Source organism: Pseudomonas ovata (assembly GCF_003131185.1).
GTDB classification, from domain to species: domain Bacteria; phylum Pseudomonadota; class Gammaproteobacteria; order Pseudomonadales; family Pseudomonadaceae; genus Aquipseudomonas; species Aquipseudomonas ovata.
Map to the genome: position 1 here is coordinate 337230 of NZ_QFFU01000002.1, position 115343 is coordinate 452572.

At 60.4% G+C, this 115343-nt stretch carries 101 protein-coding genes, 1 tRNA gene and 2 pseudogenes (1 of these 104 only partly in view); 42 read left to right on the forward strand and 62 right to left on the reverse strand.

What is annotated here, in order from left to right; translation table 11 throughout:
- The 5 genes from DGA31_RS04715 to DGA31_RS04735 form a co-directional block, all read right to left on the reverse strand.
- Nucleotides 1–136, reverse strand: the beginning of a protein-coding gene (locus DGA31_RS04715; protein WP_109511725.1) for an ATP-binding cassette domain-containing protein. It extends 587 nt beyond the left edge of the window; only the first 136 of its 723 coding nucleotides appear in the window; the start codon lies at nt 134–136; its stop codon lies off the left edge, out of view.
- The gene (locus DGA31_RS04720) at nt 133–1158 is read right to left on the reverse strand and encodes an ABC transporter permease subunit (RefSeq protein ID WP_109511726.1); all 1026 of its coding nucleotides are present in this window, start codon (nt 1156–1158) and stop codon (nt 133–135) included. Before DGA31_RS04720 ends, DGA31_RS04715 begins: the two co-directional genes overlap by 4 nt.
- Nucleotides 1158–2027, reverse strand: a complete 870-nt coding sequence (locus DGA31_RS04725; protein ID WP_109511727.1) for an ABC transporter permease subunit — start codon at nt 2025–2027, stop codon at nt 1158–1160. Before DGA31_RS04725 ends, DGA31_RS04720 begins: the two co-directional genes overlap by 1 nt.
- 10 nt (nt 2028–2037) lie before the next feature.
- Complete coding sequence (locus tag DGA31_RS04730; RefSeq protein ID WP_109511728.1) at nt 2038–3276, reverse strand: urea ABC transporter substrate-binding protein; 1239 nt, start codon at nt 3274–3276, stop codon at nt 2038–2040.
- Between the two features lie 387 nt (nt 3277–3663).
- Nucleotides 3664–4290: a TetR/AcrR family transcriptional regulator gene (locus DGA31_RS04735; protein WP_109511729.1), complete on the reverse strand. Its 627-nt coding sequence runs from the start codon at nt 4288–4290 to the stop codon at nt 3664–3666.
- 110 nt (nt 4291–4400) lie between these two features.
- On the opposite strand from DGA31_RS04735, the gene DGA31_RS04740 reads away from it, so the two are divergent.
- Nucleotides 4401–5606 carry an MFS transporter gene (locus DGA31_RS04740; RefSeq protein ID WP_109511730.1) on the forward strand — a complete coding sequence of 402 codons (1206 nt, stop codon included), beginning with the start codon at nt 4401–4403 and terminating at the stop codon, nt 5604–5606.
- Nucleotides 5607–5783: 177 nt separating this feature from the next.
- Nucleotides 5784–7556, forward strand: coding sequence for a BCCT family transporter (locus DGA31_RS04745; protein ID WP_109511731.1), 1773 nt, complete (start codon nt 5784–5786; stop codon nt 7554–7556).
- A 79-nt stretch (nt 7557–7635) separates the two neighbouring features.
- Here DGA31_RS04745 and DGA31_RS04750 read toward each other — a convergent pair whose 3' ends face one another.
- From DGA31_RS04750 to DGA31_RS04775, 6 genes are all read right to left on the reverse strand, one after another.
- Nucleotides 7636–8727: a polyamine ABC transporter substrate-binding protein gene (locus DGA31_RS04750; protein WP_109511732.1), complete on the reverse strand. Its 1092-nt coding sequence runs from the start codon at nt 8725–8727 to the stop codon at nt 7636–7638.
- The gene (locus tag DGA31_RS04755) at nt 8724–9758 is read right to left on the reverse strand and encodes a histone deacetylase family protein (protein WP_109511733.1); all 1035 of its coding nucleotides are present in this window, start codon (nt 9756–9758) and stop codon (nt 8724–8726) included. The genes DGA31_RS04750 and DGA31_RS04755 overlap by 4 nt, the downstream gene beginning before the upstream one ends.
- 132 nt (nt 9759–9890) lie before the next feature.
- Nucleotides 9891–10883 (reverse strand): AraC family transcriptional regulator, encoded by a 993-nt coding sequence (locus DGA31_RS04760; protein ID WP_056839320.1) that lies wholly within the window; start codon nt 10881–10883, stop codon nt 9891–9893.
- 92 nt (nt 10884–10975) lie between these two features.
- A complete protein-coding gene (locus tag DGA31_RS04765) occupies nt 10976–12337 on the reverse strand; it encodes a CitMHS family transporter (RefSeq protein ID WP_109511734.1) in 1362 nt (453 codons plus the stop codon).
- Nucleotides 12338–12418: 81 nt separating this feature from the next.
- Nucleotides 12419–13123, reverse strand: a complete 705-nt coding sequence (locus DGA31_RS04770; protein WP_109511735.1) for an RraA family protein — start codon at nt 13121–13123, stop codon at nt 12419–12421.
- Between the two features lie 10 nt (nt 13124–13133).
- Nucleotides 13134–14015, reverse strand: a complete 882-nt coding sequence (locus DGA31_RS04775) for a DUF1932 domain-containing protein (protein WP_109511736.1) — start codon at nt 14013–14015, stop codon at nt 13134–13136.
- Nucleotides 14016–14231: 216 nt separating this feature from the next.
- Between DGA31_RS04775 and DGA31_RS04780 the strand changes: the two genes are divergently transcribed.
- Entirely contained in the window at nt 14232–16166 is a 1935-nt protein-coding gene (locus DGA31_RS04780; RefSeq protein ID WP_109511737.1) for a sigma 54-interacting transcriptional regulator, read from the forward strand.
- A 64-nt stretch (nt 16167–16230) separates the two neighbouring features.
- Here the strand turns inward: DGA31_RS04780 and DGA31_RS04785 are convergent, their stop codons facing one another.
- On the reverse strand, nt 16231–17448 hold the full coding sequence (locus tag DGA31_RS04785) for an MFS transporter (protein WP_109511738.1): 1218 nt from the start codon (nt 17446–17448) through the stop codon (nt 16231–16233).
- Between the two features lie 154 nt (nt 17449–17602).
- On the opposite strand from DGA31_RS04785, the gene DGA31_RS04790 reads away from it, so the two are divergent.
- Together DGA31_RS04790 and DGA31_RS04795 are read left to right on the forward strand one after the other, a co-directional pair.
- Entirely contained in the window at nt 17603–18178 is a 576-nt protein-coding gene (locus DGA31_RS04790) for a DUF1349 domain-containing protein (RefSeq protein ID WP_109511848.1), read from the forward strand.
- Between the two features lie 59 nt (nt 18179–18237).
- The gene (locus DGA31_RS04795) at nt 18238–18858 is read left to right on the forward strand and encodes a DUF7716 domain-containing protein (RefSeq protein WP_109511739.1); all 621 of its coding nucleotides are present in this window, start codon (nt 18238–18240) and stop codon (nt 18856–18858) included.
- Between the two features lie 173 nt (nt 18859–19031).
- On the opposite strand, the gene DGA31_RS04800 is transcribed toward DGA31_RS04795, so the two are convergent.
- Nucleotides 19032–19502 carry a hypothetical protein gene (locus DGA31_RS04800; RefSeq protein ID WP_241509523.1) on the reverse strand — a complete coding sequence of 157 codons (471 nt, stop codon included), beginning with the start codon at nt 19500–19502 and terminating at the stop codon, nt 19032–19034.
- 122 nt (nt 19503–19624) lie between these two features.
- On the opposite strand from DGA31_RS04800, the gene DGA31_RS04805 reads away from it, so the two are divergent.
- The gene (locus DGA31_RS04805; protein WP_109511740.1) at nt 19625–19930 is read left to right on the forward strand and encodes a hypothetical protein; all 306 of its coding nucleotides are present in this window, start codon (nt 19625–19627) and stop codon (nt 19928–19930) included.
- A 6-nt stretch (nt 19931–19936) separates the two neighbouring features.
- Here DGA31_RS04805 and DGA31_RS04810 read toward each other — a convergent pair whose 3' ends face one another.
- Complete coding sequence (locus DGA31_RS04810) at nt 19937–20341, reverse strand: DUF2251 domain-containing protein (RefSeq protein ID WP_109511741.1); 405 nt, start codon at nt 20339–20341, stop codon at nt 19937–19939.
- A 305-nt stretch (nt 20342–20646) separates the two neighbouring features.
- Between DGA31_RS04810 and DGA31_RS04815 the strand changes: the two genes are divergently transcribed.
- Nucleotides 20647–21111 carry a hypothetical protein gene (locus DGA31_RS04815; RefSeq protein ID WP_109511742.1) on the forward strand — a complete coding sequence of 155 codons (465 nt, stop codon included), beginning with the start codon at nt 20647–20649 and terminating at the stop codon, nt 21109–21111.
- A 423-nt stretch (nt 21112–21534) separates the two neighbouring features.
- On the opposite strand, the gene DGA31_RS04820 is transcribed toward DGA31_RS04815, so the two are convergent.
- The 4 genes from DGA31_RS04820 to DGA31_RS04835 all read right to left on the reverse strand — a co-directional run bounded on the left by DGA31_RS04820 (nt 21535) and on the right by DGA31_RS04835 (nt 26495).
- Nucleotides 21535–23148 (reverse strand): hybrid sensor histidine kinase/response regulator, encoded by a 1614-nt coding sequence (locus tag DGA31_RS04820; protein WP_109511743.1) that lies wholly within the window; start codon nt 23146–23148, stop codon nt 21535–21537.
- 129 nt (nt 23149–23277) lie between these two features.
- Complete coding sequence (locus DGA31_RS04825) at nt 23278–23814, reverse strand: hypothetical protein (RefSeq protein WP_109511744.1); 537 nt, start codon at nt 23812–23814, stop codon at nt 23278–23280.
- Between the two features lie 139 nt (nt 23815–23953).
- Nucleotides 23954–25222, reverse strand: a complete 1269-nt coding sequence (locus DGA31_RS04830; RefSeq protein ID WP_109511850.1) for an OmpP1/FadL family transporter — start codon at nt 25220–25222, stop codon at nt 23954–23956.
- A 112-nt stretch (nt 25223–25334) separates the two neighbouring features.
- Nucleotides 25335–26495 (reverse strand): DUF6393 family protein, encoded by a 1161-nt coding sequence (locus DGA31_RS04835; RefSeq protein ID WP_109511745.1) that lies wholly within the window; start codon nt 26493–26495, stop codon nt 25335–25337.
- A 321-nt stretch (nt 26496–26816) separates the two neighbouring features.
- On the opposite strand from DGA31_RS04835, the gene DGA31_RS04840 reads away from it, so the two are divergent.
- Together DGA31_RS04840 and DGA31_RS04845 are read left to right on the forward strand one after the other, a co-directional pair.
- A complete protein-coding gene (locus DGA31_RS04840) occupies nt 26817–27227 on the forward strand; it encodes a hypothetical protein (protein ID WP_109511746.1) in 411 nt (136 codons plus the stop codon).
- A 104-nt stretch (nt 27228–27331) separates the two neighbouring features.
- Nucleotides 27332–29065, forward strand: coding sequence for a DUF4344 domain-containing metallopeptidase (locus DGA31_RS04845; protein ID WP_161959144.1), 1734 nt, complete (start codon nt 27332–27334; stop codon nt 29063–29065).
- Nucleotides 29066–29117: 52 nt separating this feature from the next.
- On the opposite strand, the gene DGA31_RS04850 is transcribed toward DGA31_RS04845, so the two are convergent.
- From DGA31_RS04850 to DGA31_RS04880, 7 genes are read right to left on the reverse strand one after another with little or no spacing between them, the layout of a single operon-like run.
- Complete coding sequence (locus tag DGA31_RS04850) at nt 29118–30116, reverse strand: aromatic ring-hydroxylating oxygenase subunit alpha (RefSeq protein ID WP_109511748.1); 999 nt, start codon at nt 30114–30116, stop codon at nt 29118–29120.
- Nucleotides 30116–31255, reverse strand: coding sequence for a hypothetical protein (locus tag DGA31_RS04855; RefSeq protein WP_109511749.1), 1140 nt, complete (start codon nt 31253–31255; stop codon nt 30116–30118). The genes DGA31_RS04850 and DGA31_RS04855 overlap by 1 nt, the downstream gene beginning before the upstream one ends.
- Nucleotides 31252–32403 carry an ATP-grasp domain-containing protein gene (locus DGA31_RS04860; RefSeq protein ID WP_109511750.1) on the reverse strand — a complete coding sequence of 384 codons (1152 nt, stop codon included), beginning with the start codon at nt 32401–32403 and terminating at the stop codon, nt 31252–31254. Before DGA31_RS04860 ends, DGA31_RS04855 begins: the two co-directional genes overlap by 4 nt.
- Complete coding sequence (locus DGA31_RS04865) at nt 32391–33749, reverse strand: F390 synthetase-related protein (protein ID WP_109511751.1); 1359 nt, start codon at nt 33747–33749, stop codon at nt 32391–32393. Before DGA31_RS04865 ends, DGA31_RS04860 begins: the two co-directional genes overlap by 13 nt.
- The gene (locus DGA31_RS04870) at nt 33739–34593 is read right to left on the reverse strand and encodes an MBL fold metallo-hydrolase (protein ID WP_109511752.1); all 855 of its coding nucleotides are present in this window, start codon (nt 34591–34593) and stop codon (nt 33739–33741) included. The genes DGA31_RS04865 and DGA31_RS04870 overlap by 11 nt, the downstream gene beginning before the upstream one ends.
- Nucleotides 34590–35597, reverse strand: a complete 1008-nt coding sequence (locus DGA31_RS04875) for an NAD-dependent epimerase/dehydratase family protein (protein ID WP_109511753.1) — start codon at nt 35595–35597, stop codon at nt 34590–34592. Before DGA31_RS04875 ends, DGA31_RS04870 begins: the two co-directional genes overlap by 4 nt.
- A complete protein-coding gene (locus DGA31_RS04880; protein WP_056839273.1) occupies nt 35597–36613 on the reverse strand; it encodes a 3-oxoacyl-[acyl-carrier-protein] synthase III C-terminal domain-containing protein in 1017 nt (338 codons plus the stop codon). The genes DGA31_RS04875 and DGA31_RS04880 overlap by 1 nt, the downstream gene beginning before the upstream one ends.
- On the opposite strand from DGA31_RS04880, the gene DGA31_RS29520 reads away from it, so the two are divergent.
- Complete coding sequence (locus DGA31_RS29520; RefSeq protein ID WP_152034993.1) at nt 36570–36830, forward strand: hypothetical protein; 261 nt, start codon at nt 36570–36572, stop codon at nt 36828–36830. The genes DGA31_RS04880 and DGA31_RS29520 overlap by 44 nt on opposite strands.
- A 67-nt stretch (nt 36831–36897) precedes the next feature.
- Here DGA31_RS29520 and DGA31_RS04885 read toward each other — a convergent pair whose 3' ends face one another.
- Entirely contained in the window at nt 36898–37287 is a 390-nt protein-coding gene (locus tag DGA31_RS04885) for a lysozyme inhibitor LprI family protein (protein ID WP_241509524.1), read from the reverse strand.
- A 138-nt stretch (nt 37288–37425) separates the two neighbouring features.
- Between DGA31_RS04885 and DGA31_RS04890 the strand changes: the two genes are divergently transcribed.
- Nucleotides 37426–37821 carry a hypothetical protein gene (locus DGA31_RS04890; RefSeq protein WP_109511754.1) on the forward strand — a complete coding sequence of 132 codons (396 nt, stop codon included), beginning with the start codon at nt 37426–37428 and terminating at the stop codon, nt 37819–37821.
- On the forward strand, nt 37821–38291 hold the full coding sequence (locus DGA31_RS04895) for a hypothetical protein (protein WP_109511755.1): 471 nt from the start codon (nt 37821–37823) through the stop codon (nt 38289–38291). The genes DGA31_RS04890 and DGA31_RS04895 overlap by 1 nt, the downstream gene beginning before the upstream one ends.
- A gap of 460 nt (nt 38292–38751) precedes the next feature.
- Here the strand turns inward: DGA31_RS04895 and DGA31_RS04905 are convergent, their stop codons facing one another.
- Genes DGA31_RS04905 through DGA31_RS04930 form a run of 6 tightly spaced genes read right to left on the reverse strand, consistent with a single transcriptional unit; the run spans nt 38752 to nt 49214 of the window.
- Nucleotides 38752–39756, reverse strand: a complete 1005-nt coding sequence (locus DGA31_RS04905) for a hypothetical protein (RefSeq protein WP_152034994.1) — start codon at nt 39754–39756, stop codon at nt 38752–38754.
- Nucleotides 39757–39790: 34 nt separating this feature from the next.
- Nucleotides 39791–41413, reverse strand: a complete 1623-nt coding sequence (locus DGA31_RS04910; RefSeq protein WP_109511757.1) for a DUF2300 domain-containing protein — start codon at nt 41411–41413, stop codon at nt 39791–39793.
- Nucleotide 41414: 1 nt separating this feature from the next.
- Nucleotides 41415–45989 carry an alpha-2-macroglobulin family protein gene (locus DGA31_RS04915; RefSeq protein ID WP_109511758.1) on the reverse strand — a complete coding sequence of 1525 codons (4575 nt, stop codon included), beginning with the start codon at nt 45987–45989 and terminating at the stop codon, nt 41415–41417.
- The gene (locus DGA31_RS04920; protein WP_421957948.1) at nt 45986–46597 is read right to left on the reverse strand and encodes a DUF1175 domain-containing protein; all 612 of its coding nucleotides are present in this window, start codon (nt 46595–46597) and stop codon (nt 45986–45988) included. The genes DGA31_RS04915 and DGA31_RS04920 overlap by 4 nt, the downstream gene beginning before the upstream one ends.
- A 23-nt stretch (nt 46598–46620) precedes the next feature.
- Entirely contained in the window at nt 46621–48396 is a 1776-nt protein-coding gene (locus DGA31_RS04925) for a DUF2138 domain-containing protein (RefSeq protein WP_109511759.1), read from the reverse strand.
- 35 nt (nt 48397–48431) lie between these two features.
- Nucleotides 48432–49214 (reverse strand): YfaP family protein, encoded by a 783-nt coding sequence (locus tag DGA31_RS04930; RefSeq protein ID WP_109511852.1) that lies wholly within the window; start codon nt 49212–49214, stop codon nt 48432–48434.
- A 332-nt stretch (nt 49215–49546) separates the two neighbouring features.
- On the opposite strand from DGA31_RS04930, the gene DGA31_RS04935 reads away from it, so the two are divergent.
- Entirely contained in the window at nt 49547–50683 is a 1137-nt protein-coding gene (locus DGA31_RS04935) for a hypothetical protein (RefSeq protein WP_241509525.1), read from the forward strand.
- A 65-nt stretch (nt 50684–50748) separates the two neighbouring features.
- On the opposite strand, the gene DGA31_RS04940 is transcribed toward DGA31_RS04935, so the two are convergent.
- A complete protein-coding gene (locus DGA31_RS04940) occupies nt 50749–51141 on the reverse strand; it encodes a hypothetical protein (RefSeq protein WP_109511761.1) in 393 nt (130 codons plus the stop codon).
- Nucleotides 51135–51806 carry a hypothetical protein gene (locus tag DGA31_RS04945; protein ID WP_109511762.1) on the reverse strand — a complete coding sequence of 224 codons (672 nt, stop codon included), beginning with the start codon at nt 51804–51806 and terminating at the stop codon, nt 51135–51137. Before DGA31_RS04945 ends, DGA31_RS04940 begins: the two co-directional genes overlap by 7 nt.
- Before the next feature lie 270 nt (nt 51807–52076).
- Between DGA31_RS04945 and DGA31_RS04950 the strand changes: the two genes are divergently transcribed.
- The 4 genes from DGA31_RS04950 to DGA31_RS30155 all read left to right on the forward strand — a co-directional run bounded on the left by DGA31_RS04950 (nt 52077) and on the right by DGA31_RS30155 (nt 57122).
- Nucleotides 52077–52700 carry a response regulator gene (locus tag DGA31_RS04950; protein WP_109511763.1) on the forward strand — a complete coding sequence of 208 codons (624 nt, stop codon included), beginning with the start codon at nt 52077–52079 and terminating at the stop codon, nt 52698–52700.
- A 141-nt stretch (nt 52701–52841) separates the two neighbouring features.
- On the forward strand, nt 52842–54461 hold the full coding sequence (locus DGA31_RS04955) for an ATP-binding response regulator (RefSeq protein WP_161959152.1): 1620 nt from the start codon (nt 52842–52844) through the stop codon (nt 54459–54461).
- A 149-nt stretch (nt 54462–54610) separates the two neighbouring features.
- Nucleotides 54611–55261: an imm11 family protein gene (locus tag DGA31_RS04960; RefSeq protein ID WP_109511764.1), complete on the forward strand. Its 651-nt coding sequence runs from the start codon at nt 54611–54613 to the stop codon at nt 55259–55261.
- Nucleotides 55262–55451: 190 nt separating this feature from the next.
- The gene (locus DGA31_RS30155) at nt 55452–57122 is read left to right on the forward strand and encodes an ABC transporter permease subunit (RefSeq protein ID WP_241509526.1); all 1671 of its coding nucleotides are present in this window, start codon (nt 55452–55454) and stop codon (nt 57120–57122) included.
- 91 nt (nt 57123–57213) lie between these two features.
- Here DGA31_RS30155 and DGA31_RS04975 read toward each other — a convergent pair whose 3' ends face one another.
- Both DGA31_RS04975 and DGA31_RS04980 read right to left on the reverse strand, forming a co-directional pair.
- On the reverse strand, nt 57214–57525 hold the full coding sequence (locus DGA31_RS04975; protein ID WP_109511765.1) for a helix-turn-helix domain-containing protein: 312 nt from the start codon (nt 57523–57525) through the stop codon (nt 57214–57216).
- Nucleotides 57512–57832 carry a transcriptional regulator gene (locus DGA31_RS04980; protein WP_109511766.1) on the reverse strand — a complete coding sequence of 107 codons (321 nt, stop codon included), beginning with the start codon at nt 57830–57832 and terminating at the stop codon, nt 57512–57514. The genes DGA31_RS04975 and DGA31_RS04980 overlap by 14 nt, the downstream gene beginning before the upstream one ends.
- 241 nt (nt 57833–58073) lie before the next feature.
- Here DGA31_RS04980 and DGA31_RS04985 point away from each other — a divergent pair, with 241 nt between their 5' ends.
- A complete protein-coding gene (locus DGA31_RS04985; protein ID WP_109511767.1) occupies nt 58074–59417 on the forward strand; it encodes a metal-dependent hydrolase family protein in 1344 nt (447 codons plus the stop codon).
- A gap of 2 nt (nt 59418–59419) precedes the next feature.
- Nucleotides 59420–59863 (forward strand): GlcG/HbpS family heme-binding protein, encoded by a 444-nt coding sequence (locus tag DGA31_RS04990; protein WP_109511855.1) that lies wholly within the window; start codon nt 59420–59422, stop codon nt 59861–59863.
- On the opposite strand, the gene DGA31_RS04995 is transcribed toward DGA31_RS04990, so the two are convergent.
- Nucleotides 59854–60771, reverse strand: coding sequence for a LysR family transcriptional regulator (locus DGA31_RS04995; protein WP_109511768.1), 918 nt, complete (start codon nt 60769–60771; stop codon nt 59854–59856). The two genes, DGA31_RS04990 and DGA31_RS04995, sit on opposite strands and share 10 nt — an antisense overlap.
- A 131-nt stretch (nt 60772–60902) precedes the next feature.
- Between DGA31_RS04995 and DGA31_RS05000 the strand changes: the two genes are divergently transcribed.
- The 6 genes from DGA31_RS05000 (at nt 60903) to DGA31_RS05025 (ending at nt 69198) form a co-directional block, all read left to right on the forward strand.
- Nucleotides 60903–61130: a hypothetical protein gene (locus tag DGA31_RS05000; protein ID WP_056839239.1), complete on the forward strand. Its 228-nt coding sequence runs from the start codon at nt 60903–60905 to the stop codon at nt 61128–61130.
- Nucleotides 61131–61283: 153 nt separating this feature from the next.
- Nucleotides 61284–62525: a multidrug efflux RND transporter periplasmic adaptor subunit MexE gene (mexE, locus tag DGA31_RS05005; protein ID WP_109511769.1), complete on the forward strand. Its 1242-nt coding sequence runs from the start codon at nt 61284–61286 to the stop codon at nt 62523–62525.
- Between the two features lie 12 nt (nt 62526–62537).
- Complete coding sequence (locus tag DGA31_RS05010; RefSeq protein ID WP_109511770.1) at nt 62538–65729, forward strand: efflux RND transporter permease subunit; 3192 nt, start codon at nt 62538–62540, stop codon at nt 65727–65729.
- The gene (locus tag DGA31_RS05015; RefSeq protein WP_109511771.1) at nt 65729–67141 is read left to right on the forward strand and encodes an efflux transporter outer membrane subunit; all 1413 of its coding nucleotides are present in this window, start codon (nt 65729–65731) and stop codon (nt 67139–67141) included. Before DGA31_RS05010 ends, DGA31_RS05015 begins: the two co-directional genes overlap by 1 nt.
- A gap of 263 nt (nt 67142–67404) precedes the next feature.
- The gene (locus DGA31_RS05020; RefSeq protein WP_109511772.1) at nt 67405–68490 is read left to right on the forward strand and encodes a tetratricopeptide repeat protein; all 1086 of its coding nucleotides are present in this window, start codon (nt 67405–67407) and stop codon (nt 68488–68490) included.
- Between the two features lie 342 nt (nt 68491–68832).
- Nucleotides 68833–69198 (forward strand): histone-like nucleoid-structuring protein, MvaT/MvaU family, encoded by a 366-nt coding sequence (locus DGA31_RS05025; protein ID WP_056839228.1) that lies wholly within the window; start codon nt 68833–68835, stop codon nt 69196–69198.
- A 568-nt stretch (nt 69199–69766) separates the two neighbouring features.
- Here the strand turns inward: DGA31_RS05025 and DGA31_RS05030 are convergent.
- On the reverse strand, nt 69767–70324 hold the full coding sequence (locus DGA31_RS05030; protein ID WP_109511773.1) for a DUF4946 domain-containing protein: 558 nt from the start codon (nt 70322–70324) through the stop codon (nt 69767–69769).
- Between the two features lie 164 nt (nt 70325–70488).
- Here DGA31_RS05030 and gloA point away from each other — a divergent pair, with 164 nt between their 5' ends.
- Complete coding sequence (gene gloA / locus DGA31_RS05035) at nt 70489–71010, forward strand: lactoylglutathione lyase (RefSeq protein ID WP_056839225.1); 522 nt, start codon at nt 70489–70491, stop codon at nt 71008–71010.
- Between the two features lie 67 nt (nt 71011–71077).
- Here gloA and ahpF read toward each other — a convergent pair whose 3' ends face one another.
- The 3 genes from ahpF to DGA31_RS05050 form a co-directional block, all read right to left on the reverse strand.
- The gene (ahpF, locus tag DGA31_RS05040; protein WP_109511774.1) at nt 71078–72640 is read right to left on the reverse strand and encodes an alkyl hydroperoxide reductase subunit F; all 1563 of its coding nucleotides are present in this window, start codon (nt 72638–72640) and stop codon (nt 71078–71080) included.
- 124 nt (nt 72641–72764) lie between these two features.
- Nucleotides 72765–73328, reverse strand: coding sequence for an alkyl hydroperoxide reductase subunit C (ahpC, locus tag DGA31_RS05045; protein ID WP_056839222.1), 564 nt, complete (start codon nt 73326–73328; stop codon nt 72765–72767).
- Nucleotides 73329–73441: 113 nt separating this feature from the next.
- Nucleotides 73442–74401 (reverse strand): site-specific integrase, encoded by a 960-nt coding sequence (locus tag DGA31_RS05050; protein ID WP_109511775.1) that lies wholly within the window; start codon nt 74399–74401, stop codon nt 73442–73444.
- Between the two features lie 179 nt (nt 74402–74580).
- On the opposite strand from DGA31_RS05050, the gene DGA31_RS05055 reads away from it, so the two are divergent.
- A complete protein-coding gene (locus tag DGA31_RS05055; protein ID WP_109511776.1) occupies nt 74581–75576 on the forward strand; it encodes a DNA-binding protein in 996 nt (331 codons plus the stop codon).
- 26 nt (nt 75577–75602) lie between these two features.
- Here the strand turns inward: DGA31_RS05055 and DGA31_RS05060 are convergent.
- The 4 genes and pseudogenes from DGA31_RS05060 to DGA31_RS05075 all read right to left on the reverse strand — a co-directional run.
- A pseudogene (locus DGA31_RS05060) lies at nt 75603–77270 on the reverse strand (hybrid sensor histidine kinase/response regulator); the annotation flags it as partial.
- 115 nt (nt 77271–77385) lie between these two features.
- Nucleotides 77386–78744, reverse strand: a complete 1359-nt coding sequence (gene gorA, locus DGA31_RS05065) for a glutathione-disulfide reductase (RefSeq protein WP_109511778.1) — start codon at nt 78742–78744, stop codon at nt 77386–77388.
- A gap of 137 nt (nt 78745–78881) precedes the next feature.
- Nucleotides 78882–79721: a UTP--glucose-1-phosphate uridylyltransferase GalU gene (gene galU / locus DGA31_RS05070; RefSeq protein WP_056839215.1), complete on the reverse strand. Its 840-nt coding sequence runs from the start codon at nt 79719–79721 to the stop codon at nt 78882–78884.
- Between the two features lie 42 nt (nt 79722–79763).
- On the reverse strand, nt 79764–81125 hold the full coding sequence (locus DGA31_RS05075; RefSeq protein ID WP_109511779.1) for a UDP-glucose dehydrogenase family protein: 1362 nt from the start codon (nt 81123–81125) through the stop codon (nt 79764–79766).
- 244 nt (nt 81126–81369) lie between these two features.
- On the opposite strand from DGA31_RS05075, the gene DGA31_RS05080 reads away from it, so the two are divergent.
- Nucleotides 81370–81651: a hypothetical protein gene (locus tag DGA31_RS05080; RefSeq protein ID WP_056839212.1), complete on the forward strand. Its 282-nt coding sequence runs from the start codon at nt 81370–81372 to the stop codon at nt 81649–81651.
- Between the two features lie 46 nt (nt 81652–81697).
- Here the strand turns inward: DGA31_RS05080 and DGA31_RS05085 are convergent, their stop codons facing one another.
- Entirely contained in the window at nt 81698–82048 is a 351-nt protein-coding gene (locus DGA31_RS05085; RefSeq protein ID WP_056839210.1) for a hypothetical protein, read from the reverse strand.
- A gap of 172 nt (nt 82049–82220) precedes the next feature.
- Here DGA31_RS05085 and DGA31_RS05090 point away from each other — a divergent pair, with 172 nt between their 5' ends.
- Genes DGA31_RS05090 through alkB form a run of 3 tightly spaced genes read left to right on the forward strand, consistent with a single transcriptional unit; the run spans nt 82221 to nt 83448 of the window.
- Nucleotides 82221–82526, forward strand: a complete 306-nt coding sequence (locus tag DGA31_RS05090) for a DUF1883 domain-containing protein (RefSeq protein ID WP_056839208.1) — start codon at nt 82221–82223, stop codon at nt 82524–82526.
- A 23-nt stretch (nt 82527–82549) separates the two neighbouring features.
- A complete protein-coding gene (locus DGA31_RS05095) occupies nt 82550–82729 on the forward strand; it encodes a hypothetical protein (protein WP_109511780.1) in 180 nt (59 codons plus the stop codon).
- Between the two features lie 59 nt (nt 82730–82788).
- Nucleotides 82789–83448: a DNA oxidative demethylase AlkB gene (gene alkB / locus DGA31_RS05100; RefSeq protein ID WP_109511781.1), complete on the forward strand. Its 660-nt coding sequence runs from the start codon at nt 82789–82791 to the stop codon at nt 83446–83448.
- Between the two features lie 87 nt (nt 83449–83535).
- Here the strand turns inward: alkB and DGA31_RS05105 are convergent, their stop codons facing one another.
- Both DGA31_RS05105 and DGA31_RS05110 read right to left on the reverse strand, forming a co-directional pair.
- On the reverse strand, nt 83536–84231 hold the full coding sequence (locus DGA31_RS05105) for an alpha/beta fold hydrolase (protein ID WP_338322854.1): 696 nt from the start codon (nt 84229–84231) through the stop codon (nt 83536–83538).
- A 287-nt stretch (nt 84232–84518) separates the two neighbouring features.
- Nucleotides 84519–85112, reverse strand: a complete 594-nt coding sequence (locus DGA31_RS05110) for an amino acid synthesis family protein (protein ID WP_109511783.1) — start codon at nt 85110–85112, stop codon at nt 84519–84521.
- A gap of 214 nt (nt 85113–85326) precedes the next feature.
- Between DGA31_RS05110 and mapR the strand changes: the two genes are divergently transcribed.
- A complete protein-coding gene (gene mapR, locus DGA31_RS05115; RefSeq protein ID WP_109511856.1) occupies nt 85327–86736 on the forward strand; it encodes a GntR family transcriptional regulator MpaR in 1410 nt (469 codons plus the stop codon).
- A gap of 12 nt (nt 86737–86748) precedes the next feature.
- Here mapR and DGA31_RS05120 read toward each other — a convergent pair whose 3' ends face one another.
- Nucleotides 86749–87207 (reverse strand): metallophosphoesterase family protein, encoded by a 459-nt coding sequence (locus DGA31_RS05120; protein WP_109511784.1) that lies wholly within the window; start codon nt 87205–87207, stop codon nt 86749–86751.
- A 74-nt stretch (nt 87208–87281) separates the two neighbouring features.
- Nucleotides 87282–88817, reverse strand: coding sequence for a sensor domain-containing diguanylate cyclase (locus tag DGA31_RS05125; RefSeq protein WP_109511785.1), 1536 nt, complete (start codon nt 88815–88817; stop codon nt 87282–87284).
- Nucleotides 88818–89083: 266 nt separating this feature from the next.
- Between DGA31_RS05125 and DGA31_RS05130 the strand changes: the two genes are divergently transcribed.
- The 4 genes from DGA31_RS05130 (at nt 89084) to DGA31_RS05145 (ending at nt 94563) form a co-directional block, all read left to right on the forward strand.
- Nucleotides 89084–90553, forward strand: a complete 1470-nt coding sequence (locus DGA31_RS05130; protein WP_109511786.1) for a benzaldehyde dehydrogenase — start codon at nt 89084–89086, stop codon at nt 90551–90553.
- A 42-nt stretch (nt 90554–90595) separates the two neighbouring features.
- Complete coding sequence (locus DGA31_RS05135; protein ID WP_109511787.1) at nt 90596–91714, forward strand: NAD(P)-dependent alcohol dehydrogenase; 1119 nt, start codon at nt 90596–90598, stop codon at nt 91712–91714.
- 70 nt (nt 91715–91784) lie between these two features.
- Nucleotides 91785–92675, forward strand: coding sequence for a transporter (locus DGA31_RS05140; RefSeq protein WP_109511788.1), 891 nt, complete (start codon nt 91785–91787; stop codon nt 92673–92675).
- 82 nt (nt 92676–92757) lie between these two features.
- A complete protein-coding gene (locus DGA31_RS05145; RefSeq protein WP_109511789.1) occupies nt 92758–94563 on the forward strand; it encodes a sigma-54-dependent Fis family transcriptional regulator in 1806 nt (601 codons plus the stop codon).
- A 15-nt stretch (nt 94564–94578) separates the two neighbouring features.
- On the opposite strand, the gene DGA31_RS05150 is transcribed toward DGA31_RS05145, so the two are convergent.
- From DGA31_RS05150 to DGA31_RS05160, 3 genes are all read right to left on the reverse strand, one after another.
- A complete protein-coding gene (locus DGA31_RS05150) occupies nt 94579–95070 on the reverse strand; it encodes an RES family NAD+ phosphorylase (protein WP_109511790.1) in 492 nt (163 codons plus the stop codon).
- Nucleotides 95067–95525: an antitoxin Xre/MbcA/ParS toxin-binding domain-containing protein gene (locus DGA31_RS05155; RefSeq protein ID WP_056839188.1), complete on the reverse strand. Its 459-nt coding sequence runs from the start codon at nt 95523–95525 to the stop codon at nt 95067–95069. Before DGA31_RS05155 ends, DGA31_RS05150 begins: the two co-directional genes overlap by 4 nt.
- A gap of 208 nt (nt 95526–95733) precedes the next feature.
- A tRNA-Gln gene (locus DGA31_RS05160) sits at nt 95734–95808 on the reverse strand.
- 451 nt (nt 95809–96259) lie between these two features.
- On the opposite strand from DGA31_RS05160, the gene DGA31_RS05165 reads away from it, so the two are divergent.
- Complete coding sequence (locus tag DGA31_RS05165) at nt 96260–98023, forward strand: glycoside hydrolase family 15 protein (protein WP_193551492.1); 1764 nt, start codon at nt 96260–96262, stop codon at nt 98021–98023.
- A gap of 68 nt (nt 98024–98091) precedes the next feature.
- On the opposite strand, the gene DGA31_RS05170 is transcribed toward DGA31_RS05165, so the two are convergent.
- Nucleotides 98092–99198 carry a Gfo/Idh/MocA family protein gene (locus DGA31_RS05170; protein ID WP_109511792.1) on the reverse strand — a complete coding sequence of 369 codons (1107 nt, stop codon included), beginning with the start codon at nt 99196–99198 and terminating at the stop codon, nt 98092–98094.
- Nucleotides 99199–99403: 205 nt separating this feature from the next.
- Nucleotides 99404–102445 carry a D-2-hydroxyglutarate dehydrogenase YdiJ gene (gene ydiJ, locus DGA31_RS05175; RefSeq protein ID WP_109511793.1) on the reverse strand — a complete coding sequence of 1014 codons (3042 nt, stop codon included), beginning with the start codon at nt 102443–102445 and terminating at the stop codon, nt 99404–99406.
- Between the two features lie 172 nt (nt 102446–102617).
- Here ydiJ and DGA31_RS05180 point away from each other — a divergent pair, with 172 nt between their 5' ends.
- Nucleotides 102618–103514: a LysR substrate-binding domain-containing protein gene (locus DGA31_RS05180; protein WP_109511794.1), complete on the forward strand. Its 897-nt coding sequence runs from the start codon at nt 102618–102620 to the stop codon at nt 103512–103514.
- Nucleotides 103515–103789: 275 nt separating this feature from the next.
- On the opposite strand, the gene DGA31_RS05185 is transcribed toward DGA31_RS05180, so the two are convergent.
- Both DGA31_RS05185 and DGA31_RS05190 read right to left on the reverse strand, forming a co-directional pair.
- Nucleotides 103790–104686 (reverse strand): polysaccharide deacetylase family protein, encoded by an 897-nt coding sequence (locus tag DGA31_RS05185; protein ID WP_109511795.1) that lies wholly within the window; start codon nt 104684–104686, stop codon nt 103790–103792.
- A 102-nt stretch (nt 104687–104788) separates the two neighbouring features.
- On the reverse strand, nt 104789–105472 hold the full coding sequence (locus tag DGA31_RS05190; protein WP_056840133.1) for a hypothetical protein: 684 nt from the start codon (nt 105470–105472) through the stop codon (nt 104789–104791).
- Between DGA31_RS05190 and DGA31_RS29525 the strand changes: the two genes are divergently transcribed.
- Nucleotides 105455–105751 (forward strand): hypothetical protein, encoded by a 297-nt coding sequence (locus DGA31_RS29525; RefSeq protein ID WP_152034995.1) that lies wholly within the window; start codon nt 105455–105457, stop codon nt 105749–105751. The genes DGA31_RS05190 and DGA31_RS29525 overlap by 18 nt on opposite strands.
- Here DGA31_RS29525 and DGA31_RS05195 read toward each other — a convergent pair.
- Nucleotides 105735–106814: a polyamine ABC transporter substrate-binding protein gene (locus tag DGA31_RS05195; RefSeq protein WP_109511797.1), complete on the reverse strand. Its 1080-nt coding sequence runs from the start codon at nt 106812–106814 to the stop codon at nt 105735–105737. The two genes, DGA31_RS29525 and DGA31_RS05195, sit on opposite strands and share 17 nt — an antisense overlap.
- Before the next feature lie 325 nt (nt 106815–107139).
- Between DGA31_RS05195 and DGA31_RS05200 the strand changes: the two genes are divergently transcribed.
- Entirely contained in the window at nt 107140–107400 is a 261-nt protein-coding gene (locus DGA31_RS05200; protein WP_056839178.1) for a DUF1652 domain-containing protein, read from the forward strand.
- 79 nt (nt 107401–107479) lie between these two features.
- Here DGA31_RS05200 and DGA31_RS05205 read toward each other — a convergent pair whose 3' ends face one another.
- From DGA31_RS05205 to DGA31_RS05215, 3 genes are all read right to left on the reverse strand, one after another.
- The gene (locus tag DGA31_RS05205; RefSeq protein ID WP_109511798.1) at nt 107480–108877 is read right to left on the reverse strand and encodes an aminotransferase-like domain-containing protein; all 1398 of its coding nucleotides are present in this window, start codon (nt 108875–108877) and stop codon (nt 107480–107482) included.
- Nucleotides 108878–108954: 77 nt separating this feature from the next.
- Complete coding sequence (locus DGA31_RS05210; protein WP_109511799.1) at nt 108955–110457, reverse strand: hypothetical protein; 1503 nt, start codon at nt 110455–110457, stop codon at nt 108955–108957.
- A gap of 571 nt (nt 110458–111028) precedes the next feature.
- Entirely contained in the window at nt 111029–112051 is a 1023-nt protein-coding gene (locus DGA31_RS05215) for a zinc-dependent alcohol dehydrogenase family protein (protein ID WP_056839171.1), read from the reverse strand.
- A 343-nt stretch (nt 112052–112394) separates the two neighbouring features.
- Between DGA31_RS05215 and DGA31_RS05220 the strand changes: the two genes are divergently transcribed.
- Together DGA31_RS05220 and DGA31_RS30160 are read left to right on the forward strand one after the other, a co-directional pair.
- Nucleotides 112395–113309 carry a LysR family transcriptional regulator gene (locus tag DGA31_RS05220; protein ID WP_109511800.1) on the forward strand — a complete coding sequence of 305 codons (915 nt, stop codon included), beginning with the start codon at nt 112395–112397 and terminating at the stop codon, nt 113307–113309.
- Between the two features lie 159 nt (nt 113310–113468).
- Nucleotides 113469–113729 (forward strand): annotated as a pseudogene (locus DGA31_RS30160) (Arm DNA-binding domain-containing protein); the annotation flags it as partial.
- A 324-nt stretch (nt 113730–114053) separates the two neighbouring features.
- Here DGA31_RS30160 and DGA31_RS05230 read toward each other — a convergent pair.
- Nucleotides 114054–115274, reverse strand: a complete 1221-nt coding sequence (locus DGA31_RS05230; RefSeq protein ID WP_109511801.1) for a maltoporin — start codon at nt 115272–115274, stop codon at nt 114054–114056.
- Nucleotides 115275–115343 lie beyond the last annotated feature (69 nt).

The following is a 115343-nucleotide window of genomic DNA, read 5'->3' on the forward strand; positions in this document are numbered from 1 at the left end:
AGAACGTGCTCTTGCCCGCGCCGTTGGGGCCGATCAGGCAGCGCAGTTCGCCTTTTTCCAGGGTAAAGTCCACTTCTTTGACCGCATGGACGCCGCCGAAGCTGACGCCCAGGCCTTGGGTTTGCAACAGGCTCATTGGGCAGGCTCCTGTGTCGGTACAGGCCGTGGACGGCGCTGGCACAGGCGCGTGACCCAGGCGCCCAGGGTTGGCAGCAGGCCACGAGGCAAGAGCATGACGAAGGCCAGCAGGATCAGCCCCAGGACAAAGCCGCTGTCGATGTGCTGTTGCTCGCCCAGGCGCGCCATCAGTGCCTGAATGCCGATGCAGGCCAGGATCGGCCCGAACAGGGTGCCGCGCCCGCCCACGATGACCCAGATGATGATCTGCGCCGACTGCGCCAGCCCGAACACTCCAGGGCTGACAAACGCGCCCCAGTTGGCGAACAGGCAGCCGGCCAGCCCGGCGATGCCGCCGCCCAGGCTGAACACGATCAGCTTGTGCAGGCGCGTGTCGTAGCCCAGCAGGCCGGCACGCTGTTCGTTTTCGCGAATCGCCACCACCACCTTGCCGAAGTGGCTGGCCAGCAGCCCGCGCAGGCCCAGGTAACACAGGATCAGCGCGGCGCCGATCACCTGGAATAACGTTTCCGGCTCCAACACCTGTTCGGGGTTGAACGGCACGTTCAGCGTGGGAATCGCCGGGATGCCATTGAAGCCGCCCAGCAAGGCGCTGCCGATGTGGTACTCGGGCCCGGAGGTGGAGTTCATCACATTGAACAGGATCAAGGTGACTGCCAGGGTGATGACGCCCAGGTACACGTCGCTGATGCCGCCATAGAACATGAAGTAGCCCATGGCGGCGGCCACCAGTGCCGGCACCGCAATGGCCAGCAGCACCGGCCAGGTGCTGTCGCCGATATTGAGCACCCCGATGGCATAGGCATAGGCACCCAGGCCGAAGAACGCTGCCTGGCCAAAGCACAGGATGCCGCCAAAGCCCCAGATAAAGGCCAGGCTCAGCGCCAGCAGCGCCATCACCAGGTAGATGGTCAGGGACAACAGGGTAAACAGGTCCAGCCACTGTGGCAGGACCACTACAAGCCCGGTGGCCAGGACGCAGCCGAGCACGGGTAACAGCATGCGGGTATTGACAGGCATCAGAACGCCCTCCGAAAGAAACGACCGGTAATGCCCTGGGGCAACACGCGAATCAGCACGATGGCCGCCAGCAACAGCGCCACTTCACCGAACACAGGGGTGCTGAAGAAGGTCACGACCTGGCTGATCAGCCCGAAACCACCCGCCGCGCTGAGCGTGCCGGTGATGACCGCGCTGCCGCCGCCGATCACGGTGATAAAGGCCTTGGCGATGTAGCTGGCCCCCAAGGTCGGGATGACGCCGGTCAACGGCGCCAGGACGGCACCGCCCAGGCCGGCCAGCGCCGCACCCAGCCCGAAGGTCAGGCTGTAGATACGCCCGGGGTTGGTCCCAAGGGCGGCCGCCATTCTGGCGTTTTGCATGGTGGCGCGGGCACACAGGCCAAAGTGGGTAAAGCGCAGCAGTGCCCACATGCCCAACAGCACCGCCACCGCCACGGCAATCACGAACAGCCCGTAGCCGCTGGTTTGGTAAGCGCCGATGCTGATACCCGGCAGCGGCGAGCTGATGCCCACCGTGGTGTTGCCGAACAGCATGGTGGCCGCACCGGTCAGCGCCAGGCTCAGGCCCCAGGTGGCGAGCATGGTGTCGATCATGCGGCCATACAGGTGCCGCACCAGCAGGCGCTCTACCAGCATGCCGAACACCCCGACGCTCAAGGGCGCCAGCACCAGGATCGAAATCCAGATGGGCACGTGCAGGTGATGGGTGGCGAGCACGGCGACGTAACCGCCGAGCATCATGAACTCACCGTGGGCCAGGTTGATGATCTTCATCATCCCGAACACCACTGCCAGGCCGATGCTGAGCAGCACCAGCGTGGCGATGGCGCCCACGATCTGCAGGGAAAAAATGGCAGCCCAATCCATGACCGCCTCCTTACAGCGCGATGCTGTATTGTTTTGCGTCGCGCGGGTTCTTCACCAGGTCGCACACCGCAGCGGTGTCCGACGGCGCTTGCTGGGCAAAGCTCTGGACCACTTCCAGGCGGCGATCGCGCACTTCGGCGATGTGCACGTCGAGCACGCAGTGATGAGTGGCAGGGTCGACACTGACCTTGCCACTGGGCAGGTCCAGGCTGATCCCTTTCTCCAGGGCCTCGATCACCGCCATGCGCTCGACGCTGCCGGCCTGGCGAACGCCTTCGGCCCACAGCATCATGCCCTGATAGGCGCCCATCGCCAGTTCGGTGATGTACGGGTAGTCGGCGCCGAAACGCTTGTGGAAACGCTCGACAAAGGCCTGGTTCTGCGGCGTGGCCAGTTCCTGGACGTAGTTCTGGCAGATCAGGATGCCGTTGCTTTCCTCGGGCGACAGCACGATGTGCTCATTGCCGCCGGCGAATGTGGTGGAGGCAATTGGCAACTTGCCGGTCATGCCGGCCGCTTTCCATTGACGGTAGAACGACATGTGCGCACCGCCCACCAGTGCCGACCAGACGAAATCGGGCTTGGCGTCCTGGATCTTGGAGATGGTCGCCCCGAAGTTGGTCACATCCAGCGGGAAGAACTCGATACCGACGCTTTGCCCGCCGGCCTGCTCGACGTACTTCTTGACCCAGGCGGTGACGATCTGTCCGTAGTTGTAGTCTGCCGCAACGATGTAGACCTTCTTGCCCCACTGCTGGGTGACATGGGCCACCAGCTTCTCGACGGTCTGGCCGGGGGTGACACCGGTGCCGAAGAAGTTGCGGTCACACACCCCGCCCTCGTACTGGTTGTTGTAGAAGTACAGGGTCTTGTAGCGGTCCAGCACCGGACGCACCACCTCGCGCGAGGCCGAGGTGATGCCGGCATGCACCACCGCTGCACGGTCCTTGAGCGCGGCCTGCTGGGCGTATTGTGCATAGAGCTGCATGTTCGACTGGGTGTCGTACTTGATCAGGTTCAGCGGACGGTTCAGCAGGCCGCCCTGGGCATTGAGTTCTTCGACCGCGAAGGTCAGGGCGTCGACGATGGGTTTGCCGTAGATGTCCAGACCGCCAGAGTTGTCGTAGAGCGAGGCGATATTGATCGCATCCCCGGCGGCCAGTGCCGAGAAGCTCTTGAGGCTCAAGGTGGACAATACTGCCGCGGAAACAGCGGACGAACGCAGGAAAGTTCGACGATTCATAGCCATTCGGAAGACTCCTGAAACCAGAGCCTGCACATCGACGCCACCGAACACGGTCAGGTTCGAGGGTGGGTGATCAATGCGAAGAGGTCTGGGGAGAAATGCAGGCGAGGGGGAAGGAGGCCTGATTTCACATGCCGACGACGCTGTCGGCTGGGGATGTGAGTCGCTTCACTTAAAGACGCAGCCGCATCGTTGGGGCTGGTCACCCTTCACATGCATGAGGGGGAAGCGAATACCGCAGGGAGCGGCAGGCTTCAACCAGCAATATGCAGGCCACAAAGTCTATCTATTTGATTTTCAAGTAAAAAGTCGTTCTTGTTTGAGCATTTTTGCGTCTTGGGAAGTCTTGCGTGGGTAGAAATGATGCACTGAGTGTGCAGTTTTGGAGCGTTACGTGTCGTTCGTATTCAGGCACAGGCTGTCCCATAGCGCCATGACTTGAGTCACTGCAGCGTCCAGGGTTGCATGCGTGACACCATCGCGTGCCAGGGTCGACAAGCCCAGAAGAAAACTGTCGAACACCGCAGCAAGCGTCGTGGGGACTACCGTCTCGGGCAGTTCGCCTGTAGCGATGGCGCGTTCGATACAGGCCACCATACCTTTACGGTTCTGCTCGCGCGCCTGCACCAGAGGCTGAGAGATGGCTTTGCTCTCGTCCGAGCACGCGCTCATCAGGCCCAGTGACACCAGGCAGCCCTTGGGATGACCGGGCTCGCATTGCATGTGTGCCGAGCGTCGCAGGGTCAGTTCAATCGCTTTTCTGGGGGGCAGCGTCGTGTCAAACAGGCTGTCGGTGACCCGGCCGTGGGTGGTGAGATAACGCTCCATCACCTCCTTGAACAGTGCCTGCTTCGAGCCAAAGGCTGCGTAAAAGCTGGGGGCGGTAATGCCGCCACCGATACTCGCCTTGAGCTGGCTGAGGGAGGTGGCGTCGTAGCCATGCTCCCAGAACAGGTGCAGTGCCTGAGTGACTGCCACATCACGGTCAAAGGTGCGTGGGCGTCCCATCTGTGCCATGTCAGTTCTCCGTTGAATGCACTTGGATACTAATCGATACATAAGTCGTTGACCACCTGACAGCTTCTCCCTATATTTATACCGATCGGTATATTAGTGAGGAGGATCAAATGGCAACAGATGACAAAGAAGACCCAAAGCTTCCGCTGGCGGCACTGCTGGCGCTGGCCATGACGGGGTTTATCTGCATCGTGACCGAGACGTTACCCGCAGGGTTGCTACCCCAGATCAGCAATGGCCTGGGAATCTCGGCATCCTTTGCCGGGCAGATGGTGACGGTTTATGCCCTGGGGTCGCTGTTGGCGGCCATTCCACTGACCATCGCCACGCAGAGCTGGCGGCGCCGGACCGTGCTGTTGCTGGCGATTGTCGGTTTTCTGGTGTTCAACTCCGTCACCGCGCTGTCGTCCAGTTACGGGCTGACCTTGATCGCGCGGTTTTTCGCGGGTGTTTCTGCGGGGCTGGCCTGGAGCCTGATCGCAGGTTATGCCCGCCGTATGGTCGTCCCGTCATTGCAGGGCCGTGCGATGGCCGTTGCGATGGTGGGAACGCCCATCGCCTTGTCGCTGGGCGTGCCGTTGGGCACCTGGCTGGGTGGGGCCATGGGCTGGCGCCTGGCGTTTGGTCTGATGTCCGGGATGACCCTGCTGTTGATCGTCTGGGTGCTGGTCAAGGTGCCTGATTACCCAGGCCAGGCCGCTTCGCAACGCCTGGCCTTGCGCCAGGTCTTGTTCACGCCAGGCGTACGCCCGGTACTCGGGGTGGTCTTCACCTGGATGCTGGCGCACAACATTCTTTACACCTACGTCGCGCCCTTTGTTTCCCGGGCCGGGTTGGCGGATGAGGTGGATCGGGTGTTACTGGCATTTGGTGTCGCGGCCCTGGTGGGCATCTGGATCACCGGGCGGCTGGTTGATCGGCATCTGCGCCAGACCGTATTGGCCAGCCTCGCCACTTTTGCCGCGGTTTCGGTTTTCCTGGGTATGTTTGCAGGTTCTGTGCTGGCCATTTACATCGGGGTTTTTATCTGGGGCCTGACCTTTGGCGGCGCCGCCACGCTGTTGCAGACAGCGCTGGCCGATTCGGCAGGTGAGGGCGCTGATGTGGCGCTGTCGATGAACGTGGTTGTCTGGAACAGCGCCATTGCCGGCGGTGGATTGCTGGGGGGCGTCTTGCTGGGGCAATGGGGGGCGGGGGCGTTTCCCTGGGCCTTGCTGCTATTGCTGCTGCTGAGCCTGGGTATTGCGTCGCGCGCGCGGGTTCATGGATTTGCGCAGGGTGACAGGCCGGTGGGTGCAGAGGTGATGGGGCATTGAGGGGACACGTCGTGTTGCGCGAGTCGTTCAAAGCTCGCGCCACGCCGTTCCCAGAACAAGAGGAGGGAACGAGAGCCGGATAATCCGGGGGTCTCCAGTGGGCACCGCGCCCACTGCATGCAGTGTTACCGATAAAACAAGAAAAACCTGCAGATTCCCCAAAATGGATGGCTATTGATGGCAACCGAAAACAACGCTGAAACCCTGGCGCTTGGCGTAACCGACCCCTCCAAAAGTGAAGAAGCACGGCAGGACCGTCATCTTGAAGGCCGGATCGACTGGATCGTATTCGGCATTACCAGTCTCACGGCAATCGCGTTCATTTTCTGGGGGATCATCAGCCAGGCAAGCCTGGCGGCGAGTGCGTCTACCGCCCAATCCTGGGTCATCGTGCATTTCGGCTGGTTCTTTGTCCTGACATCGACCTTGTTCGTCGTCTTCGTGCTGTGGCTGGCGGCAAGCCGGTACGGCAGGGTTCCTTTGGGGCGCGATGGCGAAGAGCCCGAGTTCCGGACGATTTCCTGGGTGGCGATGATGTTCAGTGCCGGCATGGGCATCGGCCTGATGTTCTTCGGGGTTGCCGAGCCGCTGTCTCACTACATGACGCCACCGCCCGGATCGGCCATCGGTCAATCGAACGAGGCGATGCAAGTGGCAATGGCGACCACGCTCTTCCACTGGACCCTGCACCCCTGGGCAATGTACGCCATCGTCGGCCTGTCGATCGCTTACGGTACCTTTCGACGCGGACGTTCACAGCTGGTCTCCAACGCCTTCCGCCCCCTGATCGGCCATCATGCCAATGGGCCGTTGGGGCGCGCGATCGACATGATGGCCATTTTTGCCACATTGTTCGGCTCGGCCGCTTCGCTGGGGCTCGGGGCCCTGCAGATTGCAGGCGGTCTCGAATACAACGGCTGGATCGATCACCCCGGCAAGGCTTTCTACCTTGTCATTATCACGGTGTTGACCATTGCCTTCGTTGCCTCGGCGGTTTCCGGCATCGGCAAAGGCATCCAGTGGCTCTCCAACATCAATATGATTCTGGCGTTGATACTGGCCGTGTTTGTCTTTCTGGTCGGGCCAACACTGCTGATGTTGAACCTGTTGCCGACTTCGATCGGTATCTACATCAAACTGCTGCCGGAAATGATGGCGCGCACCAGTGCCAGTGGCGGGCCGCAGATGGACAGCTGGCTGGCCAGCTGGACCGTGTTCTACTGGGCCTGGTGGATTTCCTGGACGCCTTTTGTGGGCATGTTTATCGCCCGCATCAGTCGTGGGCGCACCATCCGGCAATTTGTCAGTGGCGTGTTGCTGGTTCCGAGCCTGGTCAGCCTGATCTGGTTCACCCTTTTCGGTGGCGCCAGTATCGACGCGGTGCGCGAGGGCAGCCTGGTGCTGGTGGACGGTGTTGTCAACAGTAACCACGCGCTTTACGAACTCCTGAACAGCTATCCGTTGTCGTCGATAACCTCTGTGCTGGTCATGGTGCTGGTTGCTGTCTTTTTCGTCTCGGGGGCGGATGCGGCATCGCTGGTCATGGGCACGCTCTCGGAGCGCGGCACGACAGCGCCGTCACGGCGTACGGTGATTTTCTGGGGGGCGCTGACCGGCACTGTTGCCGCGATCATGCTGGTGATTGGCGACCCGGCAAACCCGGGCGCAGCCCTTACAGGCTTGCAGAACCTGACGATTGTCGTGTCATTGCCCTTTGTGGTCGTGATGGTCTTTCTCTGTCTGGCGCTGTACCGCGACCTGCGCAAGGACCCGATGATGCTGCGTCACCTGCGCGGCAGCGAACTGATCGAGAAAGCGGTGCTGTACGGTGCAGTGAAGCATGGTGAGGAGTTCTACATCGTTGTTCAGGAGAAGAAGGCTGCTGCCAAGGCTGGCGAGCCAGCCCCCTCGATGAACATCACAGTCATCGGTGACATTGACAATCAATAAGGCCCCCTGGCCGGCATGAGCACGCCTGGGGGGCCCTGCCGGTCACTGACTGTTCCGGCTCCTGAATCAGGCAGGTTAATCAGGTGCCTGCCTTGATCTTGGTCCAGGCCCGGGTCCTGGCCCGCTCCGCATCACGCGCCAGGGGCTTGAGGGTGTACAGCGTTTCCATGGCGGCCTCGGTCGGATACAGGTTGGGGTTGTTGCGGATTGAAGGGTCGACCTGCTCGGTGGCGTCCTTGTTCGGGTTCGGGTAGCCGACAAAATCGCTGATCGGTGCGATGACCTGGGGTTGCAACAGGTAGTTGATGAAGGTGTAGGCGTCCTGCGGGTTTCTGGCGCCCTTGGGGATGGCGAGCATGTCGAACCAGATCGGTGCCCCTTCCTTGGGCAGGCGCATGTCTACGTTGATGCCGTTCTTCGCTTCCCTGGCGCGGTTGGCGGCCTGGGAAAAGCTGCCGGAGTAACCGACGGCGACGCAGATGTCACCGTTGGCGATGTCGGCCATGTACTTGGAGGAGTGGAAGTAGGTGATGTAAGGGCGGATTTTCATCAACAGCGCTTCAGCCTTGACGTAGTCCTTGGGGTCGTTGCTGTTGGGGTCCAGGCCCAGGTGCTGCAATGCCAGTGGCAGAATTTCCGAGGGCGAATCGAGCAAGGCCACGCCGCACTGCTTGAGCTTGCTGATGTTCTCTTCCTTAAAGATCAGGTCCCAGCTGTCGACCGGCGCGTCGGTGCCCAACGCGGCTTTTATCTTGTCCGGGTTGAAGCCGATCAGGATAGTGCCGTACATGTAGGGCACGGCGAATTTGTTGCCCGGATCGTTGGCCTCGATCAGCTTCATCAGCTTGGGGTCGAGGTGGTTCCAGTTCGGCAGGCGGCTGCGGTCCAGCGGCTGGAACACGCCGGCTTCGATCTGCTTGGCCAGGAACACATTGGACGGCACCACCACGTCATACCCGGAATTGCCCGTGAGCAGCTTGGCCTCCAGCGCTTCGTTGGTGTCGAAGATGTCGTACACCAGTTTGATGCCGGTGTTCTGCGCCTTGAAATCTTCCAGGGCCTTGGGGGTGATGTAGTCGAACCAGTTGTAGACCCGCAGGGTGTTCTCTTCGGCCTGCGCGACCGCGCCGATGACGGCGGTACAGAGGATGAGTGACTTGAGCATGTTCATGGCGCTGCCCCTTCAAAACCTTCGAGAACGTTGACGGCATTGATGCCGATTTCTTCCACGGCGTAACCGCCTTCCATCACGAACAGCGTGGGTTTGCCCAGGCGGGCAATGCGTGCGCCCATCGCCAGGTAGTCGGGGCTGTCGAGCTTGAACTTTGAGATCGGATCGTCCTTGAACGTGTCCACGCCCAGGGACACAACGACGATATCAGCATCGTAATAGTCGATTTCCATGCACGCCTGTTCCAGCGCTGCGCTCCAGGTCTCCCAGCCAGAGCCGGCCGGCAGCGGGTAGTTGAAGTTAAAGCCCACGCCTGCGTCTTCACCCAGTTCGTCGGCGTAGCCCAGGAAAAATGGAAACTCCGCCTCCGGGTGGCCGTGGATCGAGGCGAACAACACATCGCTGCGCGCATAGAAAATCGATTGTGTGCCGTTGCCGTGGTGGTAATCCACATCCAGAATCGCGACCTTTTTGTGGCCCATGTCCAGAAAGGCCTGGGCAGCAATGGCGGCGTTATTGAGGTAGCAATAACCGCCCATCAAGTCTTCGGCTGCATGGTGCCCCGGCGGACGGCACAGGGCGAAGGCACTGTGGGCGCCTTGCTGGATCGCTTGCTGGGCGCTGAGCGCGACCTGCGCTGCCGAGTAGGCGGCCTGCCAGGTGCCGGCGGTAATCGGTGCGCCGCCGTCAAAGCTGTAATAACCCAGTTGGCCGTGCAGGCTGGTGGGCAATACGCGGCGCAGGGTACGGGCGGGCCAGGTGAACGGCAGCAGGTCGCCGTCCTGGCCGAAGGCAGCCCAGCGCGCCCAGGCCCCCTGGAAGAATTCGAGGTAATCGCGGCTGTGGATGCGTTGCAGCGGTGCCAGGCCGAAGTCCTGCGGCGCCTGTACCGGGCCCAGTTGGCGGTCCTTGACCCGTTGCAATACATGGTCGGCGCGCGAGGGCATTTCAAAGCAGGGCATCAACTGCCCGTCCATCAGTTCACAGCGACCGTGGTGCAGGTGGTGATCATCGGAGTAGATCGTGAGCATTTGTTGTTCTCTGCAGGCGGTGTCGGTGCCTGCAGTCTTGCCGTGGGCGCGGTTTATGAGAATGGCAGGGGCGGCCAAAAGGGGATAAATATGGCCAGATTGTCTGTCCGCAATTCGCCCTTCAATGGGGCGTCATGCACGAAACTGGCTCGGCGCCACGCCACTCCAGCGTACAAAGGCGTGGCGAAAGCTCGCGGTCTCGCTGAAGCCCAGGGCCTCGGCGATGCGGTAGACCGGCCAACGGTCCTGGACCAGCAGTTGCTTGGCGCGTTCGAAGCGAAGCTCGTCGAGCAGTTCCTGATAGCTACAGCCCAGGTCGTGCAAGTGCCGCCGCAGGGTGCGGGCCGAACAGTTCATCTGCCGGGCCAGCCCGTCCAGCCCGGGGGCGGCATGCAGTTGTGCCGCCAGCAACTGGCGTACCCGTCCCAGCCAGGTCTCGCGGCCGATGAACTCGGTGTTCTGTTTACGGCAGCGCTCAACCATGGCCTGGTGAGTCACCGTGTCAGCCAGCGGCAACGGCTGGGTGAGCCAGCGCTTGTCAAAGGCAAACGCATTGGCGGTTGCCTGAAATTGCAACGGGCAGTCGAAGCAGTCGGCGTAGCGCGCCTGGTAGTCCGGCGCGTCGTGCTCGAAACGCGCGCCCAGCAGGGGCAATGAATGGCCGAGCAGGTCGTCGCAGATGACTTTCAGCGACCCCAGGCACAGCTCGACATTGAAAGCGGTGAGGGCCGGATTCTCGCGGTAGTCGCCCGCGGTAAACCAAATCCGTTCGCCATCTTCTTCCAGGCTCAGCTCGAACAGTGTTCCCAGCAGCGCCGGATAGCGCAGGGCCAGGCGTAAAGCGTCACCGAAAGTGGCACTGGTGAGCAGGGCATAGCCGAGCATGCCGTAGGACGAGACATGCATACGCTGTCCGACCACCAGGCCGATGTCACGCTGCAAGGCCACGGCATTGGTGCATACCTGCATCTCCTGATGCGTGGCAATGCGCGTGTCGGCACGGCTCAGGTCCGCCGCGCAGATGCCGCTGCCGTCCAGCAGCGCTTCGGCGGGCAAGCCTTGCGCCTTGAAGGTGCCGAGTATCAGCGAGACGGCATTGAGGGTGGTGAGGTGGGAATGCAGCATGGGGACCTCCTGCAGGCGATGGCTGCAAGAAGAGCAAGTTATGTGCCGGTCGGCTCGCCGCGCAGCCTTGGCGAGCCTGCCGTCCACAGGCTTCAGCCCACCGGCAGCTCACCGGTGACGATCGCGGTGACCAGGAAGATCCCGAACATGGGCAGCGACCATTTGAAAAACTCTTTCTGATATTCACCGAAGCTCATCTCGGTGCGGTTCATCAGCAGGAACAGCCAGGCCACTGTCGGACTGGCATAGCGCAGCGCCTGGCCCATGAATGACGCCACGCCGATTTCGGTCGGTGTGATGCCAAAGCTGTAGGCGATCGGCGCCACCACCGGCAGGATGCCGAAATAATAGGCGTCCACCGGTAGGGCGTAGCAGGCCAGCGCACCGAGGAAGGCGAAGATCAGGGCGGTATGACTGCCCATGGATTCCGGAATCAGGCTGGCCATGTGCACAGCCACCGCATCCGCCATGCCGCTGCCGTTGAAAATCCCCAGGAAGCAGCCCGCCGCCAGAATGATCGAAGCCACGGCCACGGCATCGCCACCATTGGCGGTGATGCGCTCGCGCTGCTCCACGGCGCTGTAGTTGAGCGTCAGCGCCAATGCCGTGCCGAGCATGAACACGACCGCCCCGCTGGCCCATCCGGCGATCAGGATCACCAGCATGCCCAGGGTCAAGGCCAGGTTGAAAAGGAACAGCCTGGGCCGCTTGAACGCTTTGTCGTGGTCTTCGATGACCTTGACCATCCCGGCAATCTGCTGCGGCGTCACGATGACTTTCTCGCCAGCCACGTAGCCCAGGCGTTTGCGCTCCTTGACGCCCATGATGTAGGCCATGATGAACACGTAGATGAACGACACGCCCAGGATCGGCAGGATCGCCACGAACAGGGTGTTGACCTCGATATTGAGCACCGCGGCGGCCCGCGCCAGTGGGCCGCCCCACGGCAGGCAGTTGCCCAGCCCGCAGGGCAATATGATCAGCATCGCCAGGTTGGAGAGTTTCATGCCCATCTGTTTGTACAACGGCAGGAAGGCGGTGGTGATGATCAATATGGTAGTGGTGCCATCGCCGTCCAGCGTCACCACGGCGGACGTCAGGGCGGTGACCAGAATGATCTTCAGCGGGTCGCCGTTGGCCTTGCGGATCAGGTAGGTGCACAACGGATCGAACAGCCCGACGTTCATCATCAGACTGAAATACAGCACCGCGAAGAGGATCATGACCGTCGGATTGACTGTACCCAGGGTTATTTTTCCGTCGGCGCCCCTGGAATAGAACAGGCCTTCCTTGATCCAGGTGATGATCGTGTCGAGCGGCACGCCGTTGAGCAGGCAGGCCAGGATCCCGACCGCCAGCGATACCACGATCAACCCGGTGAAGGGCGAGAGTTTCTGTTTGATCACCAGAAGCAGGAATGCCGCTATTAATACGTAGCCCAGAACTGTCAGCATCTGAACGTCTCCACCTATTATTTTTATTGAGAGGTACGGCGGTGATGCGCGGACCCGGCTTGTGCACCGGGCCCGGAGGGGTTACTGGCCTTGCAGCAGCTCGGTGACCCAGGCAGGCGCCAGTTCAGGCAGCGGTGCGCCGCTGTCGCGGCAGCGTACGTAGTGGTCGATCACCTCACGCCGCTGGGTTTCGTAGGCATTCTTTTTCTCCGAGGCCTCAAGCACTTCCAGCAAGCGTGCACGGGGCACCACCGTGACGCCGTCGTAGTCGCCGAACACCAGGTCACCGGCGGCCACTTCGACGCCTGCGCAGGTCACCGGGGTGTTGATCTTGCCAGGGCCTTGCTTGCCGGGGCTGCGCTGCATGAAGCCTTTGGCATAGATCGGGATGTCCAGCCCGGCCAGCGGCACCTTGTCGCGCACGTAGCCGTCGATCACCATGCCGGCCAGGCCCACCGCTTGTGCCGCACCGGCCATCAAGTCGCCAATGTAGGCGCGGCCCGGGTAGCCCTTGCCGGCGACGACCAGCACATAGCCGGGCTGGCCCTGGTACACCGCCACATGGATGGGGAAGTTGTCGCCGTCTTCGGTGTCGACGGTGTACGCGGTGCCGAGCATGACCTTGCGTTCATCCAGCGGCATCAGGTCGGCGTCCATGGCGCCATTGCGAGCGATACCCAGTTTTGCCATGCCGTCGCACAATTGCGCCGGGCTCAGTTGGCGAAAACGATCAAGCAAGTCCTGGGGAATCAGGTCGGGCAGGGGCAGGTAGTGTTCAGTGTTCATGACGGTGTCCTCAGGAAAGTCGGGTCAGGTGCTGGATGGCGGTGCGGTAGTCCATGTCGCTGGCGTCAGGGCCGAGCAGGGTGGTCCAGTCGATGGCGGCCTGTTTTTCCAATTGGCCATGGCAGGCTCTGGACATTGAGGCGTCTACGCCGGCACTTTCGAGGGTGGCCACCACGTCAGTCATCTCGGCGCTGCGGCGCCGGGCGTGGATCAGGGTCCGCGCGGTGAAGGTATTGGCCAGTTGCTCGACGGTCTTGCCGTTGAGCGAGTCGCCCAGGGACTCGACCAGCGTGTCCAGGACGTGGAATTTTTCAGCGGCCTGAAAGGCCTCGATCAGCAATTGCGGCAGGCCTTTCATCACCACGCTTTTGAGCATCTTGATGGCCGAGGCCGCGCCGGCCGGCGCGGCCAGAACGCTCAGGCGCATGCCATAAGGGCTGAACGCCTGGTTGAAAGCCTGGGCGCCGTCGCCGGCCAGCAGCATTGGCACACGATGGTTATTGCCCGGTACGGTGCCCATCACCGCGATGTCACAGAAATCGACGCCTGCCGCTCTGGGCAATGCATCGATGGCCTGCTTGACGGTCGGGGCGGCCGAGTTCATGTCGGCGTAGGTCTGCCCGGCCTGCAGCAAGGGCAGGATGCGCTGCGCCAGACCCAGTGCGCTGCTGGCGCTGGTCAGGCACACCACGAAGCGGGCGTTGTGGCAGGCGGCTTCGAGCGAGTCGAAAACGGTGACGCGGGTCTGTTGGGCACGCTGGCGAATCAGGGGACCGCGCTGAGGGTCGCGGGCGTTGACATCAAAGGTGCCCATCTCCAGATCGCCCTGGGTATGCAGACCCTGCGCAAGGTGGAAGGCCGCCTCGCCGAACCCGATAAAGACGAGTTTCATCGATTGTTTCCTTTTATTTGTATTGTTGTTACCGATGAAATGGCAAAGGCTGTGCCAGCTTTCCTATAAAGAATTAATGCTATTAAAATCAATCGCTTAACTTTTTTATGAGTGCTTTTTCAGGCGCTAATGAAAGGACGTTTTATTTCAATAAATTGCAAAAGCTTTCACCAGTGAATACCGTGCCGTCTTGTACCTTTTGATCAGGGACCTTCAATGCTGAGCCAACTTGCGGTCATTTCTCCCTCCACCACCCTGACGGCGGTCATGAACCGGGCGTTGTCCCTGCGCGGATTGAAGGTCTCGGTGGCCGAGGCCACACAGCTTGATGCGGTCCTGATGGCGCAGCGGCTGGTGGAAGAGGGCGCCAGCGTGATCATCAGCCGTGGCAAGACCGCCAGCGTGTTGCGTGAGCGTCTGCAGGTGCCGATCGTGGAAGTCCGGCATACGTTCTTCGACTGCATCAATGCCTACCAGAAGGCGCGTGAGGTGTCGGACAGAATCGCCTTCCTGGCCACCTCGGACGGCTATGCGACGATCCTGGAAAAGGCCCGGCCGTTCATGCCTGAGGTTGCGATCTGCCTGATCGATCCCTTTGGCAGTGCACAGGCCACCGAGGCCCAGCTGGATCGGCTGCGGGCCGACGGTATAAAGGTGGCAATCGGTGGGTTATCCCTGGAGCGCGCGGTCAAGATTCGCGGCATGAGCTACGTCATGTCCGAGGCCGACACCGATGCCGCCTTCGACGCGATCGACGAGGCGTTGCACCTGCTGCGGATCGAGCAAGAGCGGCTGCAAAAGCGCCTGGAGTTGCAAAGCCGCTACGAGATGATCCAGTCGATCCTCAATTGTGTGTCCGAGGGCATTTTCAGTATCGACAGCGCGGGCGTCATCACCAATATGAACAGCGTTGCGACGCAGTACCTCGGCGGCCGGGCCTGTGGTGACACGGTTGCCGGCTTGCTGGAGCAGGATTATTTCGGCCGCGTGCTGGAAAAGGCGACGGCGGTACGCGGTGCGCTGATTACCCTGGGGCGTCTGTCACTGACCCTCAGCATTGCGCCCATCACGCTGGGCGAGCAGGTGATCGGGGCCGTCGCCACCTTGCAGAAACAGACTGAAATCCAGGCCATGGAGCAGAAAATGCGCCGCCGGCAGGCACGCCTGCATGTGGCCGAAAACACCTTTGATTCGATCATCGGCAGCAGCCCGGCGCTGATCAAGGCCAAGCGCTTGGCGCAGACCTTTGCTGTCGTTGACAGCACCGTGATGATCGAAGGCGAGACCGGCACCGGCAAAGAGTTGTTTGCCCAGAGCATCCACAATGCTTCAAAACGCCGGCTGGGGCCGTTTGTGGCGATCAACTGTGCGGCGTTCGCCCCCAGCGTGCTGGAGAGCGAGCTGTTTGGCTATGTCAAAGGCGCTTTTACCGGCGCGTTGAGCGAAGGTAAGGCCGGCGTGTTCGAAATGGCGCACACCGGCACCATTTTTCTCGACGAGATCAGCGAAACCTCGGCAGACATCCAGCTCAAATTGCTGCGCACCCTGCAGGAGCGCAAGGTGGTGCGCATAGGCGACGACAAGGTCACGCCGGTGGATATCCGCATCATCACCGCGAGCAACAAGCGCCTGACGCACTTGTTGGCACAGGGGCTGTTTCGTGAGGATTTCTTCTACCGCATCTGCGTTTTGAAACTGCAACTGCCCGCGCTGCGCGAGCGCCGGCAAGACATTCCCGAACTGATTGGCCACTTGCTCAAAGGCTTTGGCTTGCCAGCCGCCATGGTCGGCGATCCGTTACTGGCGCGATTGAGCGCATTCGAATGGCCGGGCAATATTCGCCAACTGGGCAATGTCGTCGAGCGCCTGGCAGTGATGAGCCAGGGCCGGGAGATGATCGGTGACTGGGTGGAGGAGGTGCTGGAAGACTTGCCCGATGCCACGGCCACCGTTGCCACGAGTGCGCCGCCTGGCGGCCTTGGCGACAGTGAGCAGGAAGTGCTTTTCCGGGCCCTGGCCTGTGTACGCGGCAATCGCGAGGAGGCGGCAAAGCTGTTGAAGATCAGTACCACGACGCTATGGCGGCGCATGAAGAAGTATCAGGACCAGGATCCTGATGTGTTTGCCCGGACTCGATACGCCCAACCTTGAATGGGCGTATCGTCAGGCGGGCCAGAGGGGCTATGTCCGCCTCTGGCCGTACCCTCGGCAATGATCAGCCGGGCTGGGCTGCCAGGCTGTTACTGACTTTGCGTCCCAACACCAGCACTGTAACGAAGCCGCAGCCGACCAGGGCCGTGGCCAGGCTCAGCAGCACCGAGCTGCCCAGTTGATCGACGATCTGCCCACCAAAGAACGAGCCCAGCGCAATGATCACCTGGAACAAGGCGACAAACAGCGGCATGCCGCGTTCGACCTCCTTGGGCGCCACGACAAACATCCAGATACTGGCGCAGGCCGGGAAGGCACCGAAGGCAAAGCCCCAGAGCGCTATCAGCATCGCCGCGCCCGTCAGGGTGGTGGCGAAGTAAGGGAAGAGGGCGGTGCTGATGCCGATCAGCAAGGCGATCAGCATCAGGGTATGGCGCACGCTGCGGTTGGCGGCGAAGCCGGCGAAAATATTACCGATGACCCCAGCGATGCCGTAGAGCAGCAACAGTGAGCCAATCGTCGGCCCATCAAAGCCGGCACTCTGTTTGAAGAAGGGCGCGACATAGGTGTAGGCGGCAAAGTGCGCAAGACCAATCAGCAAGACCGCAATCAATCCAACCCGGGCCTGGGGATTGATGAACAAGGCGGGCAGGTCGCTGATGCGAATGGCTTTGTCCGGCGTGAGCCTTGGCAGCAGGAGAATCTGCGCCAGGAGCACGGGAATGCCCACCAGCGCGGTGACCAGGAAGGTCATGCGCCAGCCCATGAGACCACTCAGCCAGGTACCTACGGGCACGCCCAGCACGGTGGCCAGGGTCACGCCGACCATGATGATCGAGGTGGCCTGGGCAACGCCCACCCCCTTGGGTGCCAGGCGACCACTGAGGGCAATGGCCGTCGCCCAGAAACCGCCAATACTGATGCCCAGCAGCACGCGACCGAGCAAGAGCAGGTTGAAATCGCTGGCGTAGGCCACGACCGCGTTGGCGATGATCATGATCAGGGTCAGGCCGATCAGCAGGTAGCGACGGTCCAGGGCACCAATGCCTACAGACAGCAGCGGGGCCGCCAAGGCGGCCATGATGCCGGGCAGGGTGATCATCAGGCCGGCCTGCCCGGCACTGATACCAAGGTCGCTGGCGACATCGTTGAGTACGCCTACCGGCAGAAACTCACTGGTCACCAGGGCGAAAGCCCCCACGGCAACCGAGAGAATGGCCAACCACTGTTGTCTGACGCTTTGTTGATTATGTTCGGGAGGGGCCTGGCGGGCGCTTGGCATATGCGGGTTCCTGAGGGAATGTCGCCTGAAACAGACGGTAAAAGCGGAGGGGGCCGATTATAGGAGTCGGTTCTGGCAGCCGACAGGCGAGCCTTTCGATAATAATCATCAGTGTGATCAATAAGACGGCTTCATCAACAAGCAGGGCATGAACATGTTTGATCGTTACGTATGGTTGAATGAGCCAAAAGCCTGGTCGACTACGGCAAATACGCTGTCGTTCACCACAGACGCGGGCAGCGATTTCTGGCGGGTGACGCATTACGGATTTATCCGGGACACCGGTCATTTTTTCGGTGTACAGCGAACGGGCGGTTTTACTGCGCAAGCCAGGGTGTCCGCTGATTTTCAGGCGCTCTACGACCAGGCCGGTCTTATGGTGCGAATCGACGCAGAGCGTTGGGCCAAGATCACCGTAGAGGTCAATGACGGTGTCCCATTCTTGAGCACTGTCATCACGGACGGTGTGTCGGACTGGGCAACCGGTTCATTCAACGGACGCGCAGAGGGTTTCTGGCTGCGCGTGACCGTCAGCAAGGGCGTTATGAAAGTTCAGGCGTCGAGCGATGGCGAACAATGGTCACTGATCCGGCTGGCACCGTTTCCCGTGGCCGACCAGTACTGGGTCGGGCCGATGGCGTGTACACCTGAACGCGCAGGTTTGACGGTGAGTTTTTCCGAGATGCTGGTGACTGAGCCCAATGGCAAGGATCTTCATGATTTGACGTGAGTGCCGTGTCAGCAGCCATTACTCATATTACACGCGCCATTTGCAGGAGACGTTGCAGGATGTTCAAGCTCAATTCCTTTCGCGAAACAGTAGAAGCTGTCGCGGCATGCTCTGATGATCAGGCTTTATGGCGGCGATACGCCTGGGTCTATGTTCAGGGCGATACAGCGTTGTTAGACAGCCGCTTTTACCTGGGTTCGAACCTTGATGAAGACGATGAGCGTCGCGTGTCGGACTTTGGCGCCCGGTACGGTCTGTCGTCGTGCCTGGAAGCGGCGACTTTTGCAGACGTTTTAAGCGTGCAGAAGCGACAGCAGCCGCACTCGAGCCTGGAGGATTACGCCAACGCCCTTGAGCATTACGTTGAGCAAGATGCCTTCATGGAAGTGCCCGGCGCAGATAACCCCAAGGCAGCAGAACCCGGGTTGGCCCGAGAGTTATACGCCGAGTACGACCTGTTTCTGGCTGAATGCGCGCCTGACCAGTTGAGTGTCGCGGCGCGGGAAGTCAGCGCTGTTCTTGGAATCAACATTGCCAGTGCGTTGCAGGGTTGTCGAGCGTTGCCGTTGTGCCTGGGAACGCGCATGACCGGCGACCAGTGCCGGCAGGTCGAAGGGCGTTTTTCTGAGCGTTCGATTCCGTTGCAGCGAGTGGTACATCGATCATTTCCGTGGCAGTAGATGGGGGCCATACGAGCCATAGCAACAAGAACGAGGGCAACAATCCCTTACAGGCATACGTGATTTAACATAATATACATTATACGTAATGATATATGCAGAGGTCTGGCCACGGGGTGGCTCGATTTCAAGCCCAGCCGTCGGCGCTTTCAAACCTCCGGCGTCCATACTCGTTATTCATGGCATGTGTCACCCATACGATGGTGAACCCGATAATGCTCGCCATCGTAACGCAGCACCGGAAAACATGAGCCAGGACCGACGACCTGAATATCGGGCCAGCCATCGCGACCCTTGCTGGCGAGAAACTCAGCGGAGCCGCTTTCACTGGCCATGAGTTTCCATTGACCGTCAGGTTGTCGGCTGACCAGATAGAACCCCGTGCCTGCAAGGCCGTAACACGAGGCGCTGCCTTCAGTGATCAGTGCATCCTGCCGGCCGTCTCCGTTCAGATCCTTGACCAGTTCCATCGTGACAGGCGTGTAGTTGCCTGTTTCCTCGATTTCGCACGCCGAGGACGTGCCGTTGAATCCGGCCGCGCCAAATGCCTTGATTTGCTCCTGGCGCGCAAGTTCGTCCGCGATTGAGAGGCTGCTGATCGCCAGTGAGGCGGCCCATAGACTAAATGTCAGGCGTACTCGCACATTGCTCGTCCTTTAGATACGTGATGCCGTGTGGTTTAAGGTGATGGCTAATCGACATTACTTGCAAATGCTCGCCATAATCTCGCCTCTGCCGTTGCAACGGTCTAATTCAAGGATGAATCATGAAACGCACTGTGGTGCTCATAATCGCTTGCGCCTGTTCACCCGCGTGGTCGGCCGGTTCGCTTTCTTCAGTCGCGCAGCCCTTGGGCAAACACATGCAAACGCTCAGTAATGCGTTTTTCTGCGACGTCATGGCGGGCACACCCGGGATCAACAACACACCTCAATGCCGGGATCGCAACAATCCGGCACGCACTGAGTCACGCGAGCTCGATAGAACAGCTGACAGAAAAACCCTGCGTGAGTGCATGAAGCCTGACAATCTTATCGATGAGGATGTCCGCAAGTGCATGAAAGGCCTGTAAGGCCCATCAGGCAAACAGTTCAAGCGCCGCGTCATCCCAGTCATGCCCACTCACAGACCAGCCGGTACTGGCCGGTGGCGGAAATCCGGTGCGGCAGTAGCCTTGTTCGGCCTGGAAATCGAACACGGCATGGGGATAGTCGTTGATCATCAACACAGCCTTGGTGTGGTCCGTCGACCAGCCGACCTTGACGGTCGACGGCTTGGTCCGGTCGGAGACACTGGCCACGTCGTAGATATGCAGTGCATCGCGGACCGGGTTATCGTCGTCACGCATGTCGAGTGCATAGAAATAGCCGGTGTCTCCATCGTCTTCGAAGGCCACCGTAAAAAAGCCTTTTTGCGCCGGAGCATCTACGGCCAAGGCCTGTCCTACGTTCAATGTCTCTTCAGCAGCCAGATAAATGGGCATGGGGTTGATCCTGATGGGCTTGAAGTCTATAAAGACCGCGTTGTTACGTGTTTGTGCCCTGTCCGGTCTATTCATCACAGGCAAGGGGTATGATGTTTTTTCTGAACGTGCTGCCCAGCCCGTTCTTTCAGACTGCAACACTATAAAAATAACTGATAACTAAACTAAAGGAACATTTAGTAGAGTTATATTTAATGGCCGCTGACCGGGATTTCTCTTCGTAGTACACCTGTACTATTGATGCCCTCTTGCGCAACCACCACGCTAGTGACGATGACCTGCGTCTCTCACCGAGGAGCTTCTTCATGGCGCAACGCCTGTTCACCCGCGCAGTGCTGGCGCTGCTGTTGCCAAGTTGTGCCGGCGTGGCAGCCTTTTCCACACCGACAGCCGCTGACCCCGGTCGCCCGGCAATGCCGGCGCAAGCCTGCGAAAAAACGGCCGATGGCTTTGGCACTTTTTTCGAAACGTTCGTCACCGATCCCGCCTTGCGTGAAGCCTACAGTGCCCCAACCGTGCATCGCCCTGCTGAACCCTTCCGGGTTGCACTGGTTGACTCTCGTTGGGTCTTTGATGAGCCCGAAAAGGACACCAGCGACCTGGTTCGAATAAAGCTCGATCTGGTTGCCGATGGCGAGCGCATGCGTGCGGATTTCATCAAGGCCGAGTTTTCGGCTGACGACGAAGTCATCAGAACCCTCGGTGCACCCCAGGCTTATCTGTTCGAGTACAGGCAGCACTGTTGGCAACTGGTTCAGCACTTGCGTTGACCGGCATCAGCCTGCGCTGGCTAACATACTCATTCCAGCCCCACCTGAAGCACAGGGACTTTTCCATTGACGCCAGACACCGTAGCGACCCGCGTTTCCACGAACTGGAAAACGCCACTGCTGCGAGTAGCGTTCATCACCCTGGTGTCAGTGTGCAGTTGGCAGCCGCTGGATACACATGCCGGCGCTCTGCCTGCGACTGATCCGGCCCCTGCCCGACTTGTCGATAATACCGAAGCCTCCCTGAACCTGTATGAGCGAAAGCTGATTCAGGAAGGCCTGATCTGGGCTTACCTCTCCAGGCTTGCCCGAACAGCCAGTAATAGCGCGTCAAAGGCACGGCACAAGCGCGTGACGATCGGTAATGACGATAGATTCGTGGCGGTTGAGGCGCGCCCTTGTCAGCCCGGCGGGGTCATGTGTTCAGACCTGTTCCGCCGTTTTCTCGCACATCGACAGCAGGGTCAGGCGCAGCTCCGAAGGCCTCAAGGGTTTTGACAAGACCGATATGTCTCTTGACTGCGATGCCTCCTGGACGATGTCCACTTCACGGCCGGTGACAATCAGTGCCGGAACGTCCCAGCCCCGGGCCTGGCGGATACTGTCGATGCAATCAAGGCCGTTTGCGTTCGTCCCCAGATCGTAATCGGCCACGATAATGTCGCAGTCGGTGCTCAACCCTTGCGCCGAGCTGGCGGTCTGGACAACACATCCCCAACGCTCAAGCAAGGCTGCGGTGGCCATGAGAACGTTGTTATCGTCCTCTACCAGGCAAATCCTGACGCCCTGAAGCAGGCTGTGCCCCAAGGGTTTTTTGCGCGGCTGCTGCACGGGAGTCGCGACTTCTTCGAGGCCGTGGATGGTCACGCGGGTACCACGGTTTATGCGTGATTCAATCTGAATCTGCACGCCGATAATCTGGCTGAGTCGTTTGACAATCGACAGGCCCAGGCCAACGCCTTCGACATCCTTGTCACGCTCGTGGCGTATCCGATAAAACTCATCCCATACGTTAGGAAGATGTTCGGCGGCGATACCCGGCCCCTGGTCATGGACACTGATCGACAATCCTCCCTTGTGGCGGCGTACGCCGATCAGTACTGGATGGTTTGGCGCGTATTTGAGTGCGTTGGACAGTAGGTTCTGGACCATGGTGGCCAACAGCGTGACGTCCACCCTCACCCACCGGTTACAAGGCCGGATTCTGAGCTCGACACCGGCCCAGCGCGCGGCAGCGATATTCTGCTGAGCGATTTCAGCCAGCATTTCGCCCAGGTTGACCACGTCTGACTTGGCCGAAACCTTGCCGCTGTCCAGTGTGTAGATGTCCAGGATGGAGCGGAACAGTTGCGCCACGTTGTGCAGGGATCGATCAATATTGTCCACCAGCTTGCGCTCGTAATCGCCGAGCGGGCTTGCACGCAGGCAGGCGGTGAACATGCCGATGGAGTGGATGGGCTGACGAAGGTCATGGCTGGCCTGCGCCAGAAAGCGCTCTTTCTCCTGGTTGGCAACGGTCGCCTGCTCTGACGCCTGGCGCGTCCTGACCAACAGAATATGGGCGTAGCCAGGCACCAGGATCGTGACTGCGACCAGCATCAGGACCATGAAAGGCTGTGCCTGCCAGTACGGCGTCAGCTGATAGATAATCAGGATCGCCAACAGGGCCAGGGAGGCGGCAATTGCCAGGTAACGCGAGCCGTAGCGCATACCGTTCCCCAGCGTTACCCAGACCATCACGCTGAAGATGGGCAGTGTCGCTTCCCCGCCCACCACCAGCCCTACGGAAATGCCGGTGTAGTCGTGCACCATCCCGAATACCCGGCGTGCCGGAAATACGCCAGGGCGGCTGATAATGTATTGGCGCAAGATAAAGGAGATAACGAGGAAGCCGACATAGTAAGCAATGATGGGCTGATATTGCGCGACGTTGTAGCCTGGCAAAAACCCTATCAGCGACACATAAGTGATAGCCACCGTCGCCACGGTCAACCTCAGCGTGGCTTGATCCAGTTCAGCGTTTTTCCGGTCTTTCATGAGTAACCCTGCCGTTGGGCTGGCGGTGATGCATGGACGGGTGTACGGGCGTCGTACATACACGCGCCCTTTTCTTCTTGAAAAAGCCAGACACTGGAACCGGTCTTGCCTTGTCTTCGGGCGTCGGGATTATTTGGCCCGATGAGCCTTGCTAAACTGGATTTCAAGAGCGGCTGGAGGCGTATCGGCCAGGCTTCCCTCGCGCTGCACTGACACCTGATAAAGCCCCGTCTCAAGCGTAGTCCTGATCAATTCGGCGTTCAGGTAGTTGCTCTCCCATGAGTTCAGTTTGGGGTGTATTACGTGCAGGTCCAGTACTTCTACCTCGCTGGGGATTTCTTGAATGCGGACTTGAAACACCAGCGAAGACCCTCGCTCGTTCCAGACGCCCTCCTTGAGGGTGTCGCCGCCTGCCAGCGCCCAGGCCTTGTCTCGTTCGACGCCGCCGGTGTAGGGATAACGCAGCGTCACGGCATAACGATCGGGTTCGGTCACCTGTACCTCAAGACGGGTTGTGCTTATGGGGCCCTGCATGTCCAACGGCACACTGAACGTCGGCGTTCGATCGGGCGTGAACGATGTAAAGATGAAAACAGCCAAAACCAGGACCATCGCGGATACGAGTGCCAGGATCGCGAGTGCACCGATCAGCAGTTTTTTAAGCAAAGACAGCCTCCGGGCGCAGGTGATAATAGAAGATAGACGGCGGGTGCTTGAAGATTAGGATTCACCACCGTTTTCAGGCAATAGCACATCTGTACTACCGGTTTATTCGGACAGCCCTTGGGCGGCCAATCGGTCTGTCTCAGAACCGGTAAGTGGCCCCGACCCCCACAATGTCAGCGTCGCTTTGATAAGTTGCACGGTAACTGGCCAGTGCATTTGAGCGACTGACGTCAATACGCTCCTCCTTGAGGTAGGTGTAAGCCAGATCAATGGTTAATTGCGGCGTCGCGTTGTAACCAACTCCCAGGCTGAACAGCTGCCGGTCACCCGTCGGCGTACGGGGTGAGCGATCGGTGTTGCGGGTCGGCGATTGATCGAGTGTCAAACCGGCGCGCACGATCCATTGCGGGGTCAACTGATACGCCGTGCCGATGGCATAAGCCCAGGTGTCATGCCAGTTCAGCCCTTCCTGAATGGAGCCCGTCAAAGCCGAAGCCAACGATCCTCCTTGCGCTGCCGAGATGGGTTGATTGCGCAGACTCAGGTCCTGCATGCTGCTCCACCCGGTCCAGGTCGCACTCGCGAAGAGCTTCCAGGTATCGGTTACGTCCTGGGTAACCGAAAAATCGTATGACTCCGGCGTGCTCACTTTCAGCGTGCAGTCATAGCGGTTGCTCATGAGCAACGGCGCAGGTGTGCCCGCGCCCGTCGCCACCTGGGTATGGCAGTCCAGTTTGTAATCCACCTGAGAGTGATAAGTCAGCCCGATCCGGGTGCTATCGGTGGCGTTGAACAGCACCCCCAGATTGAATCCTACAGCCGTATCGTCACCCTTGACCTTGACATGGGTGTCGGCAATGGCCGGATTCAGCGTGACATCTGACTCAAGCGTGCCCGCAATCCGATTGAAGGTAGGCCCGAAGCCGATCGACAACCTGTCATTGAAGGCGTAACTGACGGTGGGCTGAAGCGTGATGACCTTGATGTCACTCTTGCTGGCAAACATGCGCCCCTGAAAGCCGTTTTCGTAGTCAGTCAACAGACCAAACGGTGCATAGACCCCCAGGCCAAAGGACCAATGCTCATCGAGCGTGTGCGTATAGAAGCCAAAGGGCACTGTGCTGAACGGCACCATGTCGCCGTCATTGCTGCCAGTGGAACGACCGCTGGCATGGCTGATATCAGTGGAGGCGTCGATGAACGTGGCGCCGGCGCTGATCTGCGTGCCGTCCAGGCGCGCCATGCCTGCCGGATTCCCGTATACAGTGCCGGCGTCGTTGGCGGCCGATGCACGCCCTGCCTGACCACTGCCCATGGAGCTGATGCTTTGTTCGGTGCGGGCAAAACCCCCAGCAAGAGCGTGAGTCGATGCCAATGCAACGGCGAGGCCAAGGGATGTCTTGAGCATGGTCATTTATTTCTTCAGAACCCGTTATTGAAAAGTGCCGGGGAAGACCCTCAATGATGCCTTCTCTTCCTGCATGAACCGGCGCAAAGCCGAGGCGAGCCCCTTCATACAACTACTGGCTTTTTACACGAACAGCGTGCACCTGGCTAAGCAGGCTGTCTTTATTGAACGCGAAAGTCATTACAACGGAACTGGCATCAGGGTCCACTATCGCCCGCCCCCGATTGTCCCGAACCACAAGCCTGTCGGGCAGGTCCTCGACAATCGTCCACGTCCTGGACGGCGTGAATGCCTGGGTAAGCGCGGCCTTGCGGGTATTCAACGGAAAATACCGGGTGATCACGCTGCTGACATCAACCTGCTCGAATCCGACCGGTTTTTTCGAAGCATAAACCTCATCGAACATGGCGTTCAGGTCAACCGACAGGCCCCATGGAAAACCGGGCGCTGTCAGGCATTGCGTCAACCACGGATCATCGAACTCTTGCGGGTCGTCAAGTTCGACGTCCAGCCTGGCCAAGGGTGTTTTATCGACCTGGTCATAGAGACGTTGCGTGTCTGCATCCGGATCACCGGACCGGGTACTCCAGCCAGGACTGCCCTCAGCGCAATCCTGGATACCGGGACGGCACGTCGCAATCAGCTTCGGCTTGCCGTCAACGACCTCTGCGACAGCGCGGGTCTGATACAAGTCCCCGCTGGCCCAGTCTTGGGAGACGCTGCAGATCCGGTTGTTATTCTGATGAAAGCGCGTCCCGAAACAACCGTAGGCATAGGCATCCGCTTGCGGTACAAACTCACAGGCCACACTGCTTCCGGCGAAGCGGCCGCCTGTGAACCCTGCATCAAACGCACGTTGGTCAATCGCCCGCTGAATCAGCTCAGGTCTGGCCGATGCCTGATCGGCAATCCGACCCAGTTGCCGGGTACGCGCCTCAATAGCCTTCAGTACGATATGACTGCGCGCCTGCGGGGTATAGGGCTCACCTGTCCGGGGATCAATGCCGTCACGCAGTGCCTCGAAGTTCTGGTCTCTCGCAGCCATCCAGCGACGCTGGCTGGCGAGCAGCACGCTGCGAATCTCAGGATCATCGGTGCGCCTGAGGATCGATGCATAAGCGCTTGCCATGGCCGCGTCAGCAGTGACCAGCCGGGAATCGGCGCATATCAAATGTTCTATTGCAGCGGATGCCCTTGCACAATCCATGGGTCGCGCCAAGGCAGGCTGAGACATGAAAGCCAGCAAAAAGATTGCAACCGCAGGTGACTTCATTCAATCGGATCCTTTAGGGTCTTGAACCTGATGCTTATCGAAACACTGTCGATCAGGTTTACAGGCCACCCTCTTCCCGATGCATTGAGTTTTACTCATTAATCCAGGGTGACGAATAATGATCGGGATATCTATAGTACGGATGTGCTATTGGCATTTCACCGTTTCCCCGTAAATTGCTGATAACCACTCCCGGCAATGCCTGCCTGGAGCATGACGTCACTACCGACGTCAGACACCGCCAATCCTCAAGGACAACCACGGAGCATGGTGACTGGATTCGTCAGGACAGCAACACCTCATGAGGCTGCAACAGGCTTCATGGCCTGGCTTTTACTGCTGGCCCTGCCAGCCTGCGTCCAGGCCAGTGGGCAATTGCCACCGAGTGCCCTCGAAGCGCGCACGTTGCCCAGCGCTCACGCTTGCCGTGCATTTCTTGAAGCAACCTGGCAAACCGACCAGAAAAAAGCCGACCCGCAGCCGTTACCCGATGACGGCGGATCGAGGCAGACATTGATTTACTCCGAGGGTGTGGTCGCCCTCGATGACAAGCGCCTGGCTTACGACGTAGAGGAAGGCTGGCAGTTCCGGCGTGCTCTGCCCGATATAAAGCAGATACGGACGTCCTACAGCTACGAGCGACGAAGTTACAGGTGTGATGGCGCCCACCTGAGCGGGACGAGTGTCAGTGGCTATGCACTCGAGGGCTACGAAGCACTCCCTGACAACTAAGCAGGACGATGACAAACTTACAGGCTGGCGAGCGCATTTCAGGAGCTATTCCATTGACGATAGGGACCGTAGCAACCCGCTCCTCGACGAGCTGGAAAAACCGCATGTTGCACATGGCATTTATTGCGACTGTCGCGACTTTTGCCGGGCAGCCTGCCGGCGCGTTGGCGGGTGCCGCAGCCCCCGTTAACCCCTACGCCACCCAGAATGCCGACAACACTGAAGGCTCGCTCAATGTCGATGAGCGAAAGCTGATCCAGGAAGGCCTGATCTGGGGCGGCGTTTACAACGGCTGGATCGATGGCCAGTTTGGCAAAGGCACCCGGGACGCCATTGCAACGGTTCAGCAGCAATACAAGCAACCTGGCACCGGGGTACTCAATGCAGACCTTGCGGTGCACCTGGGGGGGCTGGCGCTCACTGCACGCAAGAAGTATGGCTGGACGACCATGACCGAGCCCAAGTCCGGCTTGACGCTGGCCTACCCCTCGGCCTTGCTCACCAGGACCACCCACCCGGAGCCGAGCTTCGTCAATATAGATTCCGAAGACAGAAGTGTTTCGATCCAGGTCATGCGTATCGACAACGTCAAGCCCGATGCCATCGACACGCTGTACGCCGACCTGACCGGCAACGGTAAATCCACCGTGACCTATTCGTTCAGAAAAGGCGGTCTGTTCATCCTCGCCGGTGAGCGCGGCACCGGTAAATACTACAGCCGTTATGAACAACGTGGCAGCGAAGTGCGGGGTTATGACCTGATCTGGAGCGGCAGCCGGGACGCAGAAATGCAGGCGATTTCCGTGTTGATTTCAAACAGCTTCGAGCCCTTCGACACCCCTCGCCAGACAAGAGAGCCTGACTATTCCTACCTGGTTGCACTGGCTCAGGCTTCTAAAAACGAGCCCGGCGGCAACCCGCCTCAGGTCAGCGCGAATACGCCACCACCCGGCAGACAACCTGTGCAGCAGCAACCTGTACAGCAACAACCGGCACAGCAGCAACCTCCCGCGCAGAGCGCGCAAAAACCGGATGTCTCGGACGGCAAGGGCACGCGGTTCTCCTATACGTACCAGGCGCCTCGTGATGCCCGGCTCGAAGAAGCCTATCGTTTCACCCGCCGGGCCGACCTGCTGGTCGGTAATGTCGAAATTGACGCCATGGACGGCATGTTCATGATGCCTCGCCCTCTGCATTATGTGGGCATGGAGTGCGGCATGGTGAATGCGTTCTACAGCCCGAAAGACTCTGCCGTCTTCCTGTGCTACGAAATGGTCAACTACCTGCTGCGCCAGGCCGATGAACTGAACGTGAACAACGACCCGGATTTCCCGACCGATTACGTAAAGTCCAACCTGCGCTTTATTCTGCTGCATGAGACCGGCCATGCCTTTATCGACTTGTTGAACCTGCCCTCCACGGGGCGTGAAGAAGATGCGGTCGATCAAATGGCGGCGACCATGATCCTGATGCATGTAAACCGTGATGAACCCCCCGAGCAGCTCACCCGGGTCCTGTCGATGACTGCCACCTGGTTCAAGACCAATGCCTCACTGCAAAGCGGCAGTGCCGCCCACGATACATTCTCGGACGAGCACTCACTCAACGAACAGCGCTATTACAACTTGCTGTGCATGGTGTACGGCCGTAACCCGCAGGAGTACGCCTCGATTGTCGATCGAGGGCTGCTTCCAAAGTCCAGGGCTGCACGCTGCCCTCAGGAAACCAGCAAAATCGTCTCGTCCTGGGCGCGGTTACTGCTGCCACACTTTGCACCGCGTTATCAGAAAATCGCCAACGACACAGTCAATCGCCAGGATGCGCAGAGCCGGCAGTGAGAACGGCTGAAGCCGATTGCCGCCCGGCCGCTGCTGTGCTTTCAGGTGCCCTTCAGAGCGAGATATTGAAGGTTCGCTCTTCAAACGCCAGCGGCTGACCCTGCTCAAGCAACTGGCGGATGCCTGGCCCAAGCAAGTCTTGAGGGCCATCCAGCGGCGCGACCGGGTGTGAATGGAAGCGTTGTCTGTTGGCGCTGACCTGCTCCAGAATCTGTCGATCCTGACGCAGAATGACCTTGAACATCTGCCGCAATACGGCACGTTTCAGCACGGCCGGAACTTTGCCCCTGGCTGTCGCAACGCGTGCGAAGACCCGCAACTGCCCCGCTGCGCAGGGCGTCATCCAGGCGCTGACCAGCAGGTTCAGGTGATCGTTGCCATCGCGGTACTCGATTTCTGCGAGCCCCGGCAGGCGAAAACGCCCCATGCTCCTGCCCCGCTGCCCTTCGAACATCCGCGAGATAAGCCCGGACTGTTTGCCCTCCTCGCTGTAAATCGCTTCGATACCGTCCTTGAGCGGGCGAACGCGGACCGTGATGCGTTGGCGCTGCAGGTCATGACGGATCCATCCGGCATGAACAAAATGGGTATGAAATCCGTCCAGGAAATTTTCCGCAGCATCCTGTAATGAGCACTGCACCTGGTCGGTCATCCAGAACGTATCGAGTGCCTGACCTTGCCCGGCCGGGGCAACCGGCGTAGCAAGCGCACCCGGGTCACTCAGGCAGACCCACACCAGGCCATGGGCTTCGCAGCAGACGAGACTGTCGAGCAAGGCTGTGCTGGAGGGAGCCTGATCAGTGCCGGGCACCCGGGTGCAGCGACCGTCGGCTGCAAATCGCCAACCGTGGTAAGGACACTCGATCTGTCCATCGCGAACCCGGCCCTGGCTCAATGGCGCGAAGCGATGCGGGCAGCGATCCGGCAAGGCGGCCGCACGCCCATCGTCGCTGCGGAACAGCACCAGTGGCAAGTCGTAAACCTGACACGCCAGTGGGGCTTTTTTCAGTTCGTGGCCAAGCGCTACCGGCCACCATTGCGTACGCTGCATCACAGTTTGAGTGCCCTCATGAGCGGTACACCTATTCCATGCAGCAGGGCGCTGAGCAATCGCCATACCCAGCGCCGCCGCCAGGGCAGATGGGCGACCCTGATCAGACTGTATTCGATCTGCGGCTGGCCGCCGCGCAAGCGTTTGAAACCCGCGGCACCGGAGCTGAAATTCAATACTGTACGGCGCTCGACCGATTCCAGCAGGCACAGGCAGGTCAGTTGCCGGTACAAGCCGGTTTTCTGTGGCAGCCCGGTGTCGTAACCCACAATCGGCGCGCTGAGGGTTGCGTCATTGGCGAACCAGCCCAATGCGCCATCGATACGGCCCTGCGGGTTGCGCAGCGCGCGCAGCTCCAGCCAGCCTTCACGTTGACCGCGCTGCATCCAGCGGGCGCTGTAGTGCGGGTTGAGTCGGCAGTACTTGTCCAGGTACAGCAGGTTATAAAGCTGCTCTACCCGCACGAAATCGCTGTCGCTCAGGGCGGAGCCCGACACCACTTCATAGGGGCTGCGCCGCAACAGTGTGCGGTCGAGCCGGGTGTTGTGATGCCGCAGGAACGGTGCATCCGCCCCGCTACGGCCGTCGAATACATACACCTGCCGGCTGGGAATACTCAGGAAGCCCAGCGCTTGCAGACGCTGTTTCAGTTCACGGTTGCTGAACGCATTGATCGAGCGAAAGCACAGCGCGTGATCGGGGAAGGTGCGCTGCAAGAACTCACTGATCGGCGCCAGTTCGTCCAGATCCCAGTCAGCGGGGTACAGGTTGGTCGACAGCAACCAGTTATTGACCTGGACCAGCTTGTCGACCCTGGCCGCGCCCAGCAAGGCGTCGACGCCTTGGGTCAGCAGGCTCAAGGGACGGGTCAGCCACGGGCGGCCCAGGCGTTTGAGTTCCTCACGGGCGTAGCCACTGTAGGCGGTACGCGGCGACACCACATAACCGTTGTCTTCGGGGTCGTGTCCGTCATTGATGCTGACCACAAGCTGCTGCGTGCCAGTGTCCAGCAGCGCCATCCGCGTACTCACATTGGCGATCAGTCCGGCCTCGGCCCAGCCGCGTACGTAGTGTCGGGCGGGGCTGTCGTGGGCGGTCACCGGCTCCTGAAGGAGCTGCGCCTGAAACACCAGCTTCATTGTGGTCTCTCCAAGGCCTGGCCGTTCCACTCGATATCGGCGGTGGACGCCGCCAGCACCCCGCAGCGCCGGGAGGCGGCGCGACAGAGGATTTCCCCCAGGCTCAGCCATTGAGCCGCCAGCGGCAACACATCACCTTGCTGGACGATCACGTCGCGGGCCAGGTGGTAATCACGCCAGAACGTGCGGCTCGACACGCGTGAAGGCGCAGCCAGTAACAGCATCGCCAGTGCGATCATCCGCGGCTCCTGCGTCGGCTCAAGCACGCGGCTGCAAGCTTCGCCAAGGCTGCTCACCAGCGCCTGACGCTGATTGTCGAACAGGTGGACGCCGCTGGTGGCTCGCGGGTTGCACTCCAGTACATGGAAGCGGCCAGCCTGATCTTCGATAAAGTCAAAGCCGACCTGCCCGGTATAGCCCGTTTCACGGCCGAACTGCTCGATGAAGCGACGCACAGGTTCTGGCGTCGCAGGCGCAAAATAGATGCCCGACCCCCGGCCCACCCGATAGCGCGGCTGGTAGACGCCATGGGTTCGCAACTGGCCATTGATCAATACGCTGAAGCTGCAATACTCCCGGCCCTGAATGAACCGCTGTGCAACCCAGGGTGCCTCGAGACTGGGCTGGACCTTAGCCAACTGCGTCGCGTCGGGCTGAACCTGCGTGTGCGAGGCGAAACGCGAATAGGCCGGTTTGAACACCCACTGCGCAGCCTGCGCACCGAACGCCAACACGCCTTGGCGATCCGTCAGCAGGCGGGTTTCGGGCGCCGACAACGTCCAGTCCTGGATCAGGTCCGCGAACTGCCCCTTGTGATGCAAACGGTGCAGCAGCGCAAAATCACAGGTCAACACTCGACACAGAGGGGCCAGACGCTCCAGCCCATGGGCCAGATAAAAGACTTCTTCGCACGTTGGCAGCAACACGTCGATGCGTTGTGCCTCAATGACCCTGGCCAGCGCCTCGATCCAGCCTGCGGGATCGAGTCTGGGCTCTGGCAAACGGACGAAATGGTGCACCGAGCGGCTGAAGCGGCTCAACGGCTGCCCCAGCGAATCACCGACGCTGACGGTCCAGCCAGCAGCGTTGAATGCCCTCGCCCACTCCAGGCACGCCGGCGCCCGGGCGCCCAGAATCAGTACACGCATGGCAACCCTTCAGGCAATTGCAGCAGTTTCAGGCGTCGGCGTTTGACGTGCGCGGGCGGTGCCTGCCAGTGACCAAAGCGCATGTGCGCAGGCTTTACGCCCTGCCGGGCACACAACTGGCGCAGGCTTTCGTCGATCGCCTGGCACAGTGCGTCGTGATCAGCGCTGGCCTGCACGTTGATCTGCCAGTTCAGGTTCGTCTGCTGGATCTCATATTCCTGCAGCGCTGCGCCGTGCATCAGCAGGGTCCGGCGCACGACATCCGGGTACAGCGCGCGCAACTGCCGCCCCTCCAGGTCAGGCAGCCAGAGCACCTCGTCGGCACGGCCCTCGATAAAGGCAATCGCCCTTTCGACCCGCCCGCAGGCGCAAGGGACCTCGCTGACATGCAGCACGTCGTTGAGGCGATAGCGCACGATCATCTGTGTACGCCGCGAGAAATCGGTAATGATGGGGTGAAAGCGGGTGTGCTGGTCGTCAAGCCACTGCGGCTCGATGTGCAGATGGCTTTCGTTGAGATGCAACGTCCCCTGCTCGCAGGTGTAGCCGAGAAAACCTTCGCTGGCTTGATAGATCTGCCGTGGCATTACCCCAAAGGCCTTGAGAACTGCATCGGTATCCGTGCTTTCAAGCACTTCGGCCACCGACACGATATGGCTCGGGCGCAGGCGCAAGCGCCCGTGCAGCACGGCTTCAGCCAGGCCCCGCAACACCGTTGCCGGGGCCACCAGCACATCAGGGTTCTGGGCCTCCAGGCGTTTGAAGGCTGCGTCCAGCCCGAGCGTCAGGTCGTGAAAGGCAAAATCGATTCGGCGGCTGCTCAGCGTGGTGTACAAGCGGCTGTTGGCGCGCAAGAAAAAAGCGATGCGCAGCGGTGCTTGCCAGAAACACAGCAGCCTTGGCAGAAACCGGGCCGGCAAGGTTCTCGCCAACAGAATCCCGGCCCAACGCTGGCGCTCAAGCGCGCTGACCAGAAACACCCCCTGGTGCCCGGACGTGCCACTGGAAAGGCCAACGGTGATAGTGCCCAGCGTTGGGCTGAAGTCGCGGGACTGTTCTGCCTGCCGTGCGACTGACAGGACCTGGTCCAACCCGAGGCCACAGGTGTTGAACGCCGCAAAGTCATTCATCATTGTGGTCTTGTCCATCAATGGAAAGTCGGCCAGGTGGGTAAACCTATGGTCTTTGAACCGTGCAGACTGGCGCACCACGGTTTCCAGAAAATACGTCAATTGCCGCGCCTGCCACGCTTGCAGGTGTTCGCGCCGGGTAAATCGCAACCGGTAGCGACTGTCGAGAAAACTCAGCACACTGCGCAGTGTTGCGCTCAAGCCTTCATTGCTCATCCCGGAACGCCTCCCAGGCGTATGTGCAGTGCGACGGCAGCACCGCAACAGCCGGTTCTCGGCGCAGCAATGTGCCAAGGCTAGCGTAGGTCTGGCGGTACTGCCTGGCGTCGTGGCCGGCAAACCACACCGCCGGCGCAGCCGGGAGTCGCTCGGCGCGGCAAGCGGGCACCGACCAGCAAGCGTCAGCGACCAGAAACGCCGGACGCCCTTGCGCATCCGGGATGAACAGGCCCAGTTGGCCATGGCTGTGCCCCGGGAGCGGCACACCGATCAGGCTGGCGTCGCCCAGCAGGTCGAGCCCCTGACTGAAAGGGGTCATCCACTCAGGCAGGGCGACTTGCCTGCAATGATCGGCGGGGGTCAGGCGGCTGGCAAAATCGTCCGGCAACAAGCCTGGCAAATGACCGCCCAGGGTCGCCCGCCAACGCGAGCCGCGCAGGCTTTCAATGTGCTGGCGGTCGGCATCCAGGGCAATGAAGGACGCCTTGTCGAAATCGCGCAACCCGGCGACATGGTCACCATGAAAATGCGAAATGATCACTGTGCGGATGTCATCGGGCTGAATGCCCAACGTCTTCAGCTGGGCGAGCAGTTGCTCCTGCACGGGCAGTTGCACCGGCACCGCTGCGCGATACAAGCGCTCTGGCAGGGCCTGGGTGGCCTTGAAAAAATGTTCAGCGTAACCGGTGTCGTACAGGATCCAGCCGGCGTCGGGATGGCGAATCAACCCGCACAGTGACGGAAACTGTGTCGGCGCCCAGCGGGCGCTGCGATCGGCCATACAGGCCAGATGCCGGCACCAACCGGCGCGCAATACGTTGAGGCTGACGGTGCGGCTCACGGTTTAATCCCCTGTTGTGCAAGCCACCATTGCGCGTGTTGGCCAATGCCCTGCTCTTGCGTGATCACCGGGCGGTAACCCAGCTCTTTGCGTATGGCGTCCAGATTCAGGGTCTGGCTGAACGCAAGCACCCCGGCGCCATAGCGGGTCAGTAGCGGTTCACCCCTGTGTCGCAGCCGGGCACTGGTTTCCAGCGCCAGCGCCACGGCATCCACCAACCGCCATGGCAGGCGTCGAGTACGCAAGGTCAGTTGAAAGTGTTCGGCGATGCGCTGCAGCAGCTCCTTGAACGCCAGCGGCGTGCCGTTGCTCACGTTGTAGATACACAGGGGGCGTGGCAACGGTTGACTCAGGCTGAGTTCGACCGCGTGCACCAGATTGTCGACACAGGTCAGGTCCAGTTGGGCCCGGCCGCCGCGCATCAGCGGTATGTGCCCACGCTGCATGACACGCAACAGGCGCGGCAACAATGTCCCGTCCCACGGACCGAACACCGCACGCGGGCGTAAAATGACCGCCTCGGCAAGACCTGCCGCCTGAATACTCAATTCAGCCAGCGCCTTGGTGCGCGCGTACTCGTTGACAGGCACAGGCAACGGTTCGTTTTCGTGGATATCGAGCCGATCACGAAAGGCGAAGTAGAGGCTGGGCGTCGAGAGGTGCACAAGGCGCTTCACCTGATTGACGCGGCAGGCGTTCAGTACCTCATCGGTGGCCATCAGATTGGCCTGGGCAAAAGCCTCGGTGGTTCCCCAGGGCGAGGACAATGCCGCGCAATGGACAACCGCCGTGCAGCCCCGCGTCGCCTCAAGCAGCGTTCTGGCTGCCGCTGCCGAGCCATGCTCCAGTGCAAGCCAGCGCACCGTGCCCTGGCTATGGCGGACGACATCGGCCGCGGCTGAAGCGTTGCGTCCGCTGAACAGCACTTCATGCCCTTGGCAAACCAGTCGCCAGACGATATGCCGGCCAATGAAGCCGGTGCCACCGGTCACCAGGATTTTCATCAATACTCCAGGATCATGCCGCCGATCGAAAGGCCTGCACCGGTCCCGATCAACATCAATGTCTGCCCGCGCTGAATGCGCTGATCACGAATCGCAATGTCCAGCGCTGTCGGCAGTGAAGCAGCAACCTGATTACCATGATGAGAAAAAATGTCGATGACTTTTTCTGGCGCAAACCCCAGGCGCCTGGACGCATGCTTCATCGCTTGCTGGCTGGCCTGGTGAGGAATCACCCAGTCGATCTGATCCTGGGTCAGGCCTGCCTGATCCAGCAGATCGTTTGTCAGCGTCGGCAAGTGCCTGGAGGCAAGACGGAACACGCCTTTGCCCTGCATGGAGAATCGGGTCAAGGGCTCGAAGGGTATATCGATACGCTGCGGGTGAAAGCGCGACCCACCTGCCGGAATCTGGCATAAGTGCGCACCTTCGGAAAATGTCTGCAGGTTCGAGGCGATGATCTTCGCCCCGCCTTCGCTGACACCCAGCACAACAGCCGCCGCACCGTCGCCAAAAATGCCGCTGACCGGCACCTGCTGCCAATCGAGCCCACAGGACGCGATATCCGAGCACACCAGCAGAACACGCCGGTAACGACCGGCAACCAAGGGCCAGGACAAGGTGTCGAGGGCAGCAATAAAGCCCAGGCAACTGGCATTGATGTCCATGGCCGGAATGCCGGAGTGGCCCATGCCCAGTTCCCGTTGCAGCAAGGCGGCATTGCACGGCATGCCTTGATCCAGGGTGCCACTGGCACAAGCGATCAGGTCGATCTGGTCCAGCTCGAGACTGGCGGCCCCTAGCGCCTGTCGGGCCGCCGCCGCGCCCAGGCTGGCGGCGGTTTCGGTGCGGCACGCGACATGCCGCTGAACGACCCCACTGATCTGCGCGACGCTCCCCGCTGCCAGGCCCAACTCATGATCGAGAGCGGCGCTGGTGACAATTGTGTCCGGCAGCGCATGCCCGGAGCCGAGAATGGCCACAGGCCTTGGAGACAGAGCCAGCGGTGAAGTGTGCATTCAAATTCCGTTTATAAAAGATCATTCTAGTAAAACTTATACGGGCGGTGATGATGGCTTTGCCGCCTTGAAGGTGGAGCAGAAGATCATTGACACCCAAAAACGCCCCAAAGGCCAAGCCTGCGAAAAAATTTCTGCCAAACCTGCCCTGCCCAGCGTCACCCTGACATTTGACGGTAGCCAGTATCCGGTGCCCAAAGCATTGTCTTACCCTTGATCGATATAGCCGTCAGGCGCAGGTCCTGGTGCGGCGGCAACCGGGCGTCCAGGTCACGGTGGAAGTGCTACTCACTCATCTCGGCAAACCATTTGAGTTCTTCCGAGCGTTTGACCGTCATGCTCAACTCGCAGCCGGCACCGTTGATCTGGTCCATGGTGCCGCCTGAAAAGTGATAGTACATAAAGCAATTGGCGTCCCGGTACTTGATCCACAGTCGCTGCGCATCGCGCAGTTGCGTTTTCTGCTCGTCCGAAAGCGCCGCCATGGCCGCCTTGTAGGCCGTATTCAGGCGCGCATTCTGTTTCGCCAGTTCCTTGTTATCGCATTCATTCATGTTGAACGTGATGCCCTCAGACCGCGCGACACAGGCATCGTACTGCGCAGAGTATTGATCTTTCGCTGAAGCGGACAGGCAAAAGAGGGCCGTACACAGCGCAGGCAGGTAACGCATCATGATTGGAATCCGTTTCAATGAAGGGGCTCAACCATCGAGATTCGCCCAGCCATCAAGGCTTTTCAATAGTACAGGTGTAGTATTTTCACGGTGTCGCAGGACACTCTATCGTGGCAATGACTTGAACGAGGCGACCCCATGAAACAACGGCTTGGCCTGTGTGTCGCCAGCACCCTCATGGCTTTGGCCCTGAATGCGAGTGCCGGCACCGATGGCATCCCACGCGGCGATTCCGACTTTGGCTTTGCAGAACGCTGCGACGACAGTGCACCCTTGACCCGGCTTGAGGACATTGCGTGTTCCAGTGCAAGTCTGCGAGGCCAGGAAGCGACAATGCTGGCTCTGGTCGACAGTGTCAGGAGAGAAACCAAGGGCGTCGATGGTGAGACGGGCGAGGCTGTAGACCCAATGGGCGTGCAACAGAAAGTATGGCGCGATGCCTTGGCCGGGGTATGCAAGGATGCCGCCTGTCTTTCAGTGGCTTACGCTGAACGCATCGCTGCAATTCACAAAGAATGGTCGCAGGGGCTGTGATGACTATGTTGAAACAATGGTGCACTCGCGCAGGCGCTGTGCTGGCAATGACGACTGCCACGCTGTACATCCCCCTCTCTTTCGCCGCCGGCACCCCACCGCCTTCGTCAGCAGGCGTTGCGTTATGCCCGTCTCAGAATTTTGATGGCTTCCTGGAGCGCTTCGCGAACGACGTTGCGGTGCAGAAAGCCTTTGTCAGCACGCCGTTGCGCAACGAATTCATTGACCCTGAGGCGCAGCCCGAACCCCGACCGGTTTCTGAACTGCTGGACAAAGCCCGGCTGGAGTTCCCCCTGATGCCGAGCGAAAAGCAGCAGCGCGATGAAGGCTTGACGCTTGAGAAAAAGCTCACGGCACCAGACCAGGCGATGATAAGACTGACCAAGGCCGACACGGGCTATCAGCGCTCATTGTTCTTCAAGCGCGAGGCCTGCTGGAGACTGTATCGCATCCAGGATGACTCGCTGTAATCGACCGCAGCCAGCAGCGCCCGTCACCTGTGTATGGATGGATACATAAACCCTATCGTTTTTGCCATGCACATTGACTATCGGGTTCAAGACGGGCCGCCTTTTACGTCGACCTTGACGAGAGGCGCGGCCCATGAACCCCGTCAGACACATACGACTCACCTTCACCAGGCGGCCGGATCCAGATGACCATACCTTATCTTCCACTGCAGGCCTGGAACAAACACTGGAAGCTGAGGGGCGAGTCGGTCTACTGCCAGTATTGCGGTTACTCACAACACGTAATCGATCCACACCCTTTCAAACATGCCCCCCATTGCCCCCACGCCTCATTGTTCTACCAATCCCCTGGCAGGGAGTTAGGTCAGATCATCGAGCAAAAAATAAGGGCGGGGCTTTTTTGACTACAGCCCGCCCTTCAACCCCGTGACTCGCCAGCGAGGCCCGGGATGAGCCTTTATCAGGGCAACGTCCTTGGACTGGCGCGCACACCCGGGCTCGCTTCTTGCGGTTTATCGGTCCAGGTCAACAGCTTTGACAGGGTTCCATAGGGCGCGGCAAACCGTTGGCAAGACGCCTCGTCCGTCACATCGGACATCCTCGCGGACTGAGTGGCGCCCATACGCAGCGCCCTCAGCCAGTCTTTGGCGCGACGCCTGTCCTGATCAGCCAATTGGCGCCTGTCTTGGTCCAGTTCAGCGTGAGCATTGCGAACAATGGTCGCCGCATCAGACGGTTCCAACACACGGCACAACTGGCCAACCAGCACCAGTCGTTCGATCCGTACCGTGTTCATTGCCACGCCCTGCCATTTTTTCCAGGCCAGCAAGCCCGGTAGATCGGCTGGCATGGGCTGGCCAGACGCCAGGACGCTTTGTATGTATCTCATTTCAGGATCCATGGCATACCGGGCATACCACTCGCTCTGCGTGCGAGGCAGCCATTTATCCCACCGGGCAAACAGGGTGTCGTCTTCACCGCTGTCGCCGCCGAGCGGCACACACACAAAGGTATCCAGCGGCGCTGGCTGGCACTTCCAGGCTTCGTCGCTCAGACGCCGCGTACTCACGACACTGGCCAGGCGGGCGGTGCTTTTATCGTTGCCGACAATGCCCAGCAGAAGGCGTGATGGCCCGGCAGCGCCGGTCTGATCGTCCGGGGTATATTCACAGACCGTCGTCATGGGCGATAACTTGACTTCAGCGGGCGCACAGGGCGATTCATCCAGTTCAACCACATCCAGCCATTGCCGCATGAACGCCTGCATCCTGGGCGAGGTCCAGGCAAGGTCCTCCGAGCGCAGTTCCTCCAGCGCCGCCATGGCATCGACGGGGTGCTCGACCGGCATGATAGCCAGGGCCGGGGCGATTGCGCTGCTCAGCCAAACGCTGACGGCGCACCCTACCCGATGCCGGGCAATACCGGAGATGCAGACAAACATGGTCAATCCCTCACTGTCATTCATACAAAAGAATCGGGTCATTCCCAGGGTCAGGGTGCTATTCCAGCAACAGACGCCGGGCCAGTCCTTCGATGTACGCTTCATCGTTGCCATTGGGGTGCGCCTCAAACGCCAGGTGCAGGTACTCGTGCGTCAGGTCGAGACGGTCCTGCAGCGAAAGAACGCCACGCACGTAGATCCGGTTGCGCTCGCGGTCGACATGGGGATTGCCGAAGGCTACGCGGCACACGGCAAACGTACTGACTTCGTTGTAGCCAACCTCGGTTTCGAGCTGTTGACGCCAGATCTTGCGCTGCTTTTGCAGCCAGTCCTGAGCCGCGGGCAGTGTTGTGCAGGACGCGACAGGATTGTCCCAGCGACTGAGGCTTGCGCGAGGGTAGGCCTGCACCAGGATGGCGTCGTAGCGCTGACCGGCATTGGCTTGTTCAACTGCTTGCTGCCAGGACAATTTATCGGCATCCGGTTGCGTCGAATGGTAAGTGACATTCGTGCCCGCGAGAATCAGGTCGCTGGTCCACGCCGCAATACGGCGTGATTCAGCGCTTGCCGGGCGTGGCGCTACGCGCTGCCGGTTGCTGCTGTCATCGATGGTCAGGCATTCGCCGGAGCGGCCAGCATTTTGCAGCAGGTAAGTACGAATCGCGACGGCCAGCGCCTTGGCCGCTTCGGCCGGCTCCGCCTGGGCTTCACGTTGCAGCACCCGGGCAACGTACTCTTCGCGATCAAGCCTGGCGACGAGCGTGTCTTTCTCAAGAAAGAGTTCGCCGTTGCTGTGAATGTCCAGTTGATTGCCATTCAAAAACTCGACGCGATAGTCGCCCAGCAAGGGGCCTGACTCAACGGCGCGGCCCGCCTTGAGTACATGGCCGATCGGGTAACGTGAAAACAGGTCGACCTTCACGCATCGTCCAGGCTCAGCGGGCCAGCCTGCGGGCAGGACCGACGCCAGCGCCTCGCTGTAATTGCGCAGCACCGTCTGGCTGGTGCCCTGTGCCTGTGCCCAGAGGGGCGTACCCTCCGCGGTCCAGCCAGCAAAACCGCCCTCGCGCTGCGCAGCGTCGTCGTTGTCGGCAAACCAGCTCCAGGTCTTGACCCGTAGAAGACCGCCCAGAGCGCCGACGACATTGCTGTCGGCCGCGCCCAGCACTACATCAAGCAGCACCCGTCGTGCCTGGTCCTGTGCCGGCAGCGTGGCGAGGGTGTCCAGTAATTGCGCCACGGGCACCCGGGTCTGCGGCTGCAGTGTGGACGTACCGAGCAGCCATTGCGGTGCCTTGCGCGCTTGCCAATACGCCCGCCAGTCAGGCTCGGATATGCCCAGACGCCGGGGCTCGAAATACAGACCACAGGACTTTACCAAGGCCTGATCGCGGCCGATGCTGCCACCGGCCGTGCAGCAATACACCTCTTCCCTGGATTGCCCTCGGCACTGATAGGCAGGCTCGCTGGCGCCTGTGTCCACCAGCCAGGCGTAGACAAACAACTTCCACAGACTGCCCAACGGGGCCTGTAACTCCGCTGGCAGTGGTGCTCGCGAAACAAGCCCGGAACGGTTGAGGGACAACAGCTCCCCTTTCAAGGCGACCTGAATCTGGTCCTCTTGCGCCAAGGTCAGCGCAGGCAGTAAAAGCAACATCAGCCACAGCCTGCGTGAACGCATGTCAGTTGACCTTGATCTGACCGAATGCAGGTTTTTGCTCAAAGGCCTGGTACTGCGGTGCGTAGACCTGAGTGAAGCGCACCGGCGGCAGATTGAACTGGCCTTTTTGCGAGAAGCGCACCAGATGCCGCATGCGCAGCTCACCGTTCAACGTATCCACCGCCATGGCATAGCCCAGTTGACCCGGCTCGAAGCGTGCCTTCTCAAGCGCCGTCGCTTGCGTGCCCGCCTTGCCCTGCAGTTTGATACCCCAGGTCGTTTGCTCGATATCAGCGCCCGGTGGCAATGGCACCTCGATCATGCCGTAGCGCAGTGGCTTGGCAGCCTTGCTGGTGATAATGACCTCATCCAGATAGAGGCTGTCACTGGACAGCGGCTTGCCATTGACGGCTTCAAGGGTGAAGGTGAACGCTTCAGTGCCCGGCACAAGGCGAGAAAGGCGCCGAGTGACGGTCACAGGCAGTGGCTGCGCCGCTGGTTGTCGGGTCTGATAGCTGAGCTGCGCACGCAGAGGCCGTTCCTGGGCTCCGGCCAATGACAACGATGACGGTACCGGGCCGGCACCCTCCCACGTCCAGTACATTTCACCGCTGGCACCGTAGCGCTTCTTCCAGCCTTCACCCGGCGCCAGCGCGACAGTCGGCGACGCCTGCTCGATGCTGCGCTGCAACCAGCTCAGCGCCAAGGCGCGCTCAAGGGTTGATTGCTGCGGCAGTAACCGTTGCAGCAACGCACGCGCACGTTCTTGATCGAAGCCTTTGAGCGACAGGTTCAAGGCTTCGGCGAATGGCTCGGAACTGACATCCAGACGCTGCTGGGCATCCGGCAACTGACGGCTGAACGCCTCAGGCATGACCACCTTGTTCTGCCTGGCGAGCGAAGCCGTCATGACCCGCGCAGCCGCAAGGCCCAAGGCAGAATCCGGGGCATTCATGACGATGCTGCCTTCTTGCATGTCCATCACATTGGCCTGAGCGCCCTCGCCGACCTTTGCCAGGTCACTCATCAAGCCACTGAGCAACGTGTTTACCGGCAATTGCATGTGCCTGGCAAACGAGAGAATCAGTGCGCGCTGCAACAGCGGCGTATGGCCCGCCTGCTTGGCATAAACGTCCAGCAGGCGCTGCCAGTGCTCCGGCGGCAACGACAACTCCAGCGCCTTGCTGGCGTGCCAGTCAGCGTAATAGGCATAAGCGGTAAGGAACGCGTCCGGCTCACTGCCCTGGCCCCACCAGCTGAAGCTCGCCGACGGGTCCGCCAGATGCACCAGGCGCAAGCGACTGTTTTGCATGATCAGGCGCAACCGGTCCCTGACTTGAGGGTCGGATGACAGCACCGGATACGCCATGCCCAGGGGCAGCAAACGACTGGCTATCTGCTCGACACCGCCATAGGGGTCGCTCAGCAGATCATCCAGTGCCGAGCGGAACAACGCTTGTGCGCTGTCGTCCAGGCGCAGTTGAATGGCCGTCGCATCGGCTGGCAAGGTCAGCGGTGTCTCGCCACTGACCGCGTCCAGACTCTGGCTTTGTGTAACCTGCCAGCCCTCCCCGGTAGCCGTCAGGCTGACCGCCAATGCATCGGCAATTTTACCGTCCTGCACCAGCTCGGCCTTCCATTCACCACTGGCCAGCGCGAAGGCAGGTAACGCAATGTAGTTGATGCCTTTGTTCAAGGTCACCGGCAGGCGCTGCTCGACGCCCCCGAAATGGGTCACGAGTTCTACCTTGACCGCCTGGTCGGCCTGGCTGAATGCGAAGACACCCAGGTCCGGCTTATCACCGGCACGGAAGCGGGTTGGCCCGCTCCATTTCAGGTACAACGGTTTTTCCGAGCGCACGAACTGCTTTTTCTGCCCCACTTGTCCGGCCTGGTCGATGGCCCGGGCCGTGATGCGCCAGCGCGTCAGCGAGTCAGGCATTTTGAAGGTGAAGCGCACTTTGCCGTTCGCATCGGTCACCAGTTCAGGCGCCCACGCGGCGGTGTCGACGTCTTCACGACGCGGCCGCTCCAGCACTTTTACCCCGCGATCACTGCGGTTGGCCTTGCCAGGCGCCGTCGGGCTGCCGGGCAACGCGACGTCGTAGCTGATAAAGGACAAACTGGCACTGGTGCGCACATTGTTGCGGCGCGGATGGTGGAAGAACTGGTCGATGGCCGGTGCAATTTCCGGCTGCAGCGCATAGATCATCTCGTCGACCACGCTGACCGTCAGGTGCGCGGGAATCGACTTGCCGGCGAACCGGGTTGTCAGGTCGACCGACACGGTGTCACCGGGCCGATAAGTGTCTTTGTCGGTCGTGATGGTCACGTCGATCTGCGGTGTCACCACCTTGATCCCGGCATTCTGGAAGCTGTACTGACCCCCTTTGGTGTACAGAACCGAAAAGGTCAGGTTCGGTGCAAAGTGTTCTTTCACGCCAAGGCGCACGCGGTACTGGGTGTCGTTGAGCTTTTCCAGCTTCAACCAGTCGCCGCCCTGGGACAGCAACGCCGTGGCTTCGACCTTGTCCCGCTCCAGAGACAGCAAGGCATCGCCGACAGGTTCAGGGAAGGTGATCAGCGCCGACGCTTCGTCGCCGACCTTGTACTCTGGCTTGTCGAACACGATCTCCACGGTGCCGGCCACCGCCTTGATGCCGTCGCCGCTGACTGAATGCCCCGTGGCGCCCAGCAAGCGCCCGTTTTCATCCATCAGGGTCAGGTTGTAAGTGCCGGGACGATCAAAGCTCACGCTGAAACGCGGATTCGCCGCCACAAGCTTGTCGCCGCCGCTGGTCTGGTCCTCCAGCCGCACCCATTTATAGCTGGCCGGTGTGACGGACCGGGTTTGTTCGCTGCCACCCTCATGGCTATAGCTGAAGTCAACCTTTTCGCCGACTGCACTGAACCGTTGCGCTGCGGTAATGCGGTAGCTGGCGGCGCCACGGTCAATCAGTATTTCTTTGGTGGTCCTGACCCGGTAGGCAGCACCGTCGCTGGCAAACACGGTAAGCATATAGCGACTGGGCCTGACCGCCGGCGGCAGGTCGAGCGTGGCGTTACCCTTGGCATCAGTGGTGAGTTCGGTGCTCTTCAACTCCACCGGAAACTGCCCGAGGTATTGCAGCTCGTTATCGACGGTCGACAGTTGCTGAGCACGCAAGCTCAGGGTCAGCTTTGCATTCGCGACCGGCTTGCCGTCCGGATAGAGTAAGGTCAGGTTGCCCGTTACCGGCTCGTTGATGCTGTAGTCCTGTCTGGCCAGGTTCAGCGAAATCTCAAAGTGCGGCTTGATGTACTCCGCCACGCGAAACGCACTGCTATAGGCCTGGCCCTTGTAGCTGAAACGCATTTCGTAGCCACCGGCAACGGCATTGTCCGGCAGTTGAAAACGGCCTTGGGCGCCCGCCTGCGAATCAAGCTTCAGCACCAGCGATTGCAACGCCGTACCGGTGGCATCGAGGATAGTCACCTCGACATCGGCAGCCGCTGGGGCAACGGAATCACGGGCATTTTTGAATTCCCGCCCGACGATCTTCAGCGACACCCAGTCGCCTGGGCGGTAAAGTGGCCGGTCAGTGAACGCGAACAGCTTGGTGTCGTAGATCTCGCTGTCGTAATAGAAGTTTTCCGCGATGAAAACACCGCCCTCGTCGTCTTCACCGATCAAGAATGAGCGCTCGGGGCTCACGTGGTTGAGCCTGAGCAAACCCTGCGCGTCGGTCACGCCGCTGCTCATGACGCCCAGGCCATCGGTCCAGAGCACGTTGACCTTCCCGGCCGGGCGGCCTTCGTTTTTGCGGGCGGCCCACACCAGAAGCTCATCACCGGCCACCTTGCTCACTGCAACGGTATTGGAAACGAACACCATGGTCGTGGCGCGGTACTTGCCCACCAGCGCTTCGACCAGGTACAGCCCCGGCTTCAACTTGCCCAGCGGGATGTAAACGTTACCGGGCACTACATTGATGAACTCGCTGGACGAGCCGTCCAGGTCAACCCCGGCCGGTGGCTGGATCGGTTTTGCATCCCAGATCGGGTAACGGAACTGACTGACCACCGGCAAGCCAGGAATCAACGCAAACTGCGCTTGCGCCTCGTAAGGGGTCGGCGCAGACATCGCTTTACCCATCTTCAGTTCAGGCACTTCCTCTGTGACCTGTTTGCGCGACTCATAGGAAAACGCCCGCTGCATGACGCGTCGGGACTGGCGATACCAGCTGTCCCACAGATACGCGAGGGTGTTGGACAGCCCTTCGCCCTTGAACTGCCCCTCACTGACCACGCGGTGCAGGTTTTTCTGGCGCTTGAGGAACTCCATGGGCTTGTCAATGCGATACACGCGGATGTCCGCGCCGCCATACGGCTGCATGCGGAACCGTCGATAGTCGCGGCCCGGCGCCTCAAGGCGCACCTTGGCCTGTTCATCACTGGAAAAGCTGCTGTCCGCCAGCAGGAAAAAGCTTTCTCCCGGTACTGCGCTGTAGCCGCTTGACGGGACGCTGTCATCGGCGTTGACGCACGTAGCAGGCACCAGAAGCGCCAGCGACAATGAAATCAGAGAGCAAATACGCAGCATGCGGGCACCGATCATTGGGAGAGAAAGTTGAGTCGATAGACACCGATAAAATTCGGGTTGGCAGCGTCGGGTATCCATCGGGTGTCCTTCCATGTCATGAGTTGCTGCAGGCTTGCCGAGCGCATGCCGTTATCAGTGGGGGTCGTGGTGCCGGTGTGATAGGCGATGTAACGGCCCATCCAGATCATCAGGTGCTGGTCGTCGCCCTGGTCGAAAAACATCAGGTCACCGGGCCGGGCCTGGGCCAGGTCGCGCCCTACCAGGTGACTGTTGAATTGAATCAGCTTGATCGCGTTCACATACGGTCCGGTGTTTCCATCGCCTTGCTGCCACTGCTGCGCGAGCCCTCTCTGCGCGTCACTCAGTTGCATCTCGGGCGGCAGGTAGCGGTTGGACAAGCCATTGCTGCGCAGCCACTTATCGTCATGCACCTTCAGCGCCTCGTTGCTGGCAAAGCGCACCAGGCCGGCGCAATCCTGCTGGTACCAGCGCGGGCTGGGGCCCTGGGTCAGTTGCTCTTGGGCAATGCGTACAAACCAGGCACGAAACACCTGGGATTGCTGGGCGTCGAGCGCAGGTACGTCACCGGCAAACGCGCTATTGCCGAACAGTATCGCCAGCAGAACGAGGCCTCGGCTCAGAGCCCTCACAGCGGCTTCCACTCCAGTGGCAGCCACTGCCAGTAGCCATCGGGTTCAGTGCCTTGCGGCAGCGTCAGCGCGTACTTGCCGTAGCCACCGAGTTTCTGCAGCTTGGGGATCAGATGAGTCTGTGCGGCATTGTAGAAAACCGGCTCCATGTCCTTGGGCAGACTGCCCAGGGTTTCCTGCTGCAGCAATTGCGCAATGGCGCCAGGGTTGAAATAGATCGGGACCAGTTGATCGCCTGGCAACACATCAGCCAGCGGCGGGAAGCGTTTGTCGAGGGTGCCGATCGCTTTGTCCACGAGTCGGTCATCAAGGGAGAACAACAGGGTCGAACCATGACGCGCCAGGCTGACCTTCATGAAAGCCTTGCCGCTGACCGCGTCAGGATTTTGCGCTTCACTGGCCAGATACGGGCCAAAGCGGGTGCTGACTTGTCGCTGCCATTGATGGGTATCGCCCTCTTGCTTATCGACCACCGGGAACAGATGCCCCTCGGTCCTGGCTTCGCGGGCGCCGACCATGGCCCCAAACAGCGTGCCCAGATCGCCATCGAGGCTGGCGCTGTTCTTGTCGGTCAGGTGGGCAACCAGCAACGGTGTGTACAACCGTGACTCGGCGTACCAGCAAAGACCGGCAGCATCAGAGACATGCGCAGTGAGCGCCTGCGCAACCGGCTCTTGCGCCCCCAGCTTCACCAGCAAGGGCTTTTGCTGCGCCACCGCCAGGGGCAAGGCCACACAGGCACTGGCCCCCATCGGCATCGCCTGCCAGATGGGCTTGAAATCAAGGTCGGGTTGATTTTCGGTTTCGTTCAGCGCCAGAAAGCTGTGCCAGCCCTTTTCGTCCATTTCGAAACGCAGCCCGGCAAAGTTCGGAATGAAGCGCTGATACCCCATGGCCAGAACACTGGTGTTGACCGACAACCGTTGCTTGACCTGCGGTGCGCGTGGCGGCAGCCCGAACGCCTCGTTGAACAGTTTTTCGCCACTGAGCAATGCGGCGAGCGCTTCAGGCGAAATACTGCCTGACTCCGGGGCGGACCTGCCGATTTCTGCGCCTAAAGGCTGGCTCAGGCTGGAGGGCTCGCGTTCATAAGTGGACGAATCGCGACCGGCGAGCTTGTTCGGGTTTGACACCACCACCAGCTTGTCGCCATAGGAGGCGAATGCCAGCGACTTGCTGGCGTTGTAATTGAGCAGATAAAGCGGCACCTCGTCCGAGCCGATCTTCACCACACCGATCTGACTCAATTGCGGGTCGTAGAGCACTTTGAGCAATGGCTCCAGCATCTTGGCCATGCCGCCGCGATCCATCACCATCAGGAAGTCTTTGAGGCGCCCGTCCTTGCCCCGCCACAGGGCGATGTCCGCTGGCTGGTCAAGGAGTTGCTCAATCAAGGTGTCCTGCAAGGTCAGGTCATATTCGTAGATGATCCTGCGCAGGCTGCCGATCAGCCCGAGGCGGTCGACGTGGGTTTCATAATAGAAAACAAAATCTTCGGTGAGGGTGTCCTTCAGGAACGGCACCGTCAGCAAATCCTTGGGCAACTGGCTTAGGGAGACGGTTTCAAGCAAGCCATCCGGGCGGCTCAAGCGCAGTTTATCGCTGGCAATCTCGGCCATCGGCGCCTTGGGATTGTGCATGAACCAACCCATTGCACCGGCAACACCGGCGGCGACACAAAGCCCGCCCAACAGCAACGGCCAGCGCCGGGAAGTTTTCAGGGCAGGCGTGCCGGTTGACTCGTCAATCACTGAAGTCGAGGTATCGCTCATGTTCACAAACCCAATTCATCCGTGGGAGGGGATGATCAATAGTTGAATGTCTTGACCAAGAGCAGGTCACCGATACCGCGCAAGGGCACAATGAATGTCTCGCGCTTTTCATTGACGGTGTTTTCGTTGAGCACCAGGTTGATCTGCGAGGTAATCATTTCTTTTTCGTTGCTGGTTTCATCGAAGTTGTAACCGCCGGCGCTGCTGAAATTACCCCAGTAGTTCACGTAAATCAGGTAGGTGCCCTGCAGCGGCGCCGTCATGGTGAACATTTCAGGGCCGGGTCCATCAACGCTGTCGAGGTCCAGACCGCCGCCGTTGGTCAACTCCGGGTGGCCGAAGAACGCGTGCTGACCGTCAGGTGTCACGATGTGCAAGTCGAGTTCGGCGTTTGGATCATCCCACCCCAGCACCACACGAATTCGCGCTGGCGTACGCTGGTTGTTGGCTTCGTAAAACTGCACACGCTTGAGGGATTTGCCTTCGGCGCTGCGCACCTCGACGCTGTTGGAGCCCGCACCGAAGGCGTATGGCCGGGCAAAGCGCCCCTGTTCATCGGTGTAAAGGTTCAACGGGTTGCCGTTGACGGCCAGGACATTGGGGCCGCGCTGCTTGCCAAGGGCCTTTATCTGGCCCTCGATCATTGTGCGACTGCGCTGCGCGCCTCGGTCGATGGGCGGTGTAGGATAAGCGACGCGCGGGGCTTCACTGGTATCCAGAAGACCGTTGTAACGCCAGCCGCCCACCGGCTCCGAAAGCGCTGACGATGGCTCGGCCGACGCCGTCGTCACCGCAAAAAACGTGATCGCCAGCGCCATCAGGCAACGCACGCGCGCACTTCCAAACACCTTGTCATCGGTCACGCGCATGAAGGCATCCTGTGGTTTATGCGAATTAAACGCCAAGTCCTTGCCGGGTAAGTCCGGCGCGCCGCTTTCGCCTCTGTAAGGGTACTGCGTGCATCGACCTGCCCTTGCAAGGTGTGGCACATCAAGGCCTGACACCTTCGTGCGCTGTTCTTGTGAGCAGGGTGAGCCAGCAGACCCGTGTCTATCAATAGCACACGTGTACTATTTGCGCGTGACCGGGCTGCCATTAGTCTCCACGCACGAAGCACGAGCGCGACATACGACTGAACAGGTGCAGCATCATGATCTTCAATGAAACGTTTATCCGGGCACCGGGGACTGTGACCGCTGTATTGGGTGTCGTTTTGAGCGGCTGCGTACCGATGACGCCCTCCCCTTATTCTGCCGCCTCGCCGTACGGCAACGCGCAGGGGGTTGCTGCACAAAGTGCTACGCCCGCCGCGTCGAGGTTTGCCCGCAATAATGAACAAGATGAAATGCTGGCGCAATTCAAGCGTGCAGGCAAAGCGATCCTGGTCGTGCCCACTGCGAGCCTTGACAGCTTGCACACCGACTTCAATAACAATGACTCAATCGCCGATTTCCTGAGGTTGCGTTCAGGAACCACAGAGTGGACGAACACTTCGCGGCCCTCGTCAATGATCAAGGTGGGCTACGACACCAAGAACCGCGGTGATGAGGACGACCCGGCGCATGCTTACTTCCAGGTGGTTTTCGGACGCACGATGTACATGATTTATCTGGTCGACCCCGGCCATTACTCAATCAGCGGCGTGAGCTACAACCTGCCACGCACGCCGGGTTTCGAAACGCCCGGTGCACGCACCCTCAGCCCCTCGCCGCTTGGTCATGCAATGCTCAAGTCATTCACCATCGATGAGTTCAAGCGCGGACAGAAATGGGAAGACCCCAGCTACAGGAATGCGACGGTCCAGGAGGATTACTGCACCTCCAGGCGTGTCGTCAACAACGAATGCACCAGTTGGGGGACCTCATCCTACGACGTCAAGCAACAGACCTCTGCAGGGGGCTGGACACCGAGCATCGAACAACAAACCCGCGAAGCCCGTGCGGTGGATGTCACGCTGGACAAGGCGTTTGCCGCCTTCGACATAGCCGCTGGCGAGGTCATTCTGATTGATGGTTTCTTTGCAGAACCTCCTGCCGCCACCTTCAAGCAGAACAGCTGCAAGCAGGCGGATCAGCAACAGATGCGTTGCGAGCTTCAACAACTCTCGCTGGTGCAACTGCCTGGAGAACTTGAAGGCGTCAGGCAGGCCGACAATCCCGCGGACTGGGGCTTACCCAAACTGGCGCAGACCCTCAAGGGCCTGACTTACCGCCCCCTTCAGATCAAGGCCCGAGAAGCCCAGGGTGATTCAACCTGGGGACCCACGTATGTACTGAAAGCCGAGTAAGCCGGCCTGCGTCGCGCCGCCACGTGCGCATCTCGTGGCGGTGCTGCCTGTCGCCTGGCTGTTGGTCATTTCCCGGGCGGCGTCATGTGTGGCCCACACCCGCCTTCGGAGTCCGCCTTGCGAATAATCTGATCCGGTCCGACATAAAGGGTGATCCTGCAATCCACATTTCTCGTCTCGTCGGCGTAGTAGTTGGTAATGTGGCGCACCCCAGCGCTGACGTTTTCACTGCTGCCCTGGTACACCGTGTCCGTTTTCCAATGGGATTTGAACCAGACCAGGACAAAGACGCCGTCTGCATTCTGGCTCATCTGTTGGGCCCCGCCCCACTGCTGGTAGGCTTCATTGACATTGCGGCCCTCCCAGGCCGAGCGAGCCATCAATTCTGGCACCGAGGCGCAGGCACCGAGCAACGTGAGGCTGGCGAGCAACAAAGACTTGAGCGTATTGATCACCATGTCGGATTCTCATCAAACGTGCGCGTGTGGTACTCCTGCACCGGCTTCAACGCCTTGCCGACATGGGCGTTTATCATCTTGGCCGAGTGACTGCACGCCTGCGGATCCTGCCTGTTTTGTGCATCGGCTTTATCAAGTACAGGCGCCATCTCGTCTAATGCTTTAGACAGGCTGATGCACGCCGTCTTTGTACTTGACTTGCCCGGCTCGCCCAATTGCTGTTCACACTGCTGGCTGAGTGCATCAAGCGTTCTGAAGTCAATGCGCGCGCACTGTTTGGGAATCAACTCATCGAGTTGCGCGGCCTGGTACCTGTTCAATGTTTGCATGGCGTTGTCCATGTCGGCACTGATCTTTGCCATCACCGGCTCGGGGCAATCGTTGCCACGCTGTGCGGCCATGATGCGAGCCGGTTCCTGCCGCACCTGGGTGATCACTTTGGCAATCTCGTCACGCAAAGGACCACAGGTGACCGGCTCGCCTCCCGACTGCAATTGGCTGTCGCAGGCCTTGGTCAGAAACACCATGGCATCGGTCTTGATCGCGCCACACTGCGTCGGGGTGTAGGGCGCAGTGTTCGGCGGTGTTGGCGGTGGGCCTGCGCAGGCGCTGAGCAGCACCAATAGGGTGAAAGGCGCCAGGGGTTTTAGCGTGTTCACAGTCATTGATTGAGTCCTGACGAAGCGCGGCAAGTTAGAAGGTGTTCATTCAGGAAACAGTATTTGAATTGATGCGAACGCTCCATAGCACACATGTACTAGTGAATGAGTCAATAAGACGCACGAGAAGCATGGCCTGGGCATGCCCTTGATATCGGGAAAATACTTTCTACCTTAGTGCAACTTGTTGGTCGGTTTGAAGTCTGAGTGCGTAGCGTTTTTCAGACAGGTGGCATCAGGGCCGGTAGGAGACCACCCATTTACGGAGACAGACGAATGTCGTGCAGAATTATCGTGGCTGACGACCACCCGCTGTTTCGTGAAGGTATGTTTCGAACCATCGAGCGCCTCTTGCCTGAGGCGACCATTGAGCAAGCCAGCAGCCTGGATGAAGTGCTGACACTGGCGCGATCCGGCCCTGAAGTTGATACGCTCTTTCTTGACCTGCACTTCCCTGGCCTTAGTTCCATGCAGAGCATTTCCGGGCTGCGTGCCGAATTCAAACGCACGTCAATTATCGTTGTGTCCATGGTCGATGACCTGGAGACCATCTCCCTGGTCATGTCCCATGGCGCAGACGGCTTCATTGGCAAAAACATTGACCCTCAGGAGATCGCCGAGTCCATCCTCGCCATTCGCGAAGGTGAAATCATCGTCAAGTACAAGCCCGGCGGCTCGATCATGAATGATGCAGACTCGAAAATCCTCAGCCATCTGACGTCTCGCCAGAAACAGGTATTGAGCCTGGTGGCCTCTGGAAAAACCAACAAGGAAATTGCCAAGGAACTGGGCGTATCACCCTTTACCGTTCGCATCCATGTATCGAGCCTGCTCAAGGTACTGGGCGTTTCCACCCGCTCTGCGGCGGCCGCCCAGTTTTCCAGCCTGGCGATCAAGTAAGCCTGCGCTCATTTCATACCGGATCAGGCGCTTTTTATCGCAGCCACCATCTGGTAAAGCCTGCATTGATTTTCGCCCGCCCCCGGAGCACGGACCGCGATAGCCATGATGTCGATACTTTCCAAGTACAAAGACCTGGAGATGATCCAGGCGCTGCTGCGGATGGCGGTCATTGTGACCTCCTCCCTGTACACCCTGATCGCCTATGCCTTGCAGGACATGTCAGCCACAAAGATGTGGGTGATTCTGGCTTATTGCCTGGCCTTCGGTGCCGTCAATACCGGCTTGATCGTGCTGATCGCTCAACGGCCTGGAAAATCCACGCCGCGCCGAATGTTTGCGCTGGTGGTCGATAATCTGGCCGGCATTGTCACCATTACCGTCGGGGGCGAGGCGATGCTGCCCGTCTATTCGGTCATGTTGAGCATGACCGTTGGCTACGGCATGCGCTATGGGCGTACCTACCTGTTGCTGGCCACAGGCCTTGCCCTGGTATCACTGGCGCTGATCATCCAGCTCACCCCCTTTCTGCAGGAGCACCCGGCCGTGGCCGTGATGATGATCCTGACGATGCTGGTGCTGCCGTTATTCGTTTATTTCCTGCTCTCGCGTCTGCATATCGCACTGGAGGAAACCCAGGCTGCGAACGAGGCGAAGTCACGCTTTCTGGCCCAGGCCAGTCATGACCTGCGTCAGCCGATTCACTCCATCAGTTTGTTCACCGCCTGCCTGCGTGACGGGCACCTGGGTACTGATGAGCGGCGCCTGGTCGACAACATCGACCGGGCCTTGAGCGCTGTTGAGCAACTGTTCCGCTCGCTGCTGGATATCTACACCCTTAACCAGAGCGATATGAAGCCGCACCTGGAAAGTATCGATGTCGATGCGTTACTGGGCAACCTTGTCAGTCAGAACAGTGAAGCTGCCAACTGGGCCGGTGTTGAAGTCCGGCTGCGGCCGTGCCGCCAACATGTACGATGCGACGCTGCCTTATTGCGTACCCTGGTGCAGAACCTGCTTTCAAACGCCTTCAAATATGCGCCCGACAAACCGGTCCTGATTGGCTGTCGCCAGCATAAAGGCAAACTGAGCATTGGCGTTTACGACCTGGGTCGCGGCATCGCGGCCGAACATCTACCGCATGTGTGCAGTGAGTTTTATCGGGTACGCGAAAAGCGCGATCAAGACATCGAGGGTGTCGGCCTGGGATTGAGCATTGTCAGCCGTATTGCCCGGTTATTGAAACTTCAGCTCGACATCAAGTCACGCCCGGACCACGGCACGTCCGTGATCATCAGCGGCTTGCCCATCGTACCTGCACACGCCGTGGCGCCCGTGCCTGATATCGACTGGAACAAACGCCTGCTCGGTGGCTTGCGGGTCTTGCTGATCGAAGATAACCACAACGTGCTGCAGGCGACCGCGATGTTGCTGCGAAAGTGGGGCTGCGATGTGCACACCGCCTCAGCCATCCCCCAGACCCGCGTGGACTGCGACCTTGTCGTCACCGACTTTGACCTTGACCGGACCGCGACCGGTGCCGACAGCCTTGCTTATCTGCGCGAACTGCACGGCCGTCGCATACCCGCCATTGTCATTACCGGCCATGAATTACAGCATGTAAAGCAATCACTCGATGACCCGGATATACCCATTCTGTCCAAGCCCGTGCGACCTGCTGAACTTCGATCATTGCTGCTGAGTTTTAAAATGAGCCAGGTGCAGGACCCGGGCTATGCGACGCCGTTATTGAGCGGATAGCAGGTCCACCGATGAATAAGGTGAACCTGACACAGTGCGCGCAATAGTACAGGTGTGCTATTTCAAATAGCCGCCATTGATTTATGTTAGGTCATTAGACGACGTCCAGGTCAACAACACATGACACCGCACCTGACCTTGAGGCTGCCATGAGTGATTCACGTGAAATACCCGCCACGACTGCAATGCGCTGTCAGAAGGGTCAGTATTTCGTCCTCAGGGCAAGTCACTGGGATGACGGCACAGGACCCGGGCTGGCAATCACCAACGAAGAAAACCTTCTTGTTGCCGGCAGGAACACGATGGAGCCACCTGACGGCAACGCCAATCAATACCCTGAACGTCCTCAACTGGTTCACCGGCCAGCGTTGGGCGGTCCACCGAGGGATTTCGAAATCCTGGCCGGCCTCTGGATAGTTTCAAACGCCCTGAAGCAGGTCTTTGAATCTGTCGATCCCGAGGCGTTTGCGTTTACGGCGTGTGCGTTTACGCAAGCCGACGGTTCTGCCGGCCCGCCCTACTACCTGTGTAATGTAGTGCGCGTTCTGGACGCACTTGATGAAGAGGCTTCGCGCGTCAGGATCAAGTACGAACGGGATCACGACGCCGGGGAAGACCTCAGGTTTTACAGCGTCTCAGGGGGCGCCAGTCTGATCTTCAAACCGGCGGTTGTGGGTAACGCGCACGTTTTCCGGCAACCTCGGCTCGGAACCCAACCGATTTGTGATCGTGCAATGTTTGAAGCCTTGAACGCTACGAATCTGAATGGCGTATCACTGCGCGACACTGCCGGGTTGTAATGCCCATCGACGCCGTTTGCCCGAACAGACTTTTTATATTTTCAAGCCATGGACATTCAATGCTCATCAAGACCATTTCACTGGTGCACGCGCCGTCAGCCATGACGACAGGGGCGTCGGCACTCGCCCTTGGCCGTAAGGTGTATGCCCCTTTCAACCCGCAACCTGCCCTGGCTGAGGAGTGCACGCAATGATTCGCTTGTTGAGCGTTCGCCTGTTGCACGCCGTGATGGTTGCATTACTGGTTGGCGCACTGACGTTTTTGTCAGTCATCCTCCAGCGCGGTGCCAACGTGTCCCCTGACGAGTCGCTGCCGGGGCTTTTTTTCCGCTGGATGACGCTGATGATCTTTGATCCAGGCGTATCGATGATTTCCGGAGAATCGGTAGCGGACAGCGTCGCTCAAGGCTTGGGCCATTCAATCACCCTGGCCATCGGCGCGATGCTGATTTCCCTGATCATCGGGCCTGCCCTGGGGATTATGGCGGGCTTGCGTCCGGGGGCATTGGTGGATCGCACACTCCTGTTCTTGAGCACAGCGACACGCGCTACTGCGCACTTCGTCCTTGGGATCATTTTTCTAATGATCTTCGCCGTGGCACTGGGTGTATTGCCACCTGGCGGGCACGGTACAGTGGCTCACTCGATCCTTCCAATCGCCACCCTTGCGCTAGGCCTGGCGGCCGTATCTGCACCGGTCGCCCGCGACGCCACCCGCGCAATTGTTTCCTCACCCCACTACGCATCCGAACGACGTGCAGGGCTCAGTGCCTTTGGCGCACTCAGGCAGCAGGGCCTGCGCACTATCCTGGCGCCGTTGGTGAGCGGTCTCGGTGTGCAATGGGTGTCTCTGATCGAGGGCGTGATTGTCGTCGAGATGCTTTTTTCCTGGCCTGGCATCGGCCGAGAACTGGTGCATGCCATCGTACAGCGCGATGTGCCCATGATACAGGGGACCGCTTTGGCGATCGGACTGATGTTCGTGATGCTCAAGCTCCTGGGTGACCTGGCAAGCCATCGATTCTTGCCGGAGCCCATCATGAACCCTCAAATCGCTGTCCAGAGCAAACCTCCAGCCATGCATGCGCTGTCCCGCATCGTCGGACGCTCTATCCTCGCAGGCCTGGTTGTGTTTGCCGTGCTGGTCCCTTTCATCTGGGAAGTGGGTATCGCGGATCAGGATTTTGCGATGATCCTGTCAGGCCCCGTGCAGGCACATCCCCTGGGCACAGACAGCCTTGGGCGCGACATGCTGGCACGGCTATCAGCCGCTGTGCGGCTGGCGCTGGGGTTCGCTCTGGTCACCGTCATCACAGCTGCAGTGCCGGGAATCCTGTTGGGCATCCTGGCCGCCTGCAAGGGCGGTGTCATCGACAAATGCCTGGGGCTGTTGGCCGACATGTTGCTCGTGCTGCCCAGATTACTGTTGATACTGCTCATCGTCGCGATCATGCCGGGCGCCTTGCTGACAGTGTATGGTGCTATTGCCGTGGTGTTATGGACTGAATACTTCTGCATGACCCGCGCGCTCTGCCGTACCGTACTGGCGTCGCCGGCCGTGGCTGAAAGCCGTCTGAAGGGCTTGGGGCTGCTCTACGTGCTACGCCGGCATGTGTGGCCTGAGTTGTCTGCGATGCTCATGACCCTCTCCACATTCGGGACGGCGTTAACGATCATGCTGTTGGCGACACTGGGCTTTCTGGGCCTGGGCGTCAGCGCTCCGGCTGCCGAGCCTGGCCTCATGATTACCGAGCTTCTGCGGTACTACGCCGCCGCCCCCTTGAGCCTCGCACTGCCCATGGTTGCGCTCTTTCTCATGACGTTTTCACTGATGTTGATAGGCCGCGCACCCAGGCGATAACCCCACAGGCTTGCCATTGTTGATCGCGGTCACCGATTTCAATGTCCTGAGCCTGTTCTGCGCCTTTGCCCGCGCCAGAGCAGCGATGCCACTAAGCCATCAGCACATCCCGGAACACATCCGGGCGCAGTGCGGCAATGTGCAACAAAGACCGTGCAGCGCCCGAAGGTGTGCGTCGGCCCTGTTCCCACTCTTGAAGGGTCCTGACAGACACCCCGAGCAGCTCTGCAAATTTCGGTTGCGACAGGCCGGTCTTGCCACGTGCTTCGGCCGCCTCGGTCAGCTGTACTTTATGCACACTACCGTAGCGCCCGGCTTTGACTTCCCTGATAGAAGCCAGTAATTCTTCGCCAATATCACGTTTGGCATCACGCTCAAGCAGCTCTTTTTCAGTCAGGGCCATGATTCAGCTCCTTTGCGATTTTGCGCAGAATGTGTGCGGGTATGTTATCGGTCGCGCCTTTACCATAAATGAGCAGCGCAACCAGGGCGCCGCTGGCAAGCTGTGCGGTGTAGATCACCCTCACTGCGCCGCTTTTGCCACGACCATCCGTATTCCAGCGTATTTTTCGGCAACCATCAGATCCAGGAATGACAGCACCCGCCTCTGGATTGTTTGCCAGAAAAGACATAAAGAGACCTCGTTCTTCTTCGGTCCAATAGTCTGGCCAAAGCTTGCTGAACAAAGGTGATTCAATAATGGTAAGCATGGGCGGAAATCATACGTCTCTGACGTATTTTCAACAACCCCTCGTTCTTACGGTCATCTGTCCTTTTTAAGCGTGGCGAGTCGGCCACGCTGTGACGCAAAAGCGACATGACCGAAGCCGGGGTAAAGGTTGCCTTGCCACCATCGAGCGCATCGATACCTGCCCATCGACAGGAACTGTTGGTCCCGCGGCTCGGTATCGATCAGCCTCCTCGCTCATAACAAAACGAGGAGATTGACCCATGGGCGCGTTGCACCTGCACTGCTCTACCCTGTTCGACGGCACTGACCTGCTGGTCCGCCACAACCAGACCCTGATCATCGAAAACGGCCTGATCCATCATGTGGGGCCTAGCGCCCAAGCGCCACAGCCGCAGCCTGGCGACCGCGAGGTGCGCGGGGATTTCGTCATGCCAGGCCTGGTGGATGTACACACGCACCTGGCCTTTGGCAATGCCCAGAGCGAAGAAGACATCGACCTGTGGACCAGCGACGAATTTCGCGCCCTGCGCGGCATGTTCTTCGCCCAGCATGTGCTGGCGGCCGGCGTGACGTCGATGATCTGCCCCGGTGACAGCGGGCAACTGAGCATCGCCGTGCGCAACTCGGTGAACGCCGGGCTGTTCGAAGGCCCGCGCATCGCGGCCAGCAGCCGGGTGATCACCAACCGGCAAAGCCTCAATGACTGGTTCCCCAGCCGGGTCGGTGCGCCGGAGTTCTTCACCGCGGCGCTGGTCACCAGCCGCACCGAGGCCATTGCCGAGATTCGCAGGCAGGCCAAGGACGGTGTCGACCTGATCAAGATCGCCATGGACGGCACTCACAGACGCCCCAATGGCGAGATCATCGCCGCCTTTACCCTGGATGAAACCCGCGAGATGGTCGACGAGATCCACCGCCTGGGCTGTCGGGTCGCCACCCATGCCTATGGCCGGGAAGCGGTGATGTATGCCGCCAGGGCCGGTGTCGACCTGGTGTTTCATGCGTTCTACATGGATGACGCCTGCATCGAGGCGCTGTTGCAGGCCGGCAGCGTGCTGGCGCCGACCATGACCTTTCCACAAAACACCGTGGATTTCTGCCAGCCCCATGATCCGGCGATTACCACCGGCTACGCCGGTTATTGTGCACGCACGCTGGAGCTGGGCACGCCGGTGCTCAAGCGTGCCAAGGCGGCCGGCATTCCGTTTGCCTGTGGCAGCGACAGCGGCTTTGCCGTAACGCCTTACGGCGAATGGCATGCCAAAGAGCTGGAACTGCTGGTGACCCGCCTGGGTTTTACCCCCGCCGAAGCGCTGTATGCCGCCACCAACGTCGGTGCGCGGCTGATGCCGCGTGGCGAGACCCTCGGCACGCTGGTGCCCGGCAAACAGGCGGACCTGCTGGTGCTCGATGGCTCACCGCTGGACGACATCCGCTTATTGCAGGACCGTCAGCGCCTGCACGCGGTGTACAAGGCCGGCGTGCCGGTCACGCTGACGCGCACCGCCTACAACCCCAAGCAGGTCTCGGACTTCAACAGCCTGAAATGGACCGACCTGTACACCCGCGACCGGGTCGCGCAACTGGGCAGAGGGGGCTTGTGAAGATGCGTGCATTGACAGTCGAAATGGCGCTGCAACTGGCGTCCGCTACCTTGCAACATGCGCGGCACCTGGGCCTGCGCCCGCTGGCGGCTGCGGTGCTGGACGCCGCTGGTCATCCTCTGGCGGTATTGCGCGACGAGCAGGCCAGCTTTCTGCGCCCGTCCATTGCCACAGGCAAGGCCAAGGGCTGCCTGGGCCTGGGCTTTGGCGGACGCGAGCTGGCGCGACGGGCGCACGCCATGCCGGGATTCTTCGATGCCATCAACAGCTTGACCGGCGGTGAAGTGATCCCGGTGGCCGGCGGCGTGCTGCTGCGCACTGCCGAGGGCGAGGTGCTGGGCGCGATCGGTGTCAGCGGCGACACTTCGGACAACGATGAGCAGTGTGCCCTGCTGGCCATTGCCGAGCTGGGTCTTTACGGCGATACGGGTGATCCTCAGGCCTGAACCTGGGCAAGCAGTTGCTGGCGCAACCAGGCCAGGGCCGGGTCCTGATCCTGCTGGGGGTGCCACTGCACGAATTGCTCGGCGGCGGGAAACGCGACGGGGGCAGGCAGCAGTTGCAGCGGATAACGTTGTGCCAGGGCCTGGGCCTGACGACGAAACAGCGTAGCGATGCGGGCCGTGCCGACCACGTAGTCAGCCATCAACGAAAAGCTTTGCACCGTAACCGCTACCCGGCGCTCCAGGCCAATGTCGCGCAGGTATTGAGCATCAAGCGAGAGGTTCTGGCCGTCAGCGAACTCGCGCACGACATGCTCGGCGGCGCAGTAGTCAGCCAGGCTCAGGTCCGCTGCCCAGGCTGACTGCCCGGCACACACGATGCAGCACAGCTCATCACGCAACAGCGGCGCTTGTGGGTAACGCGGGTTGAGGCGCTGCTGTGGCACGACCACCAGGTCGCTGCGCCGGTACTCCAGGGCTTCGGCCACTACATCACCGTCGCGTGGCAAGGGAAAATCACGCACCACCAGGGTAATGCCAGGCGCAACCTGCGCCAGTTCGCGACTCACCCGTGGCAGCAAGGTGGCCGCCACATAATCGGAAGCCACCACGGTGAAGCGACGCTCACACTGTGCCGGGTCGAACAGTACCGCGGTGTCCAGCAGCTCACCGGCCAGGGCCAGCATGTCCTGCACCTTGGGGGCCAGTTGGCGCGCCAGGGCCGTAGGCTCCAGGTTGCGGCCAACGGCAATCAGCAACGGATCCTGAAAATGTTCACGCAAGCGTGCCAACGCCGCACTGGTCGCCGACTGGCCCAGATTGAGGCGCTGCGCGGCACGGCTGACATTGCACTCGGCCAGTAACGCATCCAGCGCGACCAGCAGGTTCAGATCAAGACGACGGTAGCGCATGCAATTGCCTGTTGATGACGGGTGGAGCGGATTCTACGCCGGGGTTTACCGCCCGTTCACCTGGCGGTAAAAAAACCCGAACTCCTTGTGCGCGACGATCTCGAAACCTTACATGCACAGGAGGAAGTCCCATGAGCGACAACAGCACTTACGAACGCGACGACACTGCCGGCCGGGCCACCGATGCACAAGGCAACCCTGTTGATGTGGTCCGCCGCGATCTTGAAGACCACAGCGACAAGACCCAGGCCGTGGATGAAGTCATTACTCCCACCTCGATCAGGACCAAGGAGCAGGAAGCCGAAGAACTGCAACGCAAGGTCGACGAGGTCGAGCGTCACGTCGCCGACGGGCGCTGATGTATTTCGCGGTTGGCGCTGCAGGAGCGGCTTCAACCGCGACGCTGTCTTACATCATTCAGATCGATATTAACCTTTGCTTCATTCGATTCGTTAATAGTTCCCTCGCGCAACAGAATCCGCCCATCTACAACCCTTTCTGGCGGATTTCCCATGGCTCGGTCTCTTCATCATTTGCGCTACCCCCTCACTGCCCTGGCCCTGGTGGTGATCAGCGCCTGCGGTCAGGCGCCGCAAGCCACCCTTGCGCCGTCGGCGCCCAAGGTCACCGTGGCCAAGGTGCTGGAACAGCCAATCAATGAATGGGACGAGTTCACCGGGCGCCTTGAAGCACCGGAAACCGTCGAAGTGCGGCCACGCGTCTCCGGGCAGATCGATCAGGTGGCGTTTACCGACGGCGCGCTGGTCAAGAAAGGCGACCTTTTGTTCCAGATCGACCCGCGCCCGTTCCAGGCTGAAGTCCGCCGCCTGGAAGCCCAGCTGCAGCAGGCCCGAGCCGTTGCCAACCGCAGCGAGAACGAAGCCCAGCGTGGTGACCGCCTGCGCGCCAATAACGCCATCTCCGCCGAACTGGCCGATTCGCGCAGCACCTCGGCACAGGAAGCCAAGGCCGGTGTGGCCGCCATCCAGGCGCAACTGGACCTGGCCCGCCTGAACCTGAGCTTCACCCGCGTCACCGCCCCGATCACAGGCCGGGTCAGCCGCGCCGAGATCACCACCGGCAACATCGTTACGGCCGACGTCACCGCACTGACCAGTGTGGTGTCCACCGACAAGGTCTACGCCTACTTCGACGCCGACGAGCGCGTCTTCCTCAAATACAACGAACTGGCACGCCAGGGCCAGCGTGGCCAGGCCACTCCGGTGTACCTGGGCCTGTCCAACGAAGCCGATAACCCGCACCTGGGGCAGATGAACTTTGTCGACAACCAGGTCAACCCGCGCACCGGCACCATCCGTGGCCGTGCGGTGTTCGACAACAGCGATGGTCGTTTTACCCCGGGCCTGTATGCCCGCCTGAAGCTGGTCGGCAGCGCGACCTATACGGCAGTGCTGATCCAGGACGAGGCGGTAGGCACCGACCTTGGCAAGAAATTCGTGCTGGTCATGGACAAGGACAACAAGCCGACCTACCGCCCGGTCGAGCTGGGGCCCAAGCTTGAAGGTTTGCGCATCGTGCGCAGCGGCCTGGCCAAGGACGACACCATTGTGGTCAAGGGCCTGCAACGTGTACGCCCCGGCCAGCCCGTCGAGCCCGAGGTGACGCCGATGGCCAGCGAGCAGACCCTGGCCGCCCTGCGTCAGCAACGCCAGGCGCTCGAAGCCAGCAACGCCCCGCAAATCAACAACAAGGCCACCGCCAGACTCGCCAGCGCCACTGCGCCGCGCGGTTAAGGGACACATCCGATGAATTTCTCGACCTTTTTCATATCCCGGCCCATTTTCGCCGCGGTGTTGTCCTTGCTGGTGCTGATTGCCGGCTCCATCTCGCTGTTTCAGTTGCCGATCAGTGAATACCCTGAAGTCGTGCCACCCACCGTGGTGGTGCGTGCCAACTTCCCGGGTGCCAACCCCAAGGTCATCGGTGAAACCGTAGCCTCGCCGCTGGAACAGGCCATCACTGGCGTCGAGGGCATGCTGTACATGTCGTCCCAGGCCACGGCCGACGGCAAGCTGGCCCTGACCATCACCTTTGCGCTGGGCACTGACCTGGACAACGCCCAGGTGCAGGTGCAGAACCGCGTGACGCGAACCGAGCCCAAGCTGCCCGAGGAAGTGACTCGTATCGGCATCACCGTCGACAAGGCTTCGCCCGACCTGACCATGGTCGTGCACTTGACCTCGCCGGATAACCGCTACGACATGCTCTACCTGTCCAACTACGCGGTGCTCAACATCAAGGATGAGCTGGCGCGCCTGGGGGGTGTGGGCGATGTGCAATTGTTCGGCATGGGCGACTACTCGCTGCGGGTCTGGCTGGACCCCAACAAGACCGCCTCGCGCAACCTGACCGCCACCGATGTGGTCAATGCCATTCGCGAGCAGAACCGCCAGGTCGCCGCCGGCCAGTTGGGCGCCCCGCCCTCGCCCAGTGCCACCAGCTTCCAGATGTCGATCAACACCCAGGGTCGCCTGGTCAGTGAAGAAGAGTTCGAGAACATCGTGGTACGCGCCGGCGCCGACGGCGAAATCACCCGCCTGAAGGATGTGGCCCGTATCGAACTGGGCTCCAGCCAGTATGCGCTGCGCTCCTTGCTCAACAACAAGCCGGCCGTGGCCATTCCGATCTTCCAGCGTCCGGGCTCCAATGCCATCGACATCTCCAACGATGTGCGTGCTCGCATGGCCGAGCTGAAGAAAGGCTTCCCCCAGGGCATGGACTACGAAATCGTCTATGACCCGACCATCTTTGTGCGCGGCTCCATCGAGGCGGTGATCCATACGCTGTTCGAAGCGCTGATTCTGGTCGTGCTGGTGGTGATCCTGTTCCTGCAGACCTGGCGCGCCTCGATCATCCCGCTGGTGGCCGTGCCGGTGTCGCTGATCGGTACGTTTGCCGTGATGCACATGTTCGGCTTTTCGCTCAACGCGCTGTCGCTGTTCGGCCTGGTACTGGCCATCGGCATCGTGGTCGACGACGCCATCGTGGTGGTGGAGAACGTCGAGCGTAACATCGAGCTGGGCCTGGACCCTTACGCGGCCACCCACAAGGCCATGGGCGAAGTGACCGGCCCCATCATCGCCACCGCCCTGGTGCTGTGTGCGGTGTTTATCCCGGCGGCGTTCATTTCCGGGCTTACCGGGCAGTTCTATAAACAGTTTGCGCTGACCATTGCCATTTCCACCGTGATCTCGGCCTTCAACTCGCTGACCCTGTCGCCGGCGCTGGCCGCTGTGCTGCTCAAGGGCCACGATGCGCCGAAAGACCGTTTCTCCAGGTTTCTCGACCGCTTGCTCGGTGGCTGGTTGTTCCGTCCGTTCAACCGCTTCTTCGACAAGGCCAGTCGTGGCTATGTCGGCACCGTGGCGCGGGTCATTCGCAGCAGCGGCATTGCGCTGGTGGTGTATGCCGGTCTCATGGTCCTGACCTGGATGGGCTTTGCCAGCACCCCGACCGGCTTTGTGCCCAGCCAGGACAAGCAATACCTGGTGGCTTTTGCCCAGTTGCCGGATGCGGCGAGCCTGGACCGCACAGAAGACGTGATCAAGCGTATGTCGGAGATTGCCCTCAAGCAACCCGGCGTCGAGAACGCCATCGCCTTCCCGGGCCTGTCGATCAACGGCTTTACCAACAGCCCCAACAACGGCGTGGTGTTCGTGGCACTCAAGCCGTTTGACCAGCGCAAGGACCCGAGCCAGTCGGCCAATGCCATTGCGGGCGCCCTGAACGGCCAGTATGCGTCGATCCAGGAAGCCTACATGGCGATCTTCCCGCCGCCGCCGGTACAAGGCCTGGGTACCATTGGTGGTTTCCGCCTGCAGATTCAGGACCGTGGCAACCTGGGCTATGACGCGCTGTACCAGGAAACCCAGAACATCATCACCAAGAGCCGCAGCGTGCCGGAACTGGCCGGGCTGTTCACCAGCTACACCGTGAACGTGCCGCAAGTCGACGCGGCCATCGACCGGGAGAAAGCCAAGACCCACGGCGTGGCGATCAGCGACATCTTCGATACCTTGCAGGTCTACCTGGGCTCGCTGTACGCCAACGACTTCAACCGTTTTGGCCGCACCTATCAGGTCAACGTGCAGTCCGAGCAGCAGTTCCGCCAGGACGCTGACCAGATCGGCCAGCTGAAAGTGCGCAACAACCTGGGTGAAATGATCCCGCTGGCCACCTTTGTCAAGGTCACCGACACCGCAGGTCCCGACCGTGTAATGCACTACAACGGCTTTATCACCGCCGAGATCAACGGTGCAGCAGCGCCCGGCTACAGCTCGGGCCAGGCGGAAGCGGCCATCGAGAAACTGCTCAACAGCGAATTGCCCAACGGCATGACCTTCGAGTGGACCGACCTGACCTACCAGCAGATCCTGTCGGGCAATACCGCGCTGTTCGTGTTCCCGCTGTGCGTGTTGCTGGCCTTCCTGGTGTTGGCTGCGCAGTACGAAAGCTGGAGCCTGCCGCTGGCGGTGATCCTGATCGTACCGATGACCCTGCTGTCGGCCATTGCCGGGGTGATCATTGCGGGCAGTGACAACAACATCTTTACCCAGATCGGCCTGATCGTGCTGGTGGGCCTGGCGTGCAAGAACGCGATCCTGATCGTCGAGTTTGCCAAGGACAAGCAAGCCGAGGGCCTGAGCCCGCTGGATGCGGTGCTCGAAGCGTGCCGCCTGCGTCTGCGGCCGATCCTGATGACCTCGTTCGCCTTCATCATGGGCGTGGTGCCCCTGGTGCTGTCGAGCGGCGCCGGTGCCGAAATGCGTCACGCCATGGGTGTGGCGGTGTTCTCCGGCATGCTGGGGGTGACCTTTTTCGGTCTGCTGCTGACGCCGGTGTTCTATGTCTTGATCCGTAACTTTGTCGAACGCCGCGAGGCCCGCAAGTCGGCCCGTCGCGTGCAACAACCGAACCTGCCTGTGGAGGCGCACTGATGAGCGCGGTAAAACTCTTCGTCCCGAGCCTGTTGGTGCTGGCGCTGGCGGCCTGTGCCGTCGGCCCTGACTACAAGGCCCCTGACACCGCCGCCGCGCAGATTCTGGCCAGCGAGCAGGCCAGCACTGAAAAAGCTGCCTACGATCGCAGCCGCAGCGCCGCCAACTGGTGGCAGCAGTTCCAGGACCCGACGCTGGACAAGCTGGTCAACCAGTCGCTGGCCGGCAACCGTGACCTGCGGGTGGCGTTTGCCCGCCTCAAGGCCGCCCGGGCGATTCGTGATGACGTGGCCAATGACCGTATGCCGGTGATTACCAGCCGGGCCAGCAGTGACATCGGCAAGGGCCAGGTGCCCGGCCAGACTGAGCAACGGGTCAACACCGAGCGCTATGACCTGGGCCTGGACATGGCCTGGGAAGTGGACCTGTTCGGTCGTATCCAGCGTCAACTGGAAGCCAGTGATGCCGATCAGCAGGTGGCCGAGGCCAACCTGTATCAACTGCAGGTCACCTTGATTGCCGACGTGGTGGATGCCTATGGCAAGCTGCGCGGCGCGCAACTGCGCGAAGCCATTGCCCGCGACAACCTGAAAAACCAGCAGGATTCGCGCAATGTCACCGGTCAGTTGCGCGACGCCGGGGTCGGCAATGAGCTCGATGTGGTGCGTGCCGATGCGCGTCTGGCCGCGGTTGAAGCCAGCCTGCCGCAATTGCAGGCCGAGCAGGTGCGACAGCGTAACCGGATCGCCACCCTGCTGGGTGAGCGCCCGAACGCCCTGAGCGTCGACCTGAGCCCGGGCGAGCTGCCGGCGATCACCAAAACCCTGGCAGTGGGTGATCCCACCCAGGTGCTGCGTCAGCGTCCTGATGTCCGTGCCGCCGAGCGGCAACTGGCCGCGGCCACCGCACGTATTGGCGTGGCCACGGCCGATCTGTTTCCCCGTGTCAGCCTCAGTGGCTTTCTCGGCTTCACGGCCGGCCGGGGCTCGCAAATAGGCGCTTCGGCCGCCAAGGCCTGGAGTCTGGGCCCGAGCATCACCTGGGCGGCTTTCGACCTGGGCAGTGTGCGGGCGCAGATTCGCAGCGCCGACGCCGACGCCGAAGGCGCCCTGGCCGGTTACGAACAACAGGTGCTGCTGGCGCTGGAAGAGTCCGAAAACGCTTTCAGCGACTATGGAAAACGTCAACAGCGTCTGCTTTCGCTGCTGCGCCAGAGCGATGCCAGCCGGGAGGCAGCCCGCCTGGCCTCGGTGCAGTACCGTGAAGGCACGGCGGATTTTCTGGTGCTGCTCGACGCCGAGCGCGAGCGCCTGGCCGCCGAAGACGCCCAGGCGCAGGCCCAGATCGAGCTGTATCAGGGCATCGTGGCCATCTACAAGGCGCTGGGCGGCGGCTGGCAGCCGCAGGCGTAAGCCTGACCTTCAAAAATCATTGATTTTATTGCCCATTGGATTTAACCCCCTGTAGGAGCGCGCTTGCCCGCGACCGAGTGCGTCAGCAGTCGTAAATTTGTAGCGTTTCGCAGATTTTTGAATGTGTTCACAACTGTACATTTGTGGCGTTGCATCAATTTTGCGAGCGCTGACGCACTCGGTCGCGGGCAAGCGCGCTCCTACGGATTTGACAGCCGCGCTCGTCTCTTTGAAGCTGCGTGTCTCAAAGAGTGGATATCGGTATGCCCAAGGACTCAACTCTTCAGCCTCATCTGCGCCGCTGGCGTCGCGTGCTACTGAGCGCTTCGCTGGCGTGCGCGCTGCTCGTGGCATTCCTGGCCTGGCGCCATACACCGGTCAGCACCGTCCCGGTCAAGCTCAGTCATACCTATCAGCAAGCGCTTGACCAGGCGCATGATGGCAAGCCTGGCGCGGCCAGGATGCTGTACCAGCAACTGGCACGCAGTGACCTGCAGGACGAACAGCGTATCAATCTGCTGGCCGAACTGCACAACTACCCCAGCCCGCAAGCCCTCAAACTGCTCGATGCCCATCTTGGCAACGATTCACCTGCCGTACGCCAGGCCGCCATCAAGGCAACCCTCGATCTTTTACCGCGCAGCCATCGCAGCGTGCTGCTGGGACCATTGCTCAGCGACCCCGATGCAAGCGTACGCTTCGACGCCACCCTGGCATTGACCCAGCTATCACCCGACGAGTTAGGGCTTTATTTCGCGGCCATGCAACACAGCGCCGAGATGTTCCAGCAAAGTCTGCAACAGCAAATGCCTACTGCCGAGAATCGCCTGCAACTGGCCAGCCTGTACGAGCAGACCGGTCGCAAGATCCAGGCCCTGGGCGCTCTTGAGGAAGCCGTCAACCTGGCGCCGGACAATCTTGACGCTGCCTTGGCGCGGCTGGCGCTGATGGATGAAACCGGACATCAGGAACAGGCTCGCCAGGCATTTGCCCGACTGCTGGAGCGTCATCCGGATTCGCCAGTGCTGCAACATGCGTTGGGTCAATGGCTGCTTGAGCACGAGCAGACCGAATATGCCCTGCTCAGCCTGGCCAAGGCGTCGGAACTGGCGCCAGAGAACACAGCCTATCGTTACGACCTGGCGGTGGCCCTGCATGCGCTGGAGCAAATGGAAGCGGCGCAGCAGCAACTGACGCATATTCTGCAAGCCCAGCCGGCCCATCGGCAGGCGCGGGTACTGTTGATCCAGTACGCCCGTGAAAGCGGTCAGTTACAACATGTTCAGGTTCTGCTGGCCGAACTCGAGCAGCAGAACCCGGACGATCCTGCCCTGCAACAGGGACTGTAGAGAACCTGCAAAGTTACAGGTGCCGAGGGGGCGACAATGCCCCTCAAACTTTCAGAAATAACTTACAACCTGCGCGGCGGATAACACCCGACTGTGCATTTTGAAGTGCCTGTTGAATTCGACCGTTGCACAAGACTATTTTCTAACCGAAGAAAAAAGGGCATTATTCACGGGCCACTGATTTATTACCGCCCGGTGAGCGGGGGGTGATCGATGGAACGGTTAGTTTTTATCATGGGTCCGGCCTTACGCCAGGCCTCGAATAAGCGAATCGGGTCAAAGATTTTTGTCTTATCACTTTGTTTGGCCGGTCACGGCCAATAGACTGTCGGAGTATATGTTTTGTCCAGACTTGCCGAGTTTCGCGCCGCAGAAAAAGCGCTTCAGGAACAGCTTGCACAGCTTGAAACCTTGAAGAAAGACACTGGGTTGCAGAAAGAAATTGAATTCGAACAACAGCTCAAGGACCTGATGGGCAGCTATGGCAAAAGCCTGCGCGACGTCATCTCGATCCTTGATCCAGGCAGCGCCACGACCCTGATCGCAGCGCCGGCTGGCCCCAAGCGTCGCCGCGCCCGTGTGGTCAAGGTCTATCAGAACCCGCACACACAGGAACTGATCGAAACCAAAGGCGGTAACCATCGGGGCCTGAAAGCCTGGAAAGAGCAATATGGCGTCGACACTGTCGACACTTGGGTGCGCACCTGACTGCACCTGGCACTTTGAAAAGCCCTGCCCTGCAGGGCTTTTTTATGACAGTCCTATTAATAGAAAAACTTGTGCTCGCCGTCGGTGCAGCGCGCGCCGTATTGAGGCAAGGTCAGCCTGTGAAGATATTTTCCTGCGCATCCCGGCAGGCGACGCTATATAAAAAAAGTGAAGCATGTCATATAAACGACGGCCGTTAGAATAATGGCGTCAATAAATTTTCGGCACTTTTAAACGTATAAAAGCCTTAAGGGACGGGGTGCCGGGACATTAGACGAGAAAGGACCGGAATCACGGCGGGGCCTGCGTTAATACAGTGCTGCCAATACCTGTGGTTTTTAGAGGCGCCCTTAAGGGGGGGGGGACACACATTCATGGAACAGGCAATCAGACGCTTATGTCTTGTGTGTAGGCCATTTCCCTGTGACCGGCTACAGAAGGGTGCTGAATGATCGAAAGGCTCAAAACATTCACGCTTTTTTCACATGCCATCTTTCAAGATGAAGGCTGCTAAAGGACTAGCGCCCCATGCCCGCTCACGCGGGCTTTATTTTGCCTGCAGAAAACCTCAAGGCGCCTCGCCCAACCGCAGGCTGTCGCGAATGCTCATTACCTCTGGCTTGCTGGCCTCGAACGCCTGGGCCGAGCCGGCATAAGATAACGACCAGGCCTGTTGCGCCGTGGCCGCCGCGACCAGGGTCTGGGTCATGACATGCACGCCGTTCTGGGTGATGGTGCAGGTGCTCTCCATCGCCGGTACGCCGCCAAGCTTCACTTCACGCGCATGGGTACAGGCACTTTGCAGACCGCCGCGGGCAAAGTTGACCTGAATGGCCTTGCGCATTTCCAGCAGTACCCCCTGAACGTTGACTTCATGGCCTTCGGTCAGGCGTGTCTGGGTCAACTCCATGATCATGTTCGGCTCACCGGTCGAGTCTTTCTTGACCGCCCGCTGCCTGAGCTGGATCGATGGCTTGCCACTGCTTTCAGGTGTAACTGGCAGCGACTCCACGTCCCAGCCGGCCGGCCAGAGAATCATGGCATCCGCAGCCTGGGCACTCCCCACCAGGGCCGACAGCCCAAGCGCGAAGCCGACCAGTGAGGATCGGTAAACAGTGAAAAGCATGACGAGCCCTTACGGCGAGAGGAGCGGAAAAGTCTGAGGCCGTTAGGGAACCGGAGCAAGGGGCATGCCCTCAATATTAACCCTGGCGCAGGTATCGATTTGGCATCGCCCCCCCTGCCCCGTATCATTTACCTTTTTGTACCCCCCTCAAGCCGGAGACCTCCATGAGCCTGCACGACCTCGACACCTTCCCTGGCGTGACTGCCGCGCCTGAAGCGGCCACCCAGGGTTTTGTGTTCAACCACACCATGCTGCGGGTCAAGGACATCACCGCCTCGCTGGACTTCTATACCCGCGTGCTGGGCTTCAGCCTGGTGGACAAGCGTGACTTTGCGCAAGCGGAGTTCAGCCTGTACTTTCTGGCGCTGGTCGACAAGACGCAGATCCCGGCCGATGACGCCGCCCGTCACCAGTGGATGAAGTCGATCCCGGGTGTACTGGAGTTGACGCATAACCACGGCACCGAGAAGGACGCGCAATTTTCCTATCACGATGGCAACAGTGATCCGCGCGGCTTCGGCCATATCTGCGTGTCGGTGCCTGACGTGGTAAAGGCCTGCGAGCGTTTCGAACAACTGGGCGTGACGTTTCAGAAACGTCTGGCTGACGGGCGCATGAATAGCCTGGCCTTTATCAAGGACCCGGATGGCTACTGGGTCGAAATCATCCAGCCTGCGCCGCTGTAACAGCCTGGCGAGCACAAAAAAGCCCCATGATCGCTCATGGGGCTTTTTTATGGCGCGCCTGGATTGATCAGGCCGGTGCGCTGCTACGGATCAGGTGGTCGAAGGCGCTCAGCGAGGCCTTGGCACCTTCGCCCAAGGCGATGATGATCTGCTTGTAAGGCGTGGTGGTCACGTCACCGGCCGCGAAGATGCCCGGGATCGAGGTTTCACCACGAGCGTCGACCACAATTTCGCCACGAGGCGACAGCTCGATGGTGCCCTTGAGCCATTCACTGTTAGGCAACAGGCCGATCTGCACAAAGATGCCTTCCAGCTCGACCGCACGCGCCTCACCGCTTACACGATCCTTGTAACGCAGGCCGTTGACCTTCTCGCTATCGCCCGTCACTTCAGTGGTCTGGGCATTGGTCAGCACAGTCACATTGGGCAAGCTGTTGAGCTTGCGTTGCAACACCGCATCGGCGCGCAACTGGCTGTCGAACTCCAGCAGCGTGACATGCGAAACGATGCCAGCCAGGTCGATGGCTGCCTCTACGCCCGAGTTACCGCCGCCGATCACGGCCACACGCTTGCCCTTGAACAGCGGGCCGTCGCAGTGCGGGCAGTAAGCCACGCCCTTGTTGCGGTATTCCTGCTCACCAGGCACGTTCATTTCACGCCACCGCGCACCGGTGCTCAGGATCAGGGTCTTGGCCTTGAGGCTGGCGCCGCTGGCAAATTTCACTTCGTGCAGCTCGCCGGCCTTGCCTGGAATCAACTGATCGGCCCGCTGCAGGTTCATGATGTCGACTTCGTACTGCTTGACGTGCTCTTCAAGCGCCATGGCCAGCTTGGGCCCTTCGGTGTGCTGCACCGAAATGAAGTTCTCGATGGCCATGGTGTCAAGCACCTGCCCACCAAAACGCTCGGCAGCCACGCCCGTACGAATGCCTTTGCGTGCCGCGTACACCGCCGCCGCAGAACCCGCCGGGCCGCCGCCGATAACCAGTACGTCAAAGGCCTGCTTGGCGTTGAGTTTGTCGGCCTGGCGAGCGCTGGCGCCGGTGTCGATTTTGGCAAGAATTTCTTCCAGGCCCATGCGGCCCTGGCCAAACACTTCGCCATTGAGGTAGATGCTGGGCACCGACATGACTTTGCGGTCGGTGACTTCATCCTGGAACAGCGCGCCGTCGATGGCGACGTGCTGGATGTTCGGGTTGAGTACTGCCATCAGGTTCAGGGCCTGGACGACGTCCGGGCAGTTCTGGCAGGACTGCGAAAAATAGGTTTCAAACCTGAACTCGCCTTGCAGGGCGCGCACCTGTTCGATGGTCTCGGCGCTGACTTTTGGCGGGTAGCCACCGGTTTGCAGCAGAGCGAGCACCAGGGAGGTGAATTCGTGACCCATCGGAATGCCGGCAAAGCGCAGGCTGATGTTCTGGCCCGGGCTGTTCAGTGCAAACGAAGGGGTGCGTGCATCAGTGCCTTCGGTGGACAGGGTGATGTCCTTGCCGACGCTGACCACGTCTTGCAGCAGGGCAAGCATTTCCTGGGACTTGGCGCCGTCATCGAGGGACGCTGTGATCTCGATGGGGCGAGTGACCCGTTCCAGGTAGGATTTCAACTGGGCTTTAAGATTGGCGTCCAACATGTTTCGGCTTCCTGTTTTCAGGCGGTAGAAATAACAACGCCCAGGCGATGACCGCCCGGGCGTTTGATGGGGCGATGCGGTTTACATGTTCAAGCGTGCGGCACCCCGATCGATGTCATGCAGATCAGATCTTGCCGACCAGGTCCAGGGACGGTGCCAGGGTAGCCTCGCCTTCTTTCCACTTGGCTGGGCAGACTTCGCCTGGGTGGGCAGCAACGTACTGAGCGGCCTTGATCTTGCGCAGCAGCTCGGAAGCGTCACGGCCTACGCCGCCGTCATTCAGTTCTACGATCTTGATCTGGCCTTCAGGGTTGATCACGAAAGTACCGCGGTCAGCCAGACCGGCTTCTTCGATCAGTACGTCGAAGTTGCGCGAGATGGTCAGGGTCGGGTCGCCGATCATGGTGTACTGGATCTTGCCAATGGCTGGCGAGGTGTTGTGCCAGGCCGCGTGGGCGAAGTGGGTGTCGGTCGAAACGCTGTAGATTTCAACGCCCAGCTTCTGGAATTCAGCGTAGTTGTCAGCCAGGTCTTCCAGCTCGGTCGGGCAGACGAAGGTGAAGTCGGCTGGGTAGAAGAACACCACAGACCATTTGCCTTTCAGGTCGGCTTCCGAGACGTCAACGAAATTGCCGTTCTTGTAAGCGGTGGCTTTGAACGGTTTTACTTGGCTGTTGATGATAGGCATCGGTGAATCTCCATGGTTGGTGAAGAGGTGTGTTTGAATTCGATGAAGTGAAGCTTACGCACAATCGATGGGCATGGCTCATTGGCAAAGTCGATGCCATCGATTGGTTTTCTCTATAAAGGCTCACTATTAATAGAAGAAACCTTTATCGCCTGCTCCTGACCTACATGGGGGCCAAAAGGCGAGGTTTCAATGTAGCGCATGGCCGACTTCATGTCCTTCCAGCCCACATAGGCCATAAGCGACTTCAAGTCCCATCCACTTTGATGCGCCCATGTTGCAAAACCGCGACGCAATGAATGGCTGCTGTAGGCCTCGGCGGCCAGGCCGGCGCGCTCGAAGGCCTGGCGCAACAGGGTAATCACGCTGTTGGCGTGCAGCCCCTGCCCGCCCAGGTTGCCCCAGCGGTCGATGCCGCGAAACACCGGGCCGCTGTCCAGTGCCGCGCAGTCGATCCAGTCGAGGTAGGCCTGCACCGGACAAAGCCGCTGCAGGGCCGGCGTCTGGAAGGTGCGCCCGGTATTGTCGCGATCGCTCTTGCTGCGTGGCAGGTACAGCGTAATGCCGGACCCGGCCACTGCCTTGATGTGCTCGACCTGCAGGCGACACAGCTCGTCACTGCGAAAGCCGCGCCAGAACCCCAGCAGAATCAACGCGGCGTCACGGCGGCAGCGCAGCATCTGGGCATGATCCTGCACGCTGAGCGCCAGGCGTGCCTGCGCGTCGAGGTTGATGACCACGCGCTGCAGGTCGGCCAGTTGCAAAGGCTCGGCCTGTTTCTCCTGCACCGGATGCAGGGCGCGAATGCCCTTGAGCACCTTGCGCACCATCGGTGCCTTGGTCGGATCGACGAAGCCTTGACTGGTGTGCCACTGAGCCAGCGCGGACAGGCGCAGCTTCAAGGTATTGACCGACAACTCGCCGGCATACGCGGCGAGGTAACGCGCCACGCTTTCGCTGGTGGCCGGCAGAAACCCGCCAAAACTCACTTCGAAATGCTCGATGGCCGCGCGATAGCTGCGCCGGGTGTTGTCGCGCGTGGCGGCCTCGATATAGCGATTTACATCACTCATGGTTAAGAACCGCCTGGTTTCGTACTGCCTGGACGGGTCAAACGCCGTCTGAAGGGGTATGACACGGGATAATACGCCAATATCCCGCTTGATAAAAATGCAAAAAACACTAACTTTTTAATCATAAATAGTATGTAATTACAGGATACATACCACAGTACGAAATCGTAGGAGCCAGCATGGCACGCGGCGGTATCAACAAGGCATTGGTGCATAAGGCAAGACTGGCATTGCTGGCGCGCGGGGAAAATCCGAGCATTGATGCCGTACGCGTCGAAATGGGCAACACCGGCTCAAAGACGACTATTCACCGCTACTTGCGCGAACTTGAAGAACAGGACAGCCCTGCCCCGGCTATCAATGAAGAACTGGGGGAACTGGTTGCGCGCCTGGCTGAGCGCCTTCAGGGCCAGGCTCAGGAGCGTATCGATCAGGCCCAGGAAGAAATACAACGTCAGCGCCTGGGCCTGCAGCAGGAGATGGCAGCTGTACAGAAACAGCTGGCGCAATTGCAGCAACTGCATGACACCCAGAGTGAACACCTGGCTCAGGAGCGTCAGGCCCTGGCACTGACACGCGAAGCACTGACACAGGAAAGGACCGAAAACACCCGCCTCACCCAGGCCAGCCAGGACCTGCAATCACGCCTGCTTGATCGCGACAAGCAGATCGAGTCACTGGAAGACAAGCACCGCCACGCCCGGGACGCGCTGGAGCACTACCGCACAGCCGTCAAGGAACAGCGTGAGCAGGATCAACAGCGTCATGAAGGCCAGTTGCAACAGGTGCAAATGGAGTTGCGCCAAGCCCGGCAGACCCTGTCCCTGCACCAGGAGTCGATCACCGTACTGAATCGGGATAACGAACGACTGCTGGTCGAACAGCGCAATACCGCCCGCGAACTGCACAGCTGCCAGACCCAACTGGACAAAGCGCAAAAGCAGACGGAAAAGGCACTCACCGAGCAACAGAAAGCCATCACCCGCAGCGCACAGCTGGAAGTACGCCTGCAAGCCGCGCTGGCGGACGGCGCGGGGTTCAAGCAGGACCTGAACGATGCACTGCAGCAGAATCGTGTATTGGAACTGCTGTTGGGCCGCAAGGAAGCAGCTCTGGAAAACCTACAAGCGCAGATACAGCAGCCACTGCCACCGCCCCCTGTAGAAGACGCCTGACAGGACGCTGCTTCAAGCCAGAGCGATTATGCTTCCAGCATCCCGCGCACACGGACAGCCAGCTCATCGACGTTGAACGGCTTGATCAGCATGTCCATGCCCTGCTCCAGCAAGTCCTGCCGGGCCTGGGTATTGCCGGCGTAGCCGGTCATGAACAACACCTTGATGCCCGGCCGGAACTGGCGGGCAATTTCGGCCAGTTGGCGGCCATTGAGCCCTGGCAACCCTACGTCGGTCACCAACAGGTCAATACGCTCCCCACCCTGCAAGCGAGTAATCGCACCGGCCCCGTCGCCGGCCTGCTGGGTGGCATATCCCAACTCACGCAACGCATCGACCACCAGCATGCGCACGGCATCTTCATCCTCCACCACCAGCACACATTCACCCTGGCTGGCGCGAGGCGATAGCGGCGCCACAAGCGCATCTTCGCGGCCGACCGTACACGGCGCCTCACAGGGCATGAACAAGCGGATACAGGTGCCTTGCCCCTGCACACTGTCGATACGCACATGCCCGCCGGTCTGCTTCATGAAGCCATACACCATCGACAGCCCAAGACCGGTACCCTGACCAATGGGCTTGGTGGTAAAAAACGGATCGAACACCCGTGCAATCACCTCGTCGGCAATGCCGCAGCCAGTGTCCTGCACGCTGAGCTGCAGGTATTGACCGGGCGTCAACTCACTGTCGCGAACCTTCAGCACCGTGAGCTGGCTGCGCACCCACAACTGACCGCCGCCGGGCATGGCATCGCGCGCATTGATCACCAGGTTGAGCAGTGCATTCTCCAATTGATGCTCGTCGGTGCGAATCACCCGGCCGTGATCTTCAAGCTCGATATGCAACTCGATGCTTTCGCCAATGGTGCGGCGCAACAACTCTTCCATGGAGGTCACCATGGCATTGACCTGCACATCGCAGGTCTTGAGCGACTGGCGCCGGGCGAAAGCCAGCAGGCGCTGCGTCAGCGCTGCCGCACGGTTGCCGGAGGTGACGGCCGCATCAATGTAACGCTCGACCTCATTGACCCGCCCCGCCGCCAGGCGTCGCCGTATCAGGTCCAGTGCGCCGAGCACACCGGTGAGCATGTTATTGAAGTCATGGGCAATACCGCCGGTGAGCTGGCCGATGGCATCCATTTTCTGGGCGTGGCGCAGAGCTTCTTCGGCTTGTGCACGCTCGGCAATCTCGACCTGCAAGCGCTGGTTGGCCTCTGCAAGCTCCCGAGTGCGCTCAGCTACGCGCAACTCAAGGCTGTCGTTGAGCTCGCGCAATGCCTCTTCAGCATTGACCTGGGCGGTGATGTCGGTGTGAGTGCCCAACCAGTGAGTGATGTGCCCGCGCTCATTGCGAATCGGCAACGCGCGCGACAAGAACCAGTTGAAATTGCCATCCTTGCCGCGCAGGGGGAAGGTGTCCTCCCATACGGAGCCTGTGGCAAAGCAGTACTGCAGGTGCGCGACAACCCGCTCGCGGTGCTCGGGATGATGCACCGAGCGCCAACCCAAGGCCTGCATCGCTTCGAGCGAAGCGCCGGTATAGGCATACCAGCGCTCGTTATACCAATGGATGACACCGGCAGGGTCCGCTGTCCAGGCCAACTGGCTCATGTTGTCGGCCAGGGTCCTGAACTGACGCTCGCTCTCGCGCAGCGCATCGAGTTCGCGCACGCATTCGTTGTCGGACTGTGCTGGATTCAATGGCATTGCCGCCGCCGGCATCTGGTTGTTCAATACAGGATCCATCCTCAAACCGTGTCCAGCCCCATTCTCATCCTGAGTGTGGGGCACAAGTATTGCTGTCTGGCTAGCGCGATACCGGGCTGCGCATGGTCACAAACTCTTCAGCCGCCGTCGGGTGCACGCCCATGGTGTCGTCGAATACTCGCTTGGTTGCGCCGGCTTTCAAGGCGATAGCCAGGCTCTGGACAATCTCACCGGCGTCCGGCCCCACCATATGACATCCCAGCACCCGATCCGTCGAACTGTCGACGACCAGCTTCATGAAGGTCCTCTCCTGATCATCCGTCAGGGTCAGCTTCATCGGTCGAAAACGGCTTTCGAACACCTGAATCGAGTGGCCTTGCTCGACGGCCTGCTCTTCTGTCAGCCCCACCGTCCCGATATTGGGCAGGCTGAAGACTGCCGTCGGGATGTGATTGTAGTCCACTGGACGATAGTGTTCAGGCTGGAAAAGACGACGGGCAATGGCCATGCCTTCAGCCAGTGCCACCGGCGTCAACTGCACGCCGCCAATCACGTCACCCAGGGCCAGGATCGAGGGCTCGCTGGTCTGGTAATGCTCATCGACCTGGATATAACCTTCCTTGTCGAGCTGGACATCAACGCTTTCCAGGCCAAGATTGTCGAGCATCGGCCGGCGACCGGTGGCATAGAACACGCAATCGGTTTCCAGCGTACCGCCATCCTTGAGCGTCAGCTTCAGGCTGCCATCGGCCTGTTTGTCGATGCGCTCGATATCGCAATTGAAACGCACCTCCACACCGCGCTTGAGCAGCTCTTCGTGCAGATGCTTGCGCACGCTGCCATCGAAACCTCGCAGGAACAGGTCGCCACGGTACGCCTGAAGGGTTTGCGCCCCCAGGCCATTGAAGATCGAGGCAAACTCTACGGCGATGTAACCGCCTCCGACTACCACAATGCGCTTGGGCAGGACCTTGAGATGAAAGGCTTCGTTCGAGGTGATTGCATGCTCGCGCCCCGGCACGTCCGGCACCTGTGGCCAGCCGCCCGTGGCGATCAGGATGCGCTCGGCACTGTACTGCTTGCCATTGATCTCGATGGTGTGAGGCCCGGTCAGCCTGGCATGACCTTCGAGCAGCGTTACGCCGCTGTCGAGCAGCAATTTACGGTAGATGCCATTGAGCCGTTGTATCTCACGGTCCTTGTTGGCGATCAGGGTCGGCCAGTCAAACTCAGGCGAGTCCAGCGACCAGCCAAACCCCTTGGCGTGTTCGAAGTCTTCGGCAAAATGCGCGCCGTAGACCAGCAATTTCTTGGGCACGCACCCCACGTTGACGCACGTACCGCCCAGATAGCGGCTTTCAGCCACAGCCACACGCGCCCCGAACCCTGCAGCAAAGCGTGCCGCACGAACACCACCGGAACCTGCGCCGATGACAAACAAATCGAAGTCGTAAGCCATTACTGTCTCCTTGAGCAGATTGACAGCATAACTGCTGTGCAATCCCACAGAAACCAAAAAGCCACTGCGGCCATCACGACGAACCTTGAAGGTTCGCCGCCAGGCCGCAGTGGCTTGAGATTAACAGGCGTGAAGAATCAGAACGCCTTGCCAGTCTTGTAGAAGTTTTCAAAACAGAAGTTGGTGGCTTCGATATAACCTTCGGCGCCGCCGCAGTCAAAACGCTGACCCTTGAATTTATAGGCCAGCACGTTGCCTTGCGCCGCTTGCTTCATCAGTGCGTCGGTGATCTGGATCTCGCCGCCCTTGCCTGGCTCGGTCTGCTCGATCAGCTCGAAAATATCCGGAGTCAGAATGTAACGACCAATGATGGCCAGGTTCGATGGCGCATCTTCCGGCTTTGGCTTCTCGACCATGTCATTGACACGGAACAGACCTGGCTTGATCTCTTCACCGGCAATGACGCCATACTTGTTGGTTTCCTGAGGATCGACTTCCTGAATGGCGACGATCGAGCAACGGTAGTGCTTGTACAGCTTGACCATCTGCGCCAGCACAGTGTCACCATCGAGGTTGACACACAGGTCGTCCGCCAGGACTACGGCGAAAGGCTCGTTGCCGATCAGCGGACGACCGCTGAGGATGGCGTGGCCCAGGCCTTTCATTTCGGTCTGGCGGGTGTACGAGAAGCTGCACTCGTCGATCAGGCGACGAATACCGACCAGGTATTTTTCCTTGTCGGTGCCCTTGATCTGGTGTTCCAGCTCATAGCTGATGTCGAAGTGGTCTTCCAGGGCACGCTTGCCACGACCCGTAACGATGGAGATTTCATTCAGGCCTGCTGCCAGCGCCTCTTCCACGCCGTATTGAATCAGTGGCTTGTTGACCACGGGCAGCATCTCTTTAGGCATGGCTTTGGTCGCTGGCAAAAAGCGAGTGCCGTAGCCGGCTGCGGGGAACAAGCATTTCTTGATCATATAAGTCCTTATGTAAGGCGTGGCATTGTCGGCGCAGTCTAATCAGGCGGCGCTCACCTTACAATGCCCCGCCACTGGCCTTCCTATACCATGGTAGAGAAATCCTCGCGCAGATAGTTCCGTTGAATCGTAGATATTACGGCCATCGAACATCACCGGGCTGCGCATGACGCTGCGGATACGGATGAAATCCGGTTGGCGATATGGCTTCCACTCCGTGACCAGTACCACCGCGTCAGCCCCTTCGACACAGCGATACGGCGACTCATGCAACTGTAGCTGACCGCTCTGGACTGCCTCTTTACAGCGCTCGGCCACGGCTGCCATGGCGGCCGGATCAGTGGCCTGGACACGCGCACCGGCCGCCAGCAGCGCATCGATCAGCACCAGACTGGGCGCTTCACGTATGTCATCCGTACCGGGTTTGAAAGCCAGCCCCCAAACCGCGATTACCCGGTTTTTAAGTCCACCGCCGAAATAAAGGTTTATGGCGTTGAACAACCAACGTCGTTGGGTGGTATTACGCGCCTGCACGGCTTGCAGAATGCGGGCATCGAACCCTTGCTGACCCGCTGTATGGATCAACGCTTGAACATCCTTTGGGAAGCATGAACCCCCGTAACCACAACCGGCATAGATAAAATGTGTGCCAATACGTCGATCGCTACCGATGCCGCGTCGAACCTGCTCAATATCCACACCCAGGTGTGCACATAAATCGGCCATTTCATTGATAAAGGAAATTTTCGTGGCCAGAAACGCATTGGCCGCGTACTTGGTAAACTCTGCAGCACGCAGGTCCATGACCACTGCCCGCTCGCGATTACGCAGGAACGGGCTGTAGAGCCGTTGCAGCAATTCGGCCGATTGCGGCTCGTTACACCCGATGATGACCCGGTCAGGGCGCATGAAGTCTTCGATGGCAGCCCCCTCCTTGAGAAACTCGGGGTTACTTGCCACTGTAATGCGCATGTCCAGGCCACGCTGCACCAGATGCTGATTGATGCGTCGCCCTATCGCCTCGCATGTACCGACAGGCACCGTGGATTTATTGACCACCAGGCTTGCTCGCACCAGGCACTGGCCGATCTGGTCGGCCACCGCCAGCACATGAGACACATCGGCCGAGCCGTCTTCCTGGCAGGGCGTGCCCACGGCAATGAAGATAATGTCTGCACACTGCAGGCCTTCAGCCAGGCTGCCGGTAAAGCTCAATTGCCCGCTGGCCAGATGCTCCTTGAGCATGGCCTCCAGACCCGGCTCATGGATCGGGCATTCGCCGCCTTGCAAGAGCAGCAGGCGCGACGGCTGGTGCTCGACGCACACGACACGGTTGCCCATTTCAGCGAAGCAGGTGGCGGTCACCAGGCCAACATAGCCGGCCCCAATGATGCAAAGTCGCATGCTCGTCACTCCTGACAGGATTTGCGACAATTGCACCGCCAACCCATTGCACTGTCATGACCAACGTGCGACAGGGACATGATGCCGCATCACGTTAGATACATGGCGGAACGATGGCACTCTTCCCCGGTCCAAAACCGCATGAACCGTATTCCGCCAGATCTGTACGTCTACCTGTCATTGATGGTGTGACGTCAGGCTGTGTCTGAAGCGTCTTTACAGCCCGATTGTAGAAGTGAACACCATGATCAGATTTTTGCCTCTCTTTGCCGTACTGGTGCTCACCGGTTGCGCCACGGCCTCCCCTACGCACCTGAAGAACGGCCAGCAAGGATTGAGCATCGATTGCTCCGGCGAAGCCATGTCCTGGGCCAAATGCTACGAGAAAGCCGAAGACTCCTGCGCGGGCACCGGCTACGAAATTGTCGGCACTGATGGCACCGCTCGCACCGAAGCCGAAGACCAGACGCTTGGCATGGACGTCGGCAACTACAAGCATCGCAACGTCCTGGTGGTCTGCAAGTAATGGCAGCCCGCCGGTGTTGGGTCTGACGGGCCGACAGCAACAGCGATCAACCCGAAATACACGCCTCGGCAGCCCGCTGGACGTCACCGCCACGTACAGGAAGGTTATTGAGGCGCTCATGCACTTTGATCGAGCTGCCGCCCGAGCGATCTTCGATATCAACGATCGCAGCAGGCGCATCGCTCAGCTTTTGCGCAATAATCAAGCGTACGCCATCGTTACGGGCTTCTTTCAACGGAGGCGTACGGCTGTCGCCAATCTTTTCGATAAAACAGGTGGCATATTCGTTCGGCTTCTTGCCGGAAATAACGCTCAACGTTGCCGGAGAGTGCTCGATATCCTCGACGGATGCACACCCGGCCATCGCCAGGGCCAGTATCACCACGGCCATTTTCATACAATCAATCCCTCCAAATCCAAAGCGCTTACGACACGCATTAACGCAATAAAATCCCGACCCTGCAGACTTTTTGCCATCACCCTGCAAATAACTGTGAGCCAATTGGCAAAACGCCCGGTGCCTCGTGGTATCGTTCCGCTTTTGCAAGAAGCCTGTTGCGGAGATATTCATGAAGTTCGTACACCAGCGTGAGCACCTCAACGAAGACGATCTGGTCGTCATCGAGTGCTCACGGCCCTGCAATATACGCCTGATGAGCGACGCGAACTTTCGCAGCTTCAAAAACGGCGGCCGGCATACCTATCATGGCGGTGCATTCGACCGGTTTCCGGCCAAGATCGCCGTGCCGAGCAGTGGTTTCTGGAACATCACCATCGATACCACCGGACGCAAGCCCGACAAGAACCCCGGCCACAAGCCCACCTTTACCCACTCGATCAAGATCGTGCGTCGCTCGCATTCGAATCTGAGCTGACCCTTGCCCATTCAGGAGTGACCGTGACCAGCCCTGCACCGACTACCAAGTTTGCCATCAGCTACAAACTCAACGGCGAACGCCGTTTCGAATTCGCCCAACTGCAATCGGCCTCGGTCGAAGAAGCGCGCGCTGCGCTGGAAAAAATGCACGGCCAGGGCGACGACGTGATCAGCGACGTCAAGGTCAGTAAAGCGCTTTGACCTGTCGCCTCCCGCCAGACCCGTCTGGCGGGTCATGAGCCAACGAACGAAAAACGGCCATGCCTCCCTCGCTGACCCTAGACCTTTTCGCTGACGATACCCCACAGGGCCGCGAGTCCATTGCTCCGGCAGCGACACTGCTGCGTGGATTTGCCTTGCCTGATCTGGAAAGCTGGCTGCCCTTGCTTGACCGGATCGAAGCCGCTGCCCCCTTTCGTCACATGCACACCCCAGGTGGTCACCGTATGTCGGTTGCCATGACCTGCTGTGGACGACTGGGATGGATCACTGATCGACACGGTTATCGCTACACCGAACTCGACCCGCTCAGCGGCCAGCCCTGGCCGGCCATACCCGAATCCTGGCTGGCGCTGGCACGCCTGGCGGCACAGCACACAGGTTTCGAAGACTTCTCCCCCGATGCCTGCCTGATAAACCGCTATGTACCTGGCGCCAGAATGGCCCTGCACCAGGACAAGGACGAACGCGACCATCGCTGGCCGGTGGTTTCGGTTTCACTGGGCCTGCCGGCGATCTTCCAGTTCGGTGGCCTGCACCGCAGTGACAAGGCGCAACGTGTGCCGTTGTTTCATGGTGACGTGCTGGTATGGGGGCGTGAAGACCGCCTGCGCTTTCACGGCATTCTGCCGATTGCCGAGGGTCACCATCCCCTGCTGGGCTCACAGCGTATCAACCTGACGTTTCGCAAGGCAGGTTAAACCCTGATTGACCCTGCTTCCCGGAAGTTGAGGTGTAAAATCGTTCTGTGTTTATCATGGGGTGGTATTACAAACGACCTAAAACAGCTAAGCGCCCATCAGCCATTCCTGTAACAACCGACACGTGTGCTGCGGATGCTCCAAGGGGGGTAAATGCCCGCACTCTGGAATCACCACCAGCCGTGACCCGGCAATCTGCTGGTGCATGAATTGCGCCTCTTCCACCGGTGTGATCTGATCGTCCTCGCCCACCACAATCAGCGTTGGAGGACGAATCTGCGCCAGCAGCGCCGAATAATCGGCGCGACCGATAATGGCCTGTTGCTGAGAGATAAACCCTTCGCGGCCAATGGCCTGCGCCATGGCACGAACCAGCTCGGCAGCCGGTGTGCCCAGGCTGCGATGATGCATCAGTTTGGGCAGCAGCTGCGGAGTCACGCCCTTGAAGGTGCCCATGTGCGCCAGCTCCAGCAGCCCCCGGCGTACACGCGCACGGGCCGGGCTGTCCGGGCGGGCCATGGTGTCGAACAACGCCAGCCGCCCCACCCGCCCGGGTGCCTGGCGCAGGATTTCCAGCGCTACATAACCGCCCATGGACAGTGCCGCCAGGGCAAAACGTTCAGGCGCGGTCTCCAGCACCCGCGCTGCCATGCCGGCAATGCTGTTGTCCTGGGTCAGATCAGGGATATGGACTGATCGGTCTTTTTCCAGAACAGCCTGTTGTTGCGCCCACAGGCGTGCGTCGTTCAGCAGCCCGGGAAGCATGATGAGAGGAAGTGTCACAGAAAAGGCCCTGCCCGCAGCGTATAAATGCCGCGCAGTGTATACAGCCCTGCCCGAAACGCCAAAAGCCCCTGATTGCTCAAGGGCTCTGACTCAAGGGTTTACAGCGGCGGCGGTATGGTCGCCAATGCACCGATCAATATTGTCACCGCCAGAAAACCCAGCATGAAAATCGCCATCTTGCCCATCAGGTTGCCCCCATTGCACATCAGTGATCATGAAACAGATGATGAGCGCTGGACTGATCCGGTTACAGAGGCAGAAACCACAATAAAAACCATATCAGATCACCCTCTTACCGCTTCGGCCTCCAGCTCCTGATGATCCAGGTAACGGTTACCGATCCGCGCATGCGGCCGGCCGCCGTCAGCGGCGCCCAGCACTACGACGATTTCATCACGGCGCGGTGCATCGTCAATACGCATTTCCAGCGTCAGGTAATGCGATCGCAGCCCCTCATCGTCCTTGTGCATCATCGGCACTTGAATCGAAGTGCCCGCCCCGCCCCGCTTGTTGGTAAAGACCAGATAGCTCTTGGCATCCACAGCCTCGCGGAAGTGATTTCCGAAACGCAGCGTGTGAATGACCGCCGAGGCATGCTCGATCTCTCCCTCCTCACCGACCACAGCGGCCTTGCCATACGCCTGGATACGGTCGGCACCGCCAATCGCCTGGCTCAGTTGCGCCACCATCAACTGTCCCAGGGACGAACAATGCTCGCGAATCTGCGGCTTGAGGTCTTCAACAAAACCCGGGCCATGCCAGGGATTGGTGATGATGGCTGCCACGGCGACCATGGTCAGCGGCGTCTCGGCTGTTTTGCCACCCTCGATCAGGATCTGCTCTGTATAGGTGACGATCTTGCGAATCTGAAATGCCATATTTCCTCCGATTTGTGCATGCCGTATTACGGTATGCCAATAGTCTGCAGGGACATTTCAGTGTCAGACAGGTCCAGATCCGCGTAATTGAAGCGGATCAGATCCCGGCGCATTGCCGCATCTGATATGCAAAAAAATCCGGAAAATGCGTCTGGTGTTGTTTTTTCAGGCCGGGCATGCTGATGCTTTCGACTCCCGGATTGTCTGCGCCTTTATGAAACGCTACGAACAGCTCGCCGAAGACATTGCTCAGATGATCCGCACTCGAACCCTGAAGGGCGGCGAAAAGCTGCCCTCGGTACGGGTCGCCAGCCAGCGCTTTGCGGTCAGCCCCTCGACCGTGTTCCAGGCCTATTACCGGCTTGAGGACCGTGGCCTGATCCAGGCCCGCGAGCGCTCCGGCTATTACGTGCGTGAGCACGCCAGCAAGACCCTCAGCGAGCCGGTGATCCATGCCAATCCTGGCACAGGCACCGATGTGGATGTCAGCGAACTGGTGTTCTCGGTGCTGGCCAGCCTGCAAGACGCGCATACGGTGCCTTTTGGCTCGGCCTTCCCCAGCCCTGACCTGTTTCCGCTGCAACGCCTGGCGCGCTCCATGGCGCACAGCGTGCGCGGCCTCTCGCCCCATGCGGTCATTGCCGACATGACCACCGGCAATCAGGAACTGCGCCGGCAGATCGCCCTGCGCTACCTCAACAGCGGCGTGCACCCGGCCCGCGAGGAACTGGTCATCACCAACGGTGCGATGGAGGCCCTGAGCCTGTGCCTGCAAACCGTGACCCAGCCCGGCGACCTGGTGGCCATCGAAGCGCCAGGCTTCTATGCCTGCCTGCAGATGCTTGAACGGCTCAAGCTCAAGGCCGTGGAAATCCCGGTGCATCCGCGCGAAGGCGTTGATCTCGACAGCCTGGCCGACAGCCTCAAGCGCCTGCCCATCAAGGCCTGCTGGTTCATGAGCAGCCTGCAGAACCCGCTGGGCGCCAGCATGCCCGACGCCAACAAGCATGCCCTCTATGAACTGCTCAAGACCCATGAACTGCCGCTGATCGAAGACGATGTCTATGCCGAGCTGTACTACGGCGCCCGCGCCCCACGCCCGGTCAAGAGCCTGGACACTGAAGGCCTGGTCATGCATTGCGGCTCGTTCTCGAAATGCCTGGCACCCGGCTATCGGGTGGGCTGGGTGGCGGGCGGGCGCTACGCGCAAGCGATCAGCCGCCTGAAACTGATGACCAGCATCTCTCCATCCGTACCGGCCCAGGCCGCGATTGCCGACTACCTGCAACACGGAGGTTTTGATCGCCATTTGCGCAAGCTGCGCCACACCCTGGAAATGCAACAAGGGGCGATGCTCGCCTCTGCCGCTCGCCACTTCCCCGACGAAACCCGGGTCACCCGCCCTGGCGGCGGTTACTTTCTATGGTTCGAATTTCCCGAGCGGGTCGATTCCTTGAAGCTGTATCAAATGGCCCTGGCGCAAGGCATCAGCATCGCTCCAGGCCCGATGTTCTCGGCCACCCGCGGTTTTACCCACTGCGCGCGGCTGAACAGCGGTTATCCGTGGACTGTACAGAGCGAAGCGTCGATGGGGGTGCTGGGCCGGCTATTGGGATCGTTCTGAGCCAGCGTTCAGTCAATCCAGCAAGCTCACCAGCCGTGCCTCCATCCCTGCAGCCTGTACGTCCAAGATCGCCAGTGTCACCGGCAGCTTGAAGCGTCGTGGCCCGGCGCTGCCAGGGTTGAGGTACAGGCGTGCGCCGCACCATTCGATCAGCGGTTTATGCGAATGCCCGGTAATCACCAGCCTGACCGCTGCCTCGAGATCGGCGGGCACATCGGCCTTGTCATGCACCAGCAATACCGGCCAGCCGTTCAGCTCGAACGCCAGCTGATCAGGCAAGCCCGCGGCCCAGGCGGCCTTGAGGTCGTTATTGCCGCGCACCACTTGCACCGGGGCTATCTGCGCCAGTTGATCCAGAATGTCGGCCTTGCCGATATCACCGGCATGAATGATCCGCTCGCACCCCTGCAGCGCGGCGAGCGCTTCAGGACGCAGCAGACCGTGGGTATCGGAAATCACGCCAACTTTCATGCAACGTCCTTGAACCGATTATTCAGGTTTGGCAAACCCGCACTTGAACAGCCTCTCGACCTGGTGGGTCTGGCTCAAGCCGTCGCACACTCAGCGCTCGACTCGGCACACACCCTGTTGCGGCCTTGCTTCTTGGCACCATACAAGCAGTGGTCGGCGCACGCCAGAAGGTCAGTCGCTGTGGCTGCCGCCGTTGATAGCGTGCTGACCACACCGGCGCTGATGGTCACGCAGCCCAAGGGGCTGCCCGCATGCTCCAGTCGATCCTCGGCAATCGCGGCGCAAATACGCTCGGCCACCGCGCAGGCATCGCCTTGCGCCATGCCGGGCAGCAGCACCACGAACTCCTCTCCCCCATAGCGGGCCGCCAGCCCCTGCGCTGGCAGGGTGTCGCGTATCAGGCGTGCAACACGCTTCAGGCATTCGTCACCCTGCACATGACCGTAACGATCGTTGTACTGCTTGAACCAGTCGATATCCAGCAGGATGAGCGCCAGCGGCACCTGATCAAGACGGCTACGCGTCCACTCGCTGGCCAGCACCGTGTCGAACCGGCGCCGGTTGGCGATGCCGGTCAGCCCGTCGGTGTGGGCGATCTGCTCCAGTTCGCGATGCGCCGCGCCCAGCTCGCGTTGAGCCACCAGCAATTGCTGGATCTGCCGCCAGATCAGGTAGCCCAAGGCCGACAGCACAACGATCAGCAGGCCGGTGATCAGCAGCGAGCGCAGCACATAGTCCCACCATGAGGCATATACCGAGGCCGAAGACAGCCCGGCGGCAATCACCAATGGCAAGCCGTCGACACGGCGGTAAGCATAGAGCCGCTCAATCTTGTCGACCACCGAGGTGACAAACACCACACCACTGGCGTGATAAGGCAAGTGCTTGCTGAAGATTTCTCCCTTGGTGATATTGGTGGTCATCAGTGCGTCGATGGTTGGCCGGCGCGCCAACAGGTCGCCGTTGTCACGCGCCAGCAGGATCACGCCATCGCTTTCAACGTTCAGGCTGGCAAAAAAGGTCTGGAAATAAGCGACTGGCAACGTCGCCAGTACCACCCCGGCAAAGCGCCCCTCAGCCGTTTCAAGCCGGCGGCTGACCGGAATGATCAGTTCCCCGGTGGTGCGGCTGACCACGATCGAACCCACATTGACCAGCACCGAGGGATTGTCCCGGTGATAGATAAAATAATCGCGATCACTGTTGTTCTTGTTGCTGGGCTCCTGGGTAAAGGAATTGGCAACCCAGTTACCTTGCTCGTCATAGATGAACAGCCCCTGCAAGCCCTCGACATCCACCACGTTACGCGCCATCAGCGCATGCAGGCGCAAGCGCTGCTCCGGGCCCATGCCATCGACCTCGATGCGCTCGGCGAGATTCCTCAGGGTATTGTCGGCCTGGCGCACGGTGTCGATCGCATGCTGCTCGACGCCCCGGGCCACGTTGAACACCCCTGCGCGCGCACTGGCCAGACGATCACTGGCGGACTCCCAGATCTGCCAGGCGGTGGCCAGGGTCAGGGAAATGCAGACCAGCGCGATGAACACCGCCAGCCAGCCTGACAGGGTCTTGTGCGGCAGTCGCTGCAGGCCGTCCGAAACGCGCTTCATGGAACCTCGTTATTATTCTGACGCACGGCGTGCATTATGCAGGTTTCGTACCCTGAAACGCAGAGGCATGTCAGCCATACGAAAACACGCCCTCGCCTGCGTGTGCAGGTTCTGGACACTGCACTGTTCAGTTGTTCACCTCCTGCACATTCAAACCATGCCAACCCCAATGAATCCGGGTTGGCACATCTTCTGCTGAGCATCCTTCATCAGCAACGCCACGCAGCCCTGCGCGGCGCCGATAACAAGCACAACGAGGATGCGTCATGCCTGATACGTCAACCCTGCTGCCCAACGCCCTGTGGAACGAGCGCCTGTTCAATGGCGCCTGGGTCAACGCGCCACTGCCACCCGAGAATGTGATCGAGCCGGCCAGCGGTGCCACCCTCGGCCGCATTGGCCTGGCCGATGCCGACACCGTGGCCCGCTCGGCCAAGGTGGCGCGCGATGCGCAGGTGCACTGGTTTGCCCAGCCCTACGACGAACGTGCCCGCGTCTTGCGTAAAGCGGCACAACTGGCCGAACAGCACTTCGACGAGATCGTCCAGTGGCTGGTCCGCGAAAGCGGCTCCACCCGGCCCAAGGCAGCGTTTGAAACCAGCCTGACCATCAAGGCCTTTTATGAAAGCGCAGGCCTGCCTTCGCGCAGCCAGGGCGAAGTGTTGCCGACCTCGGCTGGCCGCCTGAGCCTGGCGCGGCGGCGACCATTGGGCGTGATCGGGGTCATTTCACCGTTCAACTTTCCGCTGTACCTGGCTGCTCGTGCGGTGGCGCCGGCGCTGGCGGTGGGCAACAGCGTGATCCTCAAGCCCGATCCACGCACTGCCGTGTGCGGCGGTCTGATTCTGGCGCGACTGTTCGAACTGGCCGGCCTGCCAGCCGGTGCCCTGCATGTCTTGCCGGGCGCGGCCGAGGCCGGCGCGGCGCTGGTGGCCGAGCCGAATGTAGCCATGATCCAGTTCACCGGCTCCACCGGCGCCGGGCGCAAGGTCGGTGAAGTGGCCGGCCGCCACTTGAAGAAAGTGTCGTTGGAGCTGGGCGGCAAGAACTCGTTGATCGTGCTGGACGACGCCGACCTGGACACCGCCCTGGCCAACGCCACCTGGGGCGTGTACCTGCATCAGGGACAGATTTGCATGTCCACCGGCCGGCTGCTGGTGCAGCGTGGCATCTACGACGCCTTTGTCGAGCGCCTGACCGCCAAGGCCCGCAGCCTGACCGTGGGCGACCCGGCCAAGGGCGAGGTGCACCTGGGCCCGCTGATCAATGCCCGGCAACGTGACCACGCCTACCAGGTGGTGCAGGCCGCCCGGCAGGCCGGTGCCCGCCTCGAAACCGGCGGCGAGTATGACGGACTGTTTTTCCAGGCCACGGTGCTCAGCGGTGTACAGCCGGATAACCCGGCCTTTCATGAAGAGATCTTCGGCCCGGTTGCCGTGGTGGTGCCGTTCGACACCGATGAAGACGCCATTCGCCTGGCCAACGACACCGAATATGGCCTGTCGGCCGCGATCATTTCCCGTGATGTGGGCCGCGCCCTGAAACTGGGTGAGCGCCTGCGCACAGGTCTTTTGCACATCAATGACCAGACGGTAAACGATGAGGTGATCAACCCGTTCGGTGGCGTGGGCGCCTCCGGCAACGGCACCAGCATCGGCGGCCCGGCCAACTGGGAAGAATTCACCCAGTGGCAATGGCTGACGCTCAAGGGCGATGCGCCGCTCTACCCGCTTTAAGCAACCTCAACCTGTACTGACACCCACACGAGCACAATAATAATGAGCACACCTTCTCGAGCCATCAAAGCCGCTGTCACCCGTAGCAAGGGCGCACCGTTCGTGATCGAACCGGCGCGCATCCGCGAACCCAAGGACGATGAAGTGCTGGTGCGCATTGTCGCCACCGGCATGTGCCACACCGACATGATCGTGCGTGACCAGTATTACCCGGTGCCACTGCCGGCTGTGCTGGGCCATGAAGGTTCTGGCGTGGTCGAAGCCATCGGCCCGCAGGTGCGCGGCCTGGCGGTGGGCGACCATGTGGTGCTCACCTACGGCTATTGCGGCTATTGCAAACCTTGCGGTGGCGGCCATGCGTCCTACTGCCAGGAATTTTTCGGACGGAATTTCAGCGGTGCCGACCCGCATGGCGGGCATGCGCTGCAGGATGAAAGCGGCGCCGCGCTGAATGACCACTTTTTCGCCCAGTCATCGTTCGCCACCTATGCCATCAGCCGCGAGAACAATGCCGTCAAGGTGTCCAAGGAAGCCCCGCTGGCATTGCTCGGCCCGTTGGGGTGTGGCATCCAGACCGGGGCCGGCGCGGTCATCAACTCGCTGAAGGTCACCCCCGGCAGCAGCTTTGTCGCCTTTGGCGCCGGGGCCGTGGGCCTGTCGGCGGTGCTGGCGGCAAAGGTCGCAGGCGCCTCGGTGATCATTGCCGTGGACGTGGTGCCTTCACGCCTGGAACTGGCGCTGGAGCTGGGCGCCACCCATGTGATCAACAGCAGGGACAGCGACGCGGTGGCGACCATTCGCGAGATCACCGGCGGGGTGAACTTCGCCCTGGAGTCCACCGGCCGTCCGCAAGTATTGCGCCAGGCCGTGGACGCCCTGGGTAGCCTGGGCTGCGTGGGCGTGGTCGGCGCGCCGCCGCTGGGCACCACGGCCGAGTTTGACGTCAATGACCTGCTGCTCGGTGGCAAGAGCATCCGCGGCATCGTCGAAGGTGACAGCGTGCCGCAGCAGTTCATTCCGCAACTGGTCGAACTGCACCTGCAAGGACGCTTTGCCTTCGACAAGCTGGTGAAGTTCTACCCCTTCGAACAGATCAACCAGGCCGCTGAAGACAGCGAAAAAGGCATCACTCTCAAGCCGGTGCTGATGATCGGCAGTTGAAGTACTGCCACCGCCACGGCCCCGGCCGTGGCGGCCCTCCTTCCCATTAGAAAAATAACAGGAACCGATCATGCGCTTTTTAGCCCTCCAGTCTTCGATTCTGGCGGCCAGCCTGTGGCTGTCTGCCAACGCCCACGCCGTCGACGTCAATGCCGGTGACTACACCGCCCTGCCCCCTGGCACCAGCGTCGCCGCCTGGTATCAGCAACACGGTCGCGCCAGTAGCTTCAACCCCGAAGGCGGCGGCACGGTGTCGGACAACACCCGGTTGCGCAGCAATATCAGCATCCTGCGCCTGATCCACTTCACTGAAATCGCCGGGATCACCGTCGACCCGCAAGTGCTGTTGCCGTTCGGCCATGTTTATGGCGCCAAAATCGGCGGGCAGTCGCTGGGCAGCGCCAGCGGCATGGCCGACCCGATCTTTGGCGCGACCTTCTGGCTGGTCAACCAGCCAGGCGCCAGCGCCAGCGGGCGTTACTTCGGCGTCACGCCGCTGCTGTATGTGCCGTGGGGCAGCTACCATAAGGGCGACGCGCTGAACCTGGGCGAGAACCGCTACAAGTTCGACCTGCAACTGGGCTGGGTCGAACCGCTGTGGGGCAAGACCTCGCTGGAGCTGTACGGCGATGCGGTGTTGTATGGCGATAACGACGACGCTGGCAGCGGTCGCCAGACCCTGGAGCAAGACCCGACCTACCAGGTGCAGGCCAACCTGCGTTATGACTTCAACCCCAGCCAGCGCATTGCCCTGGGCTATTCGGCCAGCACGGGCGGCAAGCAGTTCATTGACGGTGATTACATTGGCCAGAAGACCGAGGTGCAACAGGTTCGCTTCGAATTCCAGCAGATGGTCGCCCGCAATGTACAGCTCAGTGCGCAACTGACCCACGACGTGCAGGCCGAAGGGGGCTTTCGCGAGGATGTCGGCGTCAACCTGCGGGCACTGCTGCTGTTCTGACCCGCTACTATCACCCTTTACACCGGTGGCTGTGCGGGGTTCTACTCAGCAGCCACCACTAATAAAAAATCAGGGTGCCTTGATGGATAGCCAACTGCTGCCCGATCCCCAGCGCCTTGCCGGCGCCCGCCGGCGTTTGCTTGAAGGGGCTTCCTTGCCTGCCGGGCTGTTGCCCGACTCCGTTGCCCGCTCCTGGGAGCGCTCGCGCGATGCCGGGCTGACCCCTTGGGAGTCGCGCCTGCACCGCCCCGATGTGCCGATCTTCGAGCTTGATGACAGCGACCGCCAACTGGGTGCCTGCGTGCAGCCGGAAATCGAACGCCTGTGGCAGGTCTTCGGCGGGCAGTCCTGGACATTGTTTTGCGTCAATACCCGCGGGGTGATCGTCCAGGCCCGCCACGCTGGAAGCACCGATACGCTGGGGCCGTTGCAGATCGGCCGGCGGATCCACGAGGCCGATATCGGCACCACTGCCCCCAGCTGCACCCTGGCCGAAGACCTGCCGGTGGTATTACACGGCTGGCAGCATTACTTGAGCGAATTCGAACGGTTCTTCTGTGTGTCGATGCCTGTGCATGGCGTGCACGGCGAGCTGATCGGCGCCCTGGACATCACCGGCATTGGCGAGCGCAATGCCCAAGCGGTGCTCGATCAGTTGCGCCTGGCCGCCATGGCCACGGAAAACCGCCTGTTTGCCCATCTGGACGATTGCCAGATCCTCAGCCTGCAACACGACCCACGCCTGATCGGTACGCCGTTGCAAGGCTTGCTGGCGCTGGGCGGTGACGGCCAGATTCGCGCAGCCAACGCCACGGCACGCCGGCTGTTGGGCTTGTCCGGGCCGCTGGCGCACTGGCAACAGTGCTTTGCCCGCGACCCGGCGCCTGACGCCCAGCGTCATACGCCGGGACTGGTCCAGCTCAACGACGGCTCCAACCTGTATGCCCATCGAGTGGGGGCCCGAGCGCGCAGGCACTCTGCGCTCAGTCACCACGACCTGACTCCGCTGGGCCGCGACCCCCAGCTCAATCGCCAGTTCGAGGCGGCACGCAAAGCCTTCGGCGCCAGCATCCCGGTGCTGTTGCTGGGTGAAACCGGCACCGGCAAGGAAGTCTTTGCCCGCGCACTGCATGATGACCTGTGTCCGGACGCGCCTTTTGTCGCAATCAACTGCTCGGCGATTCCGGAAAGCCTGATCGAAGCCGAATTGTTCGGCTACAGCGACGGCACCTTCACCGGCGCGCGCAAAGGCGGCGCCAGCGGCCGGCTTGAAGAGGCCCACGGCGGCACGCTGCTGCTGGATGAAATCGGCGACATGCCCGCGCCCTTGCAGACCCGCCTGTTGCGCGTGCTGCAAGAACGGCGCGTAACCCGCCTGGGCAGTTCAGAGAGCCGGCCGCTGGAAGTGCGCCTCATCAGCGCGACGCATTGTGACCTGCCGGCCTTGATTGACGCGCGACGTTTTCGTGAAGACCTGTACTACCGGCTCAACGGCCTGACCGCTCACTTGCCGCCCCTGCGCGAACGCAAGGACCTCGAACACCTGATCGACAGCCTGCTGCGTCAACTGCGCAGTCGCCCGTTGCACCCGGACAGCCTGGCCTGCCTGCTGGCCCAGCGCTGGCCGGGCAATATTCGCCAGCTAGAGCAGACCTTACGCCTGGCCTGCGCCCTGGCCGAAGACAGCACCGTGATTCTGCCGGAACACCTGTGCGGCCTTTCAACGGGCACAGCAGCGCCTGTGGCGTCACTCAAGGCCATGCAACAGCGAACCATCGAACAAACCTTGCAGGCCCATGGCGGCAACATTTCTGCCACCGCACAGGCATTGGGGATTTCACGCACCACGCTGTATAAAAAATTGCGCGAAGGAGGAAGGCTGACGTAGCCCATCCAGGCCGGATCAGCCCTTGATCAGGCGTGTATCGAGACCGAAGCGCTCTTGGCTGATCAAGCGATACTTGCCTTCGGCGAGTTCGCAACTGACCAGCAGGTTCCAGGAGTGGCGGGTGACGGCAGAAGGAATCAACACGAAGGGGTGTTCAGCCAGCAAGGCATCGGCAAACCTCTGTTGGTTGGGCGAGGCGGATGCGCTCGACAGCCACACCGGGTTGGGCACGTCCTCGGACTGCACGACCTTGATCAGGCTCGGCTCGATTACCTCGAAGCAGGTGAGCACATGGGCCACGGTGTCCAGCGCATCGAAGCCGGCATGCACCGCCACCTCCAGAATGGCGGTCGAAGGATCAGCCGACGCGTAGACGACATTGCGCCCCGCCGGGTTCCAGCGGCCGCCGAGCTTGTGGGCACCGATGCCGCTGTCCCAGGAATCCTTGTACACCTCGCGGTCCAGGCGCCAGGCGTACCAGGCGCCGGACCAGGGCAATGGATTCACTGGTAAACCCCGTACTCGATGCGTTCCAGGTAATCCTCGACGGCCTGGAATCCTACGGGATTGTCGATGACGTCCAGCGGCACATTGCCGTCCAGGTACTTGCAGGGACGTCCCAGCCATTCCTCGGCCAGCTTCTGATCGCCAAACACATTGATGGCATGCTCCAGCACCTTGGCGTACTGGAAAGCGACGGCGCTTTGCTGGGAGTTGAGATGAGCCGGTTGCTCACGACTGCCCTGTCGCTGGAGCGTCCTGACGGACTTGCCCACGATACGGCTCATGATCTTCCGGTTGGAATACAGATCGGAAAGCGACAGCATGTCCAGCACGTCCTTGAGCTCGAAACCCTTGGCGGTCAGCCGGTAGACCATCATCGGGCTGAGCTGGCCCGCATCGATGCGTAACAAGTACTCTGTGGGCGTGCGTTCAGAGGTACGGGCTTGTGCGGTAATCATGGGGACATCTCCCTGTGCGACATATGGCGCGAGTGTAGCGCCATTTGACGCGTCGCGCACACTGCATTGAACAGAGCGTGTCATCCACACCCATGAGTTGGCGCAAAACAGCCGTGAGCCCAGGTAAAAATCAGGAAACGCAAAAAATCCGGCCCGCCTGGTGATCAGCGACTGGATAAGTGAGGGATTTACAGAAGAAAGGTAGAAATGGCAGGGGCGGCTGGATTCGAACCAACGCATGGCAGGATCAAAACCTGCTGCCTTACCGCTTGGCGACGCCCCTGTATTGCAGTGAGTGGCTGGCACTCGTTTGAACATTCCCGCAAGCGCTGTTGCTGCACTGCGCTGGAATGGCCGGCAATTTAACAACTTTTCTTACATCTGTGAAGCCCTTATGTCATAAAAAATTACTTTTAAAACAGCTGGTTACTGATTGATCAGAATCAGGCTGCAGTCACTGGGCATTTCAGGCTGAAAAGCCTGGCCAACCATGAGGCCGGTTCATGGCGTAAACGGATCGCCGCCCGGACGCTTCTGCTGGCGACAGTGACGGTATGGCCCCTCACGCAAATACCCCGAACCCTGCCTGTCGGGTGAAGTCGGAATCCTCATGTGGATGCACGCGAATATAGGCGTGTGTCCGGTTTTTCCTACTTGGCCTGGCAGATTCCATGAACTCAACGTTTCCTCTCGGTGAACGGCAAGGCATGCCGCAACGCGACGCCGATGGCTATCTGGCTCTGGAGGACTATGCCGCCCTGGGCGATGGTCGCTCGGTGGCATTGGTGGGCAAGGATGGCTCCGTCGACTGGTGGTGCGTGCCGCACATGGATTCACCGCCGTTGTTCGATCGCTTGCTGGACCCGGTATCCGGCGGATTTTTTCTGATCACACCGGAAGGCGCCTACAGCGTAGAGCGTCGCTACCTGCCGGACAGCAACGTGGTGGAAACGCTGTTTTTGACCGCAACGGGCCAGGCGCGCCTGACCGAGTCGCTCAACAGTGGGCCGGCCGGTCGCCTGCCGTGGGCTGAACTGGGCCGGCGCCTGGAAGGTATCGAGGGTCATGTCGACTTTCAGGTGCGCATCAGCTTCGGCACCCAGGCCGACAAGGTCAGCCCGTATATCACGCCGACCGGCAACGGCAATGTGTTTCATGCCGGGCGGGTACTGGGCATGTTTCTACACAGTGACAGCCTGCACGTTGAAGAAAACAACGACTTGGGCATCAAGGCCCGGTTGAGCCTGCATCAAGGCCAGAAAGAAGTGGTGGCCATTGTGGCCGGACGCGATGAGCCGCTGGTGGTGCCGCCGCTGGAACTGATCGATGCGCGCATTGATGGCTCTGACCGCGAGTGGCGCCTGTGGAGCGAGGGTCTCACCTATGAAGGCGAGTACAAGGCACTGGTGACCCGCAGCGCGCTGGCGCTCAAGCTGCTGCTGTCCTCGCCCAGCGGGTCGATCATGGCGGCGGCCACCACCTCGTTGCCCGAGCGCATCGGCGGTGACAAGAACTATGACTACCGCTTTGCCTGGATCCGTGATGCCGGCTACACCATCGAGGCTTTTCTCAGCATTGGCGCGCAGCCGGAGTCCAAGGCGGCTTTTACCTGGCTTCTGAAGCGTCTGGCCGAACACGGCCCACATGTGTGCTATACGCTGTGCGGCGACCTGGCCCAACGTGCAAGCGTGCTGGATCTGCCCGGTTACAAGCATTCGCCGCCGCGCGTGGGCAACGACGCGACCGACCAGACCCAGCACGGGGTGTACGGCGATATCTTCGAGACCGCCAAGTGCTTTATCGATACCGGCAATATCCTCGATGCCACCAGTGCCACGACCTTGTCAACCCTGGCCGATCAATGCGCGGACCAATGGCGCCGCAAGGATGCCGGTATCTGGGAACTGCCCGAACAACAGCACTACAGCATGTCGAAAATCAGTTGCTGGCAAGCCCTGAGCCGTGCAGTAGAGCTGGCCCGGGACGGTCATCTGCCCACGACCTGTTGTGAGCGCTGGGACCGCGAGCGCCAGCGCATCGAGACCTGGATCGAAACCCATTGCTGGAGCGAAGAGCGTCAGGCCTACCTGTTCTATCCAGGCAGTGACCGTCTGGACGCTTCACTGGCGCTGGCCGTGCGCTTCGGCTATCCACACGCCGAACGCTTGCAAAGCACGCTGGACGCCATCGACCGAGAGCTGGGCTGCGGCGCCTTCCATTACCGCTACACCGATGTCGAGCACGAAGAAGGCTGTTTCCTGGCCTGCAGTTTCTGGATGGTCGAGGCCATTGCGCTGCTGGGTGATCGCGGACGGGCGGCCAGGGTGTTCGAGGCCACCGTACAGGGGCTGGAGCGCGGCGTGGGTATCTATTCGGAAATGGTTGACCCGCACACCGGCAGCTACCTGGGCAACCTGCCTCAGGGCCTGACGCACCTGGCTTTGCTGGGCGCGGCGCGAGCGCTGTCTGGCTCCAATCACCGCCGACGGCCTGCATGAAAAAGCCAGTGACGTAAGGCTGTCATTGCCCCTTGCGTCACCGGCCCCGTTTATAGACCGCTTGTTTTTTACTCCGTAGGCGATTCGGTATCGATATACCCAGGCACTTCGGCCAGTTCAAACTGGCGCTGCTGGTGCCGGTCGGTGCCGCGTCGGGCTGGCAGTTTTTCCAGCACCTGGGGCTGTCCGGTTTCCAGTGCACGCTCGATGGCTGCAACTACACGCACATCGCGCCAGCCTTCCTGACCATCGGCCTCGGGCATCTCGTTATTGAGAATGCAGTCGGAGAAATACGCTGTCTCACCGGCAAACTGATCCACCACCGGTTGCAGATGCTCACGGGTGTTATCGCCGATACGTGCCCGGTAACCGATGCTCACGCCCTCCCCGTAGCCAAAGCACGGCGAGGCCTCGACCTCGCCCTTGCTGCCGATCAACTGGAAACGCTCACTGTCCGGCAGGCTGTAGCTGACCGTGAAATGCGCCAGCCGCTCGCCCGGAAAGCGCAAGGCCACCGTCACCGTATCCCAGGTGCTGATGTCCCGGCCCGGCGTTTTGGTGCCAAAGGCGCTGACTTCGATGGGTTCGTCGGCAAACAGCTGGCGCACCATATTCAGCGGGTAAGGCCCCATGTCGGGTACAGGGCCGGCACCAAAACCATGCTGCGCCCGATGATTGCTGGTTTTCACTGTCTGGGTGAAGGTCGAGGTAAACAGGCGCGGCTCGCCAAAGTCGCCCGCCCGCACCCGCTCGATGATCTCCAGCGTGCCCGGCTCGTGGTGCAGACGATAGGCGATCATCAGCTTGGTGCCGGTGCGATTGGCCGCTTCGATCATGGCGTGACAATCAGCCTCGTTAGTGGCCATGGGCTTTTCCAGTAGCACATGGACACCGGCCTCCAGGGCCGGCAGGACAAATTCGCGATGGCGGAAGTTGGGCGTAGCGATGTAAACGGCGTCGACCTCACCGGACTTGAGCAGCGAATCGTAGTCCTCATACCGATAGGCCTTGAGCCCGTACAACGCCGCCAGTTGATCGGCCTTTTGCGGGTCCCCGGTCACCAGGGCGGTCAGCACCGAGTTCTCGGTCTGACCGACGCCCGGCATGAACGCCCCTTGGGAAATCGACCCGCCACCCACTACGCCATAGCGAATCTTGCCGTCTGCTGTAGGCATCCTTGAATCTCCTCTTGAATGGGTAAATGTAGATAGCCCTTTCAAGATGGGCCTGTGACGGGCCGGGAAGTTCAGTGGGATTTTCAGGAATAACGACCAGCCCCACCGCGCTGATCGATACCATCGTGCAGGACCGGCTTCAGCCGGCAATACTGCAGACCGGGCGCCACATGCATCTGGACAGTCCCGGTCCTTGCAAGCGCTATCAGCCCGCCCTTACCTGCTGCAACACCACCTGCAGCGGATGCAGCACGACCTTGCCGTCCTGGCGCTTGACCTGGCTGCGGCACGAGTAACCATCCGCCACCAGCCCGCCATCCGTCGCGTGCCTGGCCACCAGCGGTTGCCAGGACTGTGCATAGATAATGGCCGAAGTGCCGGCATTGCGGGTTTCGTGCCCGTAGGTGCCCGACATGCCGCAGCAGCCGCTGGGCAGTACATCGAGCTTCAGGCCCAGACGCGAGTAGGCTTTCTGCCACAAGCCGATGCTGCCCGGCTCGTTGGTCTTTTCGGTGCAGTGCGGCAGGAAGCGGAACACCTTGCCGGTGTCTTCGCGCTCGGGCAGTTGCGCGGTGGCCAGCCATTCCTGCGGCAACAGCACCGTGGGGGCTTCGGCGCCTACGGTCTTGGCGTATTCCTGGCGATAGACCAGGGTCATGGCCGGGTCCAGGCCCACCAGCGGGATGTCGAAGCCTTGCAGACGGCCCAGGGTCTGGCTGTTGTAATGGGCGGCCTTTTCGAACGCAGCCATGAAACCCTGCACTTGCAGCGGCTTGCCGTTGGAGGCATAGGGTGCCAGGTACACCTGGTAGCCCAGGCGGCTGATCAGTTCCAGCCAGTCGGCAGCCAGGTGGGTTTCGAAATAACGCGTGAAGGCGTCCTGCACCAGGATCACGGTGCGCTCGCGCTGTGCGGGGCTCAGGGCCGCCAGGCGCTCGGGCGTCGCGATGCCAACGTTCCAGCGGGCACAGGCGGCGCGGAAATCCAGCAGGCTCAGCAACGGGCTGTCGACCATGCCGGCCACGTGCTCCAGCAGGTAGCGCACTGGCCTGGCACTCATGGTGGCGTTATACAGCCTGGGGAAACGCGCCAGGTACGGGATGGTGAACTCCAGCGAGCCGATCAGGTAGTCCTTGAGCGGGCGCAGGTAGCGGGTGTGATACAGCTCGAGAAACCGCGAGCGGAAGTCCGGCACGTTGACTTTGACCGGGCATTGTCCCGCGCAGGACTTGCATGCCAGGCAGCCGGCCATGGCGTCATAGACCTCGTGCGAGAAGTCCTGCTGGCCACGGCGCCGGGCCAGGCTGTTGCGCGCCTTGCCCAGCAGCCCGCTCAGGGCGTTGCCGGAGCGGGCCTTGATGCTGGCCGCCAGTACGTCGATGTTCTGCTCGCCTTGCAGGCGCAGCCATTCGCGGATCAGCGAGGCACGGCCCTTGGGCGAATGGATGCGGTCGCGGGTGGCTTTCCACGACGGGCACATGGCGTCGTTGGGGTCGTAGTTGTAGCAGGCACCGTTGCCGTTGCAATGCACGGCACTTTCATAACTCTGCCACACGCGCTCATCAATGGTCCGGTCCAGCTCGCCGCGCAGCTCCACTTCATCGACCAATGTCAGGCGGGCGGCCGGCACTGTGGCCGGCGTGGCGATCTTGCCGGGGTTGAGCTGGTTGTGGGGGTCGAAGGCCGCCTTGAGCGCCTGCAACGACGGGTACAGCTCGCCAAAGTAGCCCGGCACGTACTGTGAACGCAGGCCCTTGCCATGCTCGCCCCACAACAGGCCGCCGTGCTTTTGCGTCAGCGCCGCCACCTGGTCGGAGATCGGGCGGATCAACGCCGCCTGGGCCGGGTCTTTCATGTCCAGGATCGGCCGCACATGCAGCACGCCGGCGTCGACATGGCCGAACATGCCGTATTGCAGGCCGTAGCTGTCGAGCAGGTCACGAAATTCCTGGATGAAATCGGCCAGGTTCTCCGGTGGCACGGCGGTGTCTTCCACGAACGGCTGCGGCCGCGCCTCGCCCTTGACGTTGCCCAGCAGGCCGACGGCGCGCTTGCGCATGGCGTAGATGCGGGTCATGGCGGCGTGGCCCACGGCCAGGGTATGGCCCAGGCGCACCACCGAGGTGTCGCGCTGCAAATGCTCGACGAAACCATGCACCTGGCGTTCGACGTCGTCCAGGTCATCGCCGCTGAACTCGATCAGGTTGATGCCCAGAGTCGGGGTCTCGGGGTTTTCCGGAAAATATTCGGCCACGCCGTGCCAGACGATGTCCTGCATGGCCAGCATCAGGACCTTGGAGTCGACGGTTTCGATCGACAGTGGCTTGAGCGCCATCAGCGCCTTGGCGTCACGCAGGGCATCCATGAAGCCGGCATAGCGCACATTGACCAGGATCGAGTGCCTGGGGATCGGCAGCACGTTCAGGCGCGCCTCGACGATAAAGCCCAGCGAGCCCTCCGAACCACACAGCACGCTGTTGAGGTTGAAGCGCCCGTCTGCTTCGCGCAGGTGCGCCAGGTCGTAGCCGGTCAGGCAGCGGTTGAGGGGCGGAAAGATGTCCTTGATCAGTTGCGCCTGTTCATCGGCAATGCCCTGCGCGCAGCGATACACCTCGGCGCCGCGGTCGTTGCGGGCCTGCTCGGCGGCCACGGCCTGATCATCCATCACATGGCTGTACACCCGGGCGCCGCCGAGCAGCACGGTGGACAGGTCGAGCACGTGGTCGCGGGTCTTGCCGTAGGTGCAACTGCCCTGGCCGCTGGCGTCGGTGTTGATCATGCCGCCGATGGTGGCGCGGTTGGAAGTCGACAGCTCCGGGGCGAAGAACAGCCCGTGCGGCTTGAGTGCGGCATTGAGCTGGTCCTTGACCACACCGGTCTGCACCCGCACCCAGCGCTCCTCGACATTGATTTCCAGGATGCGGTTCATGTGCCGCGACAGGTCGACGATCACCCCGTCAGTCAGCGACTGGCCATTGGTGCCCGTACCGCCGCCGCGCGGGGTCAGGACAATGCTGTGGAATTCCGGCCGGGCGGCCAGGCGCGCCACGATTTCGACATCGCCGCTGTCGCGGGGAAACACCGCCGCTTGCGGCAGGCGCTGGTAGATCGAGTTGTCGGTGGCCAGCACGGTGCGCAGCCCATGGTCACGGGCAATGTCGCCGGCAAAGCCTGCACCGGCCAGGGCGGTGAGGAAGCGGTCATACAGGTCGGCCTGTCCGGTCGCGGGTTTGAGCAAGGCAATCATGGCGTACTTCCTGTCTCGAAGACTTTTTATATGCAGAACACGTATGCTGGCGCCAACGCCCGGCCACGGCCTATCAACGGTTGAGGTGGATTTTCGGCCACAACCGACGTACTGGCAAATGTAAAACCCGGCGGTTTTGCATGAGTTTTATGAATGAGCGATGTTGACGCCTATGAACCCACGACGCCTGACCCCTTCGATGTCGCTGTTGATCGCTTTCGAGGCGGCGGCGCGCCATGGCAGCTTTACCAAGGCCGCCGACGAACTGGCACTGACCCAGAGCGCGATCAGCCGCCAGGTGCAGGCCCTGGAAGCACAACTGGACGTCGAGCTGTTCAAGCGCGACGGCCGGCGCATCGAACTGACAACGGCCGGCGCCCTGTACCAGCATGAACTGGCCGCTGCGCTGGGGCGGATCCGCAGCGCGACGTTGCAGACCATTGCGCATAAATCCGAAAGCGGCACCCTGAACCTGGCGGTGCTGCCGACCTTCGGTTCACGCTGGCTGCTGCCGCAGATGCATGACTTTTACGCCCGGCATCCGGGGTCTGTGGTGCACATTCATTCGCGTATCGCCCTGAACGACCTCAGCTCGGCCGCCCAGGACATGCACGCGCTGATCTGCGCAGGCAACGGCAACTGGCCAGGCTATATCGCCCACCCGCTGATGGCCGAGACCTTGCGGGTGATCGCCAGCCCCGACGCCCTGCCCGGCCATGCCGGGATGCGCCCACAGGACGTGGCCCAACACTCGCTGCTGAGTGTGGTCTCGCGGCCCAATGCCTGGTCGGACTGGTTCGAGCATAACGGACTTGACCATCATATCCTGCGACCCGGCCCGAGCTTCGAGGTCACCTCACACTTGATCCAGGCCGTGGCCGCCGGTATCGGTATCGCCCTGGTGCCCAGCGTGCTGGTGCGTGACGAACTGGCCCGTGGCGAGCTGGTCAGCCTGTTCGAGCCGATGAACAGCGGGCGCAGCTATTACCTGGCGTATGCCACACGGTTTCAGAATTTGCCGTCGTTGTGTGTGTTTCGGGACTGGTTGCTGGCCAATACGAACACGTGATCGGTAGGAGCGCGCTCTGCCCGCGACCGGCTGCGTAGCAGTCGTAAAATTTCAGCGTTTCCGAAATTTTACGAGCGCTACGCACTCGGTCGCGGTGGTCCGGCATTCCGGCAAGCGCGCTCCTACCTGGACTGTATTTGCTGCGCGACAGCGCTGTGCCTTAGCGCGTGCCAGTGACACAACGCCAAGGCAAGGCTTACGTGTGGCGCCTTTCCAGGCTCAAGCCGTTCCTGCATGGGTTATGCGCAGCGTCGTACCGCCTCGCCTGTGTACACTCAATGCCCATTCTGATCCCACACCCAATCCCATAGCCCCGGCAGATGCACGAGGGTCTGGCCATCCTGCACAGTGCGGGCCATGGCAGCACGCTGCAACTCGGCGGGGTTGTCATAGAAGGGCTTGGGCGCCAGGGGCACACCGTTCTGGCGGGCGCTGTCGATAAGGATCTGCAGGTATTCCTGGACATGCCGGGCGCTGTAGCGGTTGATGTCATGGAAGGTCACCACCACTGGCGTGGCGCCATCCACCGCCGGCAATTCACCCCGCACCATGCGTTCTCGCACCAGCGACACCTCTCGCAGAAAGTGCGCACGGCGCCGCGGACTCATGTTGAAGCCCCAGATCTTGCCGTCGTTGGCACTCAGGTCGGTGAGCAACACATGCAGGCCATGGCGCGTGTAGGCCGCGAAGGTGCGCTGGTCGTAGTTCCAGAACGGCGGACGCACCAGCGTGGCCTGCTGGCCGCTCTGGGCCTGGATGATCTGCAGGCCGTCGGTCAGTGACTGTTCCAGCGCCTCGGGACTGAGCGAGCGGTGGTTGGTGTGGCGTGGCGTGGCGCTGTGAAATCCCAGGATATGCTGCTCACGGCCTTCACGGCGCATCAGCTCACGGCCCGTTTCGGTTCGCCCACCGCCAACAGCACCGGTCTGCACAAAGAACACCGCCTTGATCCCGGCCTGCACCGGATTATCGGCCAGCCCCTCAAGCACCTGCTCGGTAGGGTTGTAAAAGCCCGAGCCACTGGGGCCGTCGTCGAAGGTCAGGACAAACCGCACCGGCGGCACTTGGCGCAGTTGCTCGGCGGTCTGTTGGGTCAGGGGTAAAGGGGCGCCAATGCAGCCCGATAACAGGCAGGCGACAAACAGCCAAAAGACGGCAAGAACGGTTTTCATGATTGACCCGGGCAGCTCCGCTCAGCGAAGGCTTGAGCGAAAAGCTGCACACACTAGCGGCCGTCGTGCGTTAACACCAGCGCAGCCTACCGGCCACCGGCATCAGGTTGGGCAACTGACGGTGCCGTTGTTGAGGTTCTGCTTGTGAATCTGATAATCGAGGGTGGCCTTGCCATTGGTCCACTTGAGGGTCATCACCAGCAATGAGTCGAAATCGTCGCCAGTCCAGTCATCAATCAGCCGGGTTTTCTTGCCTGAAGCCTCCTCGGCCACCTTGTTGACCAGGTCCGGCAGGTAGCCATGAGACCAGGCGGTATAAATAGTGGCGTCGTGGTACTTGGCTTCCATCAATTCATGGGCCAGATCGCTGGTGTCGTTGGCGCTGAAGTCGATATTCACCGGCAGGCCAAGCTTGATGGCGCTCGGGCCGATGGTCATCAGTGGCCGGATGTAGCTATAGGAATGGTCGCCCTCGCCCTCTTCCACCTGGCGGCTGGGGTTGGCGGCGAAGATGAAGTCGGCCTTGCCGAACTCGTTGGGCAACAGTTCGGCCAGGTCCAGCGCACGATTAAGCCCCTGGCAATTGAGTTGCCCCAGGCCCATGGCCGGCTTCTCGGCGTGGCGCAGAAATACCAGGGTCTGGGTGCCGTTCTTGGGCTCGGCATGCACGCCCTGGCCGCTGGAAAACCAGAAGACCGCCGACGCACTGAGCGCCAGCGGCAAAGCCAGCCAGCGGGCTTTGCGCCAATGGCCCAGGGAAGAGGTGAGATGCTTGATCATATTCAGAATCCGGTGCAGGTTTTTATCAATGCAATTTTGTCCAGTCACTGCGGCAACATTGCCAGACCTGGTGGCTTCATGAATCCATCCGGTGGGTATTACGTCCTTGCAACAGCCTGTCCAGAGGCTAGTCGCCGTATGTTGCGGTATGAAGAAGACCTGCATGAGAGTCGAAAAAAGGCACACCGTTGCAAGCGCCCGGGAAAAATATGCGCTCGGGCGTCGAAAAAGCGTGAAGAACCCCCTGCCAATACGGGTTATTGGCGCGTCATTGCGGGCGTTTGATGCGCTCCCAGATCTGGTTACGCCATGTTTCAACCTCGGGTTTTACGGCTTCGAGGACGAACATGCGGCTGACCATGTCGGCATTGGGGTAGATTGTGGTGTCGTTCCACAGCTTCGGCGCGATCAGGGCATCGGCCTTTTCGTTGCCGTTGGCGTAATGCATCTGGTTGGTGATGTTGGCAATCACCTCAGGGCGCAGCAAATAGTTCATGAAGGCATAGGCGGCCTTTTCGTTAGGCGCATCGATCGGCATCGCCACCATGTCGAACCACATCGGCGCCCCTTCCCTGGGCACCACATAATCGATGGCTTCATGGCGGCCAGCCTTGGCGGCGAGCGCCTGGGCCTGGGAAATGTCACCGGAAAACCCCACGGCCACGCATATCTTGCCCTCGGCCAGATCGGCGATGTAGCTGTTCTGGTGAAAATAGCGCACATAAGGTCGCACGCTGGCCAACAGGGCCTCAGCCTTTACGTAGTCGGCCGGGTCTTCGCTATGCGCAGCCAGGTTCAGGTAATTCAGGGCGATGGGCAGCATCTCGGGGGCATTGTCGATCAGGGCCACACCGCACTCGGCCAGTTTTTTCATGTTCTCGGGCTTGAGCACCAGGTCCCAGGAGTCCAGAGGCACGTTGTCGCCCAGTGCAGCCTTGACCCTGGCTCGATTGAAGCCAATGCCGGTGCTGCCCCACAGGTAAGGGAAACCATGGGCATTGCCCGGGTCGTTGACCTGCAAGGCTTGCAGCAGCACCGGATTGAGGTTGTTCCAGTTCGGCAATTGACGCCGGTCCAGTGCCTTGAGCGCGCCGGCATCGACCTGCCGGGCCAGGAAGTGCACCGAGGGAAACACCACGTCGTAGCCAGAGGCACGCGCCAGCAATTGAGTATTGAGGTCTTCGTTGCTCAGGAAGGTGCTGTAGTTGCCCTTGATACCGGTGGCAGACTGAAAACCCTTGAGGGTGTCGGCCGCAATGTAGTCAGTCCAGTTATGGATATTGACGGTGTCGGCCGCCTGCAGAACCGGCGACGCCAGCAGTAGTCCCGACAGGGTGATTCTCAGCATTGCACAGTCCTCGACTTCGAGGCCTCAGCTTGCCTTCTATATGCTCACGCTTCAATGGAAAAACAAGGCTGGCGCGGCCTGAACGGCCGCAGAGGTTGTTACAAACATGACCCACCTCAACAAATCGAAATAATAAGCGACCGTTTGCCTGATTGTTTGTTGCCTGTCGCAATGCAGTGCTATTTTCAGTGCTCGTTCAAGACATTTCTGACAAACCTGCAGGAATTTGTCCGCCCCTTGGGGTACTGACACACGGCCCTGCGCAGAGACGTCTTGCCCTGACACTCTGGCATCGGATGGTGCTCGTCTGTAACAGGTGGGTCTCATGAACAAGGTCACCTTTCCCAATGCCTGCCAACTCATGCGCTGGCATTTCCATCCTGTGGGCTTTGAAGCCACCATGGATGCCCCCTGCAGCATGATTGCCCGCCTGTTTGATCGCGCCAGCGGCGAAACCCTCGTGGCCATCGCGGGGCTGCCCTGCGCCACGGTGATGAACGCCCGCGACGTGGAAGTGATCATTGAAGCCATCGAGGCCGAAATGGAGCTTTTCAGCCTGCCTGGCAATCTGCTGCAGTTGTCTTGAACAGCCGCACAGCGATCACTCACCGACAGCGACCTGGCAGACTTGGGGCGCCTGGTCCGGGGCCTGACACATCGACTACTCAGCGAATTTGACTGAGCCTTATGGCCTCGCCAACGTTTTCAAGCATTTTTGGCACATCCTGGTGCCAGTCCAGCGCGTAGCCGATGCGCAGGTACTGGCGGTGCAAACCGCTCAGGCTGAACAATTCGCCCGGCGCGATGACCAGCCGACGGGCCAGCAGCGTGTCGAATACCTGGCGCAAATCTACGCCTTGCTGGGTTTCGGCCCAGATACCGCTGCCGCCCCGGGGCATTTCAAAGCGAACCCAGCGGCCCAGGTGCTGATCCATCAGTTGCCCCATGACCTGCATGCGGGCTTCAAGCAAGCCACGCAACTCGGTCAGGTGCTGATCCATCCGTCCACTGCTGCACAGCCGTGCAATGGCTTTCTGTCGCACAGGTGGCAGATCGAAGGCTCGCAGCAAAAAATAGTCTTGCCATAACGGCTCGAAATGCCGGCACAACAGATAACCGTAGGGCGCCTCGGGCCCGAGCAGTTTGTCGAAGCTGCCCAGAATCAACAGCCGCTGCGGATCAATCCACTCGCGCAGGCAAGTGTCGCGCGGTTCGAAAGCCAGTTCGCCGTGGCTGTCATTTTCCAGCACCCAGATGTGCTGGCGATTGAGCTGATGCGCCATGGCCTGGCGGTTATGCAACGGGGCGACGCTGCCGCGTACCGGGTTGAGCCGTGAAGACAGGATCGCCAGGCTGATGCTGTGTTCTGTCAGCAGTTGCTCCAGTGCTGCCAGGCGTACCCCCCCGTCATCATCCAGTGGCATTTCCACCACCTGCACCTGCAAGGATTGCAGCAACCGCAGTTGAGTCCAGTGGCAGGGTGACTCGACCAGTACGCAGCTTCCGGCCAGGCGCAAGGTGTGCACCACCGCCTTGAGCATGCCCAGCAGGTCGGGCCCGATGTACACCTGCTCGGCATGCCAGCAGTCCTGGGCATCGTGGGTATAGCGTGCGGCCAGGGCGCTGCGCAGCTCCATGTCGCCGAACGGCTGGAAGCCGGTATCCAGCCGTTGCGGGTATTGGCGCACCAGCTCGCGCTCGGTGCCCAGCAATACACCCTGCGATGCCAGCAACAGGCTCGGCTCGTCGCCCGAGAGCATGTTTACCCCGGGCCTGCGCACGTTATGGTAAAGCCTGTCGAGCACACTGCCGCCCTCACCCGTCAGCGTTTCTTCACAACTGGCGGGCAAGGCGTAGTACCCCGACTTGGGCACCGAGCAGATCCGCCCCTCTTGTTCCAACAGCGAGTAGGCGCTCTGGATGGTCGAGATCGACACCCGCAGGCGTCGTGCCAACTGGCGCAGCGAAGGCATCTTGAGGGTCGAATCGGTCTGCACCTCGTTGATCAGGCGAACGAGATAGCGATACACCGCCTGGTAGGCGAAATCGTTTTTGTCTTTCATGGCAGGCAACCGGGGGATCGAGCATGGAAATCAAGCGCCGGGCTTTGCGTTCAGGCAAGCCGGCATCGGCACAGCGATCAGCGGCCCGTAAGCCTGACGACCTGAAGTTCGCCGCTGTGTGGATCGACGCGGCGGATACGCCGCTGATCAGGGTCGGCCAGGCGGATACGGGCGATGATGGAGGTGGGGTCGGTGCGCGTCAGGGACTGGCGCTTGTACAGCCCTTGCAAGCCTGGCAGGCTCAGCCCGCTGATTTCCACCAGCCACAGTAGCACCTGATCCGGCGCACTCTGGCCGTCCAGCGCCCGGTGCAGGTCGGCCAGGGCCACCAGCATGCCGGGATGACAACGGCGCAAGAACGCTTCCAGCCCTGCCCCGCCATCGACAAAGGGCGAGAACAGCATGCACACCAGTTGTGCCTCGCTCAGGTCATAGGCTTGCTGGGCAAAATCAGCCGCCAGTTCGCGTCGCGCCTCGATGCGCTGCTCGCCGTCATAGGCGGCCATGGCTTGCTCGATCAGTCGCACCGGCATCTGTTTGCTGCGCATCAGGCTGCGTGCCAGGACCAGGTAGTCGGCAATCCCGTCGGCATACTCGCGCTGCTCGACCCACTGCGCCCGCAGCCCCTGCATATGGGCCATGAGCAACGGGTTGGCGCAATCGGACTCACTGAAGCTGAAGGCCAGGTCCTCGAAGCGAAACGCCAGAAACTCGGTCAGCAGGTTCCAGTGATCATCGGCCTTGCCGCACACCAGGTCATTGATGGGCACGAAGGTCGGGTTCAGCGGTTTGGCCGGCAGCAGCGGTGGTCGAACGCAGGACACCTCTGGCTCGTCCTCACCGTACAGCTCATGCAGCCAGGTCTGGCCGATATGATCCAGACTGCGCATGACGCTCTGCAGGCTCTGGTTACGCCAGTGCCCGGTGTGCAGGCCGCTGCCCTGGGCCAGGCGCATCAGCCAGGTGATGTATTGCTTCTGTTCCTTGCGCGAGTCGCCACTGACCACCGCGTCGGCGCCATTGCCCCAACTGATGGCCCGCCCCAGAAATTGCGCCAGCCCCAGGTAGCAACTGTTGCAGAACGTGGTGCGTGCATCACCCGCCGACAGGTGCCCGGCCTGCAGCATGTCGCAGCGATTCTGCTCGCGTCCGGCACTGGAAAATGGCAGGTCCGGCTCGAAGGCATGTGTGTACTGATGGTCGAACACCAGCATTTCGACCCGCGGATCGTCATACAGGAACAGCGCCGAATAGACCCGATGAATGTTACCCATCACCGCCGGCGTGATGCCGGCATGGCGCAGGGTGGCCACACGCAGGTTGAAGGTGCCGGGCGCCCTTGCCGCAATGCTCAACTGGGCTGCACGCAGCAAGGCCACGGTGTAGGCGCTGTCCTTGCCGCCGCCAAAGGCAATCATGACCGTGAAGCTGCTCATGCGCTCAATGCCGCCAGCGGCCACGATCAGGCGCTGTATCAGCAATTGCAGGGCGGTGCGTTCGGCCCGGGTGAAATAACCCAGCAGCCGTTGCAGCACTTGCTGGTAGACATAGTTCATGGCTTGTTCATGAATGGCACTCATCATGCTGGCCCTGCCCGTCGCGAAGTTGAAACCGCCGATAGCGTGAAGCGGAGTAGACAATGGATCTGACAACCGAACATGGCTCATTCCCTGAGTAGTAGTTATCAATTCATTATCAATATCACTCCCTCGATTACAAGCGACAGGCCAGGCGCAAAACATTAACTCAGCGGCATGAATACACGCATCGAATTAAACATCGACCCGACACTCCTGCCTTTTTAAACACCTGAAAACGCCGTTTTACTCAAGGCTTGAAACCGTGAATTCCAGGCGCCAGACCGGTGGCGACTGGCCCGCGCCAAGGCACCTGGAAAAACAGTCAGGGTCCAGGCCACTTGAAACCATAGAACCCTACAGACCCGCGTTGTTTAATCACGCATTGAAATACCAGACACAGACCCTGGTTAGTAGAGAACTTTCCTACAATAACGGCAGCCCCGTGTAGGAGCCAAAAGCAGAAAAAGGCATTGATTGGAAACAATCAATGCCTTGACTTGGGGAATGCTCTAAAAATTCGGCCTTACTGTATCGGCCTGAAGAAAAGCAGCCGCTAACCGCGCCAACGTGATCAGTCAGTCGTCACTTCCAGCACCGCTCGCCCGCCAATCGGACAACCGTCCATATAACGGTGTGCCTGCACCACTTGCTCAAAGGCAAACGGGCGAATCGCCAGCGGCTGCAACACACGATCGGCAGTCAATTGATTGATGTCGCGCAAGGCGCGCTGCAACGACTCGGCGTCCTGATCAATGCCCAGCTCCGGCTTGCCGGTGAAGTTACCCAGGCAATGCACATAGAACTGGATGTTCTTCTGAAACGCTGCACAGGCCGGAAACGGCGTCTGGTTGCCACCTTGCAGGCCGTACAGGACCAGGCTGCCACGCGGCGCGAGCACATCGCCCATCAGCGACATCTGCGGCCCGCCAAGCCCGTCGAACACCCCATCCACACCGCGATTGGCCGTGTATTTGTTGATGGTCATCAACAGGTCCTGCTCTTCGGTAACCACCACCTTGTCGGCACCCAGCGACAACAGGTAGTCGCGGGCATCGGCAGTCTTGGTGGCGGCAATGACCTTGACGCCCAGGGCCTTGCCCAGTTGCACAAAGCACGGTCCTGCGCAGTGGCTGGCGTCGGTCACCAGCACGGTCTGACCGGCCTTGATGCGCGCCAGATCGACATAGGCGAAATAAGCAATCAGCAAGGGGGTGTAATGCACACTGGCCTGGGCAGGCGTCAGCACGTCGGGATAGCGGGTCAGGGCCGTACGCGGCAACACGATCACTTCGCCGTACACCGGATGCTGGTTGGGGTCGGCTGCCGGAAAGCTGGCCACCTTGTCGCCCACCGCCAGGTCCTCGACACCGACGCCCACAGCCGTCACCACGCCGGCCATTTCATAGCCCAGGCCTGCCGGCAGGCGCGCCTTGGAGCTGGCCAGGTTCTGCCGCCAGAGAACGTCGTACCAGCTGATGCCAATCGCCTGGACGCGTATTTGCACTTCGCCAGGCGCAGGCAGCGCGGCGGGATGCTCTTCGAGCTTGAGCACCTCGGCCGGGCCAAACTGGTGAAAACGGATCGTGCGGGACATTGAGAACCTCGCCTTTTGAACCTAGATGCCCTGCACTTTATCCGGGCTTTCCCGGCAGAACCAGTCAGTGGCTGTTAATAGTCGACATGCCTGTCATCGATTCGCAATAGATACGATCTGCTGTCGAGACGTTCCCTTCCCGGCACAGGCGGCGGCCATTGTTCGCATGTGGCCGGCACTTTGCAACCGTTCGACACCGTTGACCCGCATCCTGCCCCGCACGAATTAATCGTTCCGCCCCCGTGCCGTTTGCCCGTACTATGCGCACCGGTGTCGATACAAGGCGTTTTCCTACAGCCCTACGCGACATGTCCGAATCGACAAATGGCCCGAGCCCCCACGTATGAACCGCAATGACCTGCGTCGTGTCGACCTCAACCTGCTGATCGTCTTTGAAACCCTGATGCACGAGCGCAGCGTGACCCGTGCCGCCGAAAAACTGTTTCTCGGCCAGCCCGCCATCAGCGCCGCCCTGTCGCGCCTGCGCGGGCTGTTCGACGACCCGTTGTTCGTGCGCACCGGGCGCAGCATGGAGCCCACTGCCAGGGCCACGGAAATCTTCAGCCTGTTGTCACCGGCCCTGGACTCGATTTCCACGGCCGTCAGCCGCGCCTCGGAGTTCGACCCGGCCACCAGCAATGCCGTGTTCCGCATCGGCCTGTCCGATGAAGTGGAATTCGCCCTGCTGCCCTCACTGCTCAAGCGCCTGCGCTCCGAAGCCCCCGGCATCGTGCTGGTGGTGCGCCGGGTCAATTACATCCTGATGCCGGCCCTGCTGGCCTCGGGCGAAATCTCGGTGGGCGTCAGCTACACCAGCGACCTGCCAGCCAATGCCAAGCGCAAGGTCCTGCGCCGCAGCCGCCCACAAGTGCTGCGCGCCGACACCATCCCCGGCCCGCTGAGCCTGGACGACTTCTGCAACCGCCCGCATGCCTTGGTGTCCTTTGCCGGCGACCTGTCGGGGTTCATGGATGAATACCTGGAAAAACTGGGGCGCAAGCGCCATGTAGTGCTGGCGGTGCCGCAGTTCAACGGCTTGGCGACCTTGCTGGCCGGCACCGACATCATTGCCACGGTGCCGGACTATGCCGCCGAAGTGCTGACCGCCAACGGCGGGGTCAGGTCCGAGGACCTGCCGCTGGAGTCGCAGACCTTCGAGTTGCACATGGCCTGGCGCGGGGCACAGGACAATGACCCGGCGGAGAGGTGGTTGAGGTCGCGGATTCAGATGTTTTTTGGGGATCCCGATAGCTTGTGATGGACTTTCACTAAATCCCATAAAGTCTTTTTATAACAATCACCTATTGAGACCTTAGTCTCCAAGCGCCTGTCTAGATCCAATGGCTTCCACGGCTCACGGGGGCCTGATTGGGCGCAAATTTAGGCTCCTTAAAAAGGATGCCCCCCAGATAATGCGATTGTTTTCAAACGGAAACTCAGCGAGGCCTTGATCCGCTCGCTGACCGAATCTGGTAAACACGCCGATGGCGAAGTTCCTGGCCTCTACTTGGAGGTCAGGGCGTCGAGCAAGGTCGGCAAATCCCTTTCCAAGGTTTAGCGATTGAAGTATCGGCTGCATGGGAAGGAAAACCGCTGCTCCATCGGCGCTTACTCCGACATTGGCCTCAACCTCAAGGAGGCGCATGACATTGCCCGCGGCGCACGCCGCGACGTGGCACCGGCGCCAGCTCTGCGCAGATGGAGCCTTCGATTTGACTGGTTTTATAGAGTCCGTCAGGTTAACCGGTTACAACGGGCCTTGGCATATAGAAATGCTCTCGGAGAATGTCAGAAAAAAACGTTAGAAGCGCTCGCAACCTTGTTGTTCACTACGTCAATAAGCGCGCTCAGCGCTAGGTCCTGATTCAAAAAACAAAACCAATGCTGGCGTGAGCCCTATACAGGTCCTCCTTACAATTCAACAGTCGAAAGCCCTACCCAGACTTCGCTGGCGGTAGGGCTTCCCGGAGGTCAGTTGACGTAACCCTGTTGGCTGATTCGCCTATTTCCACCAATACTCAAGCTGCACACCAACGTTCGAGCCATGCAAGGCATTACCAAAGGCACCGGTATCCGAAAGCGCTGACCCAGCCGCCATTTGATTCGCTGCGCGTTGGGCTGCTTCGTTCCAGGACGCATAGGTGTAATACAGACGAAGCTCTGGACGGTTCCAGTAGCCAGGCCCTGCAGGAGACCAAGTAGGCGCAATGGTGAACTTCGTCAGTTTGCGCGTCCCACCAGGGGCCTCCACTTGGTCTCGACCGATTTCGGTGCTCAATTTGAATTGTTCAGTGAATGCATAGACCGGGCGTACCCCCACAGAAAGCCAGTTTTGATCATCGCCGTCCGGACGTTTGTCCTTTTGATAGACGATCTGGAACTGCCCACTGAATCGCGAAGTCATTTGCCAGTCGAAGTACTCCACCATGCGCCAACTCTGGTTTGCGTTGTCCAGGGTTGGGTCGCCGGTGTAACTCAAAGCCGTTCCTGGGCCCTGTCCATATTGCACCGCGAAAGTATTAAGGCTGCCAAGAAAGCCTTTCTGCTTGTGCTGGGCGATGGCTGACCAACCAGTGTGCGAGTCATCTTTGTTATCTGGCTTGTCGAGGAAGCTCACGCCCAATTGCAAGGCTCCACCGGGATTGGTATCGAAGCCACTGACGGTGAAGTCGTGGCGGTTGATGAAGTCTTTTTGGAAGAGATTGTCTTTGCGAGAAAAAACGTAACTGTATTTGAGATCACCGATACCTACCTGATCAAAGCCGAAACCATTCGAACTTTGGTTCCAGTAGAAGTAGTCACTCATTTCAATACTATTTCGATTGTAGTAACGGCGGCCCGCCCAAAAAGAGCCTCCGTTAAGCGCGGGCATTTTGCTCCATTCAGCATACATTTGATTCATTCGCGCAAAGCCGTAGTTCCCGGTAAATTTCGGCGTATGGCCGTACTGGTTGTACAGCTGAGCCATACCCTCGACACTAATGGCGGAGCCATCATCGAGTTCGAGAAGTTCCTGGCGCAGATCAAACTCAAAGTACTGTTCGCACTCGTTACCCAACCGGTACTTGGATTGCGCGCCCGGAAGCTGGAAGCAGGACTGACGGCCGCCATCAAGGGCGTTACCCGTACCCGTACGAAGATAGCCGCTGAAATCCAGCGCATTTGCAGACAACGGCATCGCTACAGCCAAACCTACACTCCAGAAAACAGTCTTTAATCGCATGTTGCGTCTCCACTTATTATTTTTATTGGGTTTTCTTGGGACAGCCGAACCCTGCCCGGAAGATTTCTC

Coding starts and splice junctions, on each gene's coding strand:
- DGA31_RS04720 (WP_109511726.1), bottom strand. CDS start 1,158: ATGCCTGTCAATACCCGCATGCTGTTACCCGTGCTCGGCTGCGTCCTG.
- DGA31_RS04725 (WP_109511727.1), bottom strand. CDS start 2,027: ATGGATTGGGCTGCCATTTTTTCCCTGCAGATCGTGGGCGCCATCGCC.
- DGA31_RS04730 (WP_109511728.1), bottom strand. CDS start 3,276: ATGGCTATGAATCGTCGAACTTTCCTGCGTTCGTCCGCTGTTTCCGCG.
- DGA31_RS04735 (WP_109511729.1), bottom strand. CDS start 4,290: ATGGCACAGATGGGACGCCCACGCACCTTTGACCGTGATGTGGCAGTC.
- DGA31_RS04740 (WP_109511730.1), top strand. CDS start 4,401: ATGGCAACAGATGACAAAGAAGACCCAAAGCTTCCGCTGGCGGCACTG.
- DGA31_RS04745 (WP_109511731.1), top strand. CDS start 5,784: ATGGCAACCGAAAACAACGCTGAAACCCTGGCGCTTGGCGTAACCGAC.
- DGA31_RS04750 (WP_109511732.1), bottom strand. CDS start 8,727: ATGAACATGCTCAAGTCACTCATCCTCTGTACCGCCGTCATCGGCGCG.
- DGA31_RS04755 (WP_109511733.1), bottom strand. CDS start 9,758: ATGCTCACGATCTACTCCGATGATCACCACCTGCACCACGGTCGCTGT.
- DGA31_RS04760 (WP_056839320.1), bottom strand. CDS start 10,883: ATGCTGCATTCCCACCTCACCACCCTCAATGCCGTCTCGCTGATACTC.
- DGA31_RS04765 (WP_109511734.1), bottom strand. CDS start 12,337: ATGCTGACAGTTCTGGGCTACGTATTAATAGCGGCATTCCTGCTTCTG.
- DGA31_RS04770 (WP_109511735.1), bottom strand. CDS start 13,123: ATGAACACTGAACACTACCTGCCCCTGCCCGACCTGATTCCCCAGGAC.
- DGA31_RS04775 (WP_109511736.1), bottom strand. CDS start 14,015: ATGAAACTCGTCTTTATCGGGTTCGGCGAGGCGGCCTTCCACCTTGCG.
- DGA31_RS04780 (WP_109511737.1), top strand. CDS start 14,232: ATGCTGAGCCAACTTGCGGTCATTTCTCCCTCCACCACCCTGACGGCG.
- DGA31_RS04785 (WP_109511738.1), bottom strand. CDS start 17,448: ATGCCAAGCGCCCGCCAGGCCCCTCCCGAACATAATCAACAAAGCGTC.
- DGA31_RS04790 (WP_109511848.1), top strand. CDS start 17,603: ATGTTTGATCGTTACGTATGGTTGAATGAGCCAAAAGCCTGGTCGACT.
- DGA31_RS04795 (WP_109511739.1), top strand. CDS start 18,238: ATGTTCAAGCTCAATTCCTTTCGCGAAACAGTAGAAGCTGTCGCGGCA.
- DGA31_RS04805 (WP_109511740.1), top strand. CDS start 19,625: ATGAAACGCACTGTGGTGCTCATAATCGCTTGCGCCTGTTCACCCGCG.
- DGA31_RS04810 (WP_109511741.1), bottom strand. CDS start 20,341: ATGCCCATTTATCTGGCTGCTGAAGAGACATTGAACGTAGGACAGGCC.
- DGA31_RS04815 (WP_109511742.1), top strand. CDS start 20,647: ATGGCGCAACGCCTGTTCACCCGCGCAGTGCTGGCGCTGCTGTTGCCA.
- DGA31_RS04820 (WP_109511743.1), bottom strand. CDS start 23,148: ATGAAAGACCGGAAAAACGCTGAACTGGATCAAGCCACGCTGAGGTTG.
- DGA31_RS04830 (WP_109511850.1), bottom strand. CDS start 25,222: ATGCTCAAGACATCCCTTGGCCTCGCCGTTGCATTGGCATCGACTCAC.
- DGA31_RS04835 (WP_109511745.1), bottom strand. CDS start 26,495: ATGAAGTCACCTGCGGTTGCAATCTTTTTGCTGGCTTTCATGTCTCAG.
- DGA31_RS04840 (WP_109511746.1), top strand. CDS start 26,817: ATGGCCTGGCTTTTACTGCTGGCCCTGCCAGCCTGCGTCCAGGCCAGT.
- DGA31_RS04845 (WP_161959144.1), top strand. CDS start 27,332: ATGTTGCACATGGCATTTATTGCGACTGTCGCGACTTTTGCCGGGCAG.
- DGA31_RS04850 (WP_109511748.1), bottom strand. CDS start 30,116: ATGCAGCGTACGCAATGGTGGCCGGTAGCGCTTGGCCACGAACTGAAA.
- DGA31_RS04855 (WP_109511749.1), bottom strand. CDS start 31,255: ATGAAGCTGGTGTTTCAGGCGCAGCTCCTTCAGGAGCCGGTGACCGCC.
- DGA31_RS04860 (WP_109511750.1), bottom strand. CDS start 32,403: ATGCGTGTACTGATTCTGGGCGCCCGGGCGCCGGCGTGCCTGGAGTGG.
- DGA31_RS04865 (WP_109511751.1), bottom strand. CDS start 33,749: ATGAGCAATGAAGGCTTGAGCGCAACACTGCGCAGTGTGCTGAGTTTT.
- DGA31_RS04875 (WP_109511753.1), bottom strand. CDS start 35,597: ATGAAAATCCTGGTGACCGGTGGCACCGGCTTCATTGGCCGGCATATC.
- DGA31_RS29520 (WP_152034993.1), top strand. CDS start 36,570: ATGGCCACAGGCCTTGGAGACAGAGCCAGCGGTGAAGTGTGCATTCAA.
- DGA31_RS04880 (WP_056839273.1), bottom strand. CDS start 36,613: ATGCACACTTCACCGCTGGCTCTGTCTCCAAGGCCTGTGGCCATTCTC.
- DGA31_RS04885 (WP_241509524.1), bottom strand. CDS start 37,287: ATGATGCGTTACCTGCCTGCGCTGTGTACGGCCCTCTTTTGCCTGTCC.
- DGA31_RS04890 (WP_109511754.1), top strand. CDS start 37,426: ATGAAACAACGGCTTGGCCTGTGTGTCGCCAGCACCCTCATGGCTTTG.
- DGA31_RS04895 (WP_109511755.1), top strand. CDS start 37,821: ATGACTATGTTGAAACAATGGTGCACTCGCGCAGGCGCTGTGCTGGCA.
- DGA31_RS04905 (WP_152034994.1), bottom strand. CDS start 39,756: ATGAATGACAGTGAGGGATTGACCATGTTTGTCTGCATCTCCGGTATT.
- DGA31_RS04910 (WP_109511757.1), bottom strand. CDS start 41,413: ATGCGTTCACGCAGGCTGTGGCTGATGTTGCTTTTACTGCCTGCGCTG.
- DGA31_RS04915 (WP_109511758.1), bottom strand. CDS start 45,989: ATGATCGGTGCCCGCATGCTGCGTATTTGCTCTCTGATTTCATTGTCG.
- DGA31_RS04925 (WP_109511759.1), bottom strand. CDS start 48,396: ATGAGCGATACCTCGACTTCAGTGATTGACGAGTCAACCGGCACGCCT.
- DGA31_RS04930 (WP_109511852.1), bottom strand. CDS start 49,214: ATGGCGCTGGCGATCACGTTTTTTGCGGTGACGACGGCGTCGGCCGAG.
- DGA31_RS04935 (WP_241509525.1), top strand. CDS start 49,547: ATGATCTTCAATGAAACGTTTATCCGGGCACCGGGGACTGTGACCGCT.
- DGA31_RS04940 (WP_109511761.1), bottom strand. CDS start 51,141: ATGGTGATCAATACGCTCAAGTCTTTGTTGCTCGCCAGCCTCACGTTG.
- DGA31_RS04945 (WP_109511762.1), bottom strand. CDS start 51,806: ATGACTGTGAACACGCTAAAACCCCTGGCGCCTTTCACCCTATTGGTG.
- DGA31_RS04950 (WP_109511763.1), top strand. CDS start 52,077: ATGTCGTGCAGAATTATCGTGGCTGACGACCACCCGCTGTTTCGTGAA.
- DGA31_RS04955 (WP_161959152.1), top strand. CDS start 52,842: ATGATCCAGGCGCTGCTGCGGATGGCGGTCATTGTGACCTCCTCCCTG.
- DGA31_RS04960 (WP_109511764.1), top strand. CDS start 54,611: ATGAGTGATTCACGTGAAATACCCGCCACGACTGCAATGCGCTGTCAG.
- DGA31_RS30155 (WP_241509526.1), top strand. CDS start 55,452: ATGATTCGCTTGTTGAGCGTTCGCCTGTTGCACGCCGTGATGGTTGCA.
- DGA31_RS04975 (WP_109511765.1), bottom strand. CDS start 57,525: ATGGCCCTGACTGAAAAAGAGCTGCTTGAGCGTGATGCCAAACGTGAT.
- DGA31_RS04980 (WP_109511766.1), bottom strand. CDS start 57,832: ATGCTTACCATTATTGAATCACCTTTGTTCAGCAAGCTTTGGCCAGAC.
- DGA31_RS04985 (WP_109511767.1), top strand. CDS start 58,074: ATGGGCGCGTTGCACCTGCACTGCTCTACCCTGTTCGACGGCACTGAC.
- DGA31_RS04990 (WP_109511855.1), top strand. CDS start 59,420: ATGCGTGCATTGACAGTCGAAATGGCGCTGCAACTGGCGTCCGCTACC.
- DGA31_RS04995 (WP_109511768.1), bottom strand. CDS start 60,771: ATGCGCTACCGTCGTCTTGATCTGAACCTGCTGGTCGCGCTGGATGCG.
- DGA31_RS05000 (WP_056839239.1), top strand. CDS start 60,903: ATGAGCGACAACAGCACTTACGAACGCGACGACACTGCCGGCCGGGCC.
- mexE (WP_109511769.1), top strand. CDS start 61,284: ATGGCTCGGTCTCTTCATCATTTGCGCTACCCCCTCACTGCCCTGGCC.
- DGA31_RS05010 (WP_109511770.1), top strand. CDS start 62,538: ATGAATTTCTCGACCTTTTTCATATCCCGGCCCATTTTCGCCGCGGTG.
- DGA31_RS05015 (WP_109511771.1), top strand. CDS start 65,729: ATGAGCGCGGTAAAACTCTTCGTCCCGAGCCTGTTGGTGCTGGCGCTG.
- DGA31_RS05020 (WP_109511772.1), top strand. CDS start 67,405: ATGCCCAAGGACTCAACTCTTCAGCCTCATCTGCGCCGCTGGCGTCGC.
- DGA31_RS05030 (WP_109511773.1), bottom strand. CDS start 70,324: ATGCTTTTCACTGTTTACCGATCCTCACTGGTCGGCTTCGCGCTTGGG.
- gloA (WP_056839225.1), top strand. CDS start 70,489: ATGAGCCTGCACGACCTCGACACCTTCCCTGGCGTGACTGCCGCGCCT.
- ahpF (WP_109511774.1), bottom strand. CDS start 72,640: ATGTTGGACGCCAATCTTAAAGCCCAGTTGAAATCCTACCTGGAACGG.
- ahpC (WP_056839222.1), bottom strand. CDS start 73,328: ATGCCTATCATCAACAGCCAAGTAAAACCGTTCAAAGCCACCGCTTAC.
- DGA31_RS05050 (WP_109511775.1), bottom strand. CDS start 74,401: ATGAGTGATGTAAATCGCTATATCGAGGCCGCCACGCGCGACAACACC.
- DGA31_RS05055 (WP_109511776.1), top strand. CDS start 74,581: ATGGCACGCGGCGGTATCAACAAGGCATTGGTGCATAAGGCAAGACTG.
- gorA (WP_109511778.1), bottom strand. CDS start 78,744: ATGGCTTACGACTTCGATTTGTTTGTCATCGGCGCAGGTTCCGGTGGT.
- galU (WP_056839215.1), bottom strand. CDS start 79,721: ATGATCAAGAAATGCTTGTTCCCCGCAGCCGGCTACGGCACTCGCTTT.
- DGA31_RS05075 (WP_109511779.1), bottom strand. CDS start 81,125: ATGCGACTTTGCATCATTGGGGCCGGCTATGTTGGCCTGGTGACCGCC.
- DGA31_RS05080 (WP_056839212.1), top strand. CDS start 81,370: ATGATCAGATTTTTGCCTCTCTTTGCCGTACTGGTGCTCACCGGTTGC.
- DGA31_RS05085 (WP_056839210.1), bottom strand. CDS start 82,048: ATGAAAATGGCCGTGGTGATACTGGCCCTGGCGATGGCCGGGTGTGCA.
- DGA31_RS05090 (WP_056839208.1), top strand. CDS start 82,221: ATGAAGTTCGTACACCAGCGTGAGCACCTCAACGAAGACGATCTGGTC.
- alkB (WP_109511781.1), top strand. CDS start 82,789: ATGCCTCCCTCGCTGACCCTAGACCTTTTCGCTGACGATACCCCACAG.
- DGA31_RS05110 (WP_109511783.1), bottom strand. CDS start 85,112: ATGGCATTTCAGATTCGCAAGATCGTCACCTATACAGAGCAGATCCTG.
- mapR (WP_109511856.1), top strand. CDS start 85,327: ATGAAACGCTACGAACAGCTCGCCGAAGACATTGCTCAGATGATCCGC.
- DGA31_RS05120 (WP_109511784.1), bottom strand. CDS start 87,207: ATGAAAGTTGGCGTGATTTCCGATACCCACGGTCTGCTGCGTCCTGAA.
- DGA31_RS05125 (WP_109511785.1), bottom strand. CDS start 88,817: ATGAAGCGCGTTTCGGACGGCCTGCAGCGACTGCCGCACAAGACCCTG.
- DGA31_RS05130 (WP_109511786.1), top strand. CDS start 89,084: ATGCCTGATACGTCAACCCTGCTGCCCAACGCCCTGTGGAACGAGCGC.
- DGA31_RS05135 (WP_109511787.1), top strand. CDS start 90,596: ATGAGCACACCTTCTCGAGCCATCAAAGCCGCTGTCACCCGTAGCAAG.
- DGA31_RS05140 (WP_109511788.1), top strand. CDS start 91,785: ATGCGCTTTTTAGCCCTCCAGTCTTCGATTCTGGCGGCCAGCCTGTGG.
- DGA31_RS05145 (WP_109511789.1), top strand. CDS start 92,758: ATGGATAGCCAACTGCTGCCCGATCCCCAGCGCCTTGCCGGCGCCCGC.
- DGA31_RS05155 (WP_056839188.1), bottom strand. CDS start 95,525: ATGATTACCGCACAAGCCCGTACCTCTGAACGCACGCCCACAGAGTAC.
- DGA31_RS05170 (WP_109511792.1), bottom strand. CDS start 99,198: ATGCCTACAGCAGACGGCAAGATTCGCTATGGCGTAGTGGGTGGCGGG.
- ydiJ (WP_109511793.1), bottom strand. CDS start 102,445: ATGATTGCCTTGCTCAAACCCGCGACCGGACAGGCCGACCTGTATGAC.
- DGA31_RS05180 (WP_109511794.1), top strand. CDS start 102,618: ATGAACCCACGACGCCTGACCCCTTCGATGTCGCTGTTGATCGCTTTC.
- DGA31_RS05185 (WP_109511795.1), bottom strand. CDS start 104,686: ATGAAAACCGTTCTTGCCGTCTTTTGGCTGTTTGTCGCCTGCCTGTTA.
- DGA31_RS29525 (WP_152034995.1), top strand. CDS start 105,455: ATGCTTGATCATATTCAGAATCCGGTGCAGGTTTTTATCAATGCAATT.
- DGA31_RS05195 (WP_109511797.1), bottom strand. CDS start 106,814: ATGCTGAGAATCACCCTGTCGGGACTACTGCTGGCGTCGCCGGTTCTG.
- DGA31_RS05200 (WP_056839178.1), top strand. CDS start 107,140: ATGAACAAGGTCACCTTTCCCAATGCCTGCCAACTCATGCGCTGGCAT.
- DGA31_RS05205 (WP_109511798.1), bottom strand. CDS start 108,877: ATGAAAGACAAAAACGATTTCGCCTACCAGGCGGTGTATCGCTATCTC.
- DGA31_RS05210 (WP_109511799.1), bottom strand. CDS start 110,457: ATGAGTGCCATTCATGAACAAGCCATGAACTATGTCTACCAGCAAGTG.
- DGA31_RS05215 (WP_056839171.1), bottom strand. CDS start 112,051: ATGTCCCGCACGATCCGTTTTCACCAGTTTGGCCCGGCCGAGGTGCTC.
- DGA31_RS05220 (WP_109511800.1), top strand. CDS start 112,395: ATGAACCGCAATGACCTGCGTCGTGTCGACCTCAACCTGCTGATCGTC.
- DGA31_RS05230 (WP_109511801.1), bottom strand. CDS start 115,274: ATGCGATTAAAGACTGTTTTCTGGAGTGTAGGTTTGGCTGTAGCGATG.